105 protein-coding genes and 14 pseudogenes (1 of these 119 cut by a window edge) are annotated in these 110792 nt (G+C 70.0%); 49 read left to right on the forward strand and 70 right to left on the reverse strand.

Annotated features, from left to right (window positions below; genetic code table 11):
• The 5 genes from ACFZCP_RS29425 to ACFZCP_RS29445 form a co-directional block, all read right to left on the reverse strand.
• Positions 1 to 86 carry the beginning of an ATP/GTP-binding protein gene (locus ACFZCP_RS29425; protein WP_391432447.1) on the reverse strand. 517 nt of this gene lie to the left of the window's left edge, so the window shows 86 of its 603 coding nt (coding positions 1–86); it begins with the start codon at positions 84 to 86; the stop codon falls past the left edge of the window.
• 195 nt (positions 87 to 281) lie between these two features.
• Entirely contained in the window at positions 282 to 695 is a 414-nt protein-coding gene (locus ACFZCP_RS29430) for a DUF742 domain-containing protein (RefSeq protein WP_391432450.1), read from the reverse strand.
• Between the two features lie 19 nt (positions 696 to 714).
• A complete protein-coding gene (locus ACFZCP_RS29435; RefSeq protein ID WP_391432857.1) occupies positions 715 to 1155 on the reverse strand; it encodes a roadblock/LC7 domain-containing protein in 441 nt (146 codons plus the stop codon).
• Between the two features lie 32 nt (positions 1156 to 1187).
• A complete protein-coding gene (locus tag ACFZCP_RS29440; protein ID WP_391432454.1) occupies positions 1188 to 3725 on the reverse strand; it encodes a nitrate- and nitrite sensing domain-containing protein in 2538 nt (845 codons plus the stop codon).
• Between the two features lie 48 nt (positions 3726 to 3773).
• Positions 3774 to 4547, reverse strand: coding sequence for an MHYT domain-containing protein (locus tag ACFZCP_RS29445; RefSeq protein ID WP_391432457.1), 774 nt, complete (start codon positions 4545 to 4547; stop codon positions 3774 to 3776).
• 152 nt (positions 4548 to 4699) lie between these two features.
• Between ACFZCP_RS29445 and ACFZCP_RS29450 the strand changes: the two genes are divergently transcribed.
• A complete protein-coding gene (locus tag ACFZCP_RS29450; RefSeq protein WP_391432460.1) occupies positions 4700 to 5299 on the forward strand; it encodes a methyltransferase domain-containing protein in 600 nt (199 codons plus the stop codon).
• Positions 5300 to 5417: 118 nt separating this feature from the next.
• Here ACFZCP_RS29450 and ACFZCP_RS29455 read toward each other — a convergent pair whose 3' ends face one another.
• The gene (locus ACFZCP_RS29455) at positions 5418 to 6209 is read right to left on the reverse strand and encodes an alpha/beta fold hydrolase (RefSeq protein ID WP_391432465.1); all 792 of its coding nucleotides are present in this window, start codon (positions 6207 to 6209) and stop codon (positions 5418 to 5420) included.
• Positions 6210 to 6320: 111 nt separating this feature from the next.
• Between ACFZCP_RS29455 and ACFZCP_RS29460 the strand changes: the two genes are divergently transcribed.
• On the forward strand, positions 6321 to 6854 hold the full coding sequence (locus ACFZCP_RS29460; RefSeq protein ID WP_391432468.1) for a helix-turn-helix transcriptional regulator: 534 nt from the start codon (positions 6321 to 6323) through the stop codon (positions 6852 to 6854).
• Here the strand turns inward: ACFZCP_RS29460 and ACFZCP_RS29465 are convergent.
• On the reverse strand, positions 6831 to 7736 hold the full coding sequence (locus ACFZCP_RS29465) for an oxygenase MpaB family protein (RefSeq protein WP_391432471.1): 906 nt from the start codon (positions 7734 to 7736) through the stop codon (positions 6831 to 6833). The genes ACFZCP_RS29460 and ACFZCP_RS29465 overlap by 24 nt on opposite strands.
• Before the next feature lie 542 nt (positions 7737 to 8278).
• Here ACFZCP_RS29465 and ACFZCP_RS29470 point away from each other — a divergent pair.
• Positions 8279 to 9217, forward strand: a complete 939-nt coding sequence (locus ACFZCP_RS29470) for a hypothetical protein (RefSeq protein ID WP_391432474.1) — start codon at positions 8279 to 8281, stop codon at positions 9215 to 9217.
• Positions 9218 to 9414: 197 nt separating this feature from the next.
• On the opposite strand, the gene ACFZCP_RS29475 is transcribed toward ACFZCP_RS29470, so the two are convergent.
• Positions 9415 to 9597: a hypothetical protein gene (locus ACFZCP_RS29475; protein ID WP_362686151.1), complete on the reverse strand. Its 183-nt coding sequence runs from the start codon at positions 9595 to 9597 to the stop codon at positions 9415 to 9417.
• 207 nt (positions 9598 to 9804) lie between these two features.
• On the opposite strand from ACFZCP_RS29475, the pseudogene ACFZCP_RS29480 reads away from it, so the two are divergent.
• Both ACFZCP_RS29480 and ACFZCP_RS29485 read left to right on the forward strand, forming a co-directional pair.
• Positions 9805 to 11373: pseudogene (locus tag ACFZCP_RS29480) on the forward strand (SNF2 helicase-associated domain-containing protein); the annotation flags it as partial.
• Positions 11374 to 11780: 407 nt separating this feature from the next.
• Positions 11781 to 13808, forward strand: coding sequence for a HelD family protein (locus ACFZCP_RS29485; protein WP_391432478.1), 2028 nt, complete (start codon positions 11781 to 11783; stop codon positions 13806 to 13808).
• A gap of 529 nt (positions 13809 to 14337) precedes the next feature.
• Here ACFZCP_RS29485 and ACFZCP_RS29490 read toward each other — a convergent pair.
• Complete coding sequence (locus ACFZCP_RS29490; protein ID WP_391432481.1) at positions 14338 to 14631, reverse strand: DUF1330 domain-containing protein; 294 nt, start codon at positions 14629 to 14631, stop codon at positions 14338 to 14340.
• Positions 14632 to 14922: 291 nt separating this feature from the next.
• Positions 14923 to 15483 (reverse strand): annotated as a pseudogene (locus tag ACFZCP_RS29495) (carboxymuconolactone decarboxylase family protein).
• 66 nt (positions 15484 to 15549) lie between these two features.
• Between ACFZCP_RS29495 and ACFZCP_RS29500 the strand changes: the two are divergent.
• Positions 15550 to 15821: pseudogene (locus ACFZCP_RS29500) on the forward strand (winged helix-turn-helix transcriptional regulator); the annotation flags it as partial.
• A 49-nt stretch (positions 15822 to 15870) separates the two neighbouring features.
• Here ACFZCP_RS29500 and ACFZCP_RS29505 read toward each other — a convergent pair.
• Complete coding sequence (locus ACFZCP_RS29505; RefSeq protein ID WP_362686166.1) at positions 15871 to 16239, reverse strand: helix-turn-helix domain-containing protein; 369 nt, start codon at positions 16237 to 16239, stop codon at positions 15871 to 15873.
• A 288-nt stretch (positions 16240 to 16527) separates the two neighbouring features.
• Here ACFZCP_RS29505 and nadC point away from each other — a divergent pair, with 288 nt between their 5' ends.
• Together nadC and ACFZCP_RS29515 are read left to right on the forward strand one after the other, a co-directional pair.
• Positions 16528 to 17421, forward strand: coding sequence for a carboxylating nicotinate-nucleotide diphosphorylase (gene nadC / locus ACFZCP_RS29510; protein WP_391432484.1), 894 nt, complete (start codon positions 16528 to 16530; stop codon positions 17419 to 17421).
• Positions 17409 to 18263, forward strand: coding sequence for a PhzF family phenazine biosynthesis isomerase (locus ACFZCP_RS29515; RefSeq protein ID WP_391432487.1), 855 nt, complete (start codon positions 17409 to 17411; stop codon positions 18261 to 18263). The genes nadC and ACFZCP_RS29515 overlap by 13 nt, the downstream gene beginning before the upstream one ends.
• On the opposite strand, the gene ACFZCP_RS29520 is transcribed toward ACFZCP_RS29515, so the two are convergent.
• Positions 18191 to 18682: a LysR substrate-binding domain-containing protein gene (locus ACFZCP_RS29520; RefSeq protein ID WP_391432861.1), complete on the reverse strand. Its 492-nt coding sequence runs from the start codon at positions 18680 to 18682 to the stop codon at positions 18191 to 18193. The genes ACFZCP_RS29515 and ACFZCP_RS29520 overlap by 73 nt on opposite strands.
• On the opposite strand from ACFZCP_RS29520, the pseudogene ACFZCP_RS29525 reads away from it, so the two are divergent.
• Positions 18568 to 19892 (forward strand): annotated as a pseudogene (locus ACFZCP_RS29525) (SWF or SNF family helicase). The gene ACFZCP_RS29520 and the pseudogene ACFZCP_RS29525 sit on opposite strands and share 115 nt — an antisense overlap.
• Positions 19893 to 20289: 397 nt before the next feature.
• Here the strand turns inward: ACFZCP_RS29525 and ACFZCP_RS29530 are convergent.
• The gene (locus ACFZCP_RS29530; RefSeq protein WP_391432490.1) at positions 20290 to 21174 is read right to left on the reverse strand and encodes a hypothetical protein; all 885 of its coding nucleotides are present in this window, start codon (positions 21172 to 21174) and stop codon (positions 20290 to 20292) included.
• A 475-nt stretch (positions 21175 to 21649) separates the two neighbouring features.
• Between ACFZCP_RS29530 and ACFZCP_RS29535 the strand changes: the two genes are divergently transcribed.
• Positions 21650 to 23329 carry a trypsin-like serine protease gene (locus ACFZCP_RS29535; protein WP_391432493.1) on the forward strand — a complete coding sequence of 560 codons (1680 nt, stop codon included), beginning with the start codon at positions 21650 to 21652 and terminating at the stop codon, positions 23327 to 23329.
• A 312-nt stretch (positions 23330 to 23641) separates the two neighbouring features.
• Here the strand turns inward: ACFZCP_RS29535 and ACFZCP_RS29540 are convergent, their stop codons facing one another.
• From ACFZCP_RS29540 to cynR, 3 genes are all read right to left on the reverse strand, one after another.
• Positions 23642 to 25486, reverse strand: a complete 1845-nt coding sequence (locus tag ACFZCP_RS29540; RefSeq protein ID WP_391432497.1) for a hypothetical protein — start codon at positions 25484 to 25486, stop codon at positions 23642 to 23644.
• A 156-nt stretch (positions 25487 to 25642) separates the two neighbouring features.
• Positions 25643 to 25936, reverse strand: coding sequence for a hypothetical protein (locus tag ACFZCP_RS29545; protein ID WP_391432500.1), 294 nt, complete (start codon positions 25934 to 25936; stop codon positions 25643 to 25645).
• Complete coding sequence (gene cynR, locus ACFZCP_RS29550; RefSeq protein WP_391432503.1) at positions 25914 to 26822, reverse strand: transcriptional regulator CynR; 909 nt, start codon at positions 26820 to 26822, stop codon at positions 25914 to 25916. The genes ACFZCP_RS29545 and cynR overlap by 23 nt, the downstream gene beginning before the upstream one ends.
• A gap of 125 nt (positions 26823 to 26947) precedes the next feature.
• On the opposite strand from cynR, the gene ACFZCP_RS29555 reads away from it, so the two are divergent.
• Both ACFZCP_RS29555 and cynS read left to right on the forward strand, forming a co-directional pair.
• Positions 26948 to 27553: a carbonic anhydrase gene (locus ACFZCP_RS29555; protein ID WP_391432508.1), complete on the forward strand. Its 606-nt coding sequence runs from the start codon at positions 26948 to 26950 to the stop codon at positions 27551 to 27553.
• 137 nt (positions 27554 to 27690) lie between these two features.
• Positions 27691 to 28161, forward strand: coding sequence for a cyanase (cynS, locus tag ACFZCP_RS29560; protein ID WP_391432511.1), 471 nt, complete (start codon positions 27691 to 27693; stop codon positions 28159 to 28161).
• Positions 28162 to 28266: 105 nt separating this feature from the next.
• Here cynS and ACFZCP_RS29565 read toward each other — a convergent pair whose 3' ends face one another.
• The 7 genes and pseudogenes from ACFZCP_RS29565 to ACFZCP_RS29595 form a co-directional block, all read right to left on the reverse strand.
• Positions 28267 to 29100, reverse strand: a complete 834-nt coding sequence (locus ACFZCP_RS29565; RefSeq protein ID WP_391432514.1) for a PIG-L family deacetylase — start codon at positions 29098 to 29100, stop codon at positions 28267 to 28269.
• A gap of 464 nt (positions 29101 to 29564) precedes the next feature.
• Entirely contained in the window at positions 29565 to 30821 is a 1257-nt protein-coding gene (locus tag ACFZCP_RS29570; protein WP_391432517.1) for a cytochrome P450, read from the reverse strand.
• A gap of 501 nt (positions 30822 to 31322) precedes the next feature.
• A pseudogene (locus ACFZCP_RS29575) lies at positions 31323 to 31577 on the reverse strand (hypothetical protein); the annotation flags it as partial.
• Positions 31558 to 32001, reverse strand: a complete 444-nt coding sequence (locus tag ACFZCP_RS29580) for a hypothetical protein (RefSeq protein WP_391432520.1) — start codon at positions 31999 to 32001, stop codon at positions 31558 to 31560. The gene ACFZCP_RS29580 and the pseudogene ACFZCP_RS29575, both read right to left, overlap by 20 nt.
• Before the next feature lie 397 nt (positions 32002 to 32398).
• Positions 32399 to 32953, reverse strand: a complete 555-nt coding sequence (gene tpg / locus ACFZCP_RS29585; protein WP_391432522.1) for a telomere-protecting terminal protein Tpg — start codon at positions 32951 to 32953, stop codon at positions 32399 to 32401.
• 3 nt (positions 32954 to 32956) lie between these two features.
• Positions 32957 to 35092 (reverse strand): telomere-associated protein Tap, encoded by a 2136-nt coding sequence (gene tap, locus ACFZCP_RS29590; protein ID WP_391432525.1) that lies wholly within the window; start codon positions 35090 to 35092, stop codon positions 32957 to 32959.
• Between the two features lie 378 nt (positions 35093 to 35470).
• Positions 35471 to 35935, reverse strand: a complete 465-nt coding sequence (locus tag ACFZCP_RS29595) for a DUF6624 domain-containing protein (RefSeq protein ID WP_391432528.1) — start codon at positions 35933 to 35935, stop codon at positions 35471 to 35473.
• A gap of 518 nt (positions 35936 to 36453) precedes the next feature.
• Between ACFZCP_RS29595 and ACFZCP_RS29600 the strand changes: the two genes are divergently transcribed.
• Positions 36454 to 36642: a hypothetical protein gene (locus ACFZCP_RS29600; protein WP_391432532.1), complete on the forward strand. Its 189-nt coding sequence runs from the start codon at positions 36454 to 36456 to the stop codon at positions 36640 to 36642.
• Between the two features lie 405 nt (positions 36643 to 37047).
• On the opposite strand, the gene ACFZCP_RS29605 is transcribed toward ACFZCP_RS29600, so the two are convergent.
• Both ACFZCP_RS29605 and ACFZCP_RS29610 read right to left on the reverse strand, forming a co-directional pair.
• The gene (locus tag ACFZCP_RS29605; RefSeq protein WP_381659069.1) at positions 37048 to 37251 is read right to left on the reverse strand and encodes a cold-shock protein; all 204 of its coding nucleotides are present in this window, start codon (positions 37249 to 37251) and stop codon (positions 37048 to 37050) included.
• 603 nt (positions 37252 to 37854) lie between these two features.
• A complete protein-coding gene (locus ACFZCP_RS29610) occupies positions 37855 to 38142 on the reverse strand; it encodes a WhiB family transcriptional regulator (protein WP_391432539.1) in 288 nt (95 codons plus the stop codon).
• A gap of 227 nt (positions 38143 to 38369) precedes the next feature.
• Between ACFZCP_RS29610 and ACFZCP_RS29615 the strand changes: the two genes are divergently transcribed.
• Positions 38370 to 39101 carry a hypothetical protein gene (locus ACFZCP_RS29615; RefSeq protein ID WP_391432542.1) on the forward strand — a complete coding sequence of 244 codons (732 nt, stop codon included), beginning with the start codon at positions 38370 to 38372 and terminating at the stop codon, positions 39099 to 39101.
• A 298-nt stretch (positions 39102 to 39399) separates the two neighbouring features.
• On the opposite strand, the gene ACFZCP_RS29620 is transcribed toward ACFZCP_RS29615, so the two are convergent.
• From ACFZCP_RS29620 to xylA, 4 genes are all read right to left on the reverse strand, one after another.
• The gene (locus tag ACFZCP_RS29620; RefSeq protein ID WP_391432545.1) at positions 39400 to 39726 is read right to left on the reverse strand and encodes a hypothetical protein; all 327 of its coding nucleotides are present in this window, start codon (positions 39724 to 39726) and stop codon (positions 39400 to 39402) included.
• A gap of 271 nt (positions 39727 to 39997) precedes the next feature.
• Complete coding sequence (locus ACFZCP_RS29625; RefSeq protein ID WP_391432548.1) at positions 39998 to 40300, reverse strand: hypothetical protein; 303 nt, start codon at positions 40298 to 40300, stop codon at positions 39998 to 40000.
• A 468-nt stretch (positions 40301 to 40768) separates the two neighbouring features.
• A complete protein-coding gene (locus ACFZCP_RS29630) occupies positions 40769 to 41008 on the reverse strand; it encodes a hypothetical protein (protein ID WP_391432551.1) in 240 nt (79 codons plus the stop codon).
• A 359-nt stretch (positions 41009 to 41367) separates the two neighbouring features.
• Positions 41368 to 42534 carry a xylose isomerase gene (gene xylA / locus ACFZCP_RS29635; protein WP_391432554.1) on the reverse strand — a complete coding sequence of 389 codons (1167 nt, stop codon included), beginning with the start codon at positions 42532 to 42534 and terminating at the stop codon, positions 41368 to 41370.
• A 240-nt stretch (positions 42535 to 42774) separates the two neighbouring features.
• On the opposite strand from xylA, the gene xylB reads away from it, so the two are divergent.
• From xylB to ACFZCP_RS29670, 7 genes are all read left to right on the forward strand, one after another.
• The gene (xylB, locus tag ACFZCP_RS29640) at positions 42775 to 44220 is read left to right on the forward strand and encodes a xylulokinase (RefSeq protein ID WP_391432557.1); all 1446 of its coding nucleotides are present in this window, start codon (positions 42775 to 42777) and stop codon (positions 44218 to 44220) included.
• A gap of 105 nt (positions 44221 to 44325) precedes the next feature.
• Entirely contained in the window at positions 44326 to 45534 is a 1209-nt protein-coding gene (locus tag ACFZCP_RS29645) for an ROK family transcriptional regulator (protein ID WP_362686247.1), read from the forward strand.
• A 562-nt stretch (positions 45535 to 46096) separates the two neighbouring features.
• The gene (locus ACFZCP_RS29650; RefSeq protein ID WP_391432562.1) at positions 46097 to 47575 is read left to right on the forward strand and encodes an amino acid permease; all 1479 of its coding nucleotides are present in this window, start codon (positions 46097 to 46099) and stop codon (positions 47573 to 47575) included.
• Between the two features lie 29 nt (positions 47576 to 47604).
• Positions 47605 to 48618, forward strand: coding sequence for an acetamidase/formamidase family protein (locus ACFZCP_RS29655; RefSeq protein WP_391432864.1), 1014 nt, complete (start codon positions 47605 to 47607; stop codon positions 48616 to 48618).
• Positions 48619 to 48678: 60 nt separating this feature from the next.
• Positions 48679 to 49281, forward strand: a complete 603-nt coding sequence (locus tag ACFZCP_RS29660; RefSeq protein ID WP_391432566.1) for an N-acetylmuramoyl-L-alanine amidase — start codon at positions 48679 to 48681, stop codon at positions 49279 to 49281.
• A 79-nt stretch (positions 49282 to 49360) separates the two neighbouring features.
• Positions 49361 to 50668, forward strand: coding sequence for a GAF domain-containing protein (locus ACFZCP_RS29665; RefSeq protein WP_391432570.1), 1308 nt, complete (start codon positions 49361 to 49363; stop codon positions 50666 to 50668).
• Between the two features lie 55 nt (positions 50669 to 50723).
• Complete coding sequence (locus ACFZCP_RS29670; RefSeq protein WP_391432573.1) at positions 50724 to 52247, forward strand: aldehyde dehydrogenase family protein; 1524 nt, start codon at positions 50724 to 50726, stop codon at positions 52245 to 52247.
• A 162-nt stretch (positions 52248 to 52409) separates the two neighbouring features.
• Here the strand turns inward: ACFZCP_RS29670 and ACFZCP_RS29675 are convergent, their stop codons facing one another.
• Positions 52410 to 52856 (reverse strand): hypothetical protein, encoded by a 447-nt coding sequence (locus ACFZCP_RS29675; protein WP_391432576.1) that lies wholly within the window; start codon positions 52854 to 52856, stop codon positions 52410 to 52412.
• On the opposite strand from ACFZCP_RS29675, the gene ACFZCP_RS29680 reads away from it, so the two are divergent.
• On the forward strand, positions 52851 to 53381 hold the full coding sequence (locus ACFZCP_RS29680; protein ID WP_391432579.1) for a cation transporting ATPase C-terminal domain-containing protein: 531 nt from the start codon (positions 52851 to 52853) through the stop codon (positions 53379 to 53381). The genes ACFZCP_RS29675 and ACFZCP_RS29680 overlap by 6 nt on opposite strands.
• Here ACFZCP_RS29680 and ACFZCP_RS29685 read toward each other — a convergent pair.
• The 6 genes and pseudogenes from ACFZCP_RS29685 to ACFZCP_RS29710 all read right to left on the reverse strand — a co-directional run bounded on the left by ACFZCP_RS29685 (position 53378) and on the right by ACFZCP_RS29710 (position 57579).
• Positions 53378 to 53560 (reverse strand): hypothetical protein, encoded by a 183-nt coding sequence (locus ACFZCP_RS29685; RefSeq protein ID WP_391432582.1) that lies wholly within the window; start codon positions 53558 to 53560, stop codon positions 53378 to 53380. The genes ACFZCP_RS29680 and ACFZCP_RS29685 overlap by 4 nt on opposite strands.
• A 198-nt stretch (positions 53561 to 53758) precedes the next feature.
• Positions 53759 to 54739: an SPFH domain-containing protein gene (locus ACFZCP_RS29690; RefSeq protein ID WP_391432585.1), complete on the reverse strand. Its 981-nt coding sequence runs from the start codon at positions 54737 to 54739 to the stop codon at positions 53759 to 53761.
• A gap of 220 nt (positions 54740 to 54959) precedes the next feature.
• The gene (locus ACFZCP_RS29695) at positions 54960 to 55280 is read right to left on the reverse strand and encodes a hypothetical protein (RefSeq protein ID WP_391432588.1); all 321 of its coding nucleotides are present in this window, start codon (positions 55278 to 55280) and stop codon (positions 54960 to 54962) included.
• Between the two features lie 357 nt (positions 55281 to 55637).
• Entirely contained in the window at positions 55638 to 56075 is a 438-nt protein-coding gene (locus tag ACFZCP_RS29700; protein ID WP_391432591.1) for a DUF5994 family protein, read from the reverse strand.
• Between the two features lie 33 nt (positions 56076 to 56108).
• Positions 56109 to 57109: pseudogene (locus tag ACFZCP_RS29705) on the reverse strand (acyl-CoA desaturase).
• A 170-nt stretch (positions 57110 to 57279) separates the two neighbouring features.
• Complete coding sequence (locus tag ACFZCP_RS29710) at positions 57280 to 57579, reverse strand: hypothetical protein (RefSeq protein ID WP_391432594.1); 300 nt, start codon at positions 57577 to 57579, stop codon at positions 57280 to 57282.
• Between the two features lie 592 nt (positions 57580 to 58171).
• Here ACFZCP_RS29710 and ACFZCP_RS29715 point away from each other — a divergent pair.
• Positions 58172 to 58417, forward strand: a pseudogene (locus ACFZCP_RS29715) (DUF5994 family protein); the annotation flags it as partial.
• A 308-nt stretch (positions 58418 to 58725) separates the two neighbouring features.
• Here ACFZCP_RS29715 and ACFZCP_RS29720 read toward each other — a convergent pair.
• Positions 58726 to 59700, reverse strand: a complete 975-nt coding sequence (locus ACFZCP_RS29720) for a CorA family divalent cation transporter (RefSeq protein WP_391432597.1) — start codon at positions 59698 to 59700, stop codon at positions 58726 to 58728.
• A 142-nt stretch (positions 59701 to 59842) separates the two neighbouring features.
• Entirely contained in the window at positions 59843 to 60373 is a 531-nt protein-coding gene (locus ACFZCP_RS29725; RefSeq protein WP_391432601.1) for a DUF5994 family protein, read from the reverse strand.
• 278 nt (positions 60374 to 60651) lie between these two features.
• Between ACFZCP_RS29725 and ACFZCP_RS29730 the strand changes: the two genes are divergently transcribed.
• The 5 genes from ACFZCP_RS29730 (at position 60652) to ACFZCP_RS29750 (ending at position 63307) form a co-directional block, all read left to right on the forward strand.
• A complete protein-coding gene (locus ACFZCP_RS29730; RefSeq protein ID WP_391432604.1) occupies positions 60652 to 61212 on the forward strand; it encodes a DUF5994 family protein in 561 nt (186 codons plus the stop codon).
• Between the two features lie 4 nt (positions 61213 to 61216).
• The gene (locus tag ACFZCP_RS29735) at positions 61217 to 61420 is read left to right on the forward strand and encodes a hypothetical protein (RefSeq protein WP_391432607.1); all 204 of its coding nucleotides are present in this window, start codon (positions 61217 to 61219) and stop codon (positions 61418 to 61420) included.
• A 471-nt stretch (positions 61421 to 61891) separates the two neighbouring features.
• Positions 61892 to 62164 carry a hypothetical protein gene (locus ACFZCP_RS29740; RefSeq protein WP_391432609.1) on the forward strand — a complete coding sequence of 91 codons (273 nt, stop codon included), beginning with the start codon at positions 61892 to 61894 and terminating at the stop codon, positions 62162 to 62164.
• 323 nt (positions 62165 to 62487) lie between these two features.
• On the forward strand, positions 62488 to 62655 hold the full coding sequence (locus ACFZCP_RS29745) for a hypothetical protein (protein WP_391432612.1): 168 nt from the start codon (positions 62488 to 62490) through the stop codon (positions 62653 to 62655).
• Positions 62656 to 62827: 172 nt separating this feature from the next.
• On the forward strand, positions 62828 to 63307 hold the full coding sequence (locus ACFZCP_RS29750) for an Asp23/Gls24 family envelope stress response protein (RefSeq protein WP_391432615.1): 480 nt from the start codon (positions 62828 to 62830) through the stop codon (positions 63305 to 63307).
• Positions 63308 to 63982: 675 nt separating this feature from the next.
• On the opposite strand, the gene ACFZCP_RS29755 is transcribed toward ACFZCP_RS29750, so the two are convergent.
• On the reverse strand, positions 63983 to 64387 hold the full coding sequence (locus ACFZCP_RS29755; protein WP_391432618.1) for a DUF2267 domain-containing protein: 405 nt from the start codon (positions 64385 to 64387) through the stop codon (positions 63983 to 63985).
• A gap of 85 nt (positions 64388 to 64472) precedes the next feature.
• Complete coding sequence (locus ACFZCP_RS29760; protein WP_391432621.1) at positions 64473 to 64907, reverse strand: Hsp20 family protein; 435 nt, start codon at positions 64905 to 64907, stop codon at positions 64473 to 64475.
• A gap of 134 nt (positions 64908 to 65041) precedes the next feature.
• Here ACFZCP_RS29760 and ACFZCP_RS29765 point away from each other — a divergent pair.
• The 3 genes and pseudogenes from ACFZCP_RS29765 to ACFZCP_RS29775 all read left to right on the forward strand — a co-directional run.
• A pseudogene (locus ACFZCP_RS29765) lies at positions 65042 to 65699 on the forward strand (type III effector protein).
• Between the two features lie 20 nt (positions 65700 to 65719).
• A complete protein-coding gene (locus ACFZCP_RS29770) occupies positions 65720 to 65902 on the forward strand; it encodes a hypothetical protein (protein ID WP_391432624.1) in 183 nt (60 codons plus the stop codon).
• 33 nt (positions 65903 to 65935) lie between these two features.
• Positions 65936 to 66242 (forward strand): annotated as a pseudogene (locus tag ACFZCP_RS29775) (serine hydrolase); the annotation flags it as partial.
• 515 nt (positions 66243 to 66757) lie between these two features.
• Here the strand turns inward: ACFZCP_RS29775 and ACFZCP_RS29780 are convergent.
• From ACFZCP_RS29780 to ACFZCP_RS29790, 3 genes are all read right to left on the reverse strand, one after another.
• Positions 66758 to 67180, reverse strand: a complete 423-nt coding sequence (locus tag ACFZCP_RS29780; RefSeq protein WP_391432627.1) for an STAS domain-containing protein — start codon at positions 67178 to 67180, stop codon at positions 66758 to 66760.
• A 309-nt stretch (positions 67181 to 67489) separates the two neighbouring features.
• On the reverse strand, positions 67490 to 67651 hold the full coding sequence (locus tag ACFZCP_RS29785; RefSeq protein ID WP_391432630.1) for a hypothetical protein: 162 nt from the start codon (positions 67649 to 67651) through the stop codon (positions 67490 to 67492).
• A gap of 5 nt (positions 67652 to 67656) precedes the next feature.
• Positions 67657 to 68262 (reverse strand): DUF5994 family protein, encoded by a 606-nt coding sequence (locus ACFZCP_RS29790; protein ID WP_391432633.1) that lies wholly within the window; start codon positions 68260 to 68262, stop codon positions 67657 to 67659.
• 848 nt (positions 68263 to 69110) lie between these two features.
• Between ACFZCP_RS29790 and ACFZCP_RS29795 the strand changes: the two genes are divergently transcribed.
• The 3 genes from ACFZCP_RS29795 (at position 69111) to ACFZCP_RS29805 (ending at position 72360) form a co-directional block, all read left to right on the forward strand.
• A complete protein-coding gene (locus ACFZCP_RS29795) occupies positions 69111 to 70325 on the forward strand; it encodes an ice-binding family protein (RefSeq protein WP_391432636.1) in 1215 nt (404 codons plus the stop codon).
• Between the two features lie 315 nt (positions 70326 to 70640).
• Positions 70641 to 71225, forward strand: a complete 585-nt coding sequence (locus ACFZCP_RS29800; RefSeq protein WP_391432640.1) for a DUF5819 family protein — start codon at positions 70641 to 70643, stop codon at positions 71223 to 71225.
• Positions 71212 to 72360, forward strand: a complete 1149-nt coding sequence (locus tag ACFZCP_RS29805) for an HTTM domain-containing protein (RefSeq protein ID WP_391432643.1) — start codon at positions 71212 to 71214, stop codon at positions 72358 to 72360. Before ACFZCP_RS29800 ends, ACFZCP_RS29805 begins: the two co-directional genes overlap by 14 nt.
• Before the next feature lie 502 nt (positions 72361 to 72862).
• Here ACFZCP_RS29805 and ACFZCP_RS29810 read toward each other — a convergent pair.
• Both ACFZCP_RS29810 and ACFZCP_RS29815 read right to left on the reverse strand, forming a co-directional pair.
• Positions 72863 to 73333: an NUDIX domain-containing protein gene (locus ACFZCP_RS29810; protein ID WP_391432646.1), complete on the reverse strand. Its 471-nt coding sequence runs from the start codon at positions 73331 to 73333 to the stop codon at positions 72863 to 72865.
• A 2-nt stretch (positions 73334 to 73335) separates the two neighbouring features.
• Positions 73336 to 74079 carry an XRE family transcriptional regulator gene (locus ACFZCP_RS29815; protein WP_391432649.1) on the reverse strand — a complete coding sequence of 248 codons (744 nt, stop codon included), beginning with the start codon at positions 74077 to 74079 and terminating at the stop codon, positions 73336 to 73338.
• An 86-nt stretch (positions 74080 to 74165) separates the two neighbouring features.
• On the opposite strand from ACFZCP_RS29815, the pseudogene ACFZCP_RS29820 reads away from it, so the two are divergent.
• Positions 74166 to 74540: pseudogene (locus ACFZCP_RS29820) on the forward strand (transposase); the annotation flags it as partial.
• 11 nt (positions 74541 to 74551) lie between these two features.
• Positions 74552 to 74743: pseudogene (locus tag ACFZCP_RS29825) on the forward strand (ISAzo13 family transposase); the annotation flags it as partial.
• Positions 74744 to 74954: 211 nt separating this feature from the next.
• Here ACFZCP_RS29825 and ACFZCP_RS29830 read toward each other — a convergent pair.
• On the reverse strand, positions 74955 to 75410 hold the full coding sequence (locus ACFZCP_RS29830; protein WP_391432651.1) for a VOC family protein: 456 nt from the start codon (positions 75408 to 75410) through the stop codon (positions 74955 to 74957).
• Positions 75411 to 75470: 60 nt separating this feature from the next.
• Here ACFZCP_RS29830 and ACFZCP_RS29835 point away from each other — a divergent pair.
• From ACFZCP_RS29835 to ACFZCP_RS29875, 9 genes and pseudogenes are all read left to right on the forward strand, one after another.
• Positions 75471 to 76124: pseudogene (locus ACFZCP_RS29835) on the forward strand (IS256 family transposase); the annotation flags it as partial.
• 356 nt (positions 76125 to 76480) lie between these two features.
• Positions 76481 to 77700, forward strand: a pseudogene (locus ACFZCP_RS29840) (cytochrome P450).
• A gap of 24 nt (positions 77701 to 77724) precedes the next feature.
• On the forward strand, positions 77725 to 78273 hold the full coding sequence (locus ACFZCP_RS29845; RefSeq protein WP_391432654.1) for a LuxR C-terminal-related transcriptional regulator: 549 nt from the start codon (positions 77725 to 77727) through the stop codon (positions 78271 to 78273).
• 601 nt (positions 78274 to 78874) lie between these two features.
• Positions 78875 to 78985 carry a keywimysin-related RiPP gene (locus tag ACFZCP_RS29850; protein ID WP_107407388.1) on the forward strand — a complete coding sequence of 37 codons (111 nt, stop codon included), beginning with the start codon at positions 78875 to 78877 and terminating at the stop codon, positions 78983 to 78985.
• A 26-nt stretch (positions 78986 to 79011) separates the two neighbouring features.
• A complete protein-coding gene (locus ACFZCP_RS29855) occupies positions 79012 to 80862 on the forward strand; it encodes a lasso peptide isopeptide bond-forming cyclase (protein WP_391432659.1) in 1851 nt (616 codons plus the stop codon).
• A gap of 30 nt (positions 80863 to 80892) precedes the next feature.
• Complete coding sequence (locus ACFZCP_RS29860) at positions 80893 to 81147, forward strand: lasso peptide biosynthesis PqqD family chaperone (protein WP_391432662.1); 255 nt, start codon at positions 80893 to 80895, stop codon at positions 81145 to 81147.
• Complete coding sequence (locus ACFZCP_RS29865) at positions 81144 to 81581, forward strand: lasso peptide biosynthesis B2 protein (protein WP_391432665.1); 438 nt, start codon at positions 81144 to 81146, stop codon at positions 81579 to 81581. The genes ACFZCP_RS29860 and ACFZCP_RS29865 overlap by 4 nt, the downstream gene beginning before the upstream one ends.
• Complete coding sequence (locus ACFZCP_RS29870) at positions 81578 to 83428, forward strand: ABC transporter transmembrane domain-containing protein (RefSeq protein ID WP_391432669.1); 1851 nt, start codon at positions 81578 to 81580, stop codon at positions 83426 to 83428. Before ACFZCP_RS29865 ends, ACFZCP_RS29870 begins: the two co-directional genes overlap by 4 nt.
• A gap of 441 nt (positions 83429 to 83869) precedes the next feature.
• A pseudogene (locus tag ACFZCP_RS29875) lies at positions 83870 to 84472 on the forward strand (iron-containing redox enzyme family protein); the annotation flags it as partial.
• Positions 84473 to 84703: 231 nt separating this feature from the next.
• Here the strand turns inward: ACFZCP_RS29875 and ACFZCP_RS29880 are convergent.
• Genes ACFZCP_RS29880 through ACFZCP_RS29930 form a run of 11 tightly spaced genes read right to left on the reverse strand, consistent with a single transcriptional unit; the run spans position 84704 to position 90569 of the window.
• Complete coding sequence (locus ACFZCP_RS29880) at positions 84704 to 85114, reverse strand: hypothetical protein (protein WP_391432672.1); 411 nt, start codon at positions 85112 to 85114, stop codon at positions 84704 to 84706.
• Between the two features lie 54 nt (positions 85115 to 85168).
• A complete protein-coding gene (locus ACFZCP_RS29885; protein WP_391432867.1) occupies positions 85169 to 85474 on the reverse strand; it encodes a gas vesicle protein GvpK in 306 nt (101 codons plus the stop codon).
• 48 nt (positions 85475 to 85522) lie between these two features.
• Positions 85523 to 85750: a gas vesicle protein GvpJ gene (locus tag ACFZCP_RS29890; RefSeq protein WP_391432675.1), complete on the reverse strand. Its 228-nt coding sequence runs from the start codon at positions 85748 to 85750 to the stop codon at positions 85523 to 85525.
• The gene (locus tag ACFZCP_RS29895) at positions 85747 to 86544 is read right to left on the reverse strand and encodes a GvpL/GvpF family gas vesicle protein (protein ID WP_391432678.1); all 798 of its coding nucleotides are present in this window, start codon (positions 86542 to 86544) and stop codon (positions 85747 to 85749) included. Before ACFZCP_RS29895 ends, ACFZCP_RS29890 begins: the two co-directional genes overlap by 4 nt.
• Positions 86537 to 86944 carry a gas vesicle protein GvpJ gene (gene gvpJ / locus ACFZCP_RS29900; RefSeq protein WP_391432681.1) on the reverse strand — a complete coding sequence of 136 codons (408 nt, stop codon included), beginning with the start codon at positions 86942 to 86944 and terminating at the stop codon, positions 86537 to 86539. The genes ACFZCP_RS29895 and gvpJ overlap by 8 nt, the downstream gene beginning before the upstream one ends.
• A 33-nt stretch (positions 86945 to 86977) precedes the next feature.
• Entirely contained in the window at positions 86978 to 88150 is a 1173-nt protein-coding gene (locus tag ACFZCP_RS29905) for an SRPBCC family protein (protein WP_391432684.1), read from the reverse strand.
• Entirely contained in the window at positions 88143 to 88733 is a 591-nt protein-coding gene (locus ACFZCP_RS29910; RefSeq protein WP_391432687.1) for a hypothetical protein, read from the reverse strand. Before ACFZCP_RS29910 ends, ACFZCP_RS29905 begins: the two co-directional genes overlap by 8 nt.
• A 42-nt stretch (positions 88734 to 88775) precedes the next feature.
• Complete coding sequence (locus ACFZCP_RS29915) at positions 88776 to 89033, reverse strand: gas vesicle protein GvpG (protein ID WP_391432691.1); 258 nt, start codon at positions 89031 to 89033, stop codon at positions 88776 to 88778.
• Positions 89034 to 89073: 40 nt separating this feature from the next.
• A complete protein-coding gene (locus tag ACFZCP_RS29920) occupies positions 89074 to 89781 on the reverse strand; it encodes a GvpL/GvpF family gas vesicle protein (protein ID WP_391432695.1) in 708 nt (235 codons plus the stop codon).
• A 3-nt stretch (positions 89782 to 89784) separates the two neighbouring features.
• Positions 89785 to 90234 (reverse strand): gas vesicle protein GvpJ, encoded by a 450-nt coding sequence (locus ACFZCP_RS29925; protein WP_391432698.1) that lies wholly within the window; start codon positions 90232 to 90234, stop codon positions 89785 to 89787.
• Positions 90235 to 90260: 26 nt separating this feature from the next.
• Positions 90261 to 90569: a gas vesicle protein GvpO gene (locus ACFZCP_RS29930; RefSeq protein WP_391432700.1), complete on the reverse strand. Its 309-nt coding sequence runs from the start codon at positions 90567 to 90569 to the stop codon at positions 90261 to 90263.
• A 1917-nt stretch (positions 90570 to 92486) separates the two neighbouring features.
• Here ACFZCP_RS29930 and ACFZCP_RS29935 point away from each other — a divergent pair.
• A complete protein-coding gene (locus ACFZCP_RS29935) occupies positions 92487 to 93008 on the forward strand; it encodes a regulator component (protein WP_391432702.1) in 522 nt (173 codons plus the stop codon).
• Positions 93001 to 94182, forward strand: a complete 1182-nt coding sequence (locus ACFZCP_RS29940) for an MAB_1171c family putative transporter (protein WP_391432704.1) — start codon at positions 93001 to 93003, stop codon at positions 94180 to 94182. Before ACFZCP_RS29935 ends, ACFZCP_RS29940 begins: the two co-directional genes overlap by 8 nt.
• Positions 94183 to 94193: 11 nt before the next feature.
• Here the strand turns inward: ACFZCP_RS29940 and ACFZCP_RS29945 are convergent, their stop codons facing one another.
• From ACFZCP_RS29945 to ACFZCP_RS30005, 13 genes are all read right to left on the reverse strand, one after another.
• Positions 94194 to 95012 (reverse strand): SDR family oxidoreductase, encoded by an 819-nt coding sequence (locus ACFZCP_RS29945; RefSeq protein WP_391432707.1) that lies wholly within the window; start codon positions 95010 to 95012, stop codon positions 94194 to 94196.
• A gap of 73 nt (positions 95013 to 95085) precedes the next feature.
• Positions 95086 to 96105 carry a RimK family alpha-L-glutamate ligase gene (locus ACFZCP_RS29950; protein WP_391432710.1) on the reverse strand — a complete coding sequence of 340 codons (1020 nt, stop codon included), beginning with the start codon at positions 96103 to 96105 and terminating at the stop codon, positions 95086 to 95088.
• 21 nt (positions 96106 to 96126) lie between these two features.
• Positions 96127 to 97308, reverse strand: a complete 1182-nt coding sequence (locus ACFZCP_RS29955; protein ID WP_391432713.1) for an acetyl-CoA carboxylase biotin carboxylase subunit family protein — start codon at positions 97306 to 97308, stop codon at positions 96127 to 96129.
• Between the two features lie 10 nt (positions 97309 to 97318).
• Positions 97319 to 98338, reverse strand: coding sequence for a TauD/TfdA family dioxygenase (locus ACFZCP_RS29960; protein ID WP_391432717.1), 1020 nt, complete (start codon positions 98336 to 98338; stop codon positions 97319 to 97321).
• Positions 98335 to 99453, reverse strand: a complete 1119-nt coding sequence (locus ACFZCP_RS29965) for an aspartate kinase (RefSeq protein WP_391432720.1) — start codon at positions 99451 to 99453, stop codon at positions 98335 to 98337. The genes ACFZCP_RS29960 and ACFZCP_RS29965 overlap by 4 nt, the downstream gene beginning before the upstream one ends.
• On the reverse strand, positions 99450 to 100493 hold the full coding sequence (locus ACFZCP_RS29970) for an aspartate-semialdehyde dehydrogenase (RefSeq protein WP_391432724.1): 1044 nt from the start codon (positions 100491 to 100493) through the stop codon (positions 99450 to 99452). Before ACFZCP_RS29970 ends, ACFZCP_RS29965 begins: the two co-directional genes overlap by 4 nt.
• Before the next feature lie 51 nt (positions 100494 to 100544).
• The gene (locus tag ACFZCP_RS29975) at positions 100545 to 101240 is read right to left on the reverse strand and encodes an HAD-IA family hydrolase (protein WP_391432727.1); all 696 of its coding nucleotides are present in this window, start codon (positions 101238 to 101240) and stop codon (positions 100545 to 100547) included.
• A 59-nt stretch (positions 101241 to 101299) separates the two neighbouring features.
• A complete protein-coding gene (locus tag ACFZCP_RS29980) occupies positions 101300 to 102523 on the reverse strand; it encodes an MFS transporter (protein ID WP_391432730.1) in 1224 nt (407 codons plus the stop codon).
• A 9-nt stretch (positions 102524 to 102532) separates the two neighbouring features.
• Positions 102533 to 103867, reverse strand: coding sequence for an MFS transporter (locus ACFZCP_RS29985; RefSeq protein ID WP_391432733.1), 1335 nt, complete (start codon positions 103865 to 103867; stop codon positions 102533 to 102535).
• Positions 103845 to 105095, reverse strand: a complete 1251-nt coding sequence (locus tag ACFZCP_RS29990) for an ATP-grasp domain-containing protein (protein ID WP_391432736.1) — start codon at positions 105093 to 105095, stop codon at positions 103845 to 103847. Before ACFZCP_RS29990 ends, ACFZCP_RS29985 begins: the two co-directional genes overlap by 23 nt.
• Positions 105088 to 106329, reverse strand: a complete 1242-nt coding sequence (locus tag ACFZCP_RS29995) for an ATP-grasp domain-containing protein (protein WP_391432740.1) — start codon at positions 106327 to 106329, stop codon at positions 105088 to 105090. The genes ACFZCP_RS29990 and ACFZCP_RS29995 overlap by 8 nt, the downstream gene beginning before the upstream one ends.
• Complete coding sequence (locus ACFZCP_RS30000) at positions 106326 to 107354, reverse strand: pyridoxal-phosphate dependent enzyme (RefSeq protein WP_391432743.1); 1029 nt, start codon at positions 107352 to 107354, stop codon at positions 106326 to 106328. Before ACFZCP_RS30000 ends, ACFZCP_RS29995 begins: the two co-directional genes overlap by 4 nt.
• A gap of 175 nt (positions 107355 to 107529) precedes the next feature.
• Positions 107530 to 108672 (reverse strand): hypothetical protein, encoded by a 1143-nt coding sequence (locus tag ACFZCP_RS30005; RefSeq protein WP_391432746.1) that lies wholly within the window; start codon positions 108670 to 108672, stop codon positions 107530 to 107532.
• A 255-nt stretch (positions 108673 to 108927) separates the two neighbouring features.
• Here ACFZCP_RS30005 and ACFZCP_RS30010 point away from each other — a divergent pair, with 255 nt between their 5' ends.
• Together ACFZCP_RS30010 and ACFZCP_RS30015 are read left to right on the forward strand one after the other, a co-directional pair.
• Positions 108928 to 109449 (forward strand): cobalamin-dependent protein, encoded by a 522-nt coding sequence (locus tag ACFZCP_RS30010; protein ID WP_391432749.1) that lies wholly within the window; start codon positions 108928 to 108930, stop codon positions 109447 to 109449.
• Complete coding sequence (locus ACFZCP_RS30015) at positions 109446 to 110732, forward strand: methylaspartate mutase (protein ID WP_391432751.1); 1287 nt, start codon at positions 109446 to 109448, stop codon at positions 110730 to 110732. Before ACFZCP_RS30010 ends, ACFZCP_RS30015 begins: the two co-directional genes overlap by 4 nt.
• Positions 110733 to 110792 lie beyond the last annotated feature (60 nt).

The following is a 110792-nucleotide window of genomic DNA, read 5'->3' on the forward strand; positions in this document are numbered from 1 at the left end:
TTGCCGACACCGAAACCGCCGGCGACCAGTATCTTCAGCGCCAGGGCCGACATGTCGTCGGCGTCGTCGGAGTACTCGGAGACCATGATCACTTCTCTCGGGAGGGCCGGTTGCGGTCGGGGGGTGGCACTCGGGACGGAAGTCAGCATCATGACAACTCCGGGACTCTTTCGGGGGATTGGACCGGAATGCACCTGATGTGACCGACTTGGATCTGGTTGGTTCCGGAAGGTGCGCGGAACGGGATGCCATGAGGTTCCCGACGGGTTCTGCATGTTCGTCTACAGCGCCCGCAGCCCCTCGATGACCTCGCGCAGAATCCGCTCGTCGGGCAGTTGGGCCGGCGGCACCGGGCGGCTGATGGTGACACAGCCCATCTCCACGAGATCGCCGAGGAGCACCCTGACCACGCCCACCGGCAGGTCCGCGCCTGCCGCGAGTTCGGCGAGGGACTGAGTCTCCGTACGGCACAGATCGACCAGCGCCCGGTGTTCGGGTCCGAGCGCGGTGCCGTCGTCCAGCGCCGGTGCGGCCGCGTCGAGGGTGACGAGGGCGATCAGGTCGAAACGCACTCCGGTGGGGCCGGGCTGGGTGCGTCCGCCGGTCATGGCGTACGGGCGGACCAGGGGCCCGGCCTCGCCGTCGTACCACTGGCTGCCCTGTTCGCGCGGGCCGCCCGTCGGGATCTCGGTCATGGGTGCAGCCCCTTCGGGCTCATCCGGCGGCGGGAGGCCGGGCGGTGGCGCGCGGCGCCGCGCTCAGGTGCTCGCCCACACGCTTGACCAGCCGTGCCATCTCATAGGCGACCAGACCGATGTCGGCGGTGACGGCGGTGAATACGGCGAGACAGGAGCCCTCGCCGGCAGCGACCACGAAGAGGAATGCCTCGTCCATCTCCACCATGGTCTGGCGCACGCCGCCCGCTCCGAAGTGCCGTCCCGCGCCCTTGGCAAGGCTGTTGAAGCCGGAGGCCACGGCGGCCAGGTGCTCCGCGTCCTGCTGTGCGAGGCCGGTGGAGGAGCCGACGGCCAGGCCGTCGTTGGACAGCACGACGGCGTGCCGTACCTCGCCCACCCGCATCACCAGGTCGTCCAGCAGCCAGTCGAGTTCGCCGGACCGCCGGGCAGCGGTCCTCATGCCGGGGTCATGGATCATGCCGTGGTCCTGGATCAAGCGGGGGTCCTGGATCATGCGGGGTCTCCTTCGGTGGTGTCACTGCCCGTTTCGGGGTGCGGTGCGGTGCCACGGCCGGGCCGCCTGCCGCCACCGCGCGCCCAGCCGTCGCGGTAGGCCGCCATACGGTCCCGTACGAGTTCGGGGGTGCGACGGTCGTCGGCGCGCGGGACGGGGTGCGGCTCCGGTTCGCCGGGAGTCTGACGGCGGAGTTGGGGGGCGAGGCTCGCCTGGCGCACACGGCGCGGGAGGCCGTCGGAGGATTCGGAGCCGCTCGGTGGGCGGTGCGGCCTCAGGGCCGTGACTCCGGGGGGCGGGGGTTCCTGCGGGGGCGTCGGGGTGGTCTGGGGGGCGGCTGCGAGAGCGGGCCGGGATCCGGGTCCGGGCTGCGCGGTGACCGCCGACGGGGGCTCGGGCGAGGGTGGGGGCGCGTCGGGCACGCGCGCGTACGCGCGTTGCTGCTCCGGAAGTGCCTGCGCCTCCTCGTCGGCGGGGCGTTGCGCGGCACCGGTGTGCAGCAGCGGCGTGGGCAGGAGGACGACCGCGGTGGTGCCTCCGTAGGGGGACGTGCGCAGTTGCACCTTGACGGCGTGCCGGGAGGCGAGCCTGCTGACCACGAACAACCCGAGGCGGTCGCTGTCGAACAGGTCGAGTGCCTCGGACTGCTCGATCCGCCGGTTGGCCTCGGCCAGGGTCTCGGCGCCCATGCCGAGACCCCGGTCCTCGACTTCGAGGGCGTAGCCGTTGCCGACCGGCTCGCCGGTGATCCGCACGCGCGTGTGGGGCGGTGAGAACTGGGCGGCGTTCTCGACGAGTTCGGCCAGCAGGTGGGTGAGGTCGGCCACCGCCGTACCGACGACGGACACCTCCGGGAGCCGGCGTACTTCCACGCGCGCGTAGTCCTCGACTTCGGAGATGGCGGCGCGTACGACGTTCGTGAGGGGCACCGGCATGCGCCAGGCCCGGCCGGGTGCCGCTCCGGAAAGGATGATCAGGCTCTCGGCGTGGCGCCGCATCCGGGTGGTGAGGTGATCGAGGCGGAAGAGGTCGCTCAGCTCGTCGGGATCGTCGGAGCGCCGCTCCATGCTGTCCAGGAGACTCAGCTGGCGGTGGACCAGCACCTGGCTGCGCCGGGCCAGGTTGACGAAGACACCGGAGATGCCGCTGGCGAGTTCGGCGCGCTCCACCGCGGCATGCAGGGCGGCGCGGTGGACGACGGTCAGGGCTTCCGACACCTGGCCGGTCTCGTCCTCCGCGGGCGGTCCGGCGGGCGCCTCGGCACGGATGTCGATCTCCTCGCCCGAGCGAAGTTTCCGCATGGCCGCGGGGAGTTTGTGGCGGGCGATCTCCAGGGCGTCGTTGCGCAGGCTCACCAGCTCGACCACCAGCGCGCGTCCGATGCGGACGGAGACGACGAGGGAGGCGGCGACGGCGGCCAGGCCGAAGAGCACGGCGGCGCCGGCCGGACCGACCAGGCCGCGTGTGACCGGGTCGGCGCGGCCCGCGACGGCACGCCCGGTGTCCGTCGCGATGGCCTGCATTCCGTCCTGCACGCGCGCGTGGGCGGTGCTCCAGGCGGCCGTCGGTGCCGTGTCGACCGCCTTGGATCCGGTGCGTGCGGTGAGGATCCTGTCCTCGGCGGCGGTGAGCGAGGTGTAGTCGCTGCCGGCGGCGAGGTCGCGCCAGGCGGTGCGCTGAGGGGCGGGCAGGTCGGCGACGGCAGCCACGGTGAGGGCGCGACGTGTGGCGACGGCTGCGCCGAACAGCCGCAGCCGCTCGCTCTGCCGGCCGTCGGCCGGGCGCGTGTTGCCGAGGACGGCGTCCTCCTGGGCCAGTGCCTCGCCGGCGCGGGAGAATTCGAGCAGTACGCGCGCGTCGGTGCCGACGTCGGTCTGCTGGATGCCGGTGAGGGCGCCGTCGACCGTGAAGGCCGTACCGATCGTCTGCGTGTACTGGTCGTACACCTCGATCCAGCCGGTCCTGCGGTCGAGTACGGCGGTCCGCAGCGCGTGCAGGTGCTCGGCGCCGGCGACGAACGCCCGGAGATGCTCGGCGACTTGGCCGGGCAGTTCCTGGCCGTCGGCGACGGTGGCGCCCTCGCCGAGCCGTAGCCTGGCCACCGCGCGGTCGGTGCGGGCGGCGAGCCGGAGAAGGGCGTCGCCGTCCCCCGCGCCCGGGTCGCCGGCCTGACGCACGGCGGCGGTGCGCTCGGCCTGCAGGGCGGTGACGGCCGCTGCGACCGGGGCGCGCAGCTCGGCGTCGACCTGCTGCGACTGCCGCAGCCGGGCGACGTCCTGGGCGGTACTGACGGTGGCGTAGGCCCACAGGGCGAGCAGGGAGACGACGGGCACCATCAGCAGGGAGACCACCTTGGCCCGCACCGTGCGGGGCCGCAGCCGCCAACGGCCCGGGCGGTAGGACGCATTGTCGGGCAGGGTGCCGAGGGGCCGTTCGGTGTCTTCTTCGGCGGGTGGTCCGGCGTGTGCGCGGCGTCCGCGCGGCGAGGACGGCTGCGGGCTGTCGGCGTTCGCAGTGCTACGGGGTGGGCGCATGGCCTCCTCGCTCGGGACGTGGGTCGGGGCTCCGGGGCCGGGCTCCCGCTAGCGGGCTGCGCTCTGGACGGGCAACTGGGCCGAGGCGGAGGCCTCGCGCTCGTCGGCCGTGGGTGAGAGGGCGACGAAGGCCGAGGTGAGGAACAGGTAGGACCCGAGGCCGACGGCGAGGGGGAAGATGAACTGCATCGCCGTGGCCCCGGGCAGTCCTTCGCCGGTGGGAGTGACGCGCACACTCACCGCGAACATCCCGGTGTAGTGCATGCTGCTGACGGCCGCCCCCATGACCAGGGAGGCGACGGCGACCGCGAGAGGCGACTTGATGTTGAGCCCCGCCCACAGCGCCGCGGTCGCCGCGACCACGGCGATCAGGACCGAGAGTCCGACGAGTACGGGGTCGTAGTGCACATGGCCGTGCAGCCGTACCGCCGCCATGCCCAGGTAGTGCATGCTGGCGACGCCCAGTCCGGTGGTGAGCCCTCCGAGGAGGAGCGCCCGGTTGCGGTCCCGGCTGTAGCCGACGGCGAAGACGCCGGCGCAGACGACGACCATGGCGACGACGAGGCTGAGGATGGTCAGCGGCACGTCGTAGCGGATGTCGGTGCCGCTGACGCGGAAGCCGAGCATGGCCACGAAGTGCATGGTCCAGATGCCCGTCCCGATCGCGGAGGCGGCGGTGACGAGCCAGTTGCGGCGCGAGTGGCCGGTGGTGCCGAGCGCGCGCACGGTGCAGCGCAGTCCCAGGGCGGCGCCCATGCAGGCCATGGCGTACGACAGCACGGGGGTCAGCCAGCCGAAGGCGGCGTGGTCCAGGTGTCCCATGGCCCCGGGACGCTAGCCGGAGCAGGGGCGCACGAAGGGGGCGCATTTCGAAAGGTGTTGGAATATGACACAGGAAGGTGATGGAACGATCGCCTCCCGCTCGAACATGCGCACAGTCATGTCCCTCGTGCCGGTGAGGGATCATGCGGAGCATGAGCGACGACCACACACATGTCCGGGAGTTCTTCACCGCTCGCGCGGCCGACTGGGACAGCAGGTTCCCCAACGACGGCCCGGCGTATGCCGCCGCCGTGGCCGCTGCGGGGCTGCACCAGGGCGACCGCGTGCTCGACGCGGGCTGCGGCACGGGCCGCGCCCTGCCGCCGCTGCGTGCCGCCGTGGGGCCCTCCGGGGTGGTGACCGGGGTGGACCTGACCCCGGCGATGCTCCAGGCCGCGCTGCGGGCGGGCAGGGACCGGCACGGACAGCTGATGCTCGCGGACGTCGCGGCGCTGCCGCTGCGGTCCGGATCCTTGGACGCCGTGTTCGCCGCTGGCCTGATCGCGCATCTGCCGCAGCCCGGCGAGAACCTCCGGGAGCTGGCCCGGGTGGTACGGCCGGGCGGCACACTCGCGCTGTTCCATCCGATCGGCCGGGCGGCCCTGGCGGCACGTCAGGGCCGGCAGATCACGCCCGACGACCTTCGGGCCGAAGCCAACCTCGGCCCGCTCCTCGCCCGCTCGGCCTGGCGCATGACGTCCTACGTCGACGAGCACGCCCGGTTCCTCGCACTGGCCGTACGCGAGGACTGACGACCGGGCCGGCACAGCCCCGTCCGACACGGCCGACGGCCGGGCCGGGTCAGCCCTCTCCGGCGAGAGCCGAAGGCCGGGCCGGCCCAGTCCGGCGAGAAGCGCTGACCAAGCCGGGTCAGCCGCTCCGGCGAGAAGCGACGACCGAACCGGGTCGGCCCAGTCCGGCGACGGCCGCCACAAAGGCATCCGGGTTGTCGAACATGACGTTGTGCCCGGCGCCCGGCACCGTCACCACGCGGACTCCGGCAGCTTCCAGGTCCTCGCGGCCCGGGAGGTCGCCGCTGTGCTCACCCTGAAGGTAGACGCGCTCGATCGCGAGCCCTCCCAGCATCGTGCGCATCACGGGGTCCGAGCCGCGCCGGAGGCCGACGGCACTGCGGTGCAGGGCGCGCGGATCGGCCAGCCGCATGGTGGCCGCCCACAGCGGACCGACGGCCGCCAGCACGCGCGCGTACTGCTCTTGCACGAACTCGTCCTCGCCGTGGGCGGCGATCCCGCTGCTGGCGGCCGTCGGCGGCGGGAAGGCGTCGAGATTGGCCTCTGCGAGGACCAGCCGGGCTACGAGATCGGGCCGTCGGTGGGCGAGCACGATGGCGACGGCACCCCCCATGCTGTGCGCGACCAGCTCGGCACCCGTGACTTCGGCCTGGTCCAGCGCGACCGCGACGGCCTCGGCATGCTCGTCCAGCGTGTAGCCGAAGTGCTCGGGCCGGTCGCTGATGCCGTGCCCGGGCAGGTCCACGAACAGGCTGCGCCGGCCGGCGAGTCCGGGGTGGGACGCGATGTGTGCGTGGTACACGGCGGACATGGATCCGAGTCCGTGCAGGTACACACGCGCGGGCTCGATGCCGGGCGCCTCCGTCCACCGGATCATGCTGCCCACGTTGTCGAATGCCGCCTGTTTCACGGTTCCTGCCCCTCCCTGTCGCCTGTGCCGCAGGATACATCGCTTTTGATGTATAGCGGGACCGAAATACCACTCATCCGATGCATGGCGGCTCCAGGAGAGAATGCGGTCATGCTGGAACTCGCCATCCTCGGTTTCCTGTACGACGCACCGCTGCACGGCTACGTCATGCGCAGGCACATCGCCGCCCTCACCGGCCACGTGCGGCCCGTCGCCGAGAGCACGCTGTACCCGGCGATCAAACGACTGGAGAAGGCCGGCCTCCTGGCGCGGGCCACCGAACCGGGAGCCGTGGCCGCGCCCCGTCACGTTCTGACGCTCACCGAGGAGGGCAGGCAGGAGCTGCGGCGCCGGCTCGCCGACCCCGGGCAGCGCGAGATCACCGACGAGAACCAATGGTTCACGCTGCTCGCATTCCTGCGGCACCTGGACGACCCTGCGGCCCAGGCTGCCGTACTCAGGCGGCGGCTGGCCTTCCTGGAGGAGCCGGCGAGCTTCTTCTACGACGGCGACCGGCCGCTGCCCGCGGAGGAGGTGGACGACCCGTTCCGGCGCGGTGTCCTCACCATCGCACGCGCCACGAGCCGGGCCGAACTCGCCTGGCTGCGCGACACCCTCCGCTCACTCGAGGCTGTCGGCAGCTGAGATGTCCGGGTACCGGACCGGACAGCCGCCCGCCCCCGGGACCGGGCGTGTGCCCAGGCCGGCCACACGGTAGCCGTTCGGGTACCCCTTGATCTCCCGGTTCTGCCGCGCGAAGTGCGGCGCACGACGCGGCGGCAGCAGCCGGACCAGCCGGCCACGCGTCCGCACGGCGCGGCGTACGAGCGCGGAGACACCCCGGCCCGGCGGCTCGTAGCGGAAGGCGCGCAGCAAGGGCTCGTCGAGCAGGGCTCGCGTCGCCGTGCGCAGCAGGGGTGCCAGCGGGCGCGGATACCAGGACGCCATCAGGTCGAGCGTGGCGTCGGAGACCCTCCGGGCCTGCTCGTCCCACCCGAAGTGGGCCTCTTCGTAGGAGTCGAGCAGTGCCTCGAACTCCTCGTAGGTCTCGGGGATGGCGGGGATGCCCATGTGCCGGCCCAGGGTGCGGTAGTACTCGGTGGAGGCGACGATCTCGTGCCGGGACAGGCGGCGCCAGCTGTAGGTGTCGATCCAGCGTCTGGGCATCACGACGAAGGTGGACAGCACGTACCGCATGTCGTCGTCGCTGATGTCGTAGCTGCGGTGCATCTGGTTGATGCGGCGGATCGCGGTCCGGCCCTCCGCGCTGCCGAAGCCGTGTTCCACCACGGCGTCGAGGAGCAGCACGGTGTCGTCGTAGCGCTTCTGTGTACGTCCGGTCAGCTCCGCTGTCTGCGCGAGCAGCCGACCGACGCTGGGGACGGCGTAGGTGCGGTACAGCGCCAGCTCCAGGGCCCGTGTGTAGTCCCACGGAAATTCGAACGCGACGCTGAGCCGGAAGATCTCCAGGGCATCCGCCACCGGGTCCATCCGACGGATCTGCTCCAGCCGTCCGAAGCGCTTCACCGCGTCGCCCCCTCTCTGCCGCCGAAGCTCCAACTCTACGTTGAGCAGCAGCAGATGGGCGCCGCGTGGCGCCCCTTTCAGGGGCAGAGGGCGCACACGTACGAAGCGATGCGCACCCGGGCCCCGGATTCCGCGCCTCCCCGCGCACGGAGGCACCGGGAGCTCCTGTCCGAGGCACGCACAACTTGTTCGAAGCCGCGGCCCCGTGCGCGGCGGCCCGCGCGGAGGATCCAGCGGGACCCGGTCGAGCAGTGCGGACACCGGGATGCCGCCGCAGGCACTGCCGTACGGGGTGCCCGGAGCGGCGTACCGGGCGCCCCGCCCCCGGGGACCCGCCCCGGCCGGTCGGGCCGGTCTCCCGGGGCGGGATGGCCCGGGCACCCACGACTGCTTTCGGCCGGAGCGGATCACCGCGTCGAACGATGGCCATTTCGCCCCTGTCCAGGTGGAAACCTGCAGCTCCGCGTGGTGTGCGGAGTCGTGACAAGCCCCTTCCGCTCGCACTAGGGTGCGCCGACGGACGAATCACTGGGGAGGCAGGGATGGCCGGAACGGACGATGAGGCCGTCGCCGCCGAGGCCGAGGCGCTGTACGTGCTCACGGCGGTACTGCTGACGCCGGCGCAGTTTCCGAGCGTGCTGGGCGACGACTATCCGGAGGCCTGCGCGGCGCTGGGTCTGGCACCGCGCGCCGACGGATACGGCCTGGTGCTCGGGCAGGACGGTGACGGGGCTCGCTGGACGGTCGTGATCGACGACGTCTCACTGGTCGCCGTGGCGATCGCGTCCTGGGACTGCGGCATGGAGTACGAGTTGTCGCCGGACGAGCGCACGGTCGTGGCTGCCCTGCCGGGCTGGCCGCTGGCGGTCGCCGTCGCCGCTCCCGGTGTGCCCGCGCCGCACGACCCCGATCCCGAGATCGCGGACGGGCCCTCACTGACGCCGCCGGACACCGGCTCCTGGGGGCCGGCCCAGCGGCGCCTGGGTGCCGACGAGATCGCCCTGCAGTGGGCTGTGTGGCGGGAGCAGATCGGCGACGACCACTTCTCCTTGCCCGCCGAGCAGGCCACGCCCCCGCGAACCACTGCGGGCGGCTCGGTCGACGACACGGCGGGCGAGGCGGGCGACGAGACGGCGGACAGCGTGTCCGACAGCGCGGCGGAAAAAGCGCCGCAGGGCACGGCGGACGGCGCGGGAAGCACACCGAAGAGCGGGCACCAGGGCGTGCGGCGGGTGCTGGCGGAGGCACGCGCCTACGTGGACTCACCACCGCCGCTGGGCCGGGTGCGCTCGTCGTTCGCCCCGGGGGACGCCCGTACGCTGCGCGCCGACGGCCCCGGATGGTCCATGGTGGCCCGCACCGACGACATCGCGTTCGTCCTGCTCGACGAGGAGCCCGGCGAGGTGCTGCCGGTGGGCCGGGGACCGGAGTTGCCGGGGCTTCTGGAGGCGCTCGACAAGATGGCAGTGCGTCCCAGTTGAGCCCACGGGGGCCGCATTCTCCGTGGAGATACGGCCCCCCTCGATATGCCGAGCGGGCTTACGGAAGCTCGCCGAGCAGCCTTGCCATCGTCTCGCCGAGCAGCCCTGCGGACGTCTCGGCGAGCAGCCCTGCCCACGTCCCACCGAGCAGATCCGTGGACATCCCGGCGAGCGACCCCGGCCTCCCCACCCGTCGCTCAGCGGCCGAGTTCCTTGCGCGTGACCCGGCGCAGCCTGCGCCGCTGCGAGGGGTCCAGCGTCAGGTACGCGGCGGCCGGAACCCCCACCACGATGAGGAACGCCACCCACCAGGGCAGCCATATCAGCAGGATCAGACCTACCGCCACACCCCCTGCAGCGACCTTCGCGGTCTTGGACATGAGCATCCTCCTTCGGGGCCACTACCGCTCTCTGCTCTGGAAACGGTCCCGCGCTCCCGGCGGTTCCGGACCTCACCCCTGAGACTTCCCTGAGACCCACCCCTTAGTGGCCCAGATCACAGCGTAAGCCTTCGAGGTGCATTCCCGACGTGCTGTAACGTCGGCGACTCCGAGCAAGTAGTCAAATTTGAGGAGTGCGGCAGAGCTGTGCAGAGGATTCCCACGGCACCACCCTCCGAGCCGTCCGAACTGGCCCGCTGCCGCGCGGTTTTCCTTCCGTCCGACCCCGCACGCGCCGGCCTGATGGCCTTCTGGCGGCCGGACGGCGAGCTGCTTCCCGCCGTCGCACAGGGGGCGGTCTCGGAGCTGGACCTGGTGCTGCCCGCCCCGGGCCGCACCATCCAGCGGGTACAGCTGCCTGCCCTGCTGGTTCCGGTTCGCACCGCCCTGCCGCTGCTCGCCTGCGCGCGTGCCGAGCCGGAGAGCCACCGGGCCACGGCCTTCTGGGGCGCCGCCGGTCTGCTGGCCCTGCACCTTGTGGCGCGCGGCCTGCTCCTGCCCGGCCTCTCCGCGAAAGACCACGACGCATGGCGGGTGGGACCGCTGTCCGCGCAGGACGGGGAGCTTGTGCGCGAACTGGCCGCGGCCATGCCTCCGGAGGCGCACGCCGTACCGCTCGCCGCCGCGGGGCGGCTGCGCCTGCCCGCCCCGGAGCGGCTGCTGCACGCCTTCCTGGATGCGGTCGCCGACGCACTCCCGCGTACGCCCGCCGCGACGCTCGTGACGGGCGGCACCGCCTACGCGGCACCGGAGCCGCGGCAGCTGCCGGGCCTGCGGGCGTGGGCGGACGACATCGCCGCCGGGCACGACGCGGGCGTGTGGCTGTCGCTGCGCGTGGAGGTGCCCGGCCTGGACGACGCAGGATGTGCCGACGACGCCCCGGTGCGGTTCCGTGCGGTGCTCCAGGTGCACGGCGCGTCCGGGGCGGCGGGCGTCGCGGACGCGGCCGAGCTGTGGGCCGCCCCGAAAGCCGGGCACGAGGCGTTCGGCCCACGCGCGCGTGGGGACGCGCTGCGCCGGGCGGTCCGGGCGTGGCCGCCGCTGACGCCTCTGCTGTCCGCGGCCGCGCCCGACGCCGTGGACCTCGCCGACGACGAGATCGCCGATCTACTGGGCGAGGGCGTCCGGGCGCTGGCCGCGGCAGGCGTCGACGTGCACTGGCCGAAGGAACTCTCGCGCGAGCTGACCACACACGCGGCCGTCGGCCCGCCGGACGACGCAGGGCACGTGGGTGAGAAATCCTCGGCGCTGCCCCTCGTTCCTCTCGGCACAGGCTCTGCTCGCCTTCCGCTGGCGGTTCGCGCCGGACGGACGGGAGCTGTCGCGCGAGGAACTGGACCGCCTCGCGGCGGCCAGGCGTCCCCTCGTGCGCCTGCGCGACCGATGGGTCCTGCTGGACCCGCGAGGCCGACGGCGCCCGCGCCCGGCAGGACCGCTCCATGCCCCCGGTCGAGGCCCTGGCCGCGGCCCCGACGGGCTCGGCGGAGGTCGACGGCGACCGGGTCGAGATACGGCCAACGGGGTGGCTGGCACGGCTGCGGGAGCACCTCGCGGATCCGGAAGCGGCGCCACCGGTGGGTCTAGCCGCCGGCGCTCGCCGCCACCCTGCGCGACTATGAGTTGCGAGGGCTCGGCTGGCCGGCCCGGACGACGGCCCTCGGGCTGGGCTGCTGCCTGGCCGACGACATGGGGCTCGGCAAGACGTTCACCCTGATCTTCCCTGTCACGTCAGCATGTTGAGTCGTTGAGGTCCGGCATCCGGGCCGCACACGGCGGCGGGGACATCACCCAACTCGCCGCGTCGCACAACCGGATCATGGCGGCCGCCGGTGTCCGCATTTGGAATGCAGGCCAGCCCCGTCCCGGCCTGTGACGCGACCACGAACCTTTCCCGTGGATTCACTGCCTTTCCCGTGCACGGGAAAGTATCACCGGCATTCAAGGGAAACGACGGAATGCATGACACGAAGTGCGGTCAGCCGTAAGGACATAGACGCAACAAGTAAGTCAAGACTTACCTTTAGGGAACTTTGGCCGTATGGTGCGGCTCGAATCGAAGGAGTCCCTTGTTGTCAAACATAAATGATTCTGCCGTGCGTGCGGTTGAATCGGAGCAAGGTTACGTGTCCTCATTGTATGAGCTGCTCACCGAGCGGCTTTCCGAGGCGCGAGCGAACCGGGCGAGTGTGCTGAAGGCCCCGGCGGACGGCGCCGGCGAGGCGTACGAGAGAGAGATCGCCGCCGACCGTCTGACCAAGGAGATCGGCCGGCTGGAAGGCGCCGAGAAGGGGCTGGTCTTCGGGCGCATCGACTGGACGGACGGCACGGTCCTGCGCATCGGGCGGATCGGACTGCACACGGAGGAGGACGACCTGCCGCTGCTCGTGGACTGGCGCGCGAACGCGGCGCGGCCCTTCTACGAGGCGACACCGGTCCACCCGATGGATCTGCGGCGGCGCCGGCACCTGCGCCTCGAGGAGCGCACGGTCGTCTCAGTGAGCGACGAACTGCTCGACGGGACCGCCCCGACCGACGAAGACGTCGTGGGGGACGGCCCGTTGACCGAGGCTCTGTCGGCACGGCGTACGGGCAGGATGCACGCGGCCGTCGCGACGCTGCAGGCCGAGCAGGACGAGATCGTCCGCTCCGCCCACCGCGGGGTGACCGTGGTGCAGGGCGGGCCCGGCACCGGCAAGACGGTGGTCGCCCTGCACCGGGCGGCCTACGTCCTGTACGCGTTCCCGCGCGCCGCGGAGGAAGGCGTCCTCGTGGTGGGCCCCAACGCCCGTTTCCTCGACTACATCTCCCAGGTCCTTCCCTCGCTCGGGGAGAACGACGTCGATCTGGCGACCTGTCAGGAACTGGCCGGAGTGTCCCCGGACGCGGTGGACCCGTTTGACACGGCGCGCCTCAAGGGCGGCCTGGACCTCGCCGACGCCCTGGCCGGCCTGCTGCGAGACCACCAGGCCCCCGCCGGTGACTTCACCGTCCGGGTCGGGCAGGAACTGGTCCACCTGTCCGAGAAGGAGGTCGCCACTGCACGCGCCGCCGCCCTGGCGGCCGCATCCGGCCACAACCCCGCGCGCCAGGCGTTCAAGGAACTCCTGGTCGACGCCGTCACCGACGCGATGCAACGGGACATGGGCGACCTCCTGGAGCAGATCGACGCCGATGCCGAGAAGATGACGGGCCTGAACTTCGACCGGTTCACGGGGGTCGCCCAGCGCCGTGCCGAGGGCGCCGCCGACCCGGGTCCGGTCCACGAGTTGGACCTGGATGCCATCGGGGCCGATCTCCTCGACGACGCCGGTGTCGACCGGGCGGTCGAGGCGCTGTGGCCGCGGCTGGCACCCGGCAACCTCGTGAAGGCACTGCTGACGGATGCCGACACCCTGGCCGAGCGCCTGCCGACCCTGACCCCGCAGGAGCAGTCCCTTCTCCTGCGTGCCCCGGACGCCCCGTGGACCGATGCGGACGTGCCGTTGCTGGACGAAGCGGCGAGCCTGGTCGACGGCCCACCCGAGCGCACGTACGGGCACGTCGTCGTCGACGAGGCGCAGGAACTGACCGCTATGCAGTGGCGGATGATCGTCCGCCGCTGCCCGGCGAGGGCGATGACGCTGGTGGGTGACTTCGCCCAGTCGGGCCCGGCCACGACGGCACGCGACTGGAAGGAAGCCCTGAGCCCGCATGTCGGGACGCGGTTCAGGCTGCACGACCTGACGGTCAGTTACCGCACCACGCAGGAGATCCTGGAGAGCGTCCGGGACCTGCTCGCGCGGATCGCTCCGGACCAGCGGCCCACACGGTCACTGCGCAGCGGTGAGAGCCCGCGCACCGTGACCACACATGGGGACGGGTTGGTCACCGCCGTCGTGGAGGAACTGCGCGCCCAGAGCACCGCGCAGCCGGACGAACTCCTGGGAGTGATCTGCGCGGACAACCGGGTGAGCCAGTTGACGGCTCACGGCATCGCCGACCACGCACGCATCGTGCCCGCGTCCGAAGCACGTGGCCTCGAGTTCGACGGGGTCGTCGTCCTGAACCCCGAGGAGATCATCACGGCCCGCCCCGGCGGGGAGAGGGACCTGTACGTGGCCCTGACCCGGGCCACCAAGCGCCTGTGCACCATCACCACCCAGCCCGCATGATGGCGCGGCGCCCGCGTGGTCGCCGCGGGCGCACAAGTACCCCAACGCGCCGTCAACGTGCGCGCGGTTGTAGCCCTGGCCTCCCTGCTCAGCCTGATGTCCTGCCTTCCGGCGTGCGTCGTCCAACGAGAGAGCCGGCTACCGGGTCCCTGCAGACTGAGACCGACGGAGTCTGCGACCTGTTCTACCCCGTCCGAGGGGTTCGCCTCGGACGGGTAAGGCTTGTCCCGCAATGTTGGACAGGAGTGATTCAGGTTTTCTCGGGCACTCGTGCGCACTCGCGTGCACACTGGAGATCGCAAAAAAGGCCCGCGACCGGCATTCCTGCTGGTCACGGGCCTTTCATAAAAGTAGCCCCGACGGGTCACACAGCAGATGGATGCTGGACGTGCCGCTGGTCATCAGATCCGTTTGCTCGCTGGATCGATCTGTCGTATGAGGACCGGTTCGCGGTTCGCTTCGGGCGAGCGTGAGTTCTGCCGACGAGGCCAGCGGGGCCGCCAGGCCGGCCTGGACGTCAGTGCGCCGGTCAGTCGACGCCTTCGATGATGCGGAAGTCGCGCTCGACGGCGTCGGAAAGGACGACCAGCGCCTCCTGGTATGCGGCGCTCTCGTGTGCCGCGACCGCCTGTTCAAAGGTGTCGAACTCGACCAGGACGGTGCGCTCGGCGATTCCGGCGTCGTGGGCGACGACCCGACCGCCGCGGGCGAGCGTCCGCCCGCCCCCGGCCTGGACGGCCGGACCGGCCAGCTTGTTGTAGGCGGCTAGCTTCTCGGGGTCGGAAATGGTGCGGTAGACGCTGACCCAGTAGCCCTTGGCCATGGAAACCTCCTGTGTTCGGACAAGCGTGCCAGGCTTCGAGTCGACACTCAGATTGATCGGCCTTGGCGACGGATCACCGGGCATTTCAGAGGGCGGCCCGCAAGGGACTGGCTGATTGTGGTGTGCTGTTGAGATAGGACGATGTCTCAGTTGGCGATGGAGCCCTGCCTACAACTCGTACCAATCGCTCAGTTCACCAGGCATCCCTGCCTGGATGAAGTCGTGAACGATGTCCCGCCCAAGCCGTCCTCGCTCTACATCTGGCCGGCTCAGCGTGAAGCTGGAAAGGGCTCACTGCGCCGGGAACGGGGTGCTCCAGGGCTCTTCCTCCAGGAGGAGCCCGTTGGCCAGGTAGCTGATGGTTCGGTACCAGCCGGCCAGCACGAGGAACTCCAGGAGTTGGGCGTCTTCGTAGTGGACGCCCAGGGAATCCCGAGCGGGTTGTGAGAGTTGCGCTGTGTCGTGCAGTTCGTCGACGGCGTTGAGCAGTGCCGCATGACCAGGCGGCCACGCGGTGTTGGCTGCGACGTCGATGTCGGTGGCGGCCTGGAGCCGTTACTGGCTCAGTCCGGCCTGCTGGGCGAGGGTCGCGGCGTGTGCCCCCCATTCGTAGGCGCAGCCGGTGCGTGCGGTTACTCGGGCGATGATGATCTCGCGGTCGACGGCGGGAAGAAGTCCGTGGCCCAGCAGGCCGGTCCCCAGGGCGAACATGCGTGAGGCCAGTTCCGGGTTGCGGTGCAGTACCCGGCACAGTGTGAGCGGCTCGTGTGTCACGTCGGGAGGCATCCATCGGCGCAGTGCCTGGTCGATGGGCGCGGGATATGGCGGGGTGAGCGGTTCGATGCGCGGCACGGGCACCTCCTGCTTCGGTTTTCGAATCACTATGATGCTTCGAAACCCGAAGCGCAACGAGTAGGCATGGAAACCAGAACGCCTCGGCCGGGATCACCGGTACGAGGGTCCGATTCAGGGCGCCCGGTCATGGCTGCACTCGATCTGCCCGGGCGGCGCTGGACGCTGCGCACCCAGTGGGAACTGAGCCAAACCCCTGCAGGCTTCCGGGAGTTGCAGCGCCGTTGTGAACGCATGTCATCGAGCGTGCTCAGCACCCGGCTGGGCGAGCTGACCGGCGCCCGCGTCCCACTCTGCACGGCGACGCCTATCACCTCACCCAGCCTGGCGAGGACCTAGGTGCCGGCGGAGGTTCCGAGCGCGCCGTCAACCCAGGCCGCGCGGGCATCAGCCGGCAGAACCCCTCTCGGGCATCCCGTCGCCCACGGTGTCGGGATGCGAGGTGCCGTCGGCGGGCCGCTCGCTGTTGCGGTGCGCCGGTTGCGGGTCGAGCATCGCCGCCCAGCGCTCCGACCACTGGACGAGGGGGCCGAGTGCGAGGCAGGCATCCCGCCCCAGCGGAGTGAGCTCGTACCGGCTGTCGGGTAGTTGGTGAACCACGTGGGCATCCAGCAGTTCGGTCAGGCGCTGCCGCATCACGCTGGAGGACATGTCGTCGCACTGCTTCTGCAGGGGGCGGAACCCAAGGGGGCCCCCGCGCAGCTCCCAAAGGATGCGCAGGCTCCACCGCCGTCCGAACAGGTCGAGTGCGGCCATGAGGGGGCGACCGGTGGTCGAACCACGAACTGGCTTGCCGGGTCTTGGGGTTGGCATGGCGTGGAGTCCAGCTTCCAAGGTTGATGCTTCGGATTCCGAAACGCTACCATCGGGGATCGCTTCGGAAAACGAAACGAAGGGGACCGTCGCGGCAACCACCCACCCGCGTCGCCCCGCACCCGTGCGCTGCGGAATCGCACGATCACCGCCTGGGAGCACTACCTGCGCTGCAGCTGAGTCAGTGGTGGTGACCGCCAGGCTCAACGCCCACTCGGAGATGGAGACCAGATGACCACGACACGGTTTCCCTCGGCTGCGGGACGAACCGCCGTCGCCGTCGCCCTGGCCGAGGACGCCTCGGGGAACGACATCACCACCGCGTGGAGTGTTCCCGAAGACCTGGCGGCCACGGCCGAAGTCCGCACCCGGCAGCGCGGCATTGCCGCCGGCCTCCCCGCGGTCGCCGAGGTCTTCGCGCAGGTCGATCCCGAGGTCGAGATCGAGGCGAGCGTCGCCGACGGCTCCCGGCTGACCGACGGCGACGTCCTGTTGCGCCTGTCCGGTCCGGCGCGCAGCCTGATCACCGGCGAGCGCACGGCGCTGAACTTCCTGCAGCGCCTGTGCGGCATCGCGACACTGACCGACCGCTACGTCCAGGCCGTGGCCGCGACCAAGGCCCGCATTCTGGACACCCGCAAGACGGCACCGGGCCTGCGTGCCCTCGACAAGTACGCGGTGACCGTCGGCGGTGGCCGCAACCACCGGCTCGACCTAGCGGCGATGGTCCTGCTCAAGGAGAACCACATCGCCGCGGCGGGCGGGGTGACCGCAGCGATCGAGGCGGTCCGCCGCGGGATGGCGCGTACCGGGCAGACGGTGGAGGTCGATGTCGAAGTGCAGACCGTGGCAGAAGCTGCTGAGGCGCTCGATGCCGGGGCCCGCTGGATCATGCTCGACAACATGCCGTTGGCCGACATCGAGCAGGTGGTGAAGATCCGGGCCGGGCGGGCCGACGCTCCCCGGATCCTGCTGGAGGCCTCGGGTACCGTCCGCCTGGACAGTGTCCGCGCCATCGCCGAAACGGGCGTCGACCTCATCTCGGTCGGAGCGTTGACACACAGCGCGCCCGCACTCGACCTGACGATGCTGCTGACCACCGGCCCGGTGCCATGCCCGAGGTAGCGATCGTCGACGCGTGTCAGCGACAGCGCAGGGGTGGCAGCGCGACCGCCGTTCTGGACGACGCGCCGTTGGCCGACGAGGAACGATGCCGTGTTCCCGCGGAGTTGGGAACGTCGCACGCCGTCTTCCTCCGCGCGACCGGAACCGAGCGCGCCCATCCGTCGTACACCCTCCGGTTCTTCACCGCCGCAGGCGAACTGCCCGCCTGTGGCCACGGCACCGTCGCCGCCCTCGCGCTGCTCGCCGAACGTGAAGGCGGCGACGACTACCGCGCCGTCCTGCGGACGACCCACCGCAGCTTCGACGGCCGGGCCACCCGAAACGGTGACAGCCTGACAGCATCGTTCGATCCAGGCCCGGTCAGCCTGAGTGACGCCCAAGGGCCCGAACTGGAGGCGATCGCACACGGCCTCGGACTGCCCGAGGACGCAGTCGCCGGGGACGCCTGCGTGGCGTCGAACGGGCGGCCGAGGCTTCTGCTGCCCGTCCGGTCCCGCGCCGTGCTGGCCGAACTCACCCCGGACTTCACCCAGCTGCGCGCAGCCTGCGACCGCCACGGTCTGCTGGGCTGCTACGCCTACTCGCTCCCGGACCGGCACGGCCGTGCGGCAGCCCGGATGTTCGCGCCGTCGATCGGAGTCCCCGAGGACATCGCCAACGCCAACAGCACGGCCTGCCTGGCCGCGCACGCGGCCGGATCCGGTACGGACCGCCTCATCGTCGACATGGGCGACCACCTCGGCTGCCCGTCGACCATCACAGCAACCGTTCACCACGACGGCGTGGAGCACCGAATCCGGGTCGGCGGCCAAGCGACGATAGCGCGAACGGTCGTGCGCTGAGGCCTGCGGTACTCAGGACCGGTCAGGCTGCGTGCCGAGCAGAGCCGCCCACGGGCTGTCGGCCGGTGCGGCCAGGACGAAGCGTTCGTGCGGTGCGTCGGGCGGGAGCGGACGCCAGGCCATTCCCGCCTCGGCGCCGACGGTGTCCTGGGGCCGCAGCGCGACCAGGTTCCGGCTGCTCCGCAGGTGGCGGCAGTACAGGGCGTGATTGTGGCCGTCGTCCGCAGACGGGGCGTCCAGCCCCGTTCGGCCAGGTGTCCCAGGACACCCTCGGAAAAATTCGGATTGCGACTGCTCGGGAACCATAGAAGCTTCTGGTCCGCGAGATCCGCCCAGGACAAGACGCAGTGACCCGTCAGGGAATGGTCGGGGCGCAGCACCACGCCCAACGGTCGGTCGGCCAGAGTCCGCGCGGCCAGGCCGTCCTCGTCCCGGAACACACGCATCACCCCGAAGGAGAGGGCTGGCCTCGCTGGAGGACGCGGCGCTGGAAGCTGCCGTGGTGAAGGCCGGACGCCGTCTCGCGCGCGCGGGCGCAGTGGGCGCGGTGACCGTACGACCGGGCCCGGTCACCGCTGTCGTCCGGGATCCGAAGGGCGGGGCGTACCGGGCCGACGTCCCTCGTGCCCGAGCTCTCGGAGGAGCAGTGGGTCCGGTTTCCGGACCTGGCCATCGATCAGGCGGGGCACCTGGCCGCGCTCCTCGACGGGGAGCTGCCCTCCCCTCTCATCGAGGACGCGGCGGTCTCAGGAATCGACCTGTTGGAGGGTACGGGCGATCTGGATCCCGCGTGCGACTGCGGCACGTGGGACCACTGCGGGCACACCGCCGCCCTTTGCCATCAGGTGGCGCGTCTGCTGGACGCGGACCCGTTCGCGCTGCCCCTGATGCGCGGCAGGGCCAAGGACGCGGTCCTCGGGGAGTTGTATGTGCGGAGCACCCCGTCGCCGGACGAGCCCGTGCAGGCCGAGGCCGAGGGTGTGGACGCCGCGGAGATCTGGGCGGCCGCGGACATCCTGCCCCCGCTGCCCGCACCGTCCGGCCTGCCAGAGGCCCCCGGCAGGCCGCCGTCCTTCGACACCGAGGCGGAAAGGGCACCCGGGGTCGACCCGACGGCACTGGAGTATCTGGCGGGGCGGACGGCGGCGGAGGCTCACCGGATGCTGGGACGTGTGCTCGGCCTGAGCGGACATGGAGGCGACGACATACTCATGGAGTTGGCAGCCCCTCAGGATGCCGTACGGCTGGGCTGCTCCGGGGCAGCACCGGGTGTCGTGACCGACCGACTGGCGGGGGGCTCGGGGCGCGGCCACGACGGTCTGGCGACGGCCATCCGTACCTGGCGCGTCGGAGGCGCGGCGGCCCTGGCCGTGCTCGACGAGGAATGGCAGCCGGAGGGGACGGCTCTCGGACGCGCACGTGCAGCCCTGGAAGCGGCCTGGGAGACGACGGAGCGGCCGTCGTTCGAGCCGGCCGCCCAACCGGTGGACGGTCCCGGAGGAGCGGCTTCAGTTGCGCCTCGGCCGGGACGGCCGCTGGTGGCCCTACCGCGAGGAGGGAGGACGCTGGGTGCCGGCGGGTGGCGCCGACCCCGATCCGGCGACGGCGCTTGCGACAGTACGGCGGTGACCGGCGCGTAGCCGGTTCAGATCCGGCGGCCATGGGTACGGCCGCTCGTCGGCAGGCGTCGACGAGTTCCTCGGTCCGATCGGCCGGGCGATGGTCAGGGTGCTGGAATTCGTCGGCAGCCTCCTCGATCCGCCCGGTCCGTTCCGACACCGTCCTGGGTGAAGGCCGCGCAACTGACACCGGATGACGCCGTAGTCCGGTGCCCGGTCCCGGGCCGCGCGTGTACGCCGCTCGCCCCCCATGCGCACTCCTGTGGCGGTACGCGCGGCGCGTATGCCCTCCCGAGTTGCTGCTGGAGTGTCCTCCCCGGTCAGATGCGCCATGTCTCCGCGTCGGGTGAGTCTTGGGGGCACCCGCACGGGGCGATCCAAGCCGGACAACGAGCGGCGAGGCGCGCTCAGGCGGACGTGGTGCGACGGGAGCGGGCTCGCAGAAAGAGTGCGGCGCCGAGTGCGGCGGCGAGGAGTACGCCGCCCGCGGCCCAGGCCACGGTGCTGGTGCGGGATGTCCCGGTCGAGTGCTGTGCAGCTTGCTGAGCGGAGCAGTTCTTTCCGGGTGCGGCAGGGGCGATGCGCAGACGGGCCCATGGTTTGCCGGGACCGGCCTCGTCGGTGTCATGCCGGTGGACGACGTAGACGCCGGGTGCGGAGTCGCACCTGAGGGTGGTGGTGGCGGTCAGGACGGCTTTGGCGCCGCGCAGGACGGGGCGGTCGGTGAACGCGCGGGAGGTGAGCGTGATGTCTCCGTCCGATCCCTCGTCATAGTTGTCGGTGATCGTGATGCGGCTGCCGGCCCGGAAGGTCCGCACGTCCCATTCCGACTGGGGCCAGGTGGCGTCCGGAGCCCAGCGTTCCTCCAGGCTGGGCTGGGGCAGTTGCCCGACCTTGTCCCGGCAGACGCGGCGTGCCGCCTCGTCGACGGATTCCACGCGTACCCGTGCCCAACGGAACGGATGCTCCTCCGGGCCCACGTCTCCGGCGCCGTGCAGCAGGACCGGGTAGGTGCCGGGCCGGGTGTCGCAGGCGACGGTGACCGTGGTGGTCAGCAGCGGATCCATCATGCGCAGTTTCCCGGCCCTGATGAACGCGGACGAGGTGATGGTTTCGGCGTAACGGGCCTCACCGCTCCTGGCATTGACCGTCAGTGAGTCGCCGGGATGCACCGACCGGACGCTTCCGAGCGGGAGAGACGAGTCGAGCGGGGAGGCCGAGGCCGACCCGGCTGCCAGAAAGGGCAGCAGGAGGGGAAGTGCCGCCCACGCGGTCCTGCGAAGTCGGTCCATCGCCTCGCCCATCTCTTGTGTTGACGACCTGCCAGTTATTACTCGGCAGTACACTACATAATCGAACACACATGCGATTGTGGGAAGTGCGGTGCTCGCTCGCCGTCGGCCCATTGCAAGACGGAAAGGCACCTTCTTGCGTTCCAGACACAGATGGATTCCAGCTCTTGGCCTGGTACTGGGCGTGGGCGTTCTCGGCGCCGGAACAGCATCGGCCGCGACGGGCCGTCCGGTAGCAGCGCTCTCCGCCGAACCGACGACCTCCGTATCCCCGGGGGCTCCCCACACCGGACACCAGGTCTCGCCGAAGTCGCCTGCGCCCTCGGCGCCTTCGACGGCCGCGGGGGCCGTCGAGCCGCCCGGCTCCGCCTCACCCTCGGCGCCCTCGACGCGGTCCGCCGGGCCGGCCTCCTCCCCCGCCCCCTCGGACGCGCCGAGCCTGGGCGAGGAGGAGAAGTTCTGGACGGCGGACCGCATGGACAACGCGGTTCCGATCGACTCCCCGCCGCCCCCCGCTCCTTCGGCCGGAGCGAAGCACGGCATCGCTGCGGGTCCCGCCGTCGCGCACCAGCCGCCGCCGTCGGGCACCCCGGCCCCGGAGCACTTCCTCGGACACCCGACGGTGGGCACGTTCTTCTTCGACGGCAAGCCGCTCGGCGGCCCGAAGACGTACTGCACGGGCAGCGTCGTGCACACGGCCGCCCACGACATCGTGCTGACCGCCGGACACTGCGGCCGCGGCCTGGAGAGGGCCACCCACCGCATCTTCGTTCCGCAGTACCGCATCGGCAGGGCCGCCGTCGAGCAGCCGTTCGGCGTCTACCCGGTGTCCCGCCTGTACATAGACCCGCGCTACGAGGCGAACACCAAGAAGCCGACCTCCGACTTGGACCTGGCCTTCGCGCAGGTCGACCCCAACACCCGGGGCGAGGTGGAGGACGTCACGGGGGCCTTGACCTTCACGCCGTCCAGCAGCTACAACCACAAGGTCACCGTCATCGGCTATCCCGACGACGTCAGTGTCAACCCCGACCATGTGCCGGTCCGCTGCCCCGTCAGCACCTCCCAGCTGCCGGGCTTCCGGCAGATGCGCATGACCTGCACCGGCTTCTACGGTGGCGTCTCGGGCGGCCCGTGGATCGAGGACTACAACAGCACCAACGGCACCGGCAAGGTCATCGGCAACACCGGCGGCTACCACGGTGGCGGCAACGACGCCAACGACGACTGGGTGACGTACTCGCCGGTCTACGGCAAGGACGCCCAGGACCTGTTCGCCGACGCCGCCGCGCATCGGAAGGTGGAGGACAACAAGCCCCCGTACCAGCCGTCCGGGGACCCCTGGCTTCCCGGCGCGGCGACCACCTGGCAGAACGCCAAGCTGATGGCCTCGGGCGACTTCCGCCAGACCGGCCACAGCGACATGATCGTGGTCTGGTCCGACGGCGAGGTCACGCTCTACCCCGGCAACGGACGCGGCGGCTACGATCCCGAGCGGCAGTTGCTGCCCAAGAACTCCACGTGGACGAACGCCAAGACCATCACGGCGGGCGACTTCACCGGATCCAACCAGTTCGACTTGCTGGTCCGCTGGGTCGACGGCGAGGTGACGCTGTACGGGGACGTCGGCTCCAAGGGACTGAACTGGGCCGGCACCCAGATGATCAAACACAACGACACCTGGAAGAACGCGACCCAGATCGCCGCGGGCCGCTTCGGCGCTTCGAAGTACGTCACCGACCTCATCGTGCGCTGGGTCGACGGTGAGCTGACCCTCTACACGAACGTCAGCGCCGGCGCCTTCGGCCAGGAGCACCAGCTGAAACCGAAGAACGACACCTGGCGGGACGCCACACTCCTGACGGCCGGTGAGTTCTCCGGCAACCAGAAATGGGACCTCCTGGTGCGCTGGACCGACGGTGAACTCGACAACTACGTCGGTACGTCGACTTCGGGGCTCGGCGGCGAGCAGCGCATCCTGGACCGCAACGAGCGCTGGACGCACGATGCGGCCCTGACGACCGGCAACTTCACCGGCAACGGACGTACCGACGACCTGGTCATCCGCTGGTCCGACGGCGAGACCACCATGTACACCGACACCCTCGCCAACCAGCTGGGAACGGAACACATGCTCGTCGCCCCGACCTCCTGAGCCCACCCGAAACACGCGGCCGGCCGCGAGTCGGCCTCCGCGCTGACCAAGGTTGTACGGGATCGCGCAGAGCTCTGAGCACGAGCCCCGGGCCCACAGGCCCGGGGCTTCGCTCTGCCGCCTCTTGGTCCGCACCTCGGTGCAACACGCACGGGGACACACAGCCCTGCGCATGTCGGCCGCGTAGCCCCCTGCGCCCCTCCGGCCGGCCCCGGCAGCATCGCCCGCGGGTCCGGGAACGGGGTGCCGGCAACGTGCGAGCCGCGTTGCCGACACCCGCAGAGGCTCAGGCGCCGGCGGTCGGTCGCCTGCTCACGACGCGGTGGTGAAGACCAGGACGGAGTCGGGACCCACGGTCAGGGCATGTCCGTCGGTGAAGTTCGCCGTCAACGTACCGACCTTCGTGGGGAAGCCGTTGGCGTCGGTGCTCGGGGTGGCACCGTCCGTGTAGAGGTACTTGTTCAGGGTGATCGCCCCGGTCGGCTCGCTCAGCCTGACCGTCTGCGCGACGGACGTGCGGTTGACGAGGGCGAACGTCCACCCGCCGCCGGGAAGTTGCGCGGCCAGCACCCGCACGCCCGTCGGCTCTGCCGGCGCGTGGATGACGGAACCCGTGGGCAGGTACCGGGTCAGCAGGCTCCAGGTGTAGAACCACGGACGCAGCGCCGTGGAGTGGGCCGACACCTTGCCGGGGTCGTCGCTGCCCCTGCCCCACATCCCGCAGAACGTGGACGAGGCATAGCCGTCGAGACACCAGGCTGCCGCGCCGTCGACGCCGCTGCGAGCCTCCTGAACGGCCAGATCCGCCATGCGCAGCGGCTGAGTCGTGTCGAGCGCGAAGCGATAGTCCTTGCTGCCGTCCGGGTACTGGGCGGCCTTCATGCCCGTCTCCCCCAGCAGCACCTCACGGCCCGGTGCCGCCGACCGGAGTTGGGACACCGCCTCGCTCATCACGGGCTCGGCGTACTCGGGGGCTGCGCCGTACAGCTCCTGGCTGTAGAAGTGCGCCTCGCCGGCCCCCAGCAGGCCGCTGCGCGCGGAGCGCAGCCACCAGGAACCGTTGCCGTTCCAGGTGCCGGTGTCCAGGGCGGTCTGTGTCCGCGTCAGATCGTAGAGCGAGTCGTCGACAGACGTGCTGTCGTTGGCGAGGTGCATCGATCCGACCGTGTGCTCAAGAGGCGAGGAGGCCACCGACAGGCGCAGGTACTTGCTGCCGGTGATGCCGGAGGCGGTGTAGGTGTAGCTCCACATGCCGCCCCCGTTCTTGCCCGTGACCATGGCGGCCGGCGTCGGCGGCGCGACTGCCAGTTTCTTCCACGTAGTGCCGTCCGACGAGGTCTGGAAGGTGACTGCGTTGTCGGTGGCGCCGGCCGCGTAGACCTGCGCGGTGAACGTGTTGAGTGAGGCCAGCTTCCAGACGAGGCCGGAGTCGCATCCCGCATTGCATCCGGGTGCGGTCTGGTGGTCGAGGTCGCCACCGTAGGAGCTGATGCCGGCCTCGGCGGTGTCGGCGCCGGAGATGACCGTCCGGGCGGTGTCCACCCCGGCGGTGGCGAAGGCCGACGCGAGGTTGGTCGTCGCGGTTTCCCAGTCGGCGTACGAGTACGACTTCGGGCCGGTGGAGACGTTGGGCTCGTTGACGCCGACCCAGTACGCGGGCGCGGCGCCGTCGGTCTGCAGATGCTTGATCAACGTCGCCTGGATGGTGGCCGTGTTCGCGGCGGTGTAGGTCAGGTCGTCTATGCCGAAGAGTCCGCTGACGACAGGTACGCCCTCGTCGACGTAGTGCTTGATCACCTTCTCGGCGTTCAGATAGGAGGCACTGGTGAAGTCGTAGCTGCCGCCCGCGTCCGTACCGCTCCAGAACCAGGGCAGGTTGAACATGACCCGGACCAGGCCCGGTTTCATGAAGTCGGTGCGGGAGACCATCCGGTTCCAGTCGGCGGTGCTCCAGGTCGTGCCGTTCGGCGGCTGGGGATTCTGGTTGTAGCCCAGGCCGATCCAGCGGCTGCCGACCACATCATCGGCGGCAGCGCTGCTCGGGGTCGGGGTCGCAAGTCCGGTGCCCAGCGCTGCCACGACGGACAACAGCGCCGCGCACAGCGTCCGGCCGACGGGCAGACCGAGCCGGAAACGGAGGAGTGATCGGGAACGCATAGATTCCTTCCAGCGTCTTGTGGCGTGGGCGGGAATGCTGGAGTCGCGACCTGTCCCTTCACAGCGGAAGCGGCGCGCTCGTGGTGGCGGCGGCACCGGACGCTGGGCACACCGACGCTGCCCCCAAGCCCGCCCTTACTCAGTTCGTGTCCTCCGTCATGCTGGCCCGGCCGGATCGGCGGGGGCATCCGTGAAAGCACGCAGGCCCGACACGGGGGTGGGTCCGCTGCTTGTCTTTGGTGCGTCGACGGCCGTGCGGTGAACCAGTGCTTTGCCCGGCAAGGAGGTGGCTTCGTCCACGTCCACGTCCACGTCCACGTCCACGTCCACGTCCACGTCCACGTCCACGTCCACGTCCACGTCCACGTCCAGCAGCAGGGTGTGTTCATCGGTCGCGACGGCAGTTGGTGATCCGCAGGACCGCCGGTCATCGGGGCGGAGCGTATCCACGGGTGTCGACGAGGTCGTGCGTGAGCTGGGCGAAGGCGCGTGAGGCGGTGCTGCGGTAGGCGCCTTCGCGCTGTAGGAGGGTGACGGTGCGGGCCGGCAGGGGTGGTTCCAGCGCGACGGGGGTGAGGTGGGGGTGGTCGTGGGTGATCGCGTCGGGCAGGACGGTGGCCAGGCCGGTGCGTCGGACAATTTCGGTGAGGGCCTGGATGGAGTTGGCCTCGACCACGATGCGGGGGGCGATGTGGTGGTCGGCGAGGTAGGCGTCGATGTGGCTGCGGGTGGCGAAGTCGCCGCTGAGCAGCGCCAGTTGTTGCTCGGCCAAGGCCCGGACGGGTAGGAGCTCGGGCGACGCACGAGGGTGCCGGCCGGCAGTGACGAGGCTGAGGGTCTCGGTGAACAGCGGTGTGGCGGTGATACCGGGCAGGTGGGGGCCGGCGAAGGCGATCCCGAGGTCGATGTCATCGCCGAGCAGCCCCGCTTCGATCCGGTCCTGGGCCATCTCCACCAGGGTCAGGCCGATACCGGGGTGGCGGGTGTGGAGCTCTGCGACCAGAGGGCCGATGAGGTAGGCGGTGAAAGTAGGGGTGACCGCGAGTCGCAGGTGGCCGCGGGACAGGTCGTGGACGTCGTGGACAGCGCGTTCGGCGGCGGCCAGGTCGCGCAGCGCGCGCCGGGCATGGTCGGTGTAGACCTCGCCTGCGTCGGTGAGCCGCACGGTGCGGCCGGTGCGGTCCAACAGCTGCACCCCCAGGGTGTGCTCCAGCTGTTTGATCTGGTGGGACAGAGTGGGCTGGGAGATGTGCAGGTCTTCGGCGGCGCGGGTGAAGTTGCCGTGTTCGGCCACGGCGAGCAGGTAGCGCAGGTGACGCAGTTCCAGGGCGGCCATGGCGCACACTATAGATGAGGTATATAGAACTCATGGATATTCCCTCTTGGACACTATAGGTGCAGGTCATGCAAGGTGTATTTCGCCAGCCCATCGAGGCCGGCAGCCACCGAAGGAAGTGACCCATGCCTGACCTCGCTGACGGCATCGCCCGTTTCCAGCAGGACGTCTTCCCGGCCAAGGCGGACCTCTTCGCCCGCCTGGCAGCACACCACGCGCCGCACACGTTGTTCATCGGCTGCTCGGACGCCCGCGTCGTACCGGAGCTGATCACCCAGGGCGAGCCGGGCGAGCTCTTCGTCATCCGCACCGCCGGCAACCTCGTCCCCGCCTACACCCCCGCCACCAACGGGGTGGCGGCGAGCATCGAGTACGCCGTCGCCGTCCTGGGCGTGTCCGACATCGTCATCTGCGGACACTCCGCGTGCGGCGCAATGACCGCCCTGGCCGAAAGCCATGACCTCATCGGCGTGCCGGCGGTCGCCGCCTGGCTGCGGCACGCGGACGCCGCCCTGGCCCGCGCTGCCGGCACGGCGGCAGGCCCGCAGACGGTAGGGGCCCTGGTCCGTCAGAACGTGTACGCGCAACTGACGAACCTGGCCACCCACCCCTCCGTCGCCCGGGCACTGGCGCAGAAGAAGGTGACCCTGCACGGCTGGGTCTTCGACATCGCCACCGGCAGCGTCGAAGCACTGGGTGCCGCCGGCACGGACACCGCTCTCGCGGCCTGACCCAGGTCCGCCCCCGCCCCTGTCCCGGCGCCGCTGACACGGATCGGCGCAGCGTGGCGTCCCGAACCACCCCCAAGAACCCGCCGTTCCGCTTGTTCCCACGCGGAAGGGCACCCCTGGAAAAAGGAGCCCCTCTCATGGTGCACGCCCAGTTCGACCCCGCCGCCCGCCAGGCCCTGGCCGCTCAGGCTGTGGCGGCCAAGACCCGCAAGAACCTCTCCTGGCAGCAGATCGCCGACACCTCCGGCCTGTCGGTGGCTTTCACCACCGCCGCCGTCCTCGGCCAGCACGCCCTGCCCAAGGCATCCGCGAAGGCCGTCGCCGAGCTGCTGGGTCTCGATGAAGACGCCGTGATGCTGCTGCAGACCATCCCCGCCCGCGGCTCGATCCCCGGCGGCATCCCCACCGACCCGACCATCTACCGCTTCTACGAGATGCTCCAGGTCTACGGCACCACCCTCAAGGCCCTGGTCCACGAGGAGTTCGGCGATGGCATCATCTCCGCGATCAACTTCAGGCTCGACGTGAAGAAGGTCGCCGACCCCGAAGGCGGTGAGCGCGCCGTCATCACCCTCGACGGCAAGTACCTGCCCACCAAGCCCTTCTGACCCGAGCGGCCTACGTGACACCGGGACGGGCCGTGCGGGGCGGCCCGCAGCTCGGCGTGTACACCGGCCACCGGCCCGTCCGGTTGATCCCGGCGGGCGGGCGGATCAGCGCAGTCCGGCGAACAGGTCGTTCTCGGGCACGGCCGCTCCGGTGGCGTCCTGGACACGTACGAAGGTCTCGACGCCCATCAGCTCGGTGAACCTCTCCCGGCCCATCCCGAGGAAGAAGATGTTCTCGCCCTGGCTGGCGTGCGCGGCCAGGGCATCGAACTTCTGGCCGCCGAACGCGGTGGTGTCCACCCAGGTGGTGATCTCCTCGTCGGGGAGTCCGATCTCGGCCATCGCGGCGGCCTCAGCGGGATCCGGCTCCTGCCCCTCCGCACCGAACTCGCGCATGACCTCGCCGAACCGCTGCATCATCGAGCGGGGAGCCGTCGTCCAGTACACCTTCGGTGTCAGCGCGGTCATCGCCAGCGCCGCCATCGTGATGCGGTTGGCCTGGATGTGGTCGGGGTGGCCATAGAAGCCGTTCTCGTCATAGGTGACGACCACATCGGGCTGGTAGCGTCGCAAGAGTTCCGCGAGTCGCGCAGCACCCTCCTCCACGGGTGTCTGCCAGAAGGAGCCGGGGGCGTCATTGGCCGGCCAGCCCATCATCCCGGAGTCGGCGTAGTCCAGCATCTCCAGATGACCGACCTTCAGGACTTCGCAGCTTGCCTCGAGTTCACGACGCCGCATCAGGGCGACGGCCGCCGGATCGTGCCCGGGGTCGCCCGGCTTGACACCCCCCGGTCCGTCACCGCAACCGCCGTCGGTACACGTCACGAGGACCGTGCGCATGCCCTCCGCCGCGTACCGCGCGAGGACACCTCCTGTTCCGGTGGCCTCGTCGTCGGGGTGGGCGTGTACCGCCATGAGCGTCAAGGGCAAGTCATTCATGAAACAGTCCTCCTGTGTGAAAGGGCCTCGGTCCGAGTCCTCGGCGGGCGCATCAGCGGTCGCCCCTCAGTATTCGGGTGTCGGACGACCGGGCGCACCGCGGACCCGAGGGCCCCGGGTCACGTCGGGACGGTCTGTCGGTTCCTGTGTTCCCCGTCCGCGGGGCGCCGGTCTCCTGGCTGGTGCAACAGTGTCGGCGGGACCGGCTGTTCCCGCCGCACACCGGAACGCCCCTGGGCCTTGGCCTTCGCGAGAGCGTCGACTCGCTGAACCGCCCCGAGCTCTCGGCTGCCGGCGCTTGGTGGTTCCCAAAGGGTGGGTTCCGGTGGCTCGAACACTCCCCCGGCGCAGGCTCACCCTGATGACCCGCTCCCACTCTCCGAGAAGTAGCTGTGCGGCCCGGAGACCACGAGGAGTGGGTCCCGGCCCGCAGCGGGCCGGTAGAGGAGGCGGGAAAACGCGAGTCAGAGCCGAACCGGACGGACCGGACGGACCGGGAGAGCTTCGACGCTGTTGCCGATGAAGCTGCGCTGGCGAGGCAGTTCGGCCTCGGGGACGGCGAGGTCGAGGTCCGGGAAGCGGGTGAAGAGCCGTTCCAGGGCGATGGTGGCTTCGAGGCGGGCGAGTGGGGCGCCCACGCAGTAGTGCGCGCCCTGGCCGAAGGAGAGGTGCCGGGTCGCGCCGGGCCGGGTGATGTCGAAGCGGTCGGCGTCCGGGCCGTGGAAGGCCTCGTCGCGCCCGGCGGCGGTGTAGCCGGCGAGGACCGGGGTGCCCTGCGAGATCACGGTGCCGCCGAGGGCCAGGTCGCGGGTGGGGTAGCGGAAGGGGAACCAGCTGACCGGGCCGTCCCAGCGCAGTGTCTCGTCGACCACGTCGGCCCAGGTGGCCTTGCCGTCCAGGACCAGCGCCAGCTGGTCGCGGTGGGTGCACAGTGCCCGTACGGCGTTGCTGATCAGGTTGAGGGTGGTCTCGTGGCCTGCGACCAGCATCAGGCGCATCGTGCCGATGAGTTCGGCCTCGCTGAGCCGGTCGCCGCCGTCCTCGCGGGCGGCTATCAGGGCGCTGGTCAGATCGTCTCCGGGGGCGGTCCTGCGGGCGGCCGCGACCGTGCCGAGCAGCTCGACGAGCTCGCGTACGGCGGCCATCACCTCCGCCGGGGTGGTGTCGGTGGCGATGATCACCGTGTAGGAGAGGTCGTGCAGCCGGCCGCGGTGCTCGGGGTCCACGCCGAGCAGCTCGCAGATGACGCTCAGCGGAAGCGGGAGCGCGAAGTGGGTGCGCAGGTCCGCGATGCCGTCCGGGTCCTCGGCGGCGGCCCGGCCGAGATCGTCGAGGAGACCGGCGGTCAGCTCCTCGATGCGCGGCCGCAGCCGCTCCACCTGGCGGGCGGTGAAGGCGTTGCCGACGAGGGAGCGCAGCCGGCGGTGGTCGGCGCCGTCGGCGGTGTGCATGCCCTGGGCGTTGGCGAAGACCCGTAGCGGCCAGTCCGCGGGGATCGTGCCGTCGTTCAGGGCCGGGCAGTGGCGGGCGTCCTTGGCCACGTCGGGGTGGGAGAGGAACTCCTTGAGCGCTTCGTGTCCCAGGACGACCGCTGCGGGCACCCCGCCGGGCAGGACGATGTCCGCAACGGGCCCCCGGGCCCGCAGGCCGGCGTTCAGGGCGTGCGGGCAGCCGCCGGCGGGGTCGACGACGTGGGCGGGGGCGGGGGTGTGGGAGGACAAGCCGGGACTCCTGACCGTTTGGACGAATACCGGCCAACAGTGCGGTGTGGATGCCCGGTTGTACAAGTCCGCCCCGCCGGCGCCTAGGCCCAGGGCCCGGTCCGTCCGGCCCGCTGCCTTCCGAAGCGGGGGCCCGGCGACTCCAGCCTCGCCTTCCGCATGCGGCGCCGGGGTCCGACACATCCAGCCTCAGCGGCATCCGAGGCACGGCGTCTGGGGCAGCTTGTTGGCCGGGTCGCTTTCATGGGGAGCCATTTCGAGGTGACTCGGGGAGTTGTTTCGTGGCGCCGGCCAAGATCGATATCAGTGACTTCTGCCGCCTCCCCCGGCTGTCAGAGCCGGGCGGAAGACGGTAAGGCACCCGCCCCCCCAGGCGGTCAGGACACGGCCGTCGCGCACGTCGAGGACCCGGAGGGCGCCGCTGATGCGCTTGCCGTCCTTGTCCAGTTCCACGCCCTTCGGCGGGGTGACCTCCGCGGTGCTCCAGCCCTTCTTGCCGGTGGCAAGCTCTGTCGCAAGGTCCTTGATCAGGAAGGGCACCCCCGCCAGTGGCGTACTCCCCGGAGCCGGCGTGTCCTGTGCGGGCCAGGTCTCGACGACGGCGTTGATCTGCGGATTCACCACGTCGGACGCCAGCTGGGCGGTCGAGGCGAGTTCCGCGGCGGTCACCTGGCCACAAGCCACCAGATCGGCCAGGCCGACGGCGTCGTGGCTCACGTACTCGGAGAGTAGCCTTCTAGCGGCGGTCGCCTTCACACACGTCGAGGCGTACGGCGGACAGGTACTGCGTGCTCTGAGGGCTGACGTCCGCGGACAGCAGGAGCTTGCGGTCCGACGGGTCGAGGACCTCGGCCAGTTCGTGGATGGGGTAGCCGAAGAGGTCGAGGTCGCCGAAGGCGACCGGAACGTCGGCAGCCCGGTCCGGGACCCCCTCGGTCCGCTCGACGGTCAGATGCCCCATGGCCTGCTCGGCACAAGCCGTGCAGGCATAGGCCGTGACCAGGACGCCGCGGTGGACGAAGAAGAGGGTCCAGTGCACTCCGCACATCCACCCGCCGGTGCGGATGTCCGCCAGGGTCGACGCCGTCCACTGCGCCGCATGCTCGGTCATGCCGAATCGCAGGACGCCTGCGTTCGCGGGGAGGACGAGCCCGGTGCCGGGCACCAATCGGAAGGTCACTCGAACAGTCTGCCGGGACGCGTCGGTCGGGTCACCCCGCTCAAGGGGCCACTCCACCGGCAAGCCCGAGGTCCTGTGGAGCTGTCCCTCGGTGGAGGTGCACAGTCTGGACGGCAGGGGCACCGGACCGCTCCCTGACATGCTTCCAGGTACGCGACCACGACCACGGTGCGCAATGCAGTGACGGAGTGGATGACGCGGACGTCGTCGATGTCGTCAATGTCGTCGGCGTACTCACGCCGTTCGGGGTGGGAACCGGGGATCGGGCTGGCGAGGTCCGCTGCGACGGACAGCGCGGTCGAGGCGCGGTCGAGTGCGTGGATCTCGGCGTCGTCGGTGATGCAGGACCCACTGCCGCTTCCAGTGGGACAACCTTTCAGACATTTTCGGAGCCCCTTTAGAAGGAAACATCGAAATAGTCGATGCTGTTGAGGCTTACTTCGAGGCCCTGGGCGCGTACGCCGCCGTCCTTGAAATACACCTCCTGCAGTCCTTCAGCCACGATGTCGCGCATCTGCTGGTCGCCGGCTCCGGCGGCGCGGGCGTCGAACAGACGCTGCGCGTAGACCGGGGGGAGGTGGACGGTGAGCCGTCGGAAGCGGCCGTCGTCGGTGGTGCCGATCGGTGCGGTGTAGCCGAACTGGGCGCGGGTCTCGATGGTGATGCCTGTTGCGGTGGCGGCCTGCTTCTGGCGCCGCTTGCGTACCTGCGGCTGCCAGCGGATCCGTACGGCAGCGTCGATCCGGTCGCTGATCGCCCTGGGCGGGTGTTTCCGCTCGCCGGTGCGATAGCGCTCCACCGACCGCTGGCTGACCCCGATCTCCCGGGCGACGCCTTTCGTTGTCTTGAGCTGCTTCAGCAGGTAGTTGATCCGCCCTTTGAGGGTCTTGGGAGGCTCCCTGGTGAAGGTCTCCTGACCTGCCCGGTCCAAGGCATCGTCGATGTCACCCACGGGTCACTCTCCTTCGTCGAACCGGGCGTCGTGGCCGTCGCCCTTGATGTGCCGGGCGGGATTGAGTCCCTGCTCCATCAGGTCGACCGCCCAAGCCATCTCCTGGACGCCTTCGACCTTCGCCAGGCCCGGCGTGGGTCCGAGACGGAAGGCGCCGGGGATCGGCTTGCCCGAGGCGCTGTAGGGCAGGAAGTCCAGCGCCGATCGGCCCGGGCTCGGGTAGACGACGCAGTCGGACAGCACGGCCAGCGGGTACAGGCCGGTGAACTCTGCCATCTTCAGCATCTTGCGGTGCATGTTGACCCGCGCCTTGGAGATGACCGCGGCGCGGATGTCCGGGCGCCACGTCGGCCGCTCCAGCGCCGGCCACCGGTCACCGTCCTTGTAGTGGCGGCCCTGGGGGCGCTCGCGCAGCTTGCCCACGCCGCCCTTGACGGTGGCCTTGACGGCGGCGAGGACGGCCACCAGGCCCGGGTCTGCCTGCTTGTGCCGCTCCATCGCTGCGAGGAACTCGGTGTCGGTGAGGTCCTTGTGGACGCCCAGATCCGCGAGCGTGTCGACGTAGGCCGTCCGGAGCCGGTCGTGCCACGGGTCCAGGTACGCGCCGGTCTCGCGGCGCAGATAGGCCTGGATGGGCCGGACGTTGTAGCCGAGCTCCTGGGCGTAGGCGACCGTGTGCGTCTGGTACCAGGCCGGACCCTGCGGGCGCTGTCCGGAGGGCGTGAACGGCGACGGCAGACGCGGGTCCAGTTCGACGGGGGACAGGTCCACCAGCCAGGAGCCGGGGATCTTCGGGTTGAACTGCGGGTGATGGAAGTGGTCGGGGCCGGACAGGCCCACCGTGAGCCGGGCCGCGGCCGCGAGGAATGCGGTGTTCAGGTCCAGGCCGACCGCCCACGGAAGCGACACCTCGTCGCCGGTGAGCAGGTCGACGTCGCGCACCCACTGGTACGCCTCCTCGTCCAGGAACCCGCCCGTCCAGCCGGAGTTGACGACCACAGGGTGCTCCGCGGTGGCCTCCGGCGGCGCCGGGTCCATCGGCTCCGTGCCCAGCGAGCCGGGAGTGTGCCCGGAGACCCAGTTCCCGGTCGTGCGGTCCTGCACCGCGCGGGTGGGCGGGCGCAGCGTGGTCATCAGCTCCAGCCCGGACACGGCGGTGGAGCCGCGCGGGGTGATGACGCGCTGGGCGTAGACACCGAGGACACGGGCGATGTCGGCCGGCTCCATCTCCGCCACGCCCGGCCACGAGCGGGTGTCCAGGGCGTCCCAGGACAGGACGGCGAGCTGTACGCACTGCCGCTGCCCTGCCTGGGCGGGCCGGTAGATCCGTGCCCACGGCCCGAACCCGCGCTGCGTCAGCTTCCAGCGGGCCTTGGCGACCTGCTTGACCACGGGGTGGTCCTCCGGCAGGCGTAGGGAGCGACGCTGCTCATGGCCCTCCAGGCGTTCCGGCAGTCCGAGCTTCACGGCGGCGGCGGCGGTGAGCACGATCAGCGGATCGGCGTCCTTGCCGTTGCGGTGCAGCTTCGGCGCACCGAGGCCGGACTCCTTGAGGGTCCACTCCACCAGCTCCGGCACGGTGGCCGCCGGGCAGTCCAGCACGATGCCGTCGACTCCGTACGCGGAGCCGTCGCCGTCCAGTACGGCGAGCGGACCGTGCGGGAACCGCGGGTCCAGGGCGGCCTTCGCCGCCTTCTTCACCGCCGGTCGCGGGGACGACGTCGCCGGGCGCACGGCCGCAGGGGCTGGGCGCTGGGCGGTCTGAACGGTCTGGGCGCCGGGCGCTTCCACCGGCCCGGTGGTAGGCGTCTCGGCTTCGCGGGCGGCCGGACTGGTGAACGTCTCCGGAACCGCCTCCGGGCGGGGCTCGGCGGCAGGGGCAGTACCGGGCGCGGGGTACTTCGCCGCCCACCCGTTCAGCAGCCGCTGGTACGCCTCGAGGCGCGGCGACTTCGGCTCGGAGCGCCCGTTCTCGTAGTTCTTCACCGTCTGTGTCGTCGTCTTCAGTGCCTGCGCGAGGCGGGCCTGGGTGATGCCGGCGGCCTCGCGGAGCCGGGCACGCTCCGCCGGGGGTGGGAGCTGCGGTTCTTCAGCCAACAGGGCGTCGACCGACGCGAACAGCTCTTCCTCGGATGCCATATCGCTTTACCTCCGCGCGGAACACTACCAGGATTAGCCCTATTTTTAACTCATTTATTAACCCTATCGGAGTGTTTTGGTGACCTCGCCGTTCGGTGAAGCGGCACAACCACCAACAGGAGGGGACGGCGGCAGGATCCGGCAAGGCACCGAGCATGCTGTCCGAGCTGCCATCGGACATTGACTGGCCGCAGCCCGTCTTGTCGGCGACTTGGCACCCCGCACGCCGCCACACGGACTCTGACACGCTGAAGCCGTACCCGGTTCTGCCGTGCCTGTTCCCGCGGCCCTCACGACGCTAGGGCCTGTCCGGCGGATCATTGCCCGCGGCAGGTGAGCCCGGGCAGTGATCCACCGGACGCGGCCGGGAAGGGGGCGTCAAGCCATGGAGAACTGGGCGACGTACTCGTCGAAGGGCTCGATGCCGACTTCCGCACGGAGTTCGTCCATGCGCTCGGGCTCTTCACAGGGCCACGGGACCGGCGCCCCGTCCTTCACGCCGGCGATCTGAGTTCCGTAGACCTGCTTGCGGCCCTCATTGACCAGCGTGCGGTCGCGCAGGAAGGCCAGCTCGCGCGGGCTGGCCGAGCCTGCCGACACCGCCTGCTGCATCAGCTGGAGGGCGCGACGCTGAACGTCGAGCTGCCGGTCGGCGTGCTGAGCGATGAGCCATGCCGCGCGTGCGGCCTCCTCGCCGACCAGTTCCGCCGTCGGCCAGCCGTACTCGTCCATGATCTCGTTGAGCCGGTCACCGTGCCGGGCGGTCAGTCGCCGCCAGGCCAGCTGCTCGGCGGGGTCGTCGCTGTTCGCGCGGACTGCCAACTGGTGATCGGCCGCAGCCATATCCGTGAGTTCCGCTGTCAGTGCGGCAACGTCGTGCGCCACTCTCAACTCCCAGGTCAGATCAGTGCTTTGTGTCCGCCCGCAAGCCTAGAGGTGCAAATCGGGTGTAAAGATCATTCCGGAGTACGGTGACAGGCGCCTCCCCGGCACCACATCGCTTGTCACGGACTGCTGACAGTCGGCACGGGGAACCATTGAGGTGTCCCGAGCGGCCGCCGGGCCAAGACGGCACCAACCTCGTCTGCGTCGGACGGGGTGTTGAGGCAACGACGAAAAGAGTCCGACTGCTGGACTGACACCTCGTTGCGTTGATTGCCACCGCAGTGACTGATGGTCGCAGGACAGGCGCTGACAACTAGGGCGACGTCGGGGCTTGCGTTGTGACCGTGCTCATCCGGCGCTGAGCCACGCCCGAACGCCCTTCGGGGCGCCCGATCATGCTCAAGCCGGTGTACGAGGTCTCCGAAACCACGTCCGCTCCTCCCTGCCTGCCGCCGTGCACAGGGCCTCCTCCGGCCGTGGCTGTGCACGGTGATTTGTGGTGGCGACTGCGGCCCACCGTCAACGGTGACGCCTGGGCCCTGGTGCCCTACCTCAACGAGGACCTCGCCGTCACTGCCACCTACGGCGACGACAACGTCGCTCCCCTACGGGAGATGCCCGGCGGACACGCAACCACATCCCAGCTGTGGTTCCTGACCGGCTGAGACATGCACAGACTCACGCCGGACTCGCTACTGCCACAGGACGACGCACAGGGGCGCCCTTCCGAGGCGGGCGCGTTCGACGCGGCGATTCCGTCACCTCGCGAACCCAATTCGTCTGTGGCTCGCAAGAGCGGAGAGCCGTCCTGGCCTTGTAAGGCCTGGGCGAGCAACTGCAGGTTCCCGGGCACAGTGGCGTTGCTGTACCGGGCGAGGTCCACGCCGTGGCGGGCCTGTTCGCCGTGGATGCCGGCCGAATGTGATGCGTTGCGTTGTTGCCGTCGGTGGCTTGGCGCAGCAGTGCTGGTGCACAGATAGCAGACGCTGCCAGGGCGCCCATGGGGGCGGAAGACGGAGCAGGCCCCGAGGTGTCCCCGGGACCTGCAGCCACACAACGGCCGGATCGGGTCAGGCGGGGGTGATGTTCTCCGCCTGCGGGCCCTTCTGCCCCTGGCCGACGTCGAACGTCACCTTCTGCCCCTCCTGGAGCTCGCGGAAACCAGAGGCGTTGATGTTGGAGTAGTGCGCGAAGACGTCCGGCCCGCCGCCGTCCTGAGAGATGAAGCCGAAACCCTTTTCGGCGTTGAACCACTTGACGGTTCCGCTGGCCATGCTGAGCCTTCCAGTCGATACCGGACCCGCACCGCGCGGACCCGAAGCTGATGCCCTGACCCCGTACCGCACAGCAAAGCGCCCACGCCAGAGCGCGGGCGGGCACTGCGAACCAGAACACCTCAGCAGCGACGCTACACGGCGAGAACGGCTCCCACCAGAGAGCAACGGTCATCAACCGGCAGGCATACGCCAGTCGGGCGCCGAGGGTGCAGACCGCGCCCCCATCACCGTGTCACGCGATACGTCGCCGTGCACGGCCACAGCGACGCTGATTCGCCCTCGCCAGTCCACTCTCCCCTGACCGGCCGCATGCCGGACACGGACGCGCGGCACCGTCGGGTGCCTGTCGGCCGGAACAGCTCCGCCGGACCCTGCTTGCCGACTTCGGCAGGCCAGAACCAGGCACCGGAAACATACGAAAAGGCATCACGGTTCGCACGCTCGTCGGTGCGGGCGAGTGGCCGTCACCCGCGGGTGCACTCGTCCGCCGCCGAGCGCGGGTGTGGCGGCCTGTCAATGCGTGAGCGGCTCAAGCCGCCCCGGGACGGGACCTGGGATCCGCCGGGGCACGGGCCAGGCGGCTTGCGCTCACCGGGGCTGTCAACTGGCGGTGGACTGCTCGAACGCCTGGCGTGCGTCGTTCAAGACCCTCTGCCAGGAGGAAACGTCTGGTCGGCGACGCAGCAGGGCCCTGCGTTCGCGTTCGGTCATGCCGCCCCAGATGCCGAACTCGATGCGCTCATCGAGTGCTTCGGCCAGGCACTCGGTGCGCACCGTGCATCCGGTGCACACCGTCTTCGCCTGGTGCTGTGCTGCGCCCGGAGTGAAGAGTTCGTCGGGGTCGGTGCTCCGGCAGGCCGCGTGTTCGGCCCATCGTGAGCTGGTCATGGCTCCTCCTCGGCTTTGCTCGGCGACCTACGCTGCCCACCTGAACCAACGTTCATGAGCTCGGGATCATTCAAAGGCGTTCAGGAGCAGCAGCTCAAGGGGGCCTGGGACGGTGGGCAGTGGTGGTGAGTTCTCGTACGGGTGCGTTCGGGCAGGAGATCAGCCGTGTGCGGCTGAGATAGGTAGCATCCGCGCAACACACCAGGGATCAAGGGAGCGTGCACCGCATGCCTGACACCGCCGTCACATCCATCCAGCAGAAGTACCAGCGCCAGTACGCAGCCGACCTCGAATCCAACCGCAGCCGGCAAAAAGACATCGAGCGGCAGATCGCCACGCTCAAGGAAACTCTCGGGCGGCTCCGGGCGGACGAGAAGTGGCTGGCCGAGCAGATGGAGTTGGTGCCGGCCCACCCCGAGACCACGGCCGTGCCTCGGGCTGAGGGCGGCGCACCCGCGCCCGTCAGGCCGGAGGAAAACTCCGTCCCCGAGCCGCGGCAGGAGGCCCATTCCGCCACCGTGCCGAAGAAGACTGCGAAGAAGACTGAGAAGAAGGCCGCGAAGAAGGCCCCGGCCAAGAAGACCACCGCGACGGCGACGGTCACCGAGCGGGCGGCCAAGCCTGCGGCAAAGAAGGCCGCCACCGTGAAGACGACGGGCAAGGGTGCAGAGCCCCCGCTGGGTGATCTTCTGCTGCGTGTCCTGGCCACGAACCCCGTCGAGCCGCGCACAGCCGCCGAGGTCGTCACCGGCCTGGAGAAGGCCTTCCCCGAGCGCGCCCGTGACATCAACACGGTGCGCAACACCTTGGAGCGGCTGGTGGCCAAGAGCCGCATCGAGCGGACCAAGCAGGGCAGCACGGTGTACTACACCGTGCTGCAGCAGTCCGGGGCCGGCATGCAGGAGGCGGACACCACCCCGGCGGGTGAGGAGAGCGAGACGGTAGCGGCGCAGGTCTGAGGCTGCGACGCCGGGCACTCGTCCATGCGGACGAGAAGTGAGGACACCGGCCATGCCCGCTGCGCCGCCGCGCGGAACCTTCCTGACCATCGCCAAGGAGATGGCCGAACCAGGCACGTTCCGACCCGGATATGCAGGAGCTGCCGTCCGTGCATGAGGTCATGGCCCGGTACAAAGTCTCGCGGGGGCTTGTCCTGCGCGCCTTCCACCACCTGGAGATGGAAGGCAACGGCCGTTCAGTAAAACCCGCCCCGGTACGGGTGCTGAACAGGTCTCATACCGGGGCGGGACAGGGCGGTCAGCTGAAGACGACTGAGCGAAGCTTCAGCCTGTCACCCAACCTCTTTCCCGGGTTCATGACGTAGAAGGTGTCGCCGTTGCAGTCGAAGTCCAGGAACACCGTTGCGGTTGACGTGGTGAAATTCTCGGGCGCAAATGCGGGGTCCTGCTCAGTTGCCCCGAAGAGATTGGTGCATCGGCCGCTCTCCGGGTCGGCGATGCCGGCCGGCACGCCAGGGCCTACCTTGTAGAGGAAGTCGCCAGTGGCGGCGCTGGCGGATGTGGGCAGGGTGACGACGAGCGCCAGAGCTCCGAGGGCAGCTGCGACGGAATGACGAAGACGCACGAGGGGAATTCCTTTGTCACGCAGGGGACAAGACCCTCCCAGCGTGCCGGGACCAGCGCGAAACAGCCCTCAGTGCCCGATGTAAACCACCCTCAGGGAGGGCTCAAAGCGATATTGCCACCCGCCATGTGAGGGACCCAACAACGGGCACCGCTGGAGGCCTTACCCCTCAATCCCCGAAGACCCATGCCCCCATGCTCTGTCCCCGGGTACCCCGAGCCGACGACGGGTGCCGCTGTGCCGAGCCGATGCGGATCAAGGCTCTCGGTCTCTAGCGTTTCGCCAGCGCCCGGCGGAGCGGAAGGGCTGTGAGCAGGACGAAGATGCCGAAGAGCGTGATCGGCAAGAGCCCTACGGGACGGAGAAACGTGATGGGATGTGCCATGACCGCGCTCCATGCGACGCTCCAGTTGCCGAGCATGTCCGAGAGCATGACCCCAGCAGCGAGCAAAGGCCCACAGGGGCGGGCGGAGACGATCAATGCTGCGACCAGCGGATCCAACAACAGGAGTGCATGGAACAGCAGTTGGACGAGCACCGGGGCGTAGCTGTAGGCACTCAACCCGCCCGTCATCGGAAAGTATCCGTGTGCTCCCGCCCCTTCCTGGAACCCGACCGTGTACACCGCCGCCGTGCACCGGATCCCTACCGAACGATCCCCCCATCGCATAGTGGTCGCTCTAGGTCGTGTTCGCGATGTGGTCACGGCGCCTGCCGTATCAAGGCGAGTCCGACGGTGGGTTCGCAGCCGGCACCCAGCCCGTCGTACCGGGCACGGCCTGCCTACGATGAGCAGCCTGCCTGGGAGGTGGCCGCCAGGGAAGCCGTGCGCGCAGGACGACCGGTCATCGAGGGGCTCGCCTCATCCATGCGACCGGAAGAGGCCGAACCAGCACGGAAACTGCTGCTGACGATGGACGGGACGCCACCGTTCCCGGACCTCTGAGGGGAGTCGCGTGCTCCCCAACCGCACAGCCTCGTTGACCGAAGAGCCCGGAGACGCCCCTCGAAGATCGTTGCCGGACGAGCCTCAGGAGAGACGTCAGGGCAGTTCGTCCGAGAGGGACGGCAGGAGCGTCTTCAAGTCGCTCGGCAGTGCGCTCGGCAGGCCAGACGGAAGCCCCGTCGGCAGGCGCGACGGGAATCCGGTCGGCAGGCGCGACGGCAGACGGCTGGGGAGTTCGGTGGGGAGGCTGAAGGAGGGCCGGGGAGAGGGGCTCGTGGCCGTACTGCCGTTCTCCGGGCCCTTCTTGTCGGTGGAAACGTCATGCCCGGAGGCCATGAGGACCACGGCAAGGACGGCTGCGGCGGCCAACGGGACGGCCAGGAGGGCGAACTTCGAGCCTCGGCCGCGCCGAGGTGACTGCCCGGACCATGCCTGGCCCGGCTCGTCCCACGGGGACGGGCCGTAACCTTCGTACGGCGGTCCGAAGCCACCGCCCCGAGGCGGCTCGGTTCCGTCCGGCGGTTCCGGTGGCACAGGCGGCAGAGACATACCCTCCAGAGTCGCCGCCGCCCGGCCACAAAGGTACCGGCGCACGGAAGCGGATGGCGGCTCGTGGTGCGGACCACACCATTCCGCCGGCCCGGCCCCACGCGCGCGCGTGGAAGTCTGTCGGCCCCCCACGCACGTATGCCTGGTCAGCCCCGGGCGCCGAGCAGATGGTCCATCGCCAGCTGGTCGAGCCGTTCGAAAGCCATCCCGCGTGTGGCGGCCGCCTCCACGTCGAAGTCCTCGAAGGCCGTACGGTCGGCGAGCAGGGCCTGCAGCCCGTCCGCCGCGGTCGGCCGGGCCAGTTCGTCGAGGCGCGAGGCGCGCAGCGCTTCCCGGACCTCCGGGTCGGCTCGGAAGGCGGCCGAACGCTCTTTCAGAATCAGGTAGTTGCGCATGCAGCCGGCCGCCGAGGCCCATACGCCGTCGAGGTCCTCGGTCCGAGGCGGCTTGAAGTCGAAGTGGCGGGGTCCCGTGTACCCGGCGCTCTCCAGGAGGTCGACGAGCCAGAAGGCAGCCCGCAGGTCGCCGGCGCCGAAGCGCAGGTCCTGGTCGTACTTGATGCCGGACTGGCCGTTGAGGTCGATGTGGAAGAGCTTGCCCGCCCACAGGGCCTGTGCGATGCCGTGCGGGAAGTTGAGCCCCGCCATCTGCTCGTGGCCCACCTCGGGGTTGACGCCGTACAGCTCGGGGCGCTCCAGGCGCTCGATGAAGGCCAGCGCGTGACCGACGGTGGGCAGCAGGATGTCGCCGCGCGGCTCGTTCGGCTTGGGCTCGATGGCGAATCGGATGTCGTAGCCCTGGTCGGTGACGTACGCGCCGAGCAGGTCGAAAGCCTCCTTCATCCGGTCGAGGGCCGCGCGCACGTCCTTGGCGGCGCCGGACTCGGCGCCCTCGCGGCCGCCCCAGGCGACGTAGATCTTCGCACCCAGCTCGGCGGCGAGGTCGATGTTCCGGATCGTCTTGCGCAGCGCGTAGCGGCGGACGTCGCGGTCGTTGGCGGTGAAGGCTCCGTCCTTGAAGACGGGGTGGGTGAAGAGGTTCGTGGTGGCCATCGGCACGGTCATGCCGGTCGCGTCCAGGGCCTGGCGGAACCGCTTGATGTGCGACTCGCGCTCGGCGTCCGAGGAGCCGAAGGGGATCAGGTCGTCGTCATGGAAGGTCACCCCGTGGGCGCCGAGCCCGGCCAGGCGCTGCACCGTCTCGACCGGGTCGAGAACGCGGCGGGTGGCGTCGCCGAACGGGTCCCTTCCCTGCCAGCCGACGGTCCACAGGCCGAAGGTGAACCTGTCCTCGGGGGTGGGCTGGTAGCTCATGCCGGGCTCCTTGCTGCGTACGACTATTTCGTCATGGCCGTTTACAAATTAGTATGCCGACGCATCGCAGGGAAGGGACAAGATGTCTTTGACGACAAGGTGTCTTCGACGGACGTCCCGACAGGCGTCCCCGACGGACGTCCCGACGGGGGTCCCCGGCGGACGTCTTCGGCGGGTGTCGTTGCAGACGTCCTGCCAGCTCACAGCACATCCCGCAGAGCCGCGGAAGAGGAGAGCCCGATGTCAGCAGCCGAGGGTCCGCTCGTAGTCGGCGTGGACACGTCCACCCAGTCCACGAAGGCGCTGGTCGTCGACGCGTCCACCGGTGAGGTTGTCGCGAGCGGCCAGGCACCGCACACCGTGTCCTCCGGTGCGGGCCGGGAAAGTGATCCGCGTCAGTGGTGGGACGCCCTGTGCGAGGCACTGCGCCAGTGCGGCGACGCGGCCCACGAGGCCGCCGCGGTGTCGATCGGCGGCCAGCAGCACGGCCTGGTCACCCTGGACGAGCGGGGCGAGCCGGTACGTCCTGCCCTGCTGTGGAACGACGTCCGCTCGGCGCCGCAGGCCCGCCGGCTCGTCGAGGAGCTGGGCGGTCCGAAGGGCTGGGCCGAGCGCACCGGCAGCGTGCCCGGGGCGTCGTTCACGGTCACGAAGTGGGCGTGGCTGGCCGAGCACGAGCCCGAGGCGGTCCGGGCCACCCGGGCGGTACGGCTCCCCCACGACTACCTCACCGAGCGCCTGACCGGGCTGGGCACCACGGACCGCGGCGACGCCTCCGGAACGGGCTGGTGGGCGTCGGGGACGGAGACGTACGACGAGGAGACCCTGGCGCACGTGGGGCTCGATCCGGCCCTGCTGCCCCGGGTGGTGCGGCCCGGCGAGGTGGTGGGCACCGTCCGCGACAGCCACGACCTGCCGTTCTCCAAGGGCACGCTGGTGGCCCCCGGCACCGGTGACAACGCGGCGGCCGCCATGGGCCTCGGCCTGCGGCCGGGCACCGCGGTGCTCAGCCTCGGCACGTCGGGCACCGTGTACGCCGTCTCCAAGCACCGTCCCGCCGATCCGACCGGTACGGTGGCGGGCTTCGCCGACGCGCACGGAGACTGGCTCCCGCTGGCCTGCACCCTGAACTGCACGCTCGCCGTGGACCGCGTCGCGACCCTGCTGAGCCTGGACCGCGAGGCCGTCGAGCCCGGCTCTTCGGTCACCCTGCTGCCGTACCTGGACGGCGAGCGCACCCCGAACCTGCCGAACGCCTCCGGCCTGCTGCTCGGGCTGCGTCAGGACACGACCGCGGGCCAGCTCCTGCAGGCCGCCTACGACGGGGCGGTCCACTCGCTCCTCGGGGCGCTCGACCTCGTCCTCGACGAGGACGCCGACCGCAGCACCCCCCTGCTGCTGATCGGCGGTGGAGCCCGGGGCACCGCCTGGCAGCAGACGGTACGGCGGCTGTCGGGTCGGCCGGTCCAGGTCCCGGAGGCCAGGGAACTGGTCGCCCTCGGAGCGGCGGCGCAGGCAGCGGGCCTGCTGACCGGTGAGGACCCATCCGCTGTGGCCCGCCGCTGGCAGACGGCCGCGGGTCCGGTGCTGCAGGCCGTGGAGCGGGACGAGGCGACGCTGGCCAGGATCAGCGGGGTACTCTCCGACGCGGGCCCGCTGCTGGAGCGGGGGACGGAATCCCGCTGAGCCCGGCCACCGCACCGGAGCCGAGCCCGGTCGCAGAGCCCCCGAGCCCGGCTGCACCAGCCCCCGAGCCGAGTCCGGCCGCAGAGACCGAGGATTGACGCAGGCATGACCGCACCACTGCACGAGGGCCACGGGCCCGGGACCGCGCGCTCCCTGCCGGACACCCAGCGGGGCATGCGCCGGCGCAACCTGGCGCGGGTGATGCACGCCGTCAGCGCGGAGGGGTCACTGTCGCGCGCCACGGTCGCCTCGCGCATCGGTCTGACGCGGGCCGCGGTGTCGACCCTCGTGGACGAGCTGATCGGCTGGGGTCTGCTGGAGGAACTGGGCCCGGAGCGGCCCGGCCGGGTGGGCCGCCCCGGCTCGGCCCTCGCGGTGAGCGGACGCGGCCCCGCGGGCATCGGGGCGGAGATCGGCGTCGATCACCTCGCCGTGTGCGCGGTCGACCTGCGGGGCGCGGTCCGCGCGCGGGGCGTGCGCCACGGTGCGAACCGGGGGCGCGCCCCTGAGCCGGTGCTGGAGGAACTGTCGGCGCTGGTCCGCAGGGTCCTGGGCGAGGCGGAGCGGGAAGGGCTGTGGCCCGCGGGGCTGGCGGTCGCCGTGCCGGGCCTGGTGGCCCGCGACGGCCGTACGGTCGTACGCGCCCCGAACCTCGACTGGCACGACACGGACCTCGCCCCGCTGCTGCCCGGCGGCCTGCCGCTGAGCGTGGACAACGAGGCCAACTTCGGTGCCCTGGCCGAGCTGTGGCTCGGTTCCGGCATACCCCGCGACTTCCTGCACGTGTCGGCCGAGATCGGCATCGGCGCCGCGGTCGTCGTGGACGGACAGCTGCTGCGCGGCACCCGGGGCTTCGCGGGCGAGCTGGGCCATGTGCCCGTCCGCCCGGACGGACCTGCCTGCCCGTGCGGCGGGCGCGGATGCCTGGAGCAGTACGCCGGTGAGGAGGCGGTGCTGCGCGCGGCCGGCCTGGAGCCGCGCGAGGACCTCGTCGGCCTGCTCGCGGGACGGGCCGAGGAGGGCGACGAGGCCGTGCGGCGGGCCCTGCGCGACGCCGGTACGGCGCTCGGGATAGCCCTGACCGGGGCGGTCAACCTGATCGACCCCGAGACGGTCGTCCTGGGCGGGGCCCTGGCCGGCCTCTCCCCCTGGCTGCTGCCGTCTCTGGAGGCCGAGTTGAGAGGGCGTACGGCGGGACCGGCCTGCCCGGTGTCGGTGTCCGGACTGGGCCCCGAGGGCCCGCTGCTCGGCGCCGCCCACTCGGTCGTCCGGACCGTCCTCGACGATCCGGCGGCGGTGGCGGAGCAGACCTGAGGGAGCGGGGCGGTGGCCCGCCGACGACACCCGACTGCCGCTGAGCGAGGAGCACGACCGACACGGTCTGATCTTCCTCGACGAACTGCCCCGGCTGCGGCTCACCGCGAGGCTCTCCCCCCTTCTCACCGCGCTGCACACCGCGGTCCGGGCCGGGACGGTGGCGTATGCGTATCAGTGGGAAGGCGTGCCCCTGTGAGGCGGTGGGCTCCACGTGGCCCGTGACGCCTCGGGCTCACACGGCCCGTGACGCCTCGGACTCACACGGGCCTTGACGCCTCGGCCTCGCGCAGACCTGTGACGACTCGGCCTCGCACAGACCTCCGGAGAATCGACCTCATACGGGCCTGCGAAGACTCGGACTCGCCCGTTCGGGTGGCCGAGTTGTCCACAGTTCGCGGGCCGTCCACGGAACCGAGGCAGGCCCTTCTGCACAACTCCCCCGCGCCGTACCGTGAATGCGCACGAGGTGCGGCCGCCGGTCCGTCGCGGCGGGGACCTCGTACAACGAAGGGATCCACACACGACGAGTGCCGTCAGGCCGACATGTATCGGGGGACACATGCGCGAGGAGACGACCGGAGCACTGCGGCGTGACGCCGTCGGGTTGCGCGAGGTGCTGTTCCAGAGCATCACGGCGATGGCGCCGGCTGCCGCGGTGGCCGCCTCCATTCCTTCGGGCGCGGCGTTCGCCGGGGGCAGTCTGCCGCTGGCCGTGCTGATCGCCCTGGTGGCCTGTCTGTTCACGGCGTCCTGCGTGGCCGAGCTGGCACGCGAGTTACCCGCGGCGGGCTCCGTGGCCACGTACGCCGCCAGAGGGCTGCATCCGGCCGTCGGCTTCCTCGTCGGCTGGGGCTACGTCTTCGTGGAGATGCTGGTCCCGCCGCTGCTGCTCCTGCAGCTCGGTTTCACCACGGCGGACACGCTGCACGAGGAGTGGTCCTCGTATCCGGAGGACCTGTGGTGGCCGTGGGCGCTGGCGGGCGCGGCGGTGATCGCCGTCGCCGGCTATCTCGGTGTCCGTGCCTCGGCCCGCTTCGGCACCGTCCTCGGGATCTTCGAGATCCTCGTCCTCCTGGTGTTCGCGATCTGGCTCATCGGGAAGGCGGGCGACGCCAACACCCTGACGGTGTTCGGCCCCTCGCACACCGCGGACGGGTACGCCGGGGTCGGCGGAGTTTTCGCCGGGTCCGTGTACACGGTGCTCGCGTTCGCCGGGTTCGAGGCGGCAGCGCCGCTCGCCGAGGAGACCCGCGATCCCCGCCGCACCATGCATCGCGCGGTCCTCGGAGCGGCCCTGGGCATCGGTCTGTTCTACGTGGTCACGACCTACGCGATGACCGTCTACTTCGGACCGGACCGCTTCGCGAGGTTCGGCGCGTCGGGCGCCGCGTCCTGGGAAGGCGTCGCCCGCGCCTCCTTCGGCCTCTTCTGGGTGCTGGTCTTCCTGGCAGTGGTCAACTCGGCGATCGCCAACGCCAACGCATGCGCCAATGTCTCCACCCGCACGGCCTTCGCCCTGGCCCGTATCCGGGTCCTGCCCCGCCTGCTCGCCACCCTCCACCCCCGGCACCGCTCCCCCGTGGCGGGCATCGTGGTGCAGACGGTCGTCGCGGTCGGTGCGGTGCTGGCGCTCGGCTTCGGCTACGACCCGGTGACCGCGTACCTGCTGCTGGCCACGGTGATCGTCACGGTCGTCGTCGGCGTCTACATCGTCGTGAACCTGGCCTGCGCGGGCTACTTCCTGCGCGGCGGACGGGAGACGCTGAGGCCCGTACGGCATCTGCTGCTGCCCGTGCTCGGCATTGCCGCGTTCGTCCCCGCCCTGCTGACGGCCGCCGGCATCCCGGCGTTCGACTTCGTGGCCGAGCTGACGACGCCGGTCTCGTACGCCGGTCCGGTGGTCGGCGTCTGGATGGCGGCCGGGGTCGTGGTCCTGCTGGTGTTGATGCGGCGTCACCCCGAGCGGATAGCCGAGACCGCGCGGGTGCACCTCGAAGAGCCCGACGCGGTCCGGCCCGACAGGTTCCATCGCCCATGACCAGCCCAGAGGAGAGGACCGACGCCCCGATGACCGACCCCTTGATCCTGACCGTCCGCCCGGGACCGGACGAGTACGCCTGGACGTTCGGCGGTGCGCCGCCGGTGGCCCGGATCGCGCCCGGCACGGTTCTCGACCTGTACACCGAGGACTGCTTCGCCGGCCGGGTGCGGTCCGAGAAGGACCTCGTCTCCCAGGTCTGCGAGTTCCCGTTCCTCAATCCGCAGACCGGCCCCTTCCACATCGAGGGCGCCGAGCCCGGCGACACCGTGGCCGTGCACTTCGTGTCCGTCGAACCGGCCCGGGACTGGGCCGCGTCCACCACGGTCCCTCTCTTCGGCGCGCTCACCTCGACGCACACCACGGCCTCGCTGCAGCCGCCGCTCCCGGAGCGGGTATGGATCTGGCAGCTCGACCGGACTCGGCGTACCGCCCTGTTCCGAGCCCGGGACAGTGACATCGAGCTGGAGCTGCCCCTCGATCCGATGCACGGCACGGTGGGCGTGGCCCCCGCCAACCTGGAAGTGCGTTCCGCGCTGGTCCCGGACGCGCACGGCGGGAACATGGACACGCCCGAGATGCGGGCCGGCGTCACCTGCTATCTGGGGGTCAACGTCGAGGGCGCGCTGCTCAGCCTCGGCGACGGGCACGCCCGGCAGGGCGAGGGCGAGACCTGCGGGGTTGCCGTGGAGTGCGCGATGAACACCGTGGTGATCGTCGACCTGCTCAAGGACGTCGTCACCCCCTGGCCCCGGCTGGAATCGGACACCCATCTCATCTCGACCGGTTCGGCGCGCCCCCTGGAGGACGCGTTCAGGACGGCGCAGCTCGATCTGGTGCGGTGGCTGGTGCGCGACTTCGGATTCAGTGAGCTGGACGCGTACCAGTTCGCAACCCAGGCGGCCGAATCGCCCTTGGCCAACGTGTGCGACACCAACTACACGTGCGTGGCCAAGCTCCGCAAGGAGTGGCTGCCCGCGAGGGAGACTCACCGCGGTCTGCATGCACGGCTGCGCGAGACGACTCGGGCACTTCGCCTCTGACGTCGCATCAGCCGGCCAGGCATGCGAAGCCCTCACACCGGCCCCAGAAAGGCAGCGACGATGGACACGAACCGGCCCCGACCTCACCTGAGCAGGCGACGGATCCTGAAGGGCGCGGCCCTCGCGGTCGTCCCCTACGCACTGCTCCCCGACGCCCGCGCAGGGGCGCAGGGCGCCGTCGACTATCCCCCGGCCGAGTGGCAGCCGGCGACCAGCGGCAACTACACCGCCTCCGACCGCCCTGCGTCCTATGCCGTCGACCGGGTGATCGTCCACGTCACGCAGGAGACGTACCCGAACACCCTGGCCATCTTCCGGAACCCGCAGAAGAAGGTGTCCGCGCACTACGTCGTCCGTTCGGCGGACGGGCACGTGGCCCAGTGCGTGCGCGAGGCCGACATCGCCTGGCACGCGGGCAACTGGGACTACAACACCCGCAGCGTCGGAATCGAGCACGAGGGCTGGGTGGACCAGCCGGTCTATTTCACGAACGCCCTCTACGAGCAGTCCGCGAAGCTGACGGCGGCGGTGTGCACGAAGTACGGCATCCCGAAGGACAGGGACCACATCATCGGTCACTACGAGGTGCCGGGCACCGACCACACCGATCCGGGACCGGACTGGGACTGGGTGCGCTACATCAGACTGGTCAATTTCGCCTAGACGGACGTCGAACCGGTTGTCCGCGCGAACACGGCGCGTGACGATGGGCCCAGCCGTTTCAGCGTCCGGGGAGGGCGAGTTGACCGATCCGTGGGTGGCTCTGGAGCCGGGGGCCGATCCCGCCGAGCGAGTCCGGGTGCTGCGCCGGGCGCACGAGACGTTCACCACGGCGGGAACGGTGCCGCGCCCGGTCCGGTCCGTGGTGGCGGAGTCGTGGCGGCGCAGCGCGCGAGCCGGTGTGGGACCGGACGGGACGGCGAGCGTGGAGCTGACCGACAGCGACCTCGGTGCCTATCGTGCCGAGCACCCGCTGTCCCGGGTGATGCCGCTGTTCCGGGAACTGCTGGGCACGTTCGCCGCCGACGGCGAGCATCTGCTCGCGGTGTGCGACGCGCACGGCCGGCTGCTGTGGGTCGAGGGGCACCCGGCGACCCGGCGCCGGGCGGACGGAATGAACTTCGTACCGGGCGCGCGCTGGTCGGAGGCGGCGGTCGGGACCAATGCACCGGGTACCGCGGTCGCCCTGGACCGGCCGGTGCAGGTGTTCGCGGCGGAGCACTTCATACGGCGGGTACAGCCGTGGACCTGCGCCGCCGCGCCGGTGCACGATCCGCACACCGGCCGGGTCCTCGGCGCCGTCGACATCACCGGCGGCGACGGGCTGGCGCACCCGCACAGTCTGGGCTTCGTGCAGGCGGTGGCGCGGGCCGCCGAGTCACAGCTAGCACTGCTCGCCCCGGCCCGGCCCGCCGGGAACAGCGCCGTGCTGCGCGCGCTGGGCCGCGACGAGGCCGAAGTGCGCCTGGACGGGCGGCGGACCAGGCTCAGTCGCCGGCACAGCGAGATTCTCGTGCTCCTCGCCCGCCATCCCGAAGGGCTGACCGGCGACGAACTGCTGTGCGCGCTGTACGCGGACGAGTCGGTGACCCCGGTGACCCTTCGGGCCGAGCTGGCGCGGCTGCGGCGGCTGCTGGCGCCGGGCCTGCTGGCATCACGGCCCTACCGGTTGACGGCTGCGGTGGAGTCCGACGCCGACGTGGTGGAACGGCGGCTGGGGACGGGCGCCCTCGTATCGGCGGTGGAGGCGTACACCGGCCCGCTGCTGCCGGGTTCGCAGGCCCCGGCGGTGAGACGGCTCCGCAGCCGCCTGGCCGACGGGATGCGCATGGCCCTCATCGCCCACGGGGACCCCGATCTGCTCGCGGACTGGGCACACGCGCCCTGGGGCGAGGACGACCTGGAGGTATGGCGGGCTCTGGCCGTGGTGCGGCCCACGGCGCCGGTACGGGCACGGCTCGCGGCGCTGGAGGCCGAGCTGGCCGTACCGGTCGGTCCCTCCCCTCCGCCGGCCGGCCGCGCAACGTACTTGCAACGTCCGCCCGCCTAGCCTCGCGCCGGAGCTGCCCAACGGCGGGCAGCGCTTCACCGGGAGGCAGACCAGCATGACCCGTTTCGCGGCGCCCGGCACCGAGGGCGCGATCGTCTCCTACCAGGCGCGCTACGACCACTTCATCGGCGGCGCCTACGTACCGCCGATACGCGGGCAGTACTTCGAGAACCCGTCGCCGGTGAACGGGCAGCCGTTCACCGAGATCGCGCGCGGCACGGCGGAGGACGTCGAGCGGGCGCTGGACGCGGCGCACGAGGCGGCGCCCGGCTGGGGTCGTACGGCGGTGACGGAGCGCTCCGACATCCTGCTGAAGATCGCCGACCGGATGGAGGCGCACCTCGAACCCCTCGCGGTGGCCGAGAGCTGGGAGAACGGCAAGCCGGTGCGCGAGACGCTGGCGGCCGACATTCCGCTCGCCATCGACCACTTCCGCTACTTCGCGGGTGCCATCCGCGCACAGGAGGGGTCGCTGGGCGAGATCGACGACGACACGGTGGCGTACCACTTCCATGAGCCGCTCGGGGTCGTCGCGCAGATCATTCCGTGGAACTTCCCGATCCTGATGGCCGCCTGGAAGCTCGCTCCGGCGCTCGCGGCGGGCAACGCGGTCGTCCTCAAGCCGGCCGAGCAGACCCCGGCGTCCATCCACTACTGGATGAGCCTGATCGCCGACCTGCTGCCGCCGGGCGTGGTGAACATCGTCAACGGCTTCGGCGTGGAGGCGGGCAAGCCGCTGGCGTCCAGCCCGCGGGTGGCGAAGGTCGCGTTCACCGGGGAGACCACGACCGGGCGGCTGATCATGCAGTACGCCTCGGAGAACATCAAGCCGGTCACGCTGGAACTGGGCGGCAAGTCTCCGAACATCTTCTTCGACGACGTCTTTGCGCACGACGACGACTTCCGGGACAAGGCGCTCGAAGGTTTCACGATGTTCGCGCTCAACCAGGGCGAGGTCTGCACCTGCCCCTCCCGGGCGCTCGTCCAGCGCGGCCACTACGGGGAGTTCCTCGAAGCGGCCGTGGCCCGCACCCGGCAGATCAAGCCGGGGCACCCGCTCGACACCGACACGATGATCGGCGCGCAGGCCTCCAACGACCAGCTGGAGAAGATCCTCTCCTACCTGGACATCGGCCGGCAGGAGGGCGCGAAGATCCTCACCGGTGGCGAACGTGTCGAGTACGACGGCGAGCTGAAGGGCGGTTACTACGTCCAGCCGACCATCTTCGAGGGCGACAACCGCATGCGGATCTTCCAGGAGGAGATCTTCGGCCCGGTCGTCTCGGTCGCTTCGTTCGACGACTTCGACGACGCCATCAAGATCGCGAACGACACGCTGTACGGCCTCGGCGCGGGCGTGTGGACCCGGGACATCAACACGGCCTACCGCGCGGGCCGCGCGATCCAGGCGGGCCGCGTGTGGACGAACTGCTACCACGCCTACCCGGCCCACGCGGCCTTCGGCGGCTACAAGCAGTCCGGAATCGGCCGGGAGACACACAAGATGATGCTGGAGCACTACCAGCAGACGAAGAATCTGCTGGTGTCGTACTCGCCGAAGAGGCTGGGCTTCTTCTAGACACATGCGAAAAGGCGCCTGACCTGGGTTTTCACCCGTCAGGCGCCCTTCGCGCAACCCGCTCTCGACCGGGCCCGGCTTGCGCGCCAACTCCCAATTCCTCCCACGACTGCACCCCTGCTGACCAGTGCTTCCGGACCAGTCACGGACCAAACCCTCGGTTCAGCCCTCGGGTACGTCACCTTGACTGACGCGCTGCCACTCGTTCATGGACTGCTCGATGAGACGGTTCGCCTGCTCTCGAAGGCCGTCAAGGAACTTGGCGTAGTGGCGAAAGAGAACCTCGATGCTCTGGCCGGCGCGGCGGGCGCACTCGGCCGGGTCCACTCCGGAGTAGGGCCAGAGCGAGATCCCGGCGTGCCGGAGATCGTAAGGCCGCTTCGCCAGGCGAGAAGTGCGCTCAGTACGGGTCAGGGCGTATTCCCGGGCCCGCGCCCATGTGATGCCGTAGGCGGCAGCGTCCACGTAGTTGCCGGCCTGGTTCCGGAAAAGTCGACCGTCAGGTGCCACGTCGAACCGATTCACATGGGCACGCAGCATGCGTACGAACTGCGGCGGGATGGGAACAGGCCGCGTCGCGCTTGCCGCGCGACGCTTGAGCGAGTGCACCTCGTGCACCTCACCGTCGTCGGTCCGCTCCTTGCCAGACGTGACGACCCCGCCCGAGAGGGTCAGCATCCCCCATCCCGCCTCGGGGGTCTCGCCGACGGGGTCACCGAGGGCCGCCGGATCTTCGCCAACACCATCAAGTACGTCCTGATGGGCACCTCCAGCAACTTCGGCAACATGTTCAGCACGGCCGGAGCCTCCCTGGTACTGCCGTTCCTGCCGATGCTGCCCTCGCAGATCCTGCTCAACAACCTCCTTTACGACGCCGGGCAGTTGACCATCCCCACCGACCACGTCGACCCGGAGCAACTGCGCGCGCCCTCGCACTGGAACATCGCCTTCATCCGTCGCTCCATGCTCTTCTTCGGGCCCGTCAGCTCCCTCTTCGACTTCCTCACCTTCGCGGTCATGATCGAGATCTTTCACGCCGGCGCCGAGCTGTTCCGCTCCGGTTGGTTCGTGGAGTCCCTCGCCACGCAGGCGCTGGTCGTCTTCGCCATCCGCACGCGCCGGGTGCCGTTCTAGCGCAGCCGGCCCAGCCGCCCCCTGCTGGTCAGCGCCATAGGTGTCGTCGCCGTCGGCGTCGCGCTGCCGATGTCCCGCTCGCGGGACCACTCGGCTTCCGGTCCCTGCCGCTCGGACTCGTCCTCGCTCTGGCCCTGATGGTCGTGCTCTACCTGGTACTCATCGAGGGCGCCAGGCATGTCTTCTACATCCGGGCCGACGCATGGGCCGCGCTTCCACCGGTACGCCACCGCACCCTCCGGCATCGCATCCAACGGCGGGCCGGCCGCTTCAGCCACCCCGGACCGCTGCGACCCCGGTGACACGCTGTCACCAGGGCCGTCAGCGGCTCCACCCCGCACCGCGACGATCACGTCACCTCGGGCGGCCGGGAACGGTCAACCGCTCAATGATTCCTCGGCGTCCCGGCGCGTCGGCCAGTTGTCCCGCCGCTCCCGGGCCACCTCCGCACGGCTGCCGGCCCGCTCTCCGGGCAGGGAGACCGACGGTGTGAGGGCCGGTGTGGGGGTGGCGGGCTCGGGGATCACGGCACTGGTGGACAGCGCGGGGCGCCTGGCGGTCCGGTGCACGAGCCGTCCGTCGGACTCGCCGTCGGTTTCCCTGCTCTGGTGGTCGAAGAAGCGGAGCATCTCCACGGGGAACGGCATCACGAGGGTGCTGTTCTTCTCGGCGGAGACGTCCACCACGGTCTGCAGCAGCCGCAGTTGGAGTGCTCCGGGGGTGTCGGCCATGGTCGCGGCGGCGTCGGTCAGCCGCTGGGACGCCTGGAACTCTCCGTCGGCGGCGATGACCCGCGCGCGGCGTTCCCGCTCGGCCTCGGCCTGCTTGGACATGGAGCGCATCATGGACTCCGGAAGGGCGATGTCCTTGATCTCGACGCGTTCGATGCGCAGTCCCCAGGGTTCCTCGGTGGGGGCGTCCATCACCTTCTTGAGTTCCGCGTTGATGTGGTCTCGGTCGGAGAGCAGTGTGTCCAGGTCGGCCCTGCCGATGACAGAGCGGAGCGAGGTCTGGGCGATCTGGGAGACGGCGGCAGGATAGTTGCGCACGTTCACCAGGGCTTTGACGGGGTCGATGACCTTGAAGTAGACGACCGCGTCGACGGTGAGCGTCACGTTGTCGGCGGTGATGGACCCCTGTGGCGGGATACCGAGGACCTCGGTCTGCACGGACACCTTCCGCATCCGGTCCCCGATCGGCCGGATGACACGCAGGCCCGGCCCGCGGATGTCCGGCAGCAGCCGCCCGAAACGGAACACCACGCCCTTCTCGTACTGCTGGACGTTGCGCACGCTCAGGGCGAGCAGGACCAGCCCGGCCGCGGCGCACACCGCCAGCACGGTGATCAGAACACCCATGGGCTCACATTCCTTAGGTCGATGACGGTCCCGGACCCGAGCGGTCCGGGAAGCACACGGCACGGGAGGACCCCGGCCTGTCGTCTGAGGTGCGGCCGGGGTCCCGGGCTGCTGCTGAGGCTCTGGTGTGTCGGCCCGGCTCAGCCGGGAGAACTCTGCGGTACACCGGTCCGGGCTCCGCCGACTGTGGCCCCGGTCGCCGCTGGAGTGCGCACGGCCCTCACCTCGCCGCCGGCGGAACGTAAACGGCCGGGATCTGCGGGCGTGCCGCGGGATCGCGGACTTCGTGGTCTTCTTCGGAGTCCCAGGCTGCCTGAACGGCCGAGTCGGTCTCCGACATCGTGCGCAGGAGCGCCGCCTCCGCCATCAGCCGGTGCACGTGCGAGGTGCGCAGGCAGTCCCGGCCGGCGGCCATTAGCCAAAGGGCCGAGACCGGGGTCGGCTGCACCTGCCCACCGAAGGGCCCCGCGCCCGGGGCGGCCGGCCAGTACCGACGGTTCGTTAGGCCCCCGGTGATCAGCCCCGACAGCGGATCGAGCACGGCCGTCGGAGAGGAACCGAGGGGAGCGCAAGAGATCCGGAGTGACGTGGAACAGGGCGTACTTCCGGGGATCGGCGTGGGGGAAACGGTCGCAGTCATGACGCGAACCCTGCTCCGGGCCGACCGGAACCGGCCCGGCATGATCAAATCGCCGAAAGTGACAGCGACATGGAAGCCGGTGCACGAAATACCCTCGGTAACACCAGCGTACTCCGTCGACGGTCCGAGCGGACTGCCCATCCGGGTAGCGCGGCCGGTCCAGGACCGGGCACGTGGAGCCTGCCCAGCCGGGTCCGGTGACAACACTCCCAGGCCCGCACCCGGAGTGCGGACCCGGGGGTGGTCCGACGGCCACCGTCAACGGACTGCGACTCCCGACTCCACGCTGTCCTTCACAACGGTGGCCCCACTCTCCATGAGCCGCCCGGCCTCCGCGTCCGTGGCGGCGGGCGGCACCACCAGCAGGTCCCACCGGCCGCGGCCGGGCGCCAGCAGGCAGACGAGTGACGGGGAGCGCTGGGTGGTCGTCCGGCGCAGGCGTACGACCTGGTTGGCGACGAGCAGCCGGCCCGGGAACGGGGACCATACGGCCTCGTCCGCGAGGACGCTGGTGACCTGTCCCCAGGCGTGCGGCAGGCCGCCCAGCAGCCTGGGCAGTTCGGACGCCAGGTCGGGCGAGCGTGGCCACCAGGCGCCGTCGATGCGCCGGGGCATGTGACCCCGTGCCGGCTGGGACACCAGGCGCAGGCGGACGGCGGACGGCGATGAGAGTGGGGGCGGTGGGGCATGTGTCATGGGAGCTCCCGAAGGGGATGCGGTCGCTCGGGTTCACACGCGGCGGGCGGCGATACGGTCCGGGGTGGGCCAGCGCACGACCCTGACCCAGCCGAGGCATTCGAAGAAGCGGATCAAGGCGGCGGACGGATCGAGCTGGCCGCGCTCGACGCCGTGCCGGGCGCAAGTGGGGTCGGCGTGGTGCAGTTGTGCCAGCTCTCGCCGAACGAGAGCAGGGCCAGGGGCCACAGGTTGGTGGCGCGGTCGTGGCGACGGGTACGGAACGGGCGCTCACCGATCACATGGCAGAGAGAGTTCACGCTCCACGTCACGTGGTGAAGCAGGGCGATGCGGTCAAGTCCCGCCCACAGCAGGGCGGTCAGTGCAGACACCCAGCTGCCGCCGATCAGCCACCCCGCGGCGAAGGGCAGCGCGAGGGTGAGCACACACAGGGCCGGGAAGGCCCGGGACACGGCCCGGATGTCACGGTCGGCCAGCAGATCGGGAGCGTAACGCGTCGCGGCCGTGGGGTCGTTGCGGAGCAACCAGCCGACGTGGGCATCCACAAGTCCCCGCAACTGACCGCATACAGACGTGCCGTAGCGATACGGAGAGTGAGGATCGCCCGGCCGGTCAGTGAAGGCGCGATGGCGGCGATGGATGGCGACCCAGCCGATCACGTCCCCCTGGAAGCTCATCGACCCGGCCACCGCGAGCGCGGTGCGCAGCGGCCGTGCGGCCCGGTAGCTGCCATGGGTCAGGCCACGGTGGAAGCCGACCGTGACGCCGAGGCCCGTGACGGTGTAGAGCAGCGCGGCGAGCAGGACGTCGACGGGATGGATCAGGCGCCCCCACAACGGCCAGACGGCCAGACCGAGTGCCAGGAACGGGAGAAGGACGATCAACGCCGTGATCGCCAGGGACAGCCGCTCGCTGCCGGTGCGCTCGGCAGCCGTTCCCTCGCGCGGGAAGGGTGCCCTCCCGTCGTACTCCGGGGACGGCGGGGAGCCTTCCGGCGGGACGGCGGACGGGGAACGGAGGATCTGGAGAGACATGCGCGGTCCTTGACCTCGGTGACGACAGTGCGGCCGGGGTTTGGGCTGCGCCTCTTCGACGTGGGTGCGTAACGGCATCGCTGAGAGCGGATGCGAGTCGCACGGACGGTGGATACGGGAGCTACAGGGGCTTGGGCTGGTGAGGACGTGGCGAGGGGGCGGCGGGACCGTCAGGCGGTCTCGCCCTGGTGGGTGCGATCGGTGGGCGGTCTGCTGGAGTCGAGCCAGGAGCCGAGCGGACCGGCGGCGCGCGAGGCGTCCAGTGTGAGGTGCAGCCGCGTCCCGTTTCCCGAGGGGCCCGCAGGATAGCTGCGCTGTTCATCGCCGGCGAACAGCAGCCGGAGCGCGTCCGCGACGCGTCGGGCCGCTTCGGGGTCCGCGGAGACAAGGCGGACCTCCACCCGGCCCTGCCCGCTCGGCTCGTGCGCGGCCTCGGGACGGGATGGGCGGTGCGGGGCTTCGGATGTCACAGGGCGTAACCTGCCCGGACCTGAGCGGCCCACATCTCTCTTGCGACGAGGACGAGACCGGTCCGGACACCGGCGTACGATGTGCCCTCGACGTTTTCAGCCTACTCCTGCTCGGGACAGCCGCTCCGGCACATCTGAAGTGGTGCGGTGACCGCCGAAGCCACCGGCCGGCGCCCGATGACGGGATGACGGGTCGGTCGATCATGAACAGCTCCCGGGACGACGACGTGACTCCGACGCCAGCCACACCGTTGGCCGTCGGTCGTGTGGCAGCCCGGGGAGTCCCGCTGACAGACCGGCTGCGGCGACAGAGGTGGACGGCGGAGCCGTCAGGCCGCCCTGGGTGGGTGCGATCGGCGGGCGGCCCCTGGCGCGCTCGGCTGGTGCAGCGAGACGGGTCTGATCACCGGCGACGGCCCTGGTTCTGTCGGCCCACTCCTGCCGGTACGACAGCCACCGCGGCGAGCGGCGGAAGGAGTAGGTTGGAGACACCGAGGGCATTTCGCATACCGGCTTCCACGCCGGGTCGTTCTCGGCGAGAGATGAAACCCGGGCCGTAACCCCAGGGGCGGCCCGGAGACGGGTCCGCATCATGACCGCGACCTTCGAAGCAACCCTGCCGCGGCCGGCACCCGTCGCAGCCCCTCCCGCCCGCCTCGTACTGAAGACGGACGGCCCCTCCCGTGGACTCCTGGACGGCGCCTGGTGGCCGCGCTCGCGCGACCTGCTGCGCGAACTACCTGCACTGACCAACGCGCTGGACCCCGTCTGGGGCCGCATCACCCGTATCGCCGTCAACCCCGAGCACTGGCCGGTCATCCCGCGCAAAGTGCCCGTGTGACTCACGCCGCGGGGCTGGGGCTAATACTTCTCGTTCGTCGACACCCCGCCACGGGTGTCGACGAACGAGCCGCCACCATGCCGACCCAGTTCCAGGGCATCATCGCTGCATCATCGCCCGGCACATTGTCAGGGTCGACGTCTCGAAGTCCCCCTGATTCCGGGTCGCCGACGCCGTAACGAACGTCAACGCGGCGATCCTGCGCCACTGGCACATAGCCCGAAGTCTTGGGAGCCGTTTGGAGCCGACTTCTGGAACCGGCTCCCAGGGCTCGTCTGCCGACGAGCACGCAGGAGCGTGTGCGGTCAGAGCCAGTCCCAGTGTTTGAAAGCGAAGTACAGCGTCAGAGAGACAACGACGATGACGGCGCTGGAGGCGATGAATCCCGACTGGTGTCCGAAGCCGGGGTAGGGAAGGTTCTGTCCGTAGAAGCCAGTGATCGCCGTGGGCACGGCGATGATCGCGGCCCAGCTCGTCACCTTCTTCATGATCAGGTTCATCCGGTTCGCCTGCACCGACAAGTTGGTCTCCATCACCGAGGCCACCAGGTCGCGCAGCGACTCCGTCCACTCGCCGGCACGCAGCACGTGGTCGTACACATCTCGGTAGTACGGCAGCAAGGGGCCGTCGACGACGTCGAGGTCGGGGCGCATGAGGGCGTTGACGACCTCCCTCATGGGCAGGACCACGCGACGGAGCCGGACCAGTGATTTCCGCAGGGCGTAGGACTGGCGCTGTACGGTCTGGATCTGCCGGCCGCCTTCGGCGAAGAGCAGATCGTCCAGTTGCTCGATGCGTTCGTCGAGCTGCTGTACCGCGGCGAAGTGCCCGTCGACGACATGGTCGAGCAGGCCGTGGAGCAGAAAGGCGACCCCGTGTGCCGCCAGAGCCGGGGTGCGGTCCCAGCGGGCGACCAGCTCGTCCAGGGCGAACGCGGCGTCCTTGCGGACGGTGATCAGCGCCTGTGGTGTGAGGATGACCGCGAGCTCGCTCATCGTCAGTCCGGCGCCGTCCGGGTCGACGGCGACCGCGTAGACGCTGAGGAAGTGATGGGTGCGGTAGTTGTCGAGTTTCGCCCGCTGTCCCTCGTGCAGCGCGTCCTCGAGAGCCAGCTCGTGGAGGCCGAGTTCCTCGCCGACCGCGGTGAACTCGGCGCGGTCCGGGCGGTACAGGTCCAACCACACGGTCGAAGACCGGTCCGCCAGATGCTGGGAGATGTCCCGGACCGGGAAGTCCTCCTCGACCAGGGAGCCGTCGCGGTACAGCCGAGTACGGGCCATGTCGCGCACCCTAACGGCACCGGCGGAACATCAGCGGACACCACTGCCGGGCATCCACTCCGACGGGCGGCACCGCCTCGATCGCCTTGAAGTCGGCACCGCCCGGCAAAGACAGCCCTACGGGCGCCCGGACCTCCAGAGGTCATCCCTCGGGCTCGTGGCGTTCCTCGCCGGTCCGAGAGTCCTCCACGGGGGTCGGGTGTGCCTGATGGGTGCCGGTGGCGATGAGGATCTGTGCGGCATGGGTGACGTTGTCGGCTCGGACGGCCCTGGCCATCGCGGCACGGGCGGCGTCGGGTGTCACGTGCGGCGGGACCACGAGAAGGGAGAAGTGGTCCTGGTCGCCCCGAGTGATCAGGACGGTGTCATCACCGACCGGGAAGGAGTCGATATGGACGACCTGGTCGTCGATGACCAGGCGCGTGGGAAGTTCATCCCATGCGGTGGCGTCCAGGCCGACGCGCGTGATGGGGCCGAGGTGCCCGGTCAGCACGTGGATGAGGTCGGGCAACTCCGCGCCGATGTCGCGGGAACGCGGCCACCACGCGCCGTCGAGGTTGCCTTCCCGGGATTGTGTCGTCTCCAGCCGCAGAAGAACTGTCCCGGGTTTCGCGGCTCGATGGATCGCGTCCGGCAGGAGCCCGGGGGCGCGAGGGGTGTCGGATTCGTTCATGGCGTGTCCGCCTGTCTGCGGGCTTCGGTGTCACCGCCGAACGCGGGACCTCCTCCTCTCACCGTAAGTCGTGCGCCGCCGCACCGGCTGCGTTCGCCGGTGGTTCCGGACTCGCTGCCTCTCGGTAAAGCGCCTACTCACGCGCACGTTCCGGGGCCTCGGAACGGCGTAGAGTGAAAGGACCGGGAGCACTTCGCACACCGGCCGCCATGTCGGTGTCGTTCCCGGCGAGCAAGAACACCGGCCTCCAATAGGAGGCCCGGGGACAGGTCCGCGTCATGACCGCGACCATCGAACCTACGATCATCAAAGAGCGCCTGCCTTCGGCGTCGGCCCGGCTGTCCCTGACCCCGACCGGCTCGGTTCCAGGTCTCCTGGACGGTGCCTGGTGGCCCCGCTCCCGTGATCTCCTCCGGGAGATCCCTACTCTGACAGACGCACTGGACGGGTACTGGGGCCGGATCACCCACGTCACCGTGAACCCGACCCACTGGCCCGTCATCCCACGCAAGGTCCCCGTCACGGGCCACACGGTGCATGTCGGCTGGTTCGCCGACGAGCAGGACCCGAACAAAGTGATCCTCCTCTCCTACACGGTGGGCCGCATGGACCTGCTGGTGATCCCTCCGGAGACGGAGCCGGCCGCCGCCGCCCGGCTGATGGCAGCGGCAACCTCTCCAGGAGGTATCCGCCCCGCCAGCGGTCTGATGGCCGACGAAGCCATCAGCCACGACGCGACAGATGCTCAAAGCCGGGAAGAGGAATGGGAGACCGACGGCGGAGCCGCTTCGACGGCCGCAGCCGCGATCGGGATCTCGAATTCCGCCCCGAGGAGGTGAGGACGTGGAGACCGTCGTCACCGTCGCCGTGATCATTTTCGTGATCATCGCGGGAATGTTCCTGATCCACCGGCTCAACGCGCAGCATGACGAAAGGATCGGGGCGTTCCGCTACAGCGACGCCCTACCGGGAATCGGTCGGCGGACCCGCAAGAGCCCACGTGCCGCCGTGCCGAAGGGCCCTCCTGCCCGGCGCCACACGCCCTGAGCATCGAGAGGGGAGCCGCTGATGACGCAGACCTGCTTCCAGCCAAGGGTGGGTGTGAGGCCAACGGCCGCCACACCCACCGGCACGTCGCCCGTGATGCACGTCGTCCTGGATGAGCAGGGGGTCACCTTGAAGTCACTGGAACTGCCGTCGGCCGGGCACGCGGAGGTTCGTACCGTCGCCGCGGACCCGGAGGCGGCTCGCCATGTCGCGGAGATTCTCCGCCGTTGTTTCGCCGCCACAGAAGCGCGCAGCTACCCCGCAGGCCCCGACGGCGGAACACGCCTCCACCTCAGCGTGTACACCACACACATGGCGGAGCCGGTGCGCTCCTGGCTGTTGACCAGCCAGTTCTCCCGGGACGATCACACACAGCCGGACGACATCCGAGGATATGGGCCTCAGCGGGGGGAGGAGGACACCGCCCCGGACATACGGGTTTCCGTCGGTGCCGGCACGAGGCGGGCGACCATGGCGACACTGCACGAGCGGGAGCACTACCGCGAGGCGATCATGAAGACCCTGTACGAGGCCATCGAAGGCGATCGCCTCCTCGGCCTCACCGGGGCGCAGTTGCGCGAGGATCTCGCCATGCCCGAGGAGGACCTGGCCGCCGCCTGTATGTACTTGGCGGCCGAGGGACTGATCCAGGTCGACTGGGCCCGAGGAAACACACCCGCGATGGTCACAGTGACGCACAAGGGGATCCAGCTCATGGAGACCGAGGAGCAGGACAGTGACTGACACTGCCCAGGCCACCCTCAGGGCTGCGGCTGACCACATGACGGCCTTTTCGTGCCATATGACCGAAATAGGATTCTGGGCATAGTCTGGTGAGTGGGCCGGTGCACTCTCACGTGCAACGACCCGGAAGGGCGGCCCCGGTGTGTATACGCCGGGGCCGTTGCGTCACCGGCACATGCCACAGGGAGAAGGTGTGATCCACTCGGCCGATCTCCGCGAGTGACGCAACTGCGACGCCCTCGACCCGCAGGGCCAAGAGATCAGTCCGCCGTCCACGTGACGGCGGACAACGACTGGCCCGCCGCTGACGCCCGGAGGCTGACGTGGTGCTGTTTATTCTGTTGCTCATCGTGGCGGTTGCGCTCGGCGTCATGGGGGCGCTCGGCAGGGGCACGCTCTACCTGCTGATCATCGGAGTGATGGTGCTCGTCGCCGACCTTGTCCTCCTCAGAACGCGGATGGGGCGCAGCCGCCGTCCCCGCGTCCGGTAGAGCGGCCCGACCGGCCACCCGACTTGCCCTTCTGCGTGGCGTACCACCGCCTCCTGGTGCCGTGCCCGACATCGCTCGCATGCCACTTGCCTGAGCGACGTCGGGCACTCGCCGTTAGCGTGAAGAAAGGGGCACGACAGGCCGCCTGTGCGTCGGAAAGTGGTGCCCGAAGATGACGGATACCGGACTGCCGAGCCGGCCCGAGACCCCTCGCGCGGTGTCATTGGGTGAGCACGGCGGGAAGACGCCGCACGGAAGCGATCCGGGATCGCGTGGCCGTACAACGATCGCCGACGGCGTGGTGGCGAAGATCGCCGGGATGGCGGCCCGGGATGTGCCGGGCGTCCACTCGATGCGCGGTGGGTTCGCCCGTGGCATGGGGGCGATGCGTGAACGTATGCCCGGTGCCGGCGGGAAGTCCGTCACCAGCGGGGTGAAGGTCGAGGTCGGCGAGGTACAGACCGCGGTCGACCTGGAGATCGTCGTGGAGTACCGCGTCTCCATCATCGAGGTCGCGGGCGACGTCAGAGAGAACGTGATCGCCGCCATCGAGCGGATGACCGGTCTGGAGGTTGTCGAGGTCAACATCGCGGTCGGCGATGTGCATGTGCCCGACGAGGACGAGGAACAACCAGAGCGGCGGCTCGAGTAACCGCTTGCCTGAGCCGAAGCAAGCAAGAAGCGCGCCGGCTTCCGTGAGAGCGATTGGTGTTGGCCAACCGTCTTCGACGTCCTTGGTGTGCTGCTGCTGGTGTGGTGGCTGCTAGTACAGCTGCGCCGATGTTGCCGTGGTCCGGTTTTCGCGGCTTGCCGCCGTGATTCGGCCCGCGCGACGCATGATCGTGCCCGTCGGTGCCGGGACCGGCGCCGCCGACGGCCACAGCGAGTGGCATTCCACCCTCGGACGCCCCGTGAGCCTTGCGCGCCCCCGGAAGATGCTCTTCCTACGGTTGTGCCGAGGTGACCACAGGCGGCACGACGATCGCCATGCCCTCTTGGCCTCCGTCAAACGACCGGCAGCTCGCACTCCTCACCAGCATCGGGGAAGGATCCGCCCCCGACACCTCAAACAACCCCGCGCTCGCCATGGCCAGCGCCCGGGACCCGAACGTCCGGCTGCATCACCGAACGGACGGTCCGGGCCATCCTCGACGACCTCGAACAGGCTACCTGCGCCGGCACCAGGCAAAACGGCGCAGCCAGTACACCCTCAACCGAACAGCAGGGCCACGATGCAAAGGACGGTACCGGTGTCCCAGCAGGCGGTGGCTGCCGTCCCGCCAGCGCGGGACGCCAGGTCCTTGACGAAGCCCCAGCCGGTGACGGGTCAGGTGGCGGGGATCTCGGATGTCAGGGTGACGGCGGCCTCGTGCGCCAGCCTGGCCGCGAGCTCCACGCGCTCATCGCCCGTGAGCTGGCGCCCGAGGGCGGCCAGCACGGCCCGCACGGACACCTCGGCCTGTGCGCGGGTGGTGTACGCGCCTTCGTACCGCACTCTTTCCAGCATCTGCTCAAACGTCATGCCCACGGTGGACCGGCGCGGCTCCTGCTGGGGAATCATCGGTGACGCGGTTGCCTCCAGCGGGCAGCCAGTTCCGCCGACTACCTCGCCCACCAAGTGCGCGCCCATCAGCGCCAGCACCATGCGAGCCGCCCGCTCGGCTTCCTCGCTGGTCCCGTACGCGCCTCGTTCCTCGACCTGATCCAGGAACGCCTCCCATCGCATGGCCATGGCTGCTCCCTTGCGCGTGTGGTGGCGAGCCGAGGCGGCGCAGGGGAGGTCGTCTCCCGTCCTCCGGCACGGCTGGGAGGGGGCTTCAGCCGCTGATCTCCTTGTGCGCGGAGCCGCCACCGATGGCGATCTTGCGGGGCTTGGCGCGCTCGGCGATCGGGATCCGCAGGGTCAACACGCCCGCGTCGTAGTCCGCGCTGATGTGCTCGGTGTCCAGGGTGTCGGCCAGCACGACCTGGCGGGAGAAGACGCCCAGAGGCCGCTCGGAGAGCTCCATCTGCACGTCGTCCGCCTTGGTGACGGGCCGACGCTCGGCCCTGACGGTCAGCATGTTCCGCTCGACGTCGATGTCGATCGCGTCCGGGGAGACGCCGGGCAGGTCGACGGCGATCACGTACATCTCGCCCTCACGGTAGGCGTCCATCGGCATCGCCGACGGACGCGACCATGTGCCGGTCGTGTTCAGGAGCTGCTGAGTGAGTCGATCAAACTCACGGAACGGATCGGTGCGCATCAACATCGTGAAACACCTCCAGTGTTCAGGTCAGTCGCGTTGCTGCCAATGCGATTCACCTGATCTCATTGTGACATGTCGTCTAAGTGATGACATATAGGGCATCGTCGAGATGACGACACCGCGGGTTTGGAGGATCCATGACCGTTGACGATCAGCCAACCCCCCGCGCCCGCGATCTCACCCCCATGTCCTTCCTCGCCGCCGCCGCGGCGCTGAACACGATCCACGAGGCCCTGCGCACCGCCCGGACATCGCGGGACAGGGACCATTCCGAGCCCGTCCAGGCCGGCTCGGAGCAGGCACTCGCCGCGCTCCTGCTGCTCCGCGAAGCGCGCGATCAGCTCGCCGAGTGGGAACCGGGCCTGATCGAAGCGGCCCGGGAGGCGGGCGCCAGCTGGGCCGACCTCGCCCACCCCCTCGGCGTCTCCAGCCGCCAGGCCGCCGAACGCCGCTACCTGCGCGTACGCCCCGGAAACCCGGGGTCCACGGGCGAGCAGCGAGTACGGGCCACCCGCGACCGCCGTGCCGCCAACCGCACTGTCACCGCCTGGGCCCGTGCCAACGCCGCGGACCTGCGCCAGCTCGCCGGCCAGATCACCGCGCTCACCGACCTCCCCGCCGCCGCCCGCACCCCACTCGCCGAGCTCACTGCCGCCCTCGTCGGCCCCCTGACGGTCACGCACCCGCTATCTGGCGTCCGACCACCCCGACCTCGCGACGCGCGTCAATGACGTCGCCCGCCACACCGACGGGCTCCGTCGGCACAGCGGCGCCCAGCGCCGGAACCGAGCGTGATCTCCGCGACGCCAGGATCTTTGACCACCGGCAAGAAGGTCATCACCGGCCTGCCTTACCGAGCTGAGCTCGCCACCGACAGCTGGGAATCCGTCGTTGAGGAAGGCAAGAAGCTCACGGACAAGAAGATCGACAGTGACCCGATCCTCTCCTGGATGCTGCGCCGGCCCACAGGTACTCCGAGGCCCGCGTCACCAGGCTGACCCGGCGGGATGCACACGGTGAACGGGGAGACCATGACGTACCGCATCGAACAACTCCTGAGCGACGGCGTCCGCGACAAGGTCCTCCCAGGCGCCATGTGGGCCGTAGGTGACACTGCCGACATCCACGCCTCCGGCTCCACCGGAGTGCTCGACCCCAATGCCCCAGGCGCGCCGATGCGGCCCGACACCATTTTCGATGCCGCCAGCCGGACAAAGATTCTCGCAGTGCGGGCCTCGATCGGTGCCTTCTGGGAGGAAGGCAAGCTCGGACCTCGACACCCCTCCCGGCACCTTCTGGTCCGTAGGATCGGGCAAGCTGTTGGGCAGTAGCTCCGCCTCGCTCACGGCTGATCGCTGATGGCCGTGGTCAGCGGTCTCTGTGTGGGTGACCCCAAGCGAGGCGTGGTGGTCGACGAGCAGCCGTTCCTGCAGGCAGCGGGCGAGGTCACGGTCCCTCTGATGCGGGTGGACCACGATTCCGGTGACGGCGAAGACATGCCCGGAGGCCGTGAGTTGCTCGATGTTCCGGGGGAGAGTCGCGTCGAATCCCTGCCACCAGGAACCGTTGCGGCCTACGGGAGATCCGAAGGCGCCCCCGACCAGAGTGGTGGTCTCCGCGACCAGCATCGCGAACCCCGGCCTCCGGACGTCGTCCGTGAGGCACGCAGGAAGTCCTGGCGGTCGTGGTACCCCTCGCCGACGGCCGTGTCGGAGGACTCACGTACAGATCGGCCAGATCCTCCTTCAGGCTCTCGGTCTGCCAGCGGTTGAGTCGGCGCAGACGGACCGCGTCCATGGCGGACGGCTCGCGGCCATTGGGTTTCTGCGGCTGCCCTGTCCCGGATCGCTCCCTCACCACAAACGCTCCGGCAGGGCAGGCGCGACAGAAGCGATCCTGTGCGGGGGCCCCGGATCAGACACATGCCGCAGGGCCGCCCGGCTCACGGGGAGGTCACCCGGGAGGCCGAGGAGCAGGGTGCCACTGTCGGTGAGGGCGATGATTCGAGCCAGTACCGGTGGTGGGTGGTGCAACCGCAGGGATCCGCCGACCACGGCGGTGGCCCGCGCCGCGTGCAGGAAGGCGTTGAGGCCGGTCACATCACAGAAGGTGACGGTCGTCAGGTCGACGTCGATGGTGCGGATGCCGTCCCGCAGGCATCGCCCCAGCCCCTCGCGCACGAGGTGCTCTGTTGCCAGGTCGATCTCACCGGCCAGGGTGATCAACGCCCGGCTGTGCCTGTCGTGCCGGTGGAGGGTCAGCTGTGGAATGGACATGGCGCCTCGGTTCAGGAGACCGGCCGGGCAGCGCCGTACGGGCCGGACTCCCGGCTCTTCCTGCGCTCCATACACGGTCGTGCTCTCGTGCAGAGAGGCGAACGGCCGGTCCAGCGGCCTGTGTTCCAAGCGCAGGGCCGACAAGTTCCCTCGGGGGATGCGCTGCGCAGTCGGACGGAGTCCGCTACCGCAGGCGTCTCGCATCGGAATCTGGGACTTCGACGTCTCTGCGCGGCACAGTCGCGGTCAGGGCCGAGGCCCCTTCCACTGAGCCGTTGTCGCCGGCTGAGCCGATGGTGTCAGGAAGGTTCACTTCTCTGTGCGGTGCCGCGGCCATAGCCGCCACCGCCGGGGACGGCCGAAGGGCAAGGTCGCCAGACGATCGTCGTGGCTCGCGGTGAACAGCTGAATCACGATCACGCCCAGGACGAGAATCGCGAGGAGCACGCTCACCGTCGCGAAGGTGTCCATGCCTCTCACACTCCTTCCGCCGGGGTCGGCACGTGACCGATGACCGCTGTATCAGGAGTACGTGACTCCGGGTGGCGGGCGTCATGTCCGCCTTCGGAGTCCCAGAACGCCTCCCGGAACGAGTCCGAGTCGGCCGCTGCCTCTGCCGCGGTCCGGAAGCGTTCGGCCTCATGGATGAGGCCGGTCGCCGTGAGGCTCCGCGACGGGTCGGTGGCCATGTCCATCAGCCGGGCCGCCGTGACCGGCTCTGTCTCCGGTGGGACCACGAGCAGGTCCCAGCGGCCGACGGTGTAGGAGAGCAGCAGCAGCTTGTGCGGGTCTTGCTCGGCCTCGAACCAGCCGACGTGCACCACGTGCCCGTGGACGGGCACCTTTCGCGGGATGACCGGCCAGAACGTGGGGTTCACCGTTACTCGGGTGATCCGCCCCCACAGCGGGTCGAGAACCTCGATGAGCGCCGGAAGCTCCGCCGCCAGGTCGCGGGAGCGGGGCCACCAGGCACCGTCGATCCGTGCCGGAGCGGTGTCGGCGGGTGCCAGCGCGAGTCGGGGCGGCGGCGAAGAAGGAATCCGGTCTTCGACCGCGGGCGTCAACAGAATGGTCGCGGTCATGATGCGGACCCAACCCCGGGCCGGTCACGGCCGGCCCGGTCGTCGTGAATCGCCGAGAACGACCCGGCGTGGAAGCCGGTGTACGAAATGCTCTCGGTAATCACCAGGGTACTCCTCGTCGAGGCCCGACGGACCGATGCGGAGCGACGGATTGAACGGAACACGAGGCCCTGGTCGTCCGCCGCCGGAGTCAGTGCAGGAGACGCCGACAGGAGCGCCCGTGTATCGCGTCAGCCGTGCTCTTCCCCCTCGGCGCCTCGATGCGCCGCCTGCCTTGGTGCGTCACGGCGCCCCTTGCCAGTGCCCCAATCGACCTTGATCAGGTCCTCACCCGAAGTTAGGTGCAGGCTGTGGTCAATTCCTCTTCGTGTATCCCGGGATCACGGAGAAACACCGCTCCGGTGACGCACGGAGCCGGTTGCCTTCCCTTGCCTCACGCAAAGCCTTCATAGCCTTGTGGCGGTACACCTTCCGCTCCGCCAGTGATGCGACTGCTCCAGAGAGAACCGCGGACTGCTTGTTACTCAACACGCTGGTGAGATGTCGGGTGTCGGATGGGGGCGGCATCGGCCCAGCGGCTGCGAATGCATGAATTTCGTCGCCGCCCGGGCTGACCAGGGAAGTGACGCCATCGTGTCGCCCGTCTCGACTAAGCAGGAGAGACCATTCGGCCCATTAATAGTTTTCTGAGCATTTGCGAGCAGCTCGTCAGGTTCAGCGAAACCACTCGCATGAATCGCAACCTAGCGCATGCGCCTGAGTAATATGCCAACGGCAGAAGCAGGCGATTCTCCACGACGGAGAACCGCCAAATACGTCTCCATCCCCTCACAGGAGTTGGCCCTTCGATGACGCTCAATATCCCTGTGGCGCCTCTGCGGCGCACTTTGTCGGTATGGACCGCGGCGGTACTTGCCGTGGTGATCTCCGCTGTCGTAGTCGCTGTGACGCCGACACAGGCAAGTGCCCTCGCCACCTTTGTAGACCTGGGTAGGGCGGACAGCTTCGCGGTACTGGCCGGTTCGGCGACCACCAATACCGGCCCCTCGGTGATCACCGGAGATGTCGGAGTGTCGCCGGGAACGTCCATCAGCGGATACGGGCCGCCCGCCGTGGTGAACGGGACCCAGCACTCTGCGGACACCGTGGCTCAGGATGCCCAGACCGACCTGATCGCGGCGTACGACGACGCTGCCGGACAGCCCTCCGACGGGGCACTTCCCCCGGATGCCGGTGGCCTGACACTGGTTCCGGGCGTCTACACCGCCTCCTCCACTCTCGGACTCACCGGCACCCTCACCCTGGATGCCCGGGGGAACCCCAACGCCGTCTGGGTCTTCCAGATCGGTTCGGGCCTGACGACGGCGTCCAGCAGCCGCGTATCCCTCATCAACGGCGCCTCACCGTGCAATGTGTTCTGGAAGATCGGCAGTTCGGCCACCCTCGGCACCAGCACCGCCTTCGTGGGCAACATCCTGGCCATGACCTCGATCACCGCCACCACGAGCGCGACCATCGAGGGACGGGCGCTGGCCCGTGGCGGTGCCGTGACGCTGGACACCAACACGATCACCCGGCCACAGTGCGCGGCCGGCACTACCGGTGCGACGACCGCCGGCACTACCGGCTCCACGACGGCCGGCACTACCGGCTCCACGACGGCCGGCACTACCGGCTCCACGACGGCCGGCACTACCGGCTCCACGACGGCCGGCACCACCGGCTCCACGACGGCCGGCACCACCGGCTCCACGACGGCCGGCACCACCGGCTCCACGACGGCCGGAACCACCGGCTCCACGACGGCCGGAACCACCGGCTCCACGACGGCCGGCACCACCGGCTCCACGACGGCCGGCACCACCGGCTCCACGACCGCCGGCACCACCGGCTCCACGACCGCCGGCACCACCGGCTCCACGACCGCCGGCACCACCGGCTCCACGACCGCCGGCACCACCGGTGGGACCGGCCATGGCTGCAAACCCGGACACAACGATTACGGCGACGAGTATGGCGACGGGTATGGCCAGGACGACAGCTACGGCTGTGATCCTGCCTAGCACGCGCAACCCACTCCGACGGGGTGAGTGCTCGGACGCAACCACTCCCGTGCGCGAGTAGGACGGGCGGCGTGCGGCGCGGATCGTCATCGATTCCGCCGCACGCCGCAGGCGGAAGCTCAGGAGAACCAGGTGAGAGAAGTCGGGACGGAAGGACCGGATCGGGCCGTGCGGGGTGGCATTGCGTCAGCAGACGCTGACGAATCGGACCAGGCGGGCGCTAGACCAACCGTGCAGAGGGGGGACGGGAGACCGACTGCGTTCCGAGCGTCTTCAGAGCCGCCCGTCGCCCTGAAGGCCGGAGTACAAGTCGCCGTGATCCTGTGCCTGGCAGCGGCCCTGGTACATGTGCTTCTGGTATTTCTGCAGGTGGCACCACCGAATCCCCTCTCCCGGCAGTACAGTCGGCAGGTCAACGCCTGGGTCTTCCCGTTGTTCGAGCAGAACTGGCGGCTCTTCGCCCCGGACCCGGAGTCGGTCAACCGGCAGATTTCGGCAAGGACCATGCACACCGCCCCGGACGGCACCGCCCACGTCAGCGGCTGGTTCGACCTGACCGCCGTCGACACATCCGCAGTAGAACACGACCCCTTCCCCAGCCACACAGCACAGAACATGCTGCGCCGGGCCTGGACTTCCTACCTCGAAACACACGGCGGCGACGACCATCCGCGCTCACAACGCGCTCTGATGATCCAGCAATACCTGCGCAACATCGCAGCCGATCGCCTCACCGCCCATCGTCACGGCACATTCGAGTCCATCCAGCTGCGGGTGATCACCTTGCCCATCGCCGCGCCGCCCGCAGCGGGCGGCCCCGGTCCCGGCACGGCCGCACCACGGCCCACCGACACCCGTTACCTGCCCTGGTGGAAGGTGGCCCGCCATGCAACAGGCTGAGCAGACATCGGCCCCGGCAACCACGCCGACACGCCCCGGACACGACACCGAGCGGGCGAGCGCACACACGCCACAGCAGATTCCGGCGCGTATCGCTACGCTCCTCACCCTCCTGCTGGAGCAGCCGATCTCCCTGTACGCTGCGGCGGTTCTGCGCATCGGGTACGGATTCCTCTACTTCGCCTTCCTGCTGCGCGAGTTTCCTCACCGCGACGAGATCTGGGGTCCCGGCTCACCCTGGACACCGACACTGGCCAAACAGCTCTTCGACCAGACCGGGTGGGCCAGCATCCTCACCCTGTCCGACAGCCGGGCCTACTTCGAGGTCTGCTACGCGGCAGCCATCGTCATCTCCGCCCTGTTCATGCTGGGCTGGCGGACCAGAGCGGTGTCCGTGCTCTTCGCGGTCGTAGTGACGTCGTTCCACGCCAGGGCGATCTTCATGACGGACGGAGGGGACAACCTCATCCTCCTCATGGCCCTCTACCTCGTCGTCACCGCATGCGGCCGACGCTGGTCCCTCGACGCGCGCAGGGCCCGGCTCCGAGCATCCGCCGGCAAGACAGTCCGGCTTCCGCTGGACCAGGCATCCGGCGAGCTGCGACGCCACCTCCGTGACGCGCGCCTGACAGTGATCACCGTGCTGCACAACTGCGGCATGCTCGTCATCGCCGCCCAGGTCTGCTTCCTCTACGGATCCGCGGGCCTCTACAAGGTGCAGGGCGCCTCCTGGGGCAACGGCACCGCCCTCCATTACGCCCTGAATCTCGACCTGTTCCAGCCCTGGCCCGAGCTCTCCGCCATGGCGGACGAACACGACGTACTGATCGCCATCGCCTGCTACCTGACGGTGCTGTTGCAGGTGGCCTTCCCGTTCGTCCTGTTCGGAAGGCTCAAGTACCCCGTCCTGACGATGCTGCTGGGCATGCACGTGGGTATCGTGGTGTTCCTGGGCCTGCCGCTCTTCTCCGGCGCGATGATCGTCGCGGACGCCGTGTTCCTTCCGGACCGCTTCTACCGCTACCTGGGACAGCTGTCGCGGCGCGTTGTCCCGTGGGCTGACATCAGGGAGGCGAGGACTCGGACTCCCGCAGATGCTGCACTGGTACCTCCGCAGTCGGGACCGACCGTCTGAGCCCGACACCTGGTACCACTGCGCGGCGGCCGGAATTCCGCCCCCGGAGCAGGGTGACGGCCCCATCGCGAGCGGCGTGGGGACCCTCGCCGGACCCCAGCGTTGTCGGTCGGACAAACGTGGACTGGTGCCGCGGCCGTGAATCTGCCCTAACGTCCAACCCACGGCTGATCGGCGTGTACCGCAGCCGCCTGCGCCATGGCTCCGCCTCGACGCAGAGGATGCTGACGAGTCCGGCCGCCCGGCGGTCTCAATTTCCGTCTCATTCAGCGCCATTCACGGCCGTTCAGACGAGACCGGCGCGCGTATCCACCTCGCCGATCAACCGCTCATGGACCCAGGTGAACGCCCCCAACCGCACCCCCCACCGCCACCAACAGACTTGGAAAGCGTGTTGTGAGGGAGCTCGGCCTTCCTCCGGCTGACCGGTGATGGTCGTGATCAACAGCCTCTGTGTGCCGTCGTTGCGATCACGGTCGCCGTCACCACAGCCCTAATGAGGTCAGCCGAGATAGGGCCGCTCACGGTGCTCAAGGAAGTGACGGATCCGGAGCCGCTGCGTGTGGTGCATCGGCAATTGATCAATCTCCTCCGGCTGGACGAACCGCAGCTCCGTGGACTCGTCCGAGATCGCGAGTCGGCCGCCGACCACACGTGCGGTGAAGCAGACGTTGAACTGTCTGCGCACCTCACCGTCCGAGTAGGCAATGATGTGGCGAGGGTCGGTGTACGTGCCCACAAGTCCGGTGATCTCCACGTCCAGACCCGTTTCCTCCTTCACCTCGCGGACGGCCGTTCCCGGAAGTGAGTCGGTCATCTCCATGCCGCCACCAGGAAGCGCCCAAAGATCGTTGTCTCGTCGGCGCTGAAGGAGCATGCGCCCTTCGTCGTCGGTCACCACGGCTGACGCGGCGACCACCAAGCTGTTCGGCTCCGGTGCCGCCGGGTCGTCGTAGTACTCGGTCCGTGCCATGGTCAGTCTTCTCCTACCGGCGTCGCGGTCTCCCACACCGCGTCGAAGCTGCTGGCGTAGGTGTCGAACATGCCGCCCTCTCCGTTGCGCCGAAGATGCCACACGGGAGCGCCGTAGGCGTTCACGCCCCAGACATGGGCATTGACCATCGCCTGGTCATCCGCACGATAGATCGAGTTGTAGAGCGTGGTGGCACGGGTCCGCACCTCGATGCCGGATAGCCCGGCCAGGGGGCGATAGTGCAGGAGGGCGAGTCGGCAACGGGACTCGATCCCGTGGCCGAATCTCTCTTCCTGGCCGCGCTGTTGGACATTCGCGCTGTGCGGGTCGCCGATCGCGATGCGGACCGCACATCCGTCGGCAGCTCGCTCTCGCAACAAGTCGTTGAGCCGCGGGTACGCCTCGTGCAAGAAGACGGCGGCGTACACCAGCACGTCGATCTGCTCGCGAGCCTGGGTCAGCATGTCCACGAAGGTGGACACGGGAATGTCCGCGCGCTGGTCGTAGAGAGCCACAAGTTCCGGACTGACGGCGCGGGCGGGGCGTGCCTGCCGGAGCGCTGGCCATAGAGCGTGCACATCTTCTCCTAGCGTTTCCGCTGCCAACATGGCCGTGGCACGGCGCGGCGTACGCCCCAGATTGACCCATCGTTCGACGGACTTGGGATCGACTTCGGCCTTGTCCGCGAGGGCGGAGTACGTCCAGCCGCCGGCCGCCATGGCAGCACGTAACCTCTCGTTCGGCATCCCAATCTCTCCTAACACCCGGGGACGGCCTAGTACTGCAACGGTCTTTGCCGTGACGGTGGGGCAGGTGGGTCGTTGGGCTGGTCGTGGGTGGGGAAGTTACTGAGGCCCAGTCGTGGGCTGGTGAACTGAAGGCTCTGCACGAGCGGTTTGTGCATCGTTTCTCCAGATCGGAGCCGCGTGAGACGGCCCTTGCCTGTATGCAGGGGCTGATCGCTCCGCTGGAACGGAAGAACGGCTGGACGCTGGCGGAGGAGGCCGGGCACGCGGCACCGGACCGGATCCACCGGCTGCTGAACCGGATCGACTGGGACGCGGATGAGGTTCTCGACGACGTGCGGGAGTACGTGGTCGAGAACCTCCGCGATCCGGATGCGGTGCTGATCGTGGACTACACCGGGTTCCTGAAGAAGGGCGACCGGTCGGCCGGTGTCCAGCGGCAGTACTCCGGCACGGCCGGGGCTTGTATTTCACCCGGGGTGATCCCGTCTCCGCGTTGCGATGGACCACCTTGTCGCTGCGGGCCCTGGCCTCGACTCTGACGTCACAGGGCCATCCGGTCAGTGCCGCAACCGTTGGGCGCCTGCTGCACGGCCTGGGCTATAGCCTGCAGAGCACCGTCAAGACCACCGAGGGCGCAAGCCATCCGGACCGCGACGCCCAACCGGCTCAAGCGCGGCTCGCGCGGCGGCCGACCGCCGAAGTTCGACAAGGACGACTACAAGCAGCGGCACGCGGTCGAGTGCGGGGTCAACCGCCTCAAGCGCCATCGGGCCGTCGCCACTGGGTACGACAAACTCGCTGTCCGCTACGAAGCGACCGTGCTGGTCGCAGCCATCAACGAATGGCTGTGACCAGCACCGTCGCAACGACCCTCAGACGACGTCGAATTCGTTACCCTCGGGGTCCTGCATGGCGACGGCGTAGAGCCCCCTGTCCGGCTCATCCTTAATCCGCAGCACGGTGGCATCAGCTTCGACCAGCCGTTCCACCGCAGCCTTGACCCGCTGTGTGCGGACGTCCAGTGAGACGTCACGGCCCCCACCGACCTTCAGGTCGAAGTGCCACCGGTTCTTGGCGGCCTTCGGCTCCGGAACCTGCTGGAACCACACCCTCGGTCCACGTCCCGCGGGATCGATGATCGACTCCGGAATATCCCCGGCACCGGCCGGCAACTCTGCCTCGGGCACCCCCACCGCCGCCCAGTAAGCACGCCACGTGGCGTGGCCGCCCGGCGGAGGCTCAGGCACGTAGCCCAGGGCCCCGGCCCAGAACGTCACCATTCTCTGCGGATCGGAGCAGTCGATCGTCAGCTGCACTGTCATCTCCATGCTCGGAGCATCCCAGGCAGGTCTGACAGTCGATCAACTTTCGCAACAGGCCCCAGCCGTCCCCAGCTGCGTACCGGCAGCTTCTTCCCCAGCCTGCTGGAGCGACGCCGCCGCATCGACCAGGCCCTGTACGCCGTCATCATGGACGCCTACGTGCACGGCGTATCCATCCGCGCAGTCGACGACCTGGTCAAGGCCCTCGGCGCGGACACCAGGATCAGCAAGAGCGAGGTCTCCCGGATCTGCGGCGAACTCGACGAGCCCCTGTGCGCCATCCGCACCCGGCCGCTGGATCATGTCCGCTTCCCTTACGTCTACCTGGACGCGACCTACTGCAAGGGGCGGGTGGACCACCAGATCGTCTCCCAGGCTGTTGCCATCGCGACCGGCATCACCGAGGACGGCGGCCGCGAGGTCCTGGGGCTCATGGTGGGCGACAGCGAGACCGAGGCGTTCTGGTCCCAGTTCCTGCGCTCCCTGCGGGAGCGTGGCCTGTCCGGGGTCCGCCTGGTCATCGCCGACCACCACAGCGGTCTGGTCAAGGCGATCCGCAAGGTCATGCTCGGCGCCGCCTACCAGCGCTGTCGTGTCCATTTCCTGCGCAACGCCTTCGCGGTGATCTTCAAGGACTCGGCCGAAATGGTCGCGGCGACCATCCGCACGATCTTCGCTCAGCCCGCCCAGACGGCGGTCCGCACCCAGCTCGACAGCGTCCTCTACCGCGACCCCCCGTTGGCGAACTTCGCGATGTCCTACCCGACCCGGCCGGTCGACATCGGCGGCTTCCTGCTTCCGGCCGACCAGCCGGTGGTCATCAGTTACGCCGCCTGCAACAACGACCCCACCCTGGGATCCCACCGGCCGCTGGGCAATCGGGCCCACCTCGCCTGGGGAGCCGGCCCGCCCGGGCCGGATCGCACGCGTACCTCATCGCCGAAGCCGCCATCCTCCACGTCCTCGGCGCTCTGCCCGAGATGGACCTCGACGGCCACCGGGACGACCTCGTCCGGCGCCCCCCTCCCTGGTCGCCCTGCCCGTCACCTTCCCCACGAGCTGAAAGAGACCTAACCGTGTCCGAACAGCAGATACTCGTCCTCGACCCGACCGGATCCGACCCGGACGCCGAACACCAGGCCCTGCGCGAACGCGGCCCGGCGACGCTGGTGGACATCCTCGGCGTGCGCGCCTGGTCCGTCTCCGACCCGGCCCTCCTCAAGCAGCTCCTGACCAGCAAGAACGTCTCCAAGGACGGCCGCGCCCACTGGCCGGCCTTCGCCGAGACCGTCGCGTCCTGGCCGCTGGCCCTGTGGGTCGCGGTGGAGAACATGTTCACCGCCTACGGCAAGGATCACAGCCGCCTGCGCCGCATGGTTGCCCCCGCCCTCTCCGCCCGCCGCACCGCCGCCCTCCAGGCGGACATCGAGGCCCTCGTCGACGGCATCCTCGACGCCCTCCCGGCCGGCGAGACGGTCGACCTGCGCGAGCACCTCACCTACCCGCTCCCGTTCGCTGTCATCGGCAAGCTCATGAGCATCCCCGTCGATCAGCGCACCGAATTCCGCACCCTGGTGGACAACGTGTTCGCCACCCACCTCTCCGCCGAGGAACAGGCCGCGAACACCGCCGCCCTCTACGGCCTGCTCGACGCCCTGATCGAGACCAAGCGCACTGAGCCCGGTGAGGACATGACCTCGCTGCTGATCGCCACTCGCGACGAGGAAGACGGCTCCGCCCTCAGCCACGCCGAGCTACGCGACACGCTCCTGCTGATGATCAGCGCCGGATACGAGACCACGGTCAACGTCATCGACCAGGCCATCACCACCCTGCTGACCGATCCCCAGCAGCTCGCCCACATCCGGGAAGGCCGCTGCACCTGGCAGGACGTCGTCGAGGAAACCCTGCGCCACCAGCCCGCGGTCAAGCACCTTCCCCTGCGCTACGCCCGCACCGACATCCCGCTCCCCGACGGACAGACGATCAAGGGCGGCCAGGCGATCCTCGCCTCCTACGCCGCCGCCAACCGCCACCCCGACTGGCACAAGGATGCCGACCGTTTCGACGCCACCCGCCCCAGCATGGAACACCTCGCCTTCGGACACGGCGTTCACTTCTGCCTCGGTGCCCCGCTCGCCCGACTCGAAGTCGCCACCGCGCTGCGCCTGCTCTTCGAACGCTTCCCCGACGCCCAACTCACCACGGAGCGAACCGCGCTGAAGAGGCTGCCGAGCCTCATCAGCAACGGACACACTCCGTCCCCGTGCACCTGCGCCCGATGTCGAGCCACTGACCGATAGCGACGAGGAAGACCACCATGACTGCCCCCGCCCCGACCACACCGCTCACCCCGGCCGAGAGGCGCATCGCCCGGCACGTGGTGAACGGCCTGCCGGCACGCCAGATCGCCGACGCCGAGACGTTGTCGCACCACACGGTCCGCGCGCACTTGCTCTCTCTGCGCAAGAAGCTGCACTGCCCCGAACGCTGCTCCCTCGCCGTCGTCACCACCGCCTTCTGTAACAACTCCAGAAGCACGTTCACTGGACAGACCCGGTCGGTACTGCATCCGTTCGAGCCGGGCCTTGGGAATCTGCACGCTCCAGTTGGTGCCGTGCAGCAGCAGGTCCAGCCCGGAAAGGGTGTACTCGACGCCGGACGTACGACCTCGGTGATCCTGGCCGAGCTCCGGCACTGGTCGCTCCAAGCGACGGCGGGCCGGCCTCTGACACCGCCTGCGGAAAGCGCGGTCGAGCGGGCATCGCCGGGGCCCTTGGAGACCAGGGCCTGCCGACCGCCCGAAGCCGACGCCCGACGCCGGCGGTTCGCCGACCTACGCGTCACCCTGAACCGCCGGGCCGCATAGCGCGGCGCACGACAGCCGGCACGCCCCACGTAACCCGTCCACTCAAAGATCTCCAGAGGTGCGGGAACGCGGTGTGGCTTGGTGGCCAGGACGTCACGACCGACCCCGTCCGTTCATGTCCGGCGGGGCCGTGCGTCCGTTCCGGCACGGCCCGGCGGTTTCGCCTGCACTCGGCCGTCGGTGAGACATCTGGTGAACGCTTGGAGTGGAGCGCCAGGCAACGGCGCGTGTCCACGGACGCGGAGTGCGCCCGGCGGCGCTCGCCCATGGCCGTCGTCAGGCGCGTCCGGGAGGAGCGGCAGGTAGCTGCAAGGTCACAGCCCATATCGTTTCTTCCACCAAGCACACCCCCGAGCCGCACGACAATGCAGTGCCAACAACAACCACCAGGCGAGGTGCACGCACTCCGGGGATTCGAATTTCGCATATTATGCGAATTTTATGAACGCCCTTGCCACCGGCTCACGCTCTGCAGCTAGCTGGTGATGCGCCCACTTCCGGTCCAGGTTCCCGATGAACCCTGGGCAGACCGACAGCACACCGGGCAGTGCCGGGTCGTCGGTCAGGGAAGCGGTCGGGAAACCGCACGTGAGGAGTAGTCATGAAGAAGGCATACGAGGCACCGACGCTCGTCCGGCTCGGCACCTTCCGGAAGGAAACGGGGCTGCTTCAGCGCCACGGCAACGACCGGCTGATCCTGAGCAAGAACTGACGTCCGACGGTCCTTGACCCGACGCCATGACTGATCTGCACGAAAGTGCGGGGACGGGCCCCGGCGACGCGCACTTCGCGGTCTTCACCGACCGTGCGGACGCGGCCGCCGTGGCCCGCTCCTTCGCCCGCCCCGGAAGCCGGATCCTCGCGCATGCGTCGGGCCGGCCCTGGCTGGTCGGCCGCTGGCACGACGACGACATGGTCACGGCGGCGGCCGGCGGCGCCGCCCTCGCCGTCGTCGGCTGCTGCCCCACCGACGCCGAAGAACTGCGCCGCCGGGCCGGTCGGTTGCGCGATCTCACCGAACTCGACGTACTGGCCCGGTCCCTGCCCGGCAGTTTCCACCTCGTCGGCGCCCTCGACGGACAGATCAGGGTTCAGGGCACCGCCTCCGGACTGCGGCTGGTCTTCCACGCGGAGATCGACGGCGTACGGGTGGCCGCCACCCGTGCCGACACGCTCGCCGCCGTCCTGGGCGTCGACCCCGACGTGGAAGAGCTGGCCGTGAGGCTGCTGTGGCCCGCCCCGTATCCGCTGTTCGAGACGTCTCTGTGGCGTGCGGTCACCGCCGTTCCTCCTCAGGACGCCGTGATCGTCACCGCGGACGGGCGCCACGTACGGCACACCCGGTGGTGGGCCCCGCCGGAGCCGGTCCGTCCGCTCGCCGAAGCGGCGCCCCTGATCCGGACCGCGCTGGAGGAGGCCGTCGGCGCGCGTACCCGGCAGGGCGGCGTGGTGAGCTGCGACCTGTCCGGCGGCCTGGACTCCACCTCCGTCTGCTTCCTGGCCGACCGCTCCCCCGCCCGCGTGGTGGCCAGCACGTGGCCGGGACGCGACCCGGCGGACACCGACCTGCACTGGGCCGAACAGGCGATGGGCCATCTCCCGGACGTCGAGCACGTGGTCTGGGACGCCGACGCATCGCCGCTGGTCTACGAGGACCTGCTCGACATCGACGACCTCCTCGACGAGCCCACCATCGGCGTCATGGACCGCTCCCGGGTCCTGCACCATCTGCCCGGCCTCACCGCACGCGGCAGCCGGTTGCACCTGACCGGCATCGGCGGCGACCACGTGGCGTGGTGCTCCGAGGCGTACTACCACCGCCTGCTGCGCACCCGTCCGTTCTTCGCTCTGCGCCAACTGCGCGGGTTCCGGGCACTGTGGCAGTGGCCGCTCGTCGGCACGGTCCGCGCTCTCGCCGACTCCCGGCCGTACGGGAAGTGGCTCGCCGACGCGGCCGGTCACCTGCGTGGCCCGTTGCCCCCGTCCGTCGCGACGGGTCTCAGCTGGGGCATGACCCCGCGTCTGTTCGACTGGGTGACTCCTGATGCCGAACGGATGGCCGGTCGGGCGCTACTCGCGGCCGCGGCGACGGTCTCGCCGCTGCATCCGGACCGTGGCCTGCACACCGACCTGGAGCAGATCCGCTCGTGCACCCGCGTCATCCGGCAGTGGGACCGGATGGCGGCCCGCGCCGGCCTGCCGATGGCCTCTCCCTTCCTCGACGACCGCGTCATCGAGGCATGTCTCGCCGTACGTCCGAGCGAGCGCGTCACGCCCTGGGCGTACAAGCCCCTCCTGAGCGCCGCGATGCGCGGGATCGTGCCCGAGGCCTGCCTGCGGCGGGCCAACAAGGCCACGGCCTCCATGGACGCCTCCAACGGACTGCGGGAACACCGCGCCGACCTGCTGGCCCTGTGGGAGGACTCGCGGCTGGAGGCGCTGGGCCTGGTGGACGGCGCCGAACTCCGCCGCCTCGCCCGGAGGCCCGCCTCTCCGGGGCTGTCCGACGCCATCCTCTACTCCACGATCGCCGCGGAGGTGTGGCTGCGGGGACTGGCCCGCACCCGCACCCATGTCCCGCACCCCTGACCACGTCCCCACGTCAGAAAGGCCCCCCACATGCCCCTGCGGTTCGGTGACAATGTCTCCACGGCCGAGACCGACTACGGCACGGTACTGCTGGACGAACGTGCCGGTGCCTATTGGGAGTTGAATCCGACCGCCACTCTGGTCGTGCGGACGCTGCTCGACGGCGGCGAGGAGTCGGACGCGGCCGCCGCCCTGGTCCGGGAGTTCGACATCGACCAGGCGCAGGCCGTGCGGGACGTCGCGACGCTCGTACGGGAGTTGCGGAGCTCGGGGCTCGCCTCATGACGACGCCCAGCGCGCTGGAACGACCCGCCGGTGTTCCCCTGCCCCGACGTATGGCAGCCCGCCTGGTTCTGCTCCCCGCCGTCGCCCTCGCCTTCCTGCCGCCCCGCCGTCTCCGCGCGGTGCTCGGCGTCCTGCGGCGCGGTGCCGCGCCCGCCACCGCCGCGCAGGCCCAGAACGCGCGCGATGCCATGTGCGCGGCCAGCCTGCGCTGCGCCGGACCGAAGGGGTGCCTGCCACGCTCTCTGGGGGCGGCACTGGTGTGCCGGCTCGGCGGAACATGGCCGACCTGGTGCACCGGCGTACGCGTCGTCCCGCCCTTCACCGCGCACGCCTGGGTCGAGGCGGAGGGCCGTCCCGTCGGGGAGGGTGTGCCGGACGGCTACTTCGCCCGGCTGGTGGCCGTCCACCCACGGCCACGGCCCATGGACCGATGACCGGCGCGGCGGCGGTGAACGGCGGCCGGGCCGCGGCCGCCGAGGGCGACAAGTCCACCCGGGCGGCCGTGGCCACGATGTACCGGCTCACCGCCGGACACCGGAGCGCCGTCGCGGTCGCCACGGTACTGACCCTCGTGGGCTCCGCCCTGGGACTGGCCCAGCCGCTCGTCGCCAAGCACGTCGTGGACGCGAGCGGCCGCGGGCAGGTCATCTGGCCGCTGCTGGCACTCCTGTGCGCACTGTTCCTCACCGAAGCGGTGACGGGAGCCGCAGGACGCTTCCTTCTGGAACGGATGGGAGAAGGTGTCGTACGGCAGCTCAGACACGGGCTGGTGGGGCGGCTGCTCCGGCTGGAGATGAGGGAGTACGAACGCCACCGGGGCGGCGACCTCATCTCCCGGGTGACGGCCGACACCACCCTGCTCCGGGAGGTCGTGTCGCAGGCCCTCGTCGATCTGGTGACGGGAAGCCTTGTCGCCGCCGGGGCGATCGTCCTCATGGCGTGGCTCGACCCCCTGCTGCTGCTCCTGGTCGCCGTCACTGTGGCCGCGGCGGCCCTGGTCGTGGCCTCGCTACTCACCGGCATCAGAGGCGCGTCCGAACAGATGCAGGAATCGGTTGGTGCCATCGCGGCCGACCTGGAACGCGCCCTCGGTGCCCTGCCGATGGTCCGGGTGCACCGCGCCGAGGAGCGCGAGGCGGCTTGCATCGGCGCACGCGTCGAGGCGGCCTACGGCGCGGGGGTACGCACCGCGAAGCTCGCTTCTGTCATGAGCCCCGCTGTCGAACTCGCCGTTCAGGGCTCCTTCCTCATCGTCCTGGTCGTCGGCGGCCTGCGCGTCAACGGCCGGGCCGGCTCCCTCGGCGACCTCGTCGCCTTCCTGCTGTACGCCTCGTACCTCGTCCTGCCGCTGTCCTCCGTCTTCCGTGCCGTGGGCCTCATCCAACGCGGGATGGGCGCCTACCAGCGCATCGACGAGGCGCTCCGTCTGCCTGTCGAGCCCACCGCACCGCGGGTCCCGGGAGTCCGCACGCACACCCCCCGGCCGGCCGTGCCGTCCGCAACCCCCACGCAGCCCGCCCTCGCCCTGCGCGACGTCCGCTTCGGCTACGCCCCGGGCAGGCCGGTCCTCCGCGACGTCTCGTTCGCCGTCGAGCACCGGCAGCACGTCGCCCTGGTGGGGCGGTCCGGAGCCGGCAAGAGCACGGTGTTCGCGCTGGTGGCGAGGTTCTACGAGCCGGACGCGGGCCACGTGCTCTTCGACGGACGGCCTGCGACCGAACTCACCGTTGACGCATGCCGCCGGCGCATCGCCGTCGTCGACCAGAACACTCACGTCGTCCACGGCACCCTGCGCGACAACATCGCCTACGCAGTGCCCGACGCCACGGAAGCGGAGATTCGGCGCGTCACGGAACTTGCCCGACTCGAAGAAGTCGTCGACCGGCTGCCCGGCGGCCTGAGCGCCGTCATCGGTGAACGCGGCAGCACCCTCTCCGGCGGCGAACGCCAACGCATCGCCCTCGCCCGCGCGTTGCTGGCCCGCCCTGCGTTGCTCCTGCTGGACGAGCCCACCTCCCACCTCGACGCGATCAATGAATCGGCGCTCACCACCGTCATGAAAGACGTCGCCCAGGAGTGCGCCCTGCTGGTTGTCGCCCACCGCCTGTCCACCGTGCAGCACGCCGACCACATCGTCGTCCTGCACGACGGCCGCACCGCCGCCGGCGGACGCCACGAGGAGTTGCTGGCCGACAACGCCCTCTACCGCGAACTGGCCGCCAGCCAGATGCTCCGGCCGGGCGGGGAGCCCGGCGGCGCCGGAGCGGGCACGGCCGGTTGACACCGTGCCGTTCCCGGATCTCAGCCGACCAGGATCAGGACCGTGCATGGGCCGACGGCCCAACGGTCGCCGCCATGAGTTGCGTTCCTGCCGGTCAACAGTGGTGCGGTAGCCGTACCGCCATGGAACCAAGAACCTCCTGGTGTCGTACTCGCCGAAGGAGCTGGGCTTCTTCCAGGCGCAGGAAAAGGGCGCCTGACCTGCGGCCGTTTTCTGGATTCCCGTTTCGACAACGGCCCCGGGGTGCTCGTGGGGCCCGAGGGGCCGGTCCGGTCCGCTCGCACCCTGCCTCACCAGCATGGCGAGCACCCGTGAAGCTCTTGTGGTCAACTGCACGCCCAGGGCATCCCCCGAACCGTCCAACACCGAGGCGCTGGCCTCGGTGGTCGCCGCGCGACTGGCCGAGCTGGACGTGAAGACGGAGTCCGTGCGCGCCGTGGACTCCATTACCTCGGCTTCGACGGCGTCCCCGACGACCGCGAATGGGACCCTCGGCTCCTGGCCCTGCGCGCCGGGTTGGAAGACCGCTTCCTCGGCGCCCTGCGCACGGACGCGCCGGTCGACACGTCCGACACCGCCTCGCAGGCCGGACCTGGGCCTGGACACCTCGTACGGCCACGATGTCGACGCCGCGCCCGCCGAGGCACTGGCCACCGTCAACATGATGTCCCTGTTCGGCCCGCACCGGGCACTGCGCGGCGCGCTCGTCGGCCACTTCGCAACCGTCGAGATCGCCTCCTCCCCCGCCTCGCGCCGCCTGGCCGAGGCCCTGCGCCGCATGAACGCCGGCCCGGACGCCGTCCGCTTCTCCGCCGAGCACGTCGAAGCCGACGCGGTCCACGAACAGGTCGTACGTCACGAAGTCGTCGCCGGACTCCTGGCGGACGAACCGCGACTGAACGCAGACGTCCTCTTCCAGACCGCGCTACGGGCCACCTGGAGAACCGCCTCACCGCCCGCCTGCTGGCAGCCTGGTGCGACGACCGCTCGCCGCTGCGCACCGGCCACACCACACAGACGGCCCGAGGTATCCAGAGCGCATAAGGGAGAGCGTGGTACACGCAGCCTCCAACACGGTCCGGCTCGTCGTGGCCGAGGCGACGGACGGGGTCCGCACCGCCCCTGACCCGGCATGCATGGCTCTCAGCCTCGTGGGATTACGGGCAGCCTTGAGGCACGTGGGCAGCACAATGGGCGGGCCGGCCAGGTGGTCAGCCCGCCAATGTGCTCGCAACGGCGTATCTTGCCCTCCCCCGGCAGCCGCGGTCAGCGGGCTCAGATGCGTCCGCCCGTGAGACGGGTCAGCGGGCCCATGCGGACCTTTCGCGTCGAACGGCCGATCGCGAAGGACGCCCCGGCGACCCCCGCCACGGCCGCTGCCGCGCCCGCCACGACCGCTTTTCGATGCTTGACGACTGTCCATGCCGTGGTCGCAACGGCAGTCGCCTTGGCGGCGCCGACGATCACGGCCTGCTGCCCGCTTTCCAGCCGGGCGACCGCTGCGCGGCTGACACCTTGGCCGGCGTCACTGGCCGACTGCACGCTGGACGCAGCCGATTTCTTCGCCTCGCTCGCCGCCTCCTTGGCCTCGTGGGCCGCGTTGCGCGTTGCCGCCGTGCGGGAGGCCGCGGACTTCTTCGCACTCGCTGCGGTCGAATTCCGGGCGCTGTTACTTCCGGTAGTCATGGTGCTCCTTTCGTTCCGTAACTGAAACCTAATTACGGAGCGTGATCAGATGGATCAGAATTCACGGGGAAGCAGTGAGCCCAATGGACCGAGATCCAGGTTCAGGTCATTCATCGTTAGGTTGTACCGACTGCACAGCTCCTCCATCCGCTCCTGAAGGATCATCAGGGTCATTCCGATACGTTCCTCCTCGTCGTCGGAGAGGTCGCCTTGATCGACGCGGTGGATCGCAGTTCGCTCCATAAGCTGCCGCAGCAGTTCGACGATGGTGAGGACCAGCTTCATGAGATCCCTCTCCACCGTCTCGGGGTCTGTCTGCCATCGTTGTTGGAGATTTCCGGCCGGTGCCGCCGCTGGCATCCTCAGCAAACGGTCCGCGAGGATGTCGACAGATGTTTCGGGCATGATTCAGAACTCCTGGCTGTGCGGCCGCGGACATGCTTCTCCAGGCGCCGGCGCCTGGGAGGTGACCGACCGGATGACCGCGCGGAGGTTGATATGGACCAGATCCACGTCGGCGATGCTGAGGACCAGATCCCCGGCGAGCACCGCGCCGCCGTTCAGCAGCCGGTCCAGCAGGTCGATGAGGGCCACCGGCGGTTCGGGGCCTCGGCCCCCGAGGGATGGCGCGCTCATGCCGGCCCTCGATCTTCGGCCCGGTCTCGCACGGGTAGGGTTGCGAAGGAGTACGGCGCCCAGGGTCCGGTCACCTCGATGCCGACGCCCGGGTGTGCGAGGGCGCTCAGCCGCGCACGGAACTGCTCCACCGCGTCCAGCGGCACGAGGTATGCCTCGTTGGCCACGTTCTCGCCTCTCCCGCCCGACCACTCCCCCTGTTGAGGCCGGTGCACCATGCGGGCCGTGGACAGCGCGCCTGCCTCGAGGGTCGCTGCTTTTGCGAGGTCGATCGCGACGCGTTGGGCGTGCTGCGCGGTGTCCCGCTGAGCCCTGCGGCGCCGCAGATAGGCGCGGCCCGGTGAGGCCGCGTCCGGTTCGGGTTCCGCCGCCTCGGGGATGGCGTGCGGCAGGGAGTAGACCTTCAGGCCGAGTTCGACGTGACCGTCCAGCAGGTCCAGCATCTCGTCGAACTGTGGCCGCTGCTCATCGAGCATTTCGGCCACCCGTTCCTCGTCGCGGTACACCGTGGCGAGGCGCATCGGCAGGACCGTCGTCCGGGCGAAGGCCGCGTCCACGACTGCGTGGTGCGCCCGGGCGAGCCCTTCAAGGCGCGCCAGGTCTTCGAGCTGGGCTGGCAGGTTCGTCTCGTCGAATCGGTCGGACGGCACTGCGGAAACCACGGCGGCCAGCCCGTTTCCCGACACCGTGTGCAGGGGGTGGCCGTCCACCCCGGTCAGCGGGGTCGTCACTTGCTCCAGCGCCAGTTCGTCTCGGCCGACGGCGTAGACGTACCGCAGTTCGGTGTCACTCATGGCCGGACTTCTCCTGCGAAGTCTCCTGACTCTCGAGCTCCGGCGCAGCGGCCTCCCGCAGACGGGCGATCTCGGCGCGCAGCCGTGCGTTCTCCTCGCTCAGTTCGGCCGCTGGGGCATGGGAGGGCGTGGAAGGAGCACGCGAAGAGAGGGAGGGGTCATGCTCCCACCAGTCGATGCCCATCTCCTTGGCTTTGTCGACGGACGCAACCAGCAGGCGGAGCTTGATGGTAAGCAACTCGATGTCAAGAAGGTTGATCTTGATGTCGCCCGCGATCACCACTCCCTTGTCGAGGACACGCTCCAGGATGTCAGCAAGGTTCGCCGATGATCCCTGTGCCGCGTAAGGGGACGCGGAGCGGGTGGGGGCGGGCAGTCGACCGCTCAGTGATTCGGACACGTTGTCAATCCTCGTCCTGCGTTCGGTCCCTGATCACGCCTGCGCCTCGGCAGTGCGCCGACGCCGGGTGCCGCGGTCCGGCTCGTCGGTGTCTTCGACCTCGGGCTCCGGCTCATCGGAGATCTCTTCGTCCTCGGCTCCGCCGCGGGCCTCGTCTTCCTGGTAGCCGTCGGGCTCCTCGTCGTCGTAGGGCTCCTCCTCGCCGTCTACGAACTCCTCCTCGTAGTCCTCGGCACCCTCGTCGTCTTCCTCGTCGTAGGGCTCGTCGGTCTCGTCTTCGCCGGCGTACGCGTCGTCGTCCTCCTGGGCGTTCTCGTCCGGCTCCTGGTCCTCAGAGGACTGCGAGTCCTGATCTCCTGCCTGTTCCTGTTCCACGGCGTCCTCGGGGGACACCACGACCTCGCCATCGCGGATCTCACCGCGCCACCCGTCGGTGGCCTCTCCGCGCATCATGATGAACTTGCGGTAGAGCTTCAGGTCCAGCCGGGCCCGCCGGCCCTGGGCACGCCAGATGTTGCCCGTCTTCTCGAACAGGCCCTTGGGGAAGTATTCGAGAACGAGCAGCACCTTGGTGAGGTCGTCGGTCACGGCGTGGAAGGTGACGACGCCCTTGACGGTGCCCTTCGCGCCCTCTGTCGTCCAGGTGATCCGCTCGTCGGGGACCTGTTCAGTGACGTTGGCCTTCCAGCTTCGAGTGGACTTGGCGACCTTCACCTTCCAGTTGCTGGTGGTGTCGTCGGCCTTCTCGACACTGACCACGCCCTTGGCGAAGGTGCTGAACTCCTGGAACTGGGTCCACTGGTCGTACGCTTCGCGCACCGGCACGCCGACGTCGATGTCCTCGACGATGGTGACGCTCTTCGACTTGCCGCCGCCCGACTTGCGGCCCTTGCCGAAAAGCCCCTTGACCTTGTCCTTCACGGTGTCCTTCAGGTGGGAGACGGCCACGCTCACCCCGGCCTGTGCCGGCGACTTGCCATCCGCGAGCGTCTGCCCGCCCTTGGCGAGGCTCTTGAGCGGGCCGCTTGCGCCGCCCTCCCCGGGCTGGGCCAGCCTGGAGACGCCCTCTCCGAGCTTCCGTCCCAGTCCGGTGACCGTGTGCTCGGCGCGAGCGACCAGGTAGTTGCGCAGTTCTTCCTTGAGGCGATCCGTGGCGGGGTTCGACATGACTTCGCTGCGGATCTTGCCGACGGTGGAGTCAGCCATTGCCTTCACCGCCGCTCTTCCGGGCCGAGCTGGTCCGCTTCCTGGCGGTGCCCGTCTGCTTGGAAGCGGCGGACTTGGCGGCGCCGGTGCGCTTGCGGGTGGCCTGGGACGTGCGGCGCGCAGCCCCTTCCGCGGCCGATCGGGTCCGCTTGGCGGGGGCGCGACCGCCGTCCTTCGTCGACTCGCCGGCCGAGGACCTGCGCCGAGCCGGCTTCTCGTCGCCGCCATCCTCGGCAGGCTCGTCCGGCTCGTCCGGCCCATCCGGCTCCTCGGCGCGGGCTTCGTCGGTGGCACCGAGCGCCTGGGTGCGCTTGGCGAGAGAGGAGGCGAGGCCGGCCGCCCGCTGCGTGAGCGCCTCGGTGGCCGCACTGCGAGTGGCGTCGACCAACTCGCTGCGCACCTGCTGGTTGAGTCCGCCGAGCGCGGGCGAGTTCGCGAGCAGTTTGCCAATGTTCCGGGGGTCGAGGTCGATCTTCTTGCCCGCCAGAAACATCCCCAGTCCCAAGGCCATCTTGGCCTTCTTCGTCCGCCCCAGGACGTATCCGCCCAGCAGAGCGACGGCTATCTTCACGTTCTTCGTCATGCTGTGTGCACCTCGGTCTCTCCACTCTCAGGTCGCGGACCGTCAAGCGCTGCCCCGGCGTTCCTCCTGGTAGCGCTCGATCTCGTCCAGTCGGTCGAGCAGTTCGTCCTCCCGGCGGTCGTACTCCTCCTCAGAGATCCGGCCCTCGGTCAACTCGCGTTCCAGCGCCGCGAGCTGCTGCCGCACCGGGCCAGGGTCGTAGTACTCCTGCTCCGCCGCGGTCAGCACCTGGTCAATGACCCAGGCAGTTCCGCGGACAGGCGCCAGCGGGAGGGTAAGGATGCTGGTGATCAAGCCCATGCCCCGCTCCCTTCCGGCTTCGTGGGCCGCGCCCCGCCCGTCAGACGAAGCTGTACGGCGGCAGCGGGCCGGTCAGGGTGAAGGTGTAGGCATCGCCACGCCGGTCGGCCTCGCCCTGCACGGCCTGGACGAACGCCTCTGTCTCCGCGCTCCGGACGAGGAACGACAGGCTGAGCAGGTCCGGGCCCCCCTGCCCCACCGACACACTCGTCGCAGCCGAGGCCAGCGCACCGGTCAGCTCCTGAGCCTCGGCGTCCCTGCGGGCCTCCACCTCGCGCGACACCGTCTCGCCGAGGGCGACTCGGTCATCGTGTGAGCCAGTCGCCCGGCTACGCTCGCGCAGCTCTCGCACCTGGTCGGAGTGGGTGACGATCTCACGCAGGAGGTCGTCCTCGTCACGGGAGACCTTGAGGTTGTACTCGACGTGGCCGTCGAGCTCGGCGAGCCGGGCCTGGTAGCCCTCGCCCTCCGCGTCCAGCGCCGCCGCGACCTGGTCGTCGTCCGGGGCGAGCAGCCCGAAGCGCATGGGCAGGGTCGTGCCGTCGGCCATCAGCGTCTCCAAGACGCTCTGATGGGCGCGGACGTCGCGGCGCTTGGCCCGCAGCCCCTCGGGCGCGTCACTGACCACCGCGGTGAGCGTGTCGGTGCGTATGGCCCTCAGCTGCGTGGCAGGTTCCCCGACGCCCTGGACGCTCTCCAGGCGCAGCGGGTGATCGGCTCGAGTGATGCCGTATACGTAGGTGGGCATCTTCTACTCCTCGCTGCGCTGTGCGCTCTGTCGGCTGGACGTGGACTTGCGCGCCGTACGCTTGCGCGGCTGCTGTTCCGCCTCGGAATCGTCGTGCCGGGATGAGAGGGACTCGGTGAACGCCTCGACCGCTCCGGTCAGCGCTCCTTTCGACTTGCCCTTCGCCCCGCTCTCGGTCATGTCTCCGACGAGGTCGGTGAGCTTGGTGGGCGCCTTGCGGCCGGCCTCGAGGTCGAGGCGGTTGCACGCCTCGGCGAACCGCAGGTAGGTGTCGACGCTGGCGACGACGACTCGGACGTCGATCTTGAGTATCTCGATCCCGACCAGAGAGACACGCACGAACGCGTCGATCACGAGACCGCGATCCAGGATGAGTTCGAGCACGTCGTAGAGATTTCCGCCACCACCTCCACTCCCTTGGGAGGCAACGCTGCTCTGCTGTACGAGTGTCATGGTGAACCCTTTTCGTAGATCCGTTTTCAGCGGCGGTCGATCTGGCCTCTGGCGTAACGGCGCACCCGCTCATAGGCGCGCAGGCGCCCCTGCGGGTCGAGTTCGATCTGGTACGACGCCATGACGCTCATCGTGTCGGGCACCCGTTCCAATTCGAGGACCTCGACCTCCGCCGACCATCCGTTGTCCGTGGCTCGGACGGCGGACACCGATTCCACGTCGCGCTGCAGCAACGCGGAGATCTGGGTGCTCGCCTCGCGTATCACGGAGGGCAGATCCAGACGCTCATCGGCGGCTCCGCCGCTGTTTTGGTTCTTGTTGTCGGTGGTGCTCATAATCTCCGCCCGCCGAATGGTTTCTTGAAGACGTCCTTCATCTGTCCTCTACGACTTCTGCTTCGGTTGCCCAAGGGGCTTGCACGTATGCCTCGACCCCCGAATCACCCGATAGCAGATGAATATGCCCAGTCGTCGCGCAAGTTGACACGATGTCCGATTTGGCCGCTCCGTGACTGGCGAGGCGGAGGTTCGGGGTGGCTCGGCTGAGGCCGTGGGGGCCAGGCCGCCCGGCTGCGGGTAACTCCGAGAAAGCCTGGTCAGAGTCCCCGATCAAGCGCCTCATCCTGCTGGGCCTTGCCGGGAATCAGAACGCTGATTTGATCCTGGATTCGGCGAGTTGAGGTACCTGACGACGACGTCTGGCGTGCAGATGCAAACTCTTGAGGGGGGAAGCACCGTGGCTTCCACGAGTGGGCGGAGTCTTTCACTGCCGACTGATGGTCATGGCGGTGGTGTTGAAGAACTGGCCGAAGAGCACCTGTAAACCCGGATGGGGCCCGCTTCGATCAGACTGCCGCGCCGTGGAGCGGCGGCGATCGTAGGCTGAGAGGGCTCGGGGCCTGTGTGGGAGCCCCGCGCACTGGCCCTGGTGCAGTCCCTATGGCCATTTCAGCAGACTCTCGCCACCCGCTATCGATTACGAACTGTAACCGGAGCACATGGGCGTCAGGCTGGCGTCAGGCTTTCCTCAACGCACCCGACGATCGTCTGCCTGCTCCCCCCTGGGGAGCGCATCGCTGCATGTCAGCACACTTTGGCAGACAACCTCAAGAAGATCTCGTCGTCCCACTGGCTTCGCGCATCACGCCTGATCCAGAGCGAGCCCTTCTCCGCCTCCGGCCTCGCCCAGTTCACGATCAAGATCCGGACCATATACGGGCCAGAGCCGGCCCTCCCTGTGTGAAAACTGGCATTCATACTGGTCAGAGCCATGTGCGCCGTGCACCACCAGCAGACGAAGAATCTGCTGGTGTCGTACTCGCCGAAGAAGCTGGGCTTCTTCTAGACGCACGAAAAAGGCACCTGACCCGGGTTTTCGCCCGTCAGGCGCCTTTCATTCAGCCCGCTCTGGACCGAGCTCGGCCGGCGCGCCGACTCCCGCTGCCTCCCGCTGCCGTACCCCACCTGACGAGTCCTTCCGGACCAGTCACGGACCAAAACCCCGGTTCGGCCCTCGGGTGCGTCGTGCCCCATGGTGCGCTCGCAAAGACGAACTCCTCATCGAGCCGCGTGGCAGTCGCTGACCAACCCACGATGAACTCGACGCCGACCGCCAGGGAGGCCGCGCACAGCTCCTTCAGCAGCGGGCGCCCGCCGGGATGCAGCACGGCATCTCCCACGAGCCGGCGGTCGGCGCGCGGGGCGCCCAGCTGGACGTCGGCGAGGGCGCGAGTGCGGGCGGCGCGCCGGGTGGCCTTGGCGTCGGCGACATGGCCGCCGGGCGGCCCGGTCGCGATCACCGCCAGGGCCGCCCTCGCACACCAAGCGCCCCTCCAAGGCAGGTCGCCGGCATCGGTCTCCGCCCGCGCCCGGCGCACGATGCCGATGCGGGCCCCCCTTCGAACAGGCGGGAACGCACCTCGCCGGCGCGACCGCACGCACTGCGTTTTCCCTGGTGAACGGGATGACAGGAGGTCGGCAGGGGCTGCCGCCGCGGCTTGGCCTGATCACGCGCTCGACAAGCCGGCCTTCCGGAGAACTGGGTTACGTTTTGGGCCGAAGGTCAACAGACGGCGTCGGATCGGCCTTGTTCGTGGTGGAGGACGGCTGATGGGGCGCGGGAGAGACCGTGTCCGCTGGAGGCCTGTCCAGTGGAGCCTGAGAGCGATTTCCCATTTCCGGGGGAGACATGGGTCGTAGCGCGGATACCCGAAACGGTGGAACCGCGGCTGGTTCCGGGAGACAGGACGGCACGTGAGGCGAACCGGCGACTACGTCGAGTTGCAGCGCAGATGCAGGGCGATCCTGAGCGATCTCGGTGTGCCTCGGTCCCTTTCGCTCGACGCGATCCACGAGCGGGTGGAGGAACTCCGGGGCCGGCCGCTCATTCTGAAGGAGCTGCCCGAGCGGGCCGCCTCGACCGGGGTGTGCGGACTGTGGCTGGGCACCGACGACGCCGACTACGTCTTCTACGAAGCCCGGACGGCGCCCCTGCACCGAGAGCACATCATCATGCACGAGATCGGCCATGTGCTGTGCGACCACCACCGTGGCGTCACCGCCAGGACCGACGCCTTGGTCGGTCAGCTGCTCGACGGTCTCCAGCCCTGGCTCGTCGAACGCCTCATGGCCCGGACCGGTTACAGCACCGCCGAGGAACAGGAAGCCGAGATGATCGCCAGCCTGATACAGAGCGCCGGGACACCCGGCCGCTCGGTCGGCGCGCTGGGGCGGCTCGGTGCCTTTCTGGGAGTGAGGGCCGGCGGCGGTGAGTGAGCTGGCGGCCCAGGTCGGAGTGTGCGGTGTCCTCGCCCTGTGGTTCGCCCTCGGACTGCGGGCGGGTCCGGCGCTGCGCCTGCCCTCCCAGCGGGGCCTGTGGCTCACGGTCCTCGCCGCGACCGTCGCCATCACCCTGTTTCAGCCCAGGGTCGTCGGGTGGCTGACGGACCTCGGCGGCACCTACCGGACGGTCTCCCTGGTCCGCAACCTGATCGGCGTCCTGAGCGCCGGACTGGTCCTGCTGTTCATCGTCGACTCCACGCGTGCCCGTCGCCCGCACCTCGCCGTGACGGCGGGGCTGACGGCGGCCATGGGCTCACTGCTCGCCCTGTACCTGCTGGGAGCCGATCAGACGGTCTCGCGGACATCACCCCAGGGACCTGCCGACCCGTCGTCCCTCTACCGGTTGATCCTCGTCGCCGCCCACCTGGCCGGTGACGCCGTCGCGGTGGTCGTCTGCCGGCGATACAGCGCACGTACCGACGACCGCGATCTCGTCTGGTCACTGCGGCTGTTCGCGGCGGGAAGCGTCCTGGCCATCGCCTTCTGGTGCGGCTACCTGATCCACCTCTACGTCCGGGTCGACGGCATGCTCCCCTGGCTGTCCCTGATCATGAGCCTCCACGGCTTCTTCCGCGCGGCCTCACTGCTCGTCCCCGTCGCCACGGCCTCCGCCCGGTCGCTGGCGGCCCTGCGGACCACCTGGCTGCTGTGGCCACTGTGGCGAGATCTCGTGGCCGCGGCACCGCATGTGGCCCTCGCCCAGCCGCAGCGGACCCGGGTCCACGAGGTGCTGCGCCCGCGCTCTTCGTACGCCCTGCAGGCACACCGGCAGACCATCGAGACGTACGACGCGCTGCTGCACCTGCAGCAGTACGTCCGGCCGGACGCCTTCGACCGGGCGCACCGGCAGGCGGGGCTGCGCGGGGAACGCCTCGCGGCGGCCGCACTGGCCTGTGCACTGGACCAGGCCCGGCGCGCCAAGCTCGCCGGCGCGCCGCCGTCCGCTCCGTCCGCGCTGCCCGGCGTCGATCGCGGCAGCCCGGCGACCCTCCTGGCGATCGCCCGCATGTGGCCGCCCCCGCCCGGCGCACTCCCCGCCGGGGCCGCCCCGGGCGGCCCCGGACCGCAGCCGCGGCGGGCCGGACGGGGCACGTCCCGGCCGAAGTGACTCCGCCGGTGTCAGAGGTCGGCGCCGGCGCGTGGTGCGATGTGGTGGTCGAACGCGAGGGTCCCGGGATCCAGGGCCGTCGCCCCGCCGTCGACCGTGAGCACCGCACCGTTGACGTAGGACGCCGCCGGGGAGACCAACCACCCGATCGTCTCGGCGACTTCATGCGGCTCGCCGACCCGGCCCATGGGCAGTGGCATCGTCACCGCCTCGTAGGCGGATGCCACACCGCCGTCCAGGCCCGCCTCCCGGGCGAAACGCTCCATGCGCCGGTCGGCCATCTCGGTCCTCACCCAGCTGGGGCACACGATGTTGGCACGCACCCCCGCGCGCCCGTAGTCGACGGCCACGGAACGGCACAGCGACAGCAGGGCGGCCTTGGACACGGCGTAGGGGGCGTTGCTCGGCCCGTTGCGCAGGGCGGAGACCGACGCGACGGCGACGACCGCTCCGCGCGTCCGCACCAGATGCGGGATCGCCGCGCGCAGGAGCAGCATCGGACCGGTGACGTTGGTGCGCATCACCTCGTCCCAGTCCGCCGGCGACAGGTCCCCGACGGTGCCGCCGCGTCCGATGCCCGCGTTGAGCACGACACCGTCCAGCCGCCCGTGGGCGTCGAGGGCCGTACGGACAAGGAGTTCGGCGGCGTCGTCGTCGCCCGCGTCGCACGGACACGCCAGTGCGCCGATTTCCCGCTCCAGCCGCCGCAGCGGTTCCACCCGTCGCCCGGAGACCACCACCTGGTGACCCTGCGCGCGCAGCAACCGGGCGGTGGCCTCCCCGATGCCGGAGCCGGCGCCGGTCACGATGACAACTCGCTCGTCCATCAAAAGGGTTCAGCTTTCTGTTCCAGGAGCCAGGGATGACACCAAGCCTAGGAGGGACCACGCGCCGGCGGCTCCGCTACCAGCGATCTTGAGACAGCTTGCCCGCCGTGCGCAGGGCGTTCAGGACCGCGTTCACCGCCTCGGAGGACTTGTCCTCGCCCGTGGCCCGCCGGTGGTAGTTCAGCCCGCCGGGGTTCTCCATGTTCAGCTCGATGACGTACGGATAGGCGAGGTCGACCCCCACGTAGAAGATGCCGTGGTCCATCAGCCGCTTGCCGAAGCGGCGCAGGAACACCTCCTCGTCCGGGGTGAGGGTGAGGCGTTCGAAGCGGGCGCCGACCGTGGCGTTGGCGCGATGGTCGTTGTCCCGGTGGAAACGCAGGAAACCGGTCACGGGCACATCGCCGGCGAGGATCACGCGCTTTTCGTTGCTGCGCACGTTGGGGATGTACTCCTGCACCGCGGTGTAACGCTTGGCCATGCCGATGATGTCGCGGCCGTAACTGACGTAGCGGGATGTCGCGTTGCCGGTCGCGGCGGCCAGCATCGCCGAGCGGTTGCGGTCCTTGTCGTTGACGACATAGACGTTCTGCCCACAGCCGCCGTTGGTCGGCTTGGTGACCCAGGAGCGGCCGGGGTCGGACCCGACGAGGTCGTTCAGGAACTCGTAGTCGTTCGAGACGTACGAGGCGGGCACGTTCTCCGCGGGCACCACCGCGCCGAGGTTGGTCTTGGCGTTCAGGTAGAACAGGGCGGTCGCGTCGTTGACGAACGGCACCCTGCGGTTGAGCAGCCACAGCAGCTGGAAGTAGTCGGTGGTCGCCTCGGGATGTGTGCCGGCGAGCACCCAGACCAGGTCGAAATCCTCGGCCGAGGCGTAGGGCTCGCTGAGCTTCGGGAACTCGCCGCCGGCGACGAACTCCTCGGAGACCCGCATACGGTCGCACACGACGACGGAGTCATGGACGCCCAGCGTGTCGATGTCCCCGATGTGCACCTCGTGGCCCTCGCGATACAGGGCGCTGGGGATGATCGAGTGGTTGTCCAGCTTGAATTTGTACGCTTCCGAGACCAGGACGAGAATCCTGTAGGGCATGGTGTCACCTCGTTGTGCGGTTCAGGCGGTCGGCAGTTCCTCGATGTGCTCCATCAGCCAGGACTCGGCCCGGAGCAGCCGTCGCTCCACCTCGGCGGCGTCGACGCCGCTCACGATGACGAAGCACAGGTGCGAAGCGCTGTAGAGGGTGACCGCGTCGGGTGCGATCTGTTCGTTCACCTCGTAGTGCCGCACCCACGGGAACGGCGGCCTGCCCGGCAGCCGTACCGGGCGGCCCTGCGGCAGGATGGAGACCGAGCCGTGCACCTCGGCCGGCGGGTCGGCGCAGGGCGGCTCGCAGGGCAGTTGGCAGGACAGGCGCAGGGAAGCGGTGTGCAGGTCCACCCCGTAGGTGGCCCGGGTGAGGGCGGGAATGCGGTCCCCGCCCACGCGGGAGGCGATCTCGCACATCACCAGTTCGTCCTCGGGTGTGTGGAAGACCTCCAGGTGGTAGGCGCCCGCCTCGGGAGTGTCGAAGGCGCCCAGCACCCGGTCGAGGAAGTCCTCCAGCCGCAGGGCCAAGGGGTCGTCGGGCCGCAGCTGGACGGAGCCGTTGTTCTCCCCGGAGAAGACGCCCAGGCAGCTGCGCAGGTAGCGGGAGGAGGCCACGAAGCGGTAGCCGGGGGCCAGGACGGCGTCCACGTGGTACATCGGGCCCTTGACGAACGTCTCCGCCATCAGGTCCTCCCGCCAGGGCCTGCGGCTGAAGGCGACCAGTTCCTCGTCGCCGTGCAGCACGGTGATGTCGCGCGATCCGCCCTGCTTGACGGGTTTGACGACGACGGGGAACCCGTGCTCCGCGATGAAGTCCGTCAGTTCGGTGAACGCGGCGAGGCGGGCGAACGGGGCCGTCGGGACGGTACGTCGCGCGACCTCTTTCATCACCACCTTGTCGCGGAACGACAGTGCGCTGGCCGCGGACTGGCCCGGGATGCCGAGGTCCTGCCGCATCCGCGCAACCCGTTCCAGGTCGTACTCGTTGTCCGTGATGATGTGGGTGAACGGCCGTTCCCGGGCCATCCGGCGGATCATCAGTTCCGGATAGGGCACGGTCTCGCACTCCGGCACGTGTTCGTATCCGCCGAGCCCCTCGGTGTTCGTCAGCTCGTGGTGGCTGAACACATGGAGGCGGTCGGCCACGTCGGGGAACATGGCGGGATAGTCCAGCCGGGGGCCGTAGTTGATCACTGCGATGTTGGTCATGGCGTCCCACTCAGTGGAGGCGGCGGGTTCCGGGAACGGCGCGGTGGCGGATGTCCCACTGGTTGCGGCGTACATATGTCCGCTGCAGCCAGCGGTCGCGTCCGTCGTAGTGCGCCGTGAACGGCGAACGCGCGTGCAGGCCCTTGCGGTTGTTGATCAGCAGTGCCTGGCCGGGCCGCAGGAGCACATGATGGGCGACCGCCCGGCAGGTGGCCTGGAGACGGTCCAGGGCCGAACGCGCCTCGTCGTCCAGCGGGCGCACCCCGTTGGCCGCCGCGGACACCTCGGGGCATGACTCCGGTCCGCTGATCATCGGGACCGGGTCGGACAGCACCTCGGCGCCGTGCGCGACGTCGCGGACGTAGCTGCCGGGCGCGTTCATCCGGAACAGGGGGCTGCGCAGGGTCCGCAGCGTCGCCTCGTCGAGGGCGCGGCAGATGTCGCGGGCGTCGGCGTAGTACGTGCCCGCCACGCCCTCCGGGTCGGCACGCAGGCAGCTGAGGACGAGGAAGTCGGGACTGGCGAGGTCGTAGCGGCCGGAGGGGTCGTGGACGATGTCGTTGTGGAAGTTGAGGAAGACCGCCGACCCCTGGTTCGTCTGTGTGCGGGCGCCGCTCGCGACCGGGACGACGTCGTGCACCAGTTGCCCGCTCTTCTCGGTGGCGAACCCGACCGGCTCGCCCAGCAGTCCGCTCAGCCCCAACAGGACGCCCTCGGCGACGAAGGTGGCCTTCTCCGAGCTCGGCCTGCCGTCGCGCGGGGTGCCGGGCAGCCTCGGATCCACGGGAAGGTTGCGGACGTGGCCGACGCCCGGGGTGTCGGGGTGCCTGCCGAAGTCCAGGAAGCGCTGCAGTAGTTCGGTGGGCATGCGCGCGAAGATCTGCAGGTAGCGGGTCATCGCCCAGTCGATGTCGCGGGACGGGCCGGGCTCCTTGACCAGGTGCACGGCGAGGGTGTCGCGGACGTGATCCGGCACATCGATCTCGGCGAGGGTGACCGGAGCGGCCGGGGCAGGCGCGTGGACGGTCATGCGCGTACTCCTTCGGTGTGCGGGTGGATGCGGGGTGGGGCGGGGTGGTCGGGGAGGCCGGCGTGCAACTCCCGTGCCAGGCGCACCGCCTCGTGTTCGTCGGCGGCGACGTGGACGGTGGCCAGTCCGTCCCGGATCTCGGTCACGGGCACACCGGCCCAGCGGCCGGGTGCCACACCGTGCCGGCGCTGGACCTCCTCCGGGTCGGCATAGCCGCCGATCACGGCGACGCACGGGGTGTCGTCCAGCCGGATCGCGTCCACGCCGTCGGCGCGGAACGCCCGGTGCGCCCGGTCGGCGGTCGCGTGGTCGGGATGGGCGAGGACGACGGAGCGCAGGTTGAGCACCACGGCGTCGGCCGTGGCGGCGCCGGGGCCGATGACGGTGCCCGGCGTGAAGGGCGGGGTGTTGTGCCGGCAGACGATGGTGACACCGCGCCGTTCGGCGAGGCGTACGGCACGGTGGTGCAGCACCTTCGCGCCGTGCCGCGACATCGCGGTGGCGTCGGCGTAGGAGACGTGGTCCAGCAGCCGGGTGGCGGTGACCTGGTTCGGGTCGCAGCTGTGAATGCCCTCGACGTCGGAGTGGATCTCGCACTCGCCGGCACCCACGGCGACGGCCACCGCCACCGCGGACAGGTCCGAGCTGTTCTTGCCCAGCCAGGTGGGGCGGCCCTCGGCGTCGACGGCCTGGCCACCGGGGACGACGACCACCTCGTGCTCGTCCAGGGCGCGGCGCAGCGGACGCGGGTCGGTCCGGCTCAGCCGGGCCCACATGAAGGGCCCCTCGGTCGTGAACCCCGTGCGCGGCCCGGCCAGCACGGTGGCCGTCCGGCCGACACGGTGCAGCGCGGCGGCCAGGAGGTGGGCGCTGACGGTGTCCGCGAGGGTGAGCAGCCCGGCCACCCGGTCGCCCGAGGGACGGGGATCGACGGCGTGCAGCCGTTCCCGCAGCCGCTCGGTCTCCCCGGGCATGGCGCTCACGACGACGGCCAGTCGCCGCCCTCCGGCATCCAGCCGGGCGGACAGGGAGTACGCCAGCTCGCCGTACGCGGCGGGTGTGGCGAAACTGGAACCGCCGAACTTGAGGACCGCGGGCGGGGCGGGGACCGTCACAGCACGCCCCGTTCGACGAGCGACTCGGCGATCTGCAGGGCGTTGAGGGCGGCTCCGATGCGGAGGTTGTCCGCCACGGCCCACAGCCAGAAGCCGCGCGGATTGCGCGGGCTCACCCGGACGCGCCCGACGTGCACGTGGTCGGGGTTCTTGGTGGTGCGCGGTGTGGGGAAGGCTCCCGGGGTGTCCGCGTCGTGGACGGTGACCTCGGGTTCGGCGGCGAGCAACCGGACCAGTTCCGTGCGGTCGACCACGTCGTCGCACTCGATCCAGACCGCCTCCGAGTGGCCGTTCATCACCGGTACCCGGACGCAGGTGGTGGTCACGTCGAGATGCGGGAGCCCGAGGATCTTGCGGGACTCCTGGAGCATCTTCTGCTCCTCCAACGTGAAGCCGGTGTCGAGGAGTTCGTCGATGAAGGGAATGACGTCGAAGGCGAGGGCCGGGGAGAAGGCGGTGGCCGGTGGAGTGGCCGCGGGGTCCTCCAGTGCGATCCGGCTGGCTTCGGCCAGCTCGGCGAGGCCCGAGTGGCCGCGCCCGGAGGCGGCCTGGTAAGTGCTCACCACGGCGTGCCGGATGCCCCACCGCTCCTCGACGGGCCGCAGCAGCCGGACGAGCGGGATGGTGGAGCAGTTCGGGTTGGCGATGACGCCAGTGGCCGGGCGGACGTCGAGTTCGGCCGCGTTGACCTGGGGGACGACCAACGGGGTGCCGGCGTCCATGCGGAAGGCGTTCGTGTTGTCGATGACCAGTGCGCCCCGGGCGACCGCCGAGGGCACCCACTTCCGGCTCACGGCACCGCCGGCCGAGAAGAAGGCGAGGTCGGTGGCGGAGAAGTCGAAGGTGTCGAGGGCTTCGACGCGGTGGACGCGGCCGTCGACGGTCAGCTCATGGCCCGCCGAACGTGCGGAGGCGACGAGGCGTACGTCCCGGTAGCGGAACCCGCGCTCCTCGATGAGCCGGATCAAGGTGGTGCCTACGGCGCCGGTGGCGCCCACCAGGGCGATACGGGGCGCGCTGTCCCCGGGTGTGAGGGGCATGGTGCTCGTTCTCCGTCCGTGGGTGGTTGCGGGTGCGTCCGGGGGCGGGGCTCACAGCAGGCGGTCGAGGAGTCCCAGCAGGGCATCGGGGCGCCGGTCGACGGGCAGCGGGTCGACGAAGTACACGGGTGAGCCGAGGGCGGCCGCACCGGCGTCCGCCACCCGGTCGTCGCCGACCATGGCCACATCGGGTCCGGCGAGTCCCAGGCGCTCGCAGGCGAGGGTGAACAGGCGTTCGTCGGGCTTCTGCACGCCGTGTTCGTAGGACAGCACGAAGGTGTCCACGTAGCCGTCCATGCCGTGGTGGCGGAAGACGGGCCGCAGGTCGTAGCCGATGTTGCTGACCACCGCCACGCGCACGCCGTGCTCCCGCAGCGTCCGCAGCACCTCCTGGGTGTCCGGGTAGGGCTGCCAGGCGGGCGGGGTCATGTGGCGTGCGTAGAGCGCGTCGGTCAGCTCGGGCCAGGGCAGTCCCGCGGCCCGCAGCAGCCCGGTGTACGCCGCCCGGTGCCGTACGGCGTCCAGGTCCCGCTCGTGCCACAGGGCCGTCAGCTCGGGGCCGGCGTCACGCGGTGCCGGTCCGCCCGGCACCGCCCCGAAGTCCGTCAAGTGGTGCGCCCACCGCCGTAGTTCATCCGCCGCAAGGGCACGGCCGGATTCCTCGGCCACGGCCCGGAGCCAGCTCTCGGCGTCCTCCAGGTGGAAGAGTGTGCCGTTGAAGTCGAACATGCATCCTTTGACGGCCATGGGGCTCCTTCGTGGGTGGCGGGGGGAGTCGCGGGCTCGGGTCCGTTGGGCGTCGCGGGTCAGGCGGGCGTATTGCGGGTGCGGTCCCGGCCGCGGCGCACCAGGTGGCCGAGGAGGGCGGCCAGTGCGGCGAGTGCGGCGATGGTGGTCATGGCCGCCGGCAGCCCGAACGCCTCGCTCAGGAAGCCGATGGACGGCGGGCCGAGCAGGATGCCGGTGTAGCCGAGGGTGGACGCCACGGCGACCCCCTGGGAGCCGCCGGACGCACCGGCGTTGCCTACGGCGACGGGGAAGACGTTGGCCAGTCCCATCCCGGTCAGCGCGTATCCGAGGAAGACCAGCCACGTCTGCGGGGCCAGGGCTCCGGTCAGCATGCCCACCGCGGCGAGCAGGCCTCCGGTCACCAGGACGGCCGTGTCCCCGAGCCGTTCCAGGAGCCAGGTGCCCGATGCGCGGGACACCGTCATCGTCAGCGCGAAGACGGCGTACCCGGATGCCGCCACGCCCGGTCCGGTGTGCAGGTCCGCGGAGAGGTGCAGCGCGCCCCAGTCGGCGAGCGCGCCCTCGCCATAGGCCGTGCACAGGGTGATCAGCCCGTAGACCACGATGAACAGCCGCAGACGGTCCGTGCTGCCGCTGCCGGCGGTCCGCGTGGCCTCGGCCGGGGAGCCGGGCCCGCGGGGTACGGGGGCGCGCAGCAGGACCCGGCCGGCGAAGGCGGTGACCAGGAGCCCGACGACGGCAAGCAGCAGCAGGTGCCGCTGCGGGCTGAGGTACGGGGCGAGCAGGCCGCCCAGACCGGCTCCGGCCAGCCCGCCCGCGCTGAACGCCGCGTGGAAGGAAGGGAGGATCGGACGTCCGATCGCCTCGGCCAGATCCACGGCTGCCGCGTTGAAGGCAACGTTGAGGCCGCCGTAGGCCGCGCCGAACAGCAGCAGGACGAGGCCGAGTTGCACCGCGTCATGGGTCAGCGGCGGCAGCGTGACCGACAGCGACAGCAGGGCCGCGGTGACGACGGTGACGGGGTGGTTGCCGTAGCGCCGACACAGCCGGCCGGCCAGCAGCATGGTGGTCACCGATCCCACCGACACGCCCAGGAGGGCCAGTCCGAGCACGCCCGGCGAGGCGTCGATCTGTTCCTTGATCGCGGGGATGCGGACGACCCACCCGGCGAACACGAAGCCGTCGAGGGCGAAGAAGAGACTGATCGCCCAGCGCAGCCGGGCCACCGGCAGACGGGTCGTGGCCGGGCCGCGTCGGCCGGATTCCAGGAGCTGTTCCACGAAGGTTGCTCACCCGCTTCCATGAGGGGCCTCGGCGCTGAGGCGCGTGTCGGTGGCGTCGTCGTCCCCCGCCGGGGCGGAGGGAGTGTGCGCCGTACGAGGCTCCGGGTCGCCGCTCGTTCCGTCGGGGGCCGAGCGTGCCGCGGTGGCCGCCCGGCGGGCGCGAACGACACGGGACGCCGGCAGCACGAGGGCGGCAGCGAGCAGGGCCTGCGGTGCCACGTAGACCCAGAAGTGCGCGGAGTCCCCGCCGGACTGGGCGAGCGCGTAGAGCCGGCCTCCGACGATGCCGCTGGTGAACGAGCCGAGGCCGAGCGCCATCCGCTGGCTTCCGACGGCCAGCGTGGGGCGTCCGGGTACGGCCCGGAGGGCCGCCAGTTCGTTCTTCAGGAAGATGACTCCTTCGCCGACGCTCACCAGGACCGTGCCGAGCAGGACGAAGGAGACTCCGGCGCGGCCGAAGGCCAGCAGCCCGAGGGTGAAGGCGGAGAACGCCACCAGCGTGGCCGTGGAGTAGCGCACACGGCCGATCCAGCGGGCGGCCAGGGGCTGTCCGACGATGACGACAACGCTGTTGACGACGAGGGCGAGGCTGTAGACCACCGCCGGGTGGGAGGCGGTGACGAACACGCCGAGGTAGTTCTGGAAGAACCAGTACAGATAGGAGCTGATCGCGGCCACGAAGGCCGGCGGGGTGAGGAATGCCCTGACCCAGTCGGCCCGGCTGCCGCCGTCGGCCGGGCGCACCGGGCCGCCGCGCGGCAGCAGCACCGCGTGCAGCAGGGTCAGTGCGGCGAACAGGACCGTGACGACCGACAACACGAGCAGGGGCATGTGGACGATCAGCAGTCCCGAGATCAACGTGCCCAAGGCCATTCCGCTGCTCAGCGCCGAGTTGTTCAGCGAGAGCAGCACCGAGCGGTGTTCCTCGGAGACCTCCCGGACGAGGAAGGCCTTGTTGGCCGGGGAGTAGAGCGCGTCGCCGGTCGCGGCGAGCAGCACCGCGGCGACGGCCGGTCCGGGGGCGGACAGCCCCAGCGTGAACAGGCCGAAACCGGTGGTGCGGACGACCAGACCGGTCACCATGGCAGGCTTCAGCCCGATCCGCTCCGCCACCAGCCCGCCGCCGAGGCAGCCGGCGAACTGCAGGAAGGACGTCGTCCCCAGCAGCACGCCGACCGTGCCCATCGCCATGCCCAGGCGCTCGTGCAGCAGGATCGCCAGGAAGGGCAGCACCATGAAGCTGCCGAGCGGCATGACGAACGAGGTGGCCAGCAGGAAGCGGAGACTCGGAGGCAGTCCGGCCAGACCGGCTCTCAGTTCAGAACGACGGGTGCCAGACATCGCCGTCCTCGAATTCCACCCAGTACGTGCGGGCGATGTCCCGCTTGGTGCGCTCGGCCGCCGCGTGATCCGGCACCCGCAGCCAGATCAGCCCCGGGCGCCTGGTGTTGGCGGCGACGGGCAGCGGTGTCTCCCCCGGGCGGATGTCGATCTCGAAGTCCTCGACGCCCTCGACGGCGCGCAGCAGTTCGGGGTCGGCGGTGCGCAGCACGCGTTTCGCGGGCGGGATCAGCGAGACCACCCCGCCCACCGCGTGGGTGGGCGGCAGATGCGGGGAGGTCACGCGCTCGCCGCCGGGCAGCAGGCTGCGCAGGACCGTGGCGATCTCGTCGACGCCGCCGGCGTGCTCGACCATGCGGAAGATGCGGTAGCCGCCGATGCGGGTCTGCGACTCGATGATCACCGGCCGCCCGTCGCGGGCCACCTTGACCTCGGTGTGGGTGAGGCCCCAGGTGTGGCCGATGGCGTCGAGGAAGGCCACCACGGCGTCGGTGATGCGCGGCAGGTGCCGGTCGTACGGCGCCGGGGGCGGCACGGTGATCTCGGTGACGGCCGGGTTGGGGTGCCGGGCAAGACGGCACAGGGAGATCCCGGCGACCGCGTGCCGGCCGTTCAGGGTCACCGTCTCCACGCTGTAGAGCTCGTCCCCCTCGATGAACTCCTCGGCCAGGTGGGGCTCGCCGATCCAGAGCCGGGCGTCGTCCAGGGCGGTGCGCAGTTCCTCGGCGGTGGTGATCTGGCGGACTCCCACGCTGCCCGAACCGGCGACGGGTTTGAGGATGAGCGGCAGGCCGTGGCGCGCGTGGAACTTCGCCAGGTCCTCGGCGCTCGCGACTCGGGCCCAGCCGAGACCCAGTTCGGGATGGTCGGCCAGGATGGCGCGCATCCGGTCCTTGTAGCGGGTGGCGGCCACCGAGGCGAGGGGCAGCCCCCTGATGCCGAGGGCGTCGGCGACGACGGCGCAGCTCTCCAGACCGAACTCGCCGAAGGAGACGGCCGCGTCGAGCGGATGCTCGCCGTGCATGGCGCGGGCCGCCTCCAGACAGCCGACGACCTGTTCGGCGGGCAGCGGCCGGACGAACCGGCAGCGGTCGAGGACCTCCAGGTCGTGCGGGGTGAAGTCGGCGGTGTTGCCGATGAAGCTGACGTCGAAGCCGAGCGAGAGGGCGGTCTCGATCACTCCCGCCCAGCCGCTGAGGACGAGGAGGTGGGGCCTGCGCTCAGTCACGGCGATCTCCTTCCATCCGCACGCTCAGCTCGCCGGCGGCGGACAGTACGTTCTGCAGGGCGAGTTCCGAGGTGGCGCCGGTGGCGGACACCACGGCGACGCATCCGTCCTGGTCGGTCACCGTGGTCACCTCGGCGCCGTCCGGCAGTGCGGAGCGGACGGCCGGGCTGCCGGGATGGCCCGTGAGCAGCCGGGCGCCCTCGACGCCGCGGAAGACGCCCGGGCGCGGGGCGTAGAGCCGGGCGTGCGCGGCACCGCGCAGCGGCGACAGGGGCTCGTCCAGGACGGCGGGGCGCCGGCGGAGCGCGAGGTCGACGAACGCGGCGTACGCATTGACGTCCAGCGCCCTGCACAGCCCTTCGCCGACCAGGCCGCCCCCGAGCCGGGGGTTGATCTCGACGACCTCGAAGCCCTGGTCGGTGAGGATGAACTCGGTGTGCGCGAAGCCCTCGGTGTAGCCGACCGCCTTGAGCACCCGTTCGATCCAGCGTGCGGCCTCCTCCGCCATGCCTCCGGGCAGGATCACCGGGAGCGCGAGTGCTTCCTCCCGGAACACCGGGGGCGGGGACAGGACACGGCTGCTGACGGCGAGCAGACGGGTGCTGCCCTCCCAGGTGAGGGTCTCCATGCTGTACAGCGGACCCAGGAAGTAGGGCTCCGCGGTGAGTCGTCCGCGCAGCGGGGCGCGCCTGGCCACGTGCAGGACGGTGCTGAGCTCGTCGGTGGTGCGGGCCAGCCAGACGTGCTGGCTGCCCGTCCCGGCGCTGTCCTTGACGATGAGAGGCAGGCCGGTGCGGGCGGCGACCGCGGCGGCGTCGTCGGTGTCGGCGACGGGCCGGCCGTCGGCGCGGGAGAGCCCGTGCTCGTGCAGGCGCCGGCGCAGTCGCGCCTTGTCACGGACCAGGCGCACGGACTCGGGGTCCTGTCCGCCGAGTCCGAGTTCCCGGCGGGCGGCGAGCGCCACCAGGCTCCAGGTGTCGGTGGTGCTGACCAGCCCGGCGACGTCACCGATCCGCCCGGCCGCGTCGACGACCTCGCTCACGTCGAAGGTGTTCACGTCGTGCACGACCAGCCGGCGGCTGTCGGCGCTCGCCAGTTCGTGCTGGTACTCGGAGCGGTCGCCGGTCAGGAGATGGACGGTCAGGTCTTCGTCGGCTGCGGCGCTCACCAGGCGGCCGAGGCCGAACTGCAGCCACTCCAGGGCGATGAGGTTGCGTCCCTCGGGCGGGGTCACCGCGCGGTCTCCTTGACGCGGGGCTGGAAGGACCGGCGCCCCCAGCACATGACGGACCACGGCAGGGCGAGTTCGTCCTGGGTGTCGATGTGCCGGGGCGCCAGGTCCTCGACGCTCGCGGGGCTCTCCGGGCGGGCGTAGACGCTGTCGGCGTAGCGGTGTCCGGTGTCGGCGGCGACGAAGACGCAGGGCCGCCCGGGGGCTCGGGCCGCTTCCCAGCGGGCCGCGAGGTAGGTGCAGCCCGCGGACATGCCCGCGTACAGGGCGTGTCGGCGGAACAGGTCGATGGTGGCCGTCACCGCGCTGTCGAAGTCGATCCAGTGCACCCGGTCGTAGAGTTCATGGCGTACGTTGCGCATGTGGATGGGGCTGCCGATGCCCGATATCGAGGCGACCGGGTCCTCGACCGGTTCGCTGCCGAAGGTGATGCTCTCGAAGGGCTCCACGCCGACGAGTTCCACGTCGTCGCCGAGTTCGCGCAGGCAGCTGGTCAGCCCGCCGGTGGAGGCGCCCGAGCCGACTCCGCCCACCAGGGTGAACGGCTCGCCGCCGAACTCCTTGTGCAGCATCTGCGCGACTTCCCGGTAGCCGAGGTAGTGCACCGCATCGTGGTACTGCTGCATCCAGTGGACGTTCTGTTCGGTGTCCAGGATGTGGGCGACGCGTTCCATGCGGGCCGCCTGGTCCATTTTGTCGACCAGCGGGCCCGGCGGGATCGTCACCTGTTCGATGCGCGCGCCCAGCATCTCCAGCTGGCGGCGCAGTTTTTCGTCCACCTTGGTGGAGCACACGATGCGGCACTTCATGCCGTATTTGTGGCAGGCCATCGCAAGGGAATAGCCATAGGTGCCGCTGGAGCTGTCCATCAGGGTGTCGCCGGGTTTCACGACTCCGGTCACCAGCAGATTCCGCACGGCTTCCAGCGCCGAGTGCAGTTTCATCATCTCGAAACGCAGGACATACAGGTCGTTGTCCAGTCGAATGATGTCCGGCTGTTTCATCGCGTCGGCGACGTGATCAAACACATTCCTGTCCCGTTCTTCTGGCAGTGGCAAGAACCATGCGTTCCGCGGTGTTTCCTCAGCAGGCGGCGATGTTCTTTCACCGCGCCGCGGGGGAGGTTTCCGCCCCGGGTGTGCCGGGGAGACGCGGCCGGAGCGGGGGCGGGCCGGCCGCGTCGCTCATGGGGCCCCGCGCCCGTCAGGCCGCCGTGGCCACCGCTTGTGCGGCCACGGGGATGCCGAAGGTGCGGTGCGCGGTGCGGCTGGTGAGGTGCCGGATGTCCGCGTCGGACAACCCGTGGGCCTTGGCGTTGGCGATGTGCAGCGCCAACGGCTGCGATCCGGCCGCGACGACGCCGTTCTCCTCGTACCACAGGCCGTTGTCACCGGTGTTGTGCAGCGGCCGGCCGCCGAGGCGCGCGGAGTCGCACCGGTCGGTCATGATCATGGCATTGCGCGGTCCCATCAGCTGCACGGCCCGGGCGGCCAGCGCCAGGTCGACGTGCTCTCCGTCGAAGTTGATGCAGGCCGAGATACGGCAGTTGACGGCCTGCTTGATGATGGCGCCGGGCACGGGGCCGGCGATCTCGCTGATGTTGTCGAGGGTCCAGTTGGACAGCTCGTACGACTCGATGACGCGGTCGCGCTCGCGGCGGGCCCGCTCGGTCCGGAAGGCATGCCGGATGTTGAGCGGCATGTCGTTGAACAGGTGGTCCGTGGTCACCCGGACGCCGGTTCCGTTCCACTCCGACTGGTAGGCGATCTCCACGATGGCGTCGACGTTCTCGGCACTGCGCTTCGGGTTGTCCCGGGTGAAGTGGCCGAGCGCCGGGCGCACGCCCTGGGCCAGCAGGGTCGGCACGATCCAGGAGAAGTCGCTGGTACGGAGGTTGGCGTCGTCCTGGAGCACGGACTCCGGGGAGTACGCGTCCGGGGACACGACCGTGTACACCAGGCCGTGCTGTCCGAGGGCGGCCAGCCGTTCCCACTCCTGCCGGCTCGGCGCCCAGACGGTGGAGGTCGGGGTGCCGCCCCGGTGCGAGAGGAGGGGACCTTCGAGCGCCACACCCGGCACGTGCGGCAGCAGCCCGTCCTTGCGCATCTCGGCGTAACGGCGCATGAACGCCTCGAACTCGGCCAGCCGGTCGCGGTGCAGATACATGGTGGGCAGCGCCAGCACGCCCTCGGTCGCGCACCACTCGTCGAGCCGGCTCAGATCCACTCGGGTGAAGTCGGAGAAGTCCACGTCTCCGAATCCATGGCAGTGGACCTCCACCGGACGCATGCCGTTCTCGTCCACCTCGAACGGCTTCACTTCACGCTTTGCTCGTATCGAACTCATCAGCCGAAGCTCCCTCTTCGATCGGGTCGCCTCGATTCTGGGGCGGCGAACAGCGCGGTATCCAGTGCGGACAATGCTCATGTAGCTGCATTGCAGGTTGCTGAAGGAGCGATCAACGGGGGTGCGGTGCGTATTCTCGCTTCCGGGCCCGGCAGACCGTGCCGAAAAGTAACCGAGGCATGAACGGCCCGTCGGAGCCGAGGCGTTGAAGGCCTCGCTCTCACCACACCCTTACCCGCCCAGGAGAGATCCTCCATGCCCTCTTCTACGGTCATATCGGACCGGGAATTCGTCCTTCCCCCATACGGGCGACGCATAATCCTCTCCAGCGTCTCGTCCGATTCCCACACCTGGAATCTGGTCTACCTCCAGCTGCTGCTGGAGGAGTGGGGCCACGAGGTCCACAACCTCGGCGCCTGCGTGCCCGACGACCTGGTGCTGCGCGAGTGCCGCGACCACCGTCCCGACCTGGTGGTGATCAGCAGCGTCAACGGCCACGGCTTCCTCGACGGCCGACGCCTGATCACCCGGCTGCGGCGGGAGCCGGACCTCGCGCAACTCCCCGTCGTCATCGGGGGCAAGCTCGGCACCGACGGCGCGGCGGGCGGAGCACACGGCCCGGCGCTGCGGACGGCGGGCTTCACCGCCGTGTTCGAGGGCGACGCCGCCATCGACGGGTTCCGCGCGTACGTGCGCCAGGTCCCCGCCCTGGCCCAGGGCGGCCCGCCCGCCCTGGCACAGGCCGGCCCGCCCGCCCTGGCGGTGGCGGCCGTATGAGCCGCCCCGCTGCGCAGAGCCCGCCCCGGGAATCCGGCCCGTCGCCGTTCGGCGCCACCGTGGCCGCCGCCCAGGCCGCGGGCGAGCTGGTGGTCCAGCCGCGCATGGGGTTCCCCACCGTGCCGGCCATGCGGCGCGGCCTGGAAGCGGTGCGTGACGTGCCGGCGCGCACGGTCGGCACGATCACCCTGGACAGCTACACCCGCGTCGGTGATCACGACTCCGCGCGCCGCGCGCTCGTCCGCGGCGAGAACCTCAACGGCTATCCCCTCGTCGCCCAGGGTGCCGCCCGGACCGGGCAACTGGTCGCGGGCCTCGGTGAGTCGGGGCCGTTCGCGGTCCAGGTCCGGCACGGTTCCGCGGTGCCGCTGGACATCTTCCGGGTCCTGTTGGACTCCGGCCTGGACGCCACCGAGGGTGGACCGGTCTCGTACTGCCTGCCCTACGGCCGTACCCCGTTGGGTCAGTCGGTGGACGCCTGGGCGCGCTGCTGCGAACTGCTGGCCGCCCGCTCGCCGACCGCCCATCTGGAGAGCTTCGGCGGCTGCCTGCTCGGCCAACTGTGCCCGCCCGGGCTGCTGGTGGCCATGAGCGTGCTGGAGGGGCTGTTCTTCGAGCAGCACGGACTGCGCGACATCTCCCTGAGCTACGCCCAGCAGACCGACTTCGGCCAGGACGTGGAGGCGATCTCGGCGCTGCGCCGGCTGGGCGGCGAGCTGCTGCGGCAGGCCTCCTGGCACATCGTCCTCTACACCTACATGGGCGTCTTCCCCCGCACCGAGCCGGGTGCGCTGGCCCTGCTGCGGCACAGCGCCCGGCTGGCCGCCGCGACCGGGGTGGAGCGGCTGATCGTCAAGACACCCGCCGAGGCGCACCGCATCCCCACGGTGGAGGAGAACGTCCGCGCGCTGCGGGAGGCGGCCCGCACGGCCGCGGACACCGCGCCGGCGCCGGACACGGCGACCGATGGCGCAGGGGTGTACGAAGAGGCCCGGGCTCTGGTCGAGGCGGTGCTCGCCCTGCACCCGGACACGGGACGCGCGCTCACCATCGCGTTCGCCCGCGGTCACCTCGACGTGCCGTACTGCCTGCACGCGGACAACGCGCAGCGCTCGCGCAGCTTCGTCGACGGCGACGGCCGCCTGCGGTGGCTGTCCGTGGGTGCCATGCCGATCCGCCCCGCGACACCGGCGGGCCGGTCCCGGCTCCGCGCGGACGACTTCCTCGGCATGCTCTCGTACACCCAGTCGCAGTTCGACAGTGCCGCGCTCACCCCGGCCTGAGACGGATACGCGCCGGCGCCCTCCGCGCGCCCGCCCTCCTCGCTCTCCCCTGCCCTTCCT

This window comes from Streptomyces sp. NPDC007971 (genome assembly GCF_042958635.1).
Classification (GTDB): Bacteria; Actinomycetota; Actinomycetes; order Streptomycetales; family Streptomycetaceae; genus Streptomyces.

Bases quoted from the DNA above. Each gene is read 5' to 3' on its own strand.
- ACFZCP_RS29430 (WP_391432450.1), bottom strand. From the start codon at position 695: ATGACCGAGATCCCGACGGGCGGCCCGCGCGAACAGGGCAGCCAGTGG.
- ACFZCP_RS29435 (WP_391432857.1), bottom strand. From the start codon at position 1,155: ATGATCCATGACCCCGGCATGAGGACCGCTGCCCGGCGGTCCGGCGAA.
- ACFZCP_RS29440 (WP_391432454.1), bottom strand. From the start codon at position 3,725: ATGCGCCCACCCCGTAGCACTGCGAACGCCGACAGCCCGCAGCCGTCC.
- ACFZCP_RS29445 (WP_391432457.1), bottom strand. From the start codon at position 4,547: ATGGGACACCTGGACCACGCCGCCTTCGGCTGGCTGACCCCCGTGCTG.
- ACFZCP_RS29450 (WP_391432460.1), top strand. From the start codon at position 4,700: ATGAGCGACGACCACACACATGTCCGGGAGTTCTTCACCGCTCGCGCG.
- ACFZCP_RS29460 (WP_391432468.1), top strand. From the start codon at position 6,321: ATGCTGGAACTCGCCATCCTCGGTTTCCTGTACGACGCACCGCTGCAC.
- ACFZCP_RS29470 (WP_391432474.1), top strand. From the start codon at position 8,279: ATGGCCGGAACGGACGATGAGGCCGTCGCCGCCGAGGCCGAGGCGCTG.
- ACFZCP_RS29475 (WP_362686151.1), bottom strand. From the start codon at position 9,597: ATGTCCAAGACCGCGAAGGTCGCTGCAGGGGGTGTGGCGGTAGGTCTG.
- ACFZCP_RS29490 (WP_391432481.1), bottom strand. From the start codon at position 14,631: ATGGCCAAGGGCTACTGGGTCAGCGTCTACCGCACCATTTCCGACCCC.
- ACFZCP_RS29505 (WP_362686166.1), bottom strand. From the start codon at position 16,239: ATGGCCGCACTCGACCTGTTCGGACGGCGGTGGAGCCTGCGCATCCTT.
- nadC (WP_391432484.1), top strand. From the start codon at position 16,528: ATGACCACGACACGGTTTCCCTCGGCTGCGGGACGAACCGCCGTCGCC.
- ACFZCP_RS29515 (WP_391432487.1), top strand. From the start codon at position 17,409: ATGCCCGAGGTAGCGATCGTCGACGCGTGTCAGCGACAGCGCAGGGGT.
- ACFZCP_RS29530 (WP_391432490.1), bottom strand. From the start codon at position 21,174: ATGGACCGACTTCGCAGGACCGCGTGGGCGGCACTTCCCCTCCTGCTG.
- ACFZCP_RS29535 (WP_391432493.1), top strand. From the start codon at position 21,650: ATGGACAACGCGGTTCCGATCGACTCCCCGCCGCCCCCCGCTCCTTCG.
- ACFZCP_RS29540 (WP_391432497.1), bottom strand. From the start codon at position 25,486: ATGCGTTCCCGATCACTCCTCCGTTTCCGGCTCGGTCTGCCCGTCGGC.
- cynR (WP_391432503.1), bottom strand. From the start codon at position 26,822: ATGGCCGCCCTGGAACTGCGTCACCTGCGCTACCTGCTCGCCGTGGCC.
- ACFZCP_RS29555 (WP_391432508.1), top strand. From the start codon at position 26,948: ATGCCTGACCTCGCTGACGGCATCGCCCGTTTCCAGCAGGACGTCTTC.
- cynS (WP_391432511.1), top strand. From the start codon at position 27,691: ATGGTGCACGCCCAGTTCGACCCCGCCGCCCGCCAGGCCCTGGCCGCT.
- ACFZCP_RS29565 (WP_391432514.1), bottom strand. From the start codon at position 29,100: ATGAATGACTTGCCCTTGACGCTCATGGCGGTACACGCCCACCCCGAC.
- tap (WP_391432525.1), bottom strand. From the start codon at position 35,092: ATGGCATCCGAGGAAGAGCTGTTCGCGTCGGTCGACGCCCTGTTGGCT.
- ACFZCP_RS29595 (WP_391432528.1), bottom strand. From the start codon at position 35,935: ATGGCTGCGGCCGATCACCAGTTGGCAGTCCGCGCGAACAGCGACGAC.
- ACFZCP_RS29605 (WP_381659069.1), bottom strand. From the start codon at position 37,251: ATGGCCAGCGGAACCGTCAAGTGGTTCAACGCCGAAAAGGGTTTCGGC.
- ACFZCP_RS29610 (WP_391432539.1), bottom strand. From the start codon at position 38,142: ATGACCAGCTCACGATGGGCCGAACACGCGGCCTGCCGGAGCACCGAC.
- ACFZCP_RS29615 (WP_391432542.1), top strand. From the start codon at position 38,370: ATGCCTGACACCGCCGTCACATCCATCCAGCAGAAGTACCAGCGCCAG.
- ACFZCP_RS29625 (WP_391432548.1), bottom strand. From the start codon at position 40,300: ATGACGGGCGGGTTGAGTGCCTACAGCTACGCCCCGGTGCTCGTCCAA.
- ACFZCP_RS29630 (WP_391432551.1), bottom strand. From the start codon at position 41,008: ATGGCCTCCGGGCATGACGTTTCCACCGACAAGAAGGGCCCGGAGAAC.
- xylA (WP_391432554.1), bottom strand. From the start codon at position 42,534: ATGAGCTACCAGCCCACCCCCGAGGACAGGTTCACCTTCGGCCTGTGG.
- xylB (WP_391432557.1), top strand. From the start codon at position 42,775: ATGTCAGCAGCCGAGGGTCCGCTCGTAGTCGGCGTGGACACGTCCACC.
- ACFZCP_RS29645 (WP_362686247.1), top strand. From the start codon at position 44,326: ATGACCGCACCACTGCACGAGGGCCACGGGCCCGGGACCGCGCGCTCC.
- ACFZCP_RS29650 (WP_391432562.1), top strand. From the start codon at position 46,097: ATGCGCGAGGAGACGACCGGAGCACTGCGGCGTGACGCCGTCGGGTTG.
- ACFZCP_RS29655 (WP_391432864.1), top strand. From the start codon at position 47,605: ATGACCGACCCCTTGATCCTGACCGTCCGCCCGGGACCGGACGAGTAC.
- ACFZCP_RS29660 (WP_391432566.1), top strand. From the start codon at position 48,679: ATGGACACGAACCGGCCCCGACCTCACCTGAGCAGGCGACGGATCCTG.
- ACFZCP_RS29670 (WP_391432573.1), top strand. From the start codon at position 50,724: ATGACCCGTTTCGCGGCGCCCGGCACCGAGGGCGCGATCGTCTCCTAC.
- ACFZCP_RS29685 (WP_391432582.1), bottom strand. From the start codon at position 53,560: ATGCCTGGCGCCCTCGATGAGTACCAGGTAGAGCACGACCATCAGGGC.
- ACFZCP_RS29690 (WP_391432585.1), bottom strand. From the start codon at position 54,739: ATGGGTGTTCTGATCACCGTGCTGGCGGTGTGCGCCGCGGCCGGGCTG.
- ACFZCP_RS29700 (WP_391432591.1), bottom strand. From the start codon at position 56,075: ATGACACATGCCCCACCGCCCCCACTCTCATCGCCGTCCGCCGTCCGC.
- ACFZCP_RS29720 (WP_391432597.1), bottom strand. From the start codon at position 59,700: ATGGCCCGTACTCGGCTGTACCGCGACGGCTCCCTGGTCGAGGAGGAC.
- ACFZCP_RS29725 (WP_391432601.1), bottom strand. From the start codon at position 60,373: ATGAACGAATCCGACACCCCTCGCGCCCCCGGGCTCCTGCCGGACGCG.
- ACFZCP_RS29730 (WP_391432604.1), top strand. From the start codon at position 60,652: ATGACCGCGACCATCGAACCTACGATCATCAAAGAGCGCCTGCCTTCG.
- ACFZCP_RS29740 (WP_391432609.1), top strand. From the start codon at position 61,892: ATGGCGACACTGCACGAGCGGGAGCACTACCGCGAGGCGATCATGAAG.
- ACFZCP_RS29750 (WP_391432615.1), top strand. From the start codon at position 62,828: ATGACGGATACCGGACTGCCGAGCCGGCCCGAGACCCCTCGCGCGGTG.
- ACFZCP_RS29755 (WP_391432618.1), bottom strand. From the start codon at position 64,387: ATGGCCATGCGATGGGAGGCGTTCCTGGATCAGGTCGAGGAACGAGGC.
- ACFZCP_RS29760 (WP_391432621.1), bottom strand. From the start codon at position 64,907: ATGTTGATGCGCACCGATCCGTTCCGTGAGTTTGATCGACTCACTCAG.
- ACFZCP_RS29780 (WP_391432627.1), bottom strand. From the start codon at position 67,180: ATGTCCATTCCACAGCTGACCCTCCACCGGCACGACAGGCACAGCCGG.
- ACFZCP_RS29785 (WP_391432630.1), bottom strand. From the start codon at position 67,651: ATGGACACCTTCGCGACGGTGAGCGTGCTCCTCGCGATTCTCGTCCTG.
- ACFZCP_RS29790 (WP_391432633.1), bottom strand. From the start codon at position 68,262: ATGACCGCGACCATTCTGTTGACGCCCGCGGTCGAAGACCGGATTCCT.
- ACFZCP_RS29795 (WP_391432636.1), top strand. From the start codon at position 69,111: ATGACGCTCAATATCCCTGTGGCGCCTCTGCGGCGCACTTTGTCGGTA.
- ACFZCP_RS29805 (WP_391432643.1), top strand. From the start codon at position 71,212: ATGCAACAGGCTGAGCAGACATCGGCCCCGGCAACCACGCCGACACGC.
- ACFZCP_RS29810 (WP_391432646.1), bottom strand. From the start codon at position 73,333: ATGGCACGGACCGAGTACTACGACGACCCGGCGGCACCGGAGCCGAAC.
- ACFZCP_RS29815 (WP_391432649.1), bottom strand. From the start codon at position 74,079: ATGCCGAACGAGAGGTTACGTGCTGCCATGGCGGCCGGCGGCTGGACG.
- ACFZCP_RS29830 (WP_391432651.1), bottom strand. From the start codon at position 75,410: ATGGAGATGACAGTGCAGCTGACGATCGACTGCTCCGATCCGCAGAGA.
- ACFZCP_RS29845 (WP_391432654.1), top strand. From the start codon at position 77,725: ATGACTGCCCCCGCCCCGACCACACCGCTCACCCCGGCCGAGAGGCGC.
- ACFZCP_RS29850 (WP_107407388.1), top strand. From the start codon at position 78,875: ATGAAGAAGGCATACGAGGCACCGACGCTCGTCCGGCTCGGCACCTTC.
- ACFZCP_RS29855 (WP_391432659.1), top strand. From the start codon at position 79,012: ATGACTGATCTGCACGAAAGTGCGGGGACGGGCCCCGGCGACGCGCAC.
- ACFZCP_RS29860 (WP_391432662.1), top strand. From the start codon at position 80,893: ATGCCCCTGCGGTTCGGTGACAATGTCTCCACGGCCGAGACCGACTAC.
- ACFZCP_RS29865 (WP_391432665.1), top strand. From the start codon at position 81,144: ATGACGACGCCCAGCGCGCTGGAACGACCCGCCGGTGTTCCCCTGCCC.
- ACFZCP_RS29870 (WP_391432669.1), top strand. From the start codon at position 81,578: ATGACCGGCGCGGCGGCGGTGAACGGCGGCCGGGCCGCGGCCGCCGAG.
- ACFZCP_RS29880 (WP_391432672.1), bottom strand. From the start codon at position 85,114: ATGACTACCGGAAGTAACAGCGCCCGGAATTCGACCGCAGCGAGTGCG.
- ACFZCP_RS29885 (WP_391432867.1), bottom strand. From the start codon at position 85,474: ATGCCAGCGGCGGCACCGGCCGGAAATCTCCAACAACGATGGCAGACA.
- ACFZCP_RS29890 (WP_391432675.1), bottom strand. From the start codon at position 85,750: ATGAGCGCGCCATCCCTCGGGGGCCGAGGCCCCGAACCGCCGGTGGCC.
- ACFZCP_RS29895 (WP_391432678.1), bottom strand. From the start codon at position 86,544: ATGAGTGACACCGAACTGCGGTACGTCTACGCCGTCGGCCGAGACGAA.
- ACFZCP_RS29905 (WP_391432684.1), bottom strand. From the start codon at position 88,150: ATGGCTGACTCCACCGTCGGCAAGATCCGCAGCGAAGTCATGTCGAAC.
- ACFZCP_RS29910 (WP_391432687.1), bottom strand. From the start codon at position 88,733: ATGACGAAGAACGTGAAGATAGCCGTCGCTCTGCTGGGCGGATACGTC.
- ACFZCP_RS29915 (WP_391432691.1), bottom strand. From the start codon at position 89,033: ATGGGCTTGATCACCAGCATCCTTACCCTCCCGCTGGCGCCTGTCCGC.
- ACFZCP_RS29920 (WP_391432695.1), bottom strand. From the start codon at position 89,781: ATGCCCACCTACGTATACGGCATCACTCGAGCCGATCACCCGCTGCGC.
- ACFZCP_RS29925 (WP_391432698.1), bottom strand. From the start codon at position 90,234: ATGACACTCGTACAGCAGAGCAGCGTTGCCTCCCAAGGGAGTGGAGGT.
- ACFZCP_RS29930 (WP_391432700.1), bottom strand. From the start codon at position 90,569: ATGAGCACCACCGACAACAAGAACCAAAACAGCGGCGGAGCCGCCGAT.
- ACFZCP_RS29950 (WP_391432710.1), bottom strand. From the start codon at position 96,105: ATGCCCTACAGGATTCTCGTCCTGGTCTCGGAAGCGTACAAATTCAAG.
- ACFZCP_RS29955 (WP_391432713.1), bottom strand. From the start codon at position 97,308: ATGACCAACATCGCAGTGATCAACTACGGCCCCCGGCTGGACTATCCC.
- ACFZCP_RS29960 (WP_391432717.1), bottom strand. From the start codon at position 98,338: ATGACCGTCCACGCGCCTGCCCCGGCCGCTCCGGTCACCCTCGCCGAG.
- ACFZCP_RS29970 (WP_391432724.1), bottom strand. From the start codon at position 100,493: ATGCCCCTCACACCCGGGGACAGCGCGCCCCGTATCGCCCTGGTGGGC.
- ACFZCP_RS29975 (WP_391432727.1), bottom strand. From the start codon at position 101,240: ATGGCCGTCAAAGGATGCATGTTCGACTTCAACGGCACACTCTTCCAC.
- ACFZCP_RS29985 (WP_391432733.1), bottom strand. From the start codon at position 103,867: ATGTCTGGCACCCGTCGTTCTGAACTGAGAGCCGGTCTGGCCGGACTG.
- ACFZCP_RS30005 (WP_391432746.1), bottom strand. From the start codon at position 108,672: ATGAGTTCGATACGAGCAAAGCGTGAAGTGAAGCCGTTCGAGGTGGAC.
- ACFZCP_RS30010 (WP_391432749.1), top strand. From the start codon at position 108,928: ATGCCCTCTTCTACGGTCATATCGGACCGGGAATTCGTCCTTCCCCCA.
- ACFZCP_RS30015 (WP_391432751.1), top strand. From the start codon at position 109,446: ATGAGCCGCCCCGCTGCGCAGAGCCCGCCCCGGGAATCCGGCCCGTCG.